The 113,438-nt window shown below is 69.9% G+C and carries 101 protein-coding genes, 1 tRNA gene and 1 pseudogene (1 of these 103 cut by a window edge); 58 read left to right on the top strand and 45 right to left on the bottom strand.

What is annotated here, in order from left to right:
• The first annotated feature begins 478 nt into the window (after positions 1-478).
• Positions 479-1,099, top strand: a complete 621-nt coding sequence (locus ACIBK4_RS19495) for a TetR/AcrR family transcriptional regulator (protein WP_398996439.1) — start codon at positions 479-481, stop codon at positions 1,097-1,099.
• Positions 1,100-1,118: 19 nt separating this feature from the next.
• On the opposite strand, the gene ACIBK4_RS19490 is transcribed toward ACIBK4_RS19495, so the two are convergent.
• Complete coding sequence (locus ACIBK4_RS19490) at positions 1,119-2,120, bottom strand: helix-turn-helix transcriptional regulator (protein WP_398995994.1); 1,002 nt, start codon at positions 2,118-2,120, stop codon at positions 1,119-1,121.
• Positions 2,121-2,182: 62 nt separating this feature from the next.
• Between ACIBK4_RS19490 and ACIBK4_RS19485 the strand changes: the two genes are divergently transcribed.
• The 8 genes from ACIBK4_RS19485 to ACIBK4_RS19450 all read left to right on the top strand — a co-directional run bounded on the left by ACIBK4_RS19485 (position 2,183) and on the right by ACIBK4_RS19450 (position 10,920).
• Positions 2,183-3,712 (top strand): MFS transporter, encoded by a 1,530-nt coding sequence (locus ACIBK4_RS19485; RefSeq protein WP_398995993.1) that lies wholly within the window; start codon positions 2,183-2,185, stop codon positions 3,710-3,712.
• 1,286 nt (positions 3,713-4,998) lie between these two features.
• Complete coding sequence (locus tag ACIBK4_RS19480; protein WP_366436757.1) at positions 4,999-5,145, top strand: hypothetical protein; 147 nt, start codon at positions 4,999-5,001, stop codon at positions 5,143-5,145.
• A gap of 2 nt (positions 5,146-5,147) precedes the next feature.
• On the top strand, positions 5,148-5,885 hold the full coding sequence (locus tag ACIBK4_RS19475; protein ID WP_398995992.1) for a Crp/Fnr family transcriptional regulator: 738 nt from the start codon (positions 5,148-5,150) through the stop codon (positions 5,883-5,885).
• 59 nt (positions 5,886-5,944) lie between these two features.
• On the top strand, positions 5,945-6,430 hold the full coding sequence (locus ACIBK4_RS19470) for a hypothetical protein (protein WP_398995991.1): 486 nt from the start codon (positions 5,945-5,947) through the stop codon (positions 6,428-6,430).
• A gap of 218 nt (positions 6,431-6,648) precedes the next feature.
• Entirely contained in the window at positions 6,649-7,410 is a 762-nt protein-coding gene (locus tag ACIBK4_RS19465; RefSeq protein ID WP_398995990.1) for a DeoR/GlpR family DNA-binding transcription regulator, read from the top strand.
• Positions 7,407-8,354 (top strand): 1-phosphofructokinase, encoded by a 948-nt coding sequence (gene pfkB / locus ACIBK4_RS19460; RefSeq protein WP_398995989.1) that lies wholly within the window; start codon positions 7,407-7,409, stop codon positions 8,352-8,354. Before ACIBK4_RS19465 ends, pfkB begins: the two co-directional genes overlap by 4 nt.
• Before the next feature lie 142 nt (positions 8,355-8,496).
• On the top strand, positions 8,497-10,539 hold the full coding sequence (locus tag ACIBK4_RS19455) for a fructose-specific PTS transporter subunit EIIC (RefSeq protein WP_398995988.1): 2,043 nt from the start codon (positions 8,497-8,499) through the stop codon (positions 10,537-10,539).
• A 126-nt stretch (positions 10,540-10,665) separates the two neighbouring features.
• On the top strand, positions 10,666-10,920 hold the full coding sequence (locus tag ACIBK4_RS19450) for a hypothetical protein (protein ID WP_398995987.1): 255 nt from the start codon (positions 10,666-10,668) through the stop codon (positions 10,918-10,920).
• Positions 10,921-10,957: 37 nt separating this feature from the next.
• On the opposite strand, the gene ACIBK4_RS19445 is transcribed toward ACIBK4_RS19450, so the two are convergent.
• The 4 genes from ACIBK4_RS19445 to ACIBK4_RS19430 all read right to left on the bottom strand — a co-directional run bounded on the left by ACIBK4_RS19445 (position 10,958) and on the right by ACIBK4_RS19430 (position 15,938).
• A complete protein-coding gene (locus ACIBK4_RS19445) occupies positions 10,958-11,713 on the bottom strand; it encodes a DUF6227 family protein (RefSeq protein WP_398995986.1) in 756 nt (251 codons plus the stop codon).
• Positions 11,714-11,870: 157 nt separating this feature from the next.
• Positions 11,871-13,097 carry an Ig-like domain-containing protein gene (locus ACIBK4_RS19440; RefSeq protein ID WP_398995985.1) on the bottom strand — a complete coding sequence of 409 codons (1,227 nt, stop codon included), beginning with the start codon at positions 13,095-13,097 and terminating at the stop codon, positions 11,871-11,873.
• A gap of 319 nt (positions 13,098-13,416) precedes the next feature.
• Positions 13,417-14,445 carry a P1 family peptidase gene (locus ACIBK4_RS19435; protein ID WP_398995984.1) on the bottom strand — a complete coding sequence of 343 codons (1,029 nt, stop codon included), beginning with the start codon at positions 14,443-14,445 and terminating at the stop codon, positions 13,417-13,419.
• 239 nt (positions 14,446-14,684) lie between these two features.
• Positions 14,685-15,938, bottom strand: coding sequence for a low temperature requirement protein A (locus ACIBK4_RS19430; protein ID WP_398995983.1), 1,254 nt, complete (start codon positions 15,936-15,938; stop codon positions 14,685-14,687).
• 49 nt (positions 15,939-15,987) lie between these two features.
• Here ACIBK4_RS19430 and ACIBK4_RS19425 point away from each other — a divergent pair, with 49 nt between their 5' ends.
• Positions 15,988-16,164, top strand: a complete 177-nt coding sequence (locus ACIBK4_RS19425) for a hypothetical protein (RefSeq protein WP_366496909.1) — start codon at positions 15,988-15,990, stop codon at positions 16,162-16,164.
• Between the two features lie 44 nt (positions 16,165-16,208).
• Here the strand turns inward: ACIBK4_RS19425 and mscL are convergent, their stop codons facing one another.
• The 6 genes from mscL to ACIBK4_RS19395 form a co-directional block, all read right to left on the bottom strand.
• Complete coding sequence (gene mscL / locus ACIBK4_RS19420) at positions 16,209-16,670, bottom strand: large conductance mechanosensitive channel protein MscL (protein WP_398995982.1); 462 nt, start codon at positions 16,668-16,670, stop codon at positions 16,209-16,211.
• 174 nt (positions 16,671-16,844) lie between these two features.
• Positions 16,845-17,429 (bottom strand): hypothetical protein, encoded by a 585-nt coding sequence (locus ACIBK4_RS19415; RefSeq protein WP_398995981.1) that lies wholly within the window; start codon positions 17,427-17,429, stop codon positions 16,845-16,847.
• Positions 17,430-17,601: 172 nt separating this feature from the next.
• Positions 17,602-18,435, bottom strand: coding sequence for an S-methyl-5'-thioadenosine phosphorylase (locus ACIBK4_RS19410; protein ID WP_398995980.1), 834 nt, complete (start codon positions 18,433-18,435; stop codon positions 17,602-17,604).
• A 99-nt stretch (positions 18,436-18,534) separates the two neighbouring features.
• A complete protein-coding gene (locus tag ACIBK4_RS19405; protein ID WP_398995979.1) occupies positions 18,535-18,855 on the bottom strand; it encodes an FmdB family zinc ribbon protein in 321 nt (106 codons plus the stop codon).
• Between the two features lie 69 nt (positions 18,856-18,924).
• Positions 18,925-20,202 carry an MFS transporter gene (locus tag ACIBK4_RS19400; protein ID WP_398995978.1) on the bottom strand — a complete coding sequence of 426 codons (1,278 nt, stop codon included), beginning with the start codon at positions 20,200-20,202 and terminating at the stop codon, positions 18,925-18,927.
• A gap of 270 nt (positions 20,203-20,472) precedes the next feature.
• Entirely contained in the window at positions 20,473-22,053 is a 1,581-nt protein-coding gene (locus tag ACIBK4_RS19395) for a potassium/proton antiporter (protein WP_398995977.1), read from the bottom strand.
• Between the two features lie 194 nt (positions 22,054-22,247).
• Between ACIBK4_RS19395 and ACIBK4_RS19390 the strand changes: the two genes are divergently transcribed.
• The gene (locus ACIBK4_RS19390) at positions 22,248-24,998 is read left to right on the top strand and encodes a penicillin acylase family protein (RefSeq protein ID WP_398995976.1); all 2,751 of its coding nucleotides are present in this window, start codon (positions 22,248-22,250) and stop codon (positions 24,996-24,998) included.
• Between the two features lie 68 nt (positions 24,999-25,066).
• Here the strand turns inward: ACIBK4_RS19390 and ACIBK4_RS19385 are convergent, their stop codons facing one another.
• Positions 25,067-25,648, bottom strand: a complete 582-nt coding sequence (locus ACIBK4_RS19385; RefSeq protein WP_398995975.1) for a 5-formyltetrahydrofolate cyclo-ligase — start codon at positions 25,646-25,648, stop codon at positions 25,067-25,069.
• 132 nt (positions 25,649-25,780) lie between these two features.
• Between ACIBK4_RS19385 and galU the strand changes: the two genes are divergently transcribed.
• The 7 genes from galU to ACIBK4_RS19350 all read left to right on the top strand — a co-directional run bounded on the left by galU (position 25,781) and on the right by ACIBK4_RS19350 (position 31,401).
• On the top strand, positions 25,781-26,707 hold the full coding sequence (gene galU / locus ACIBK4_RS19380; protein WP_398995974.1) for a UTP--glucose-1-phosphate uridylyltransferase GalU: 927 nt from the start codon (positions 25,781-25,783) through the stop codon (positions 26,705-26,707).
• 5 nt (positions 26,708-26,712) lie between these two features.
• Entirely contained in the window at positions 26,713-28,035 is a 1,323-nt protein-coding gene (gene glp, locus ACIBK4_RS19375; protein ID WP_398995973.1) for a gephyrin-like molybdotransferase Glp, read from the top strand.
• 62 nt (positions 28,036-28,097) lie between these two features.
• Positions 28,098-28,610, top strand: coding sequence for a cyclic pyranopterin monophosphate synthase MoaC (moaC, locus tag ACIBK4_RS19370; protein WP_366436778.1), 513 nt, complete (start codon positions 28,098-28,100; stop codon positions 28,608-28,610).
• A complete protein-coding gene (locus tag ACIBK4_RS19365) occupies positions 28,607-29,137 on the top strand; it encodes a molybdenum cofactor biosynthesis protein B (RefSeq protein ID WP_398995972.1) in 531 nt (176 codons plus the stop codon). Before moaC ends, ACIBK4_RS19365 begins: the two co-directional genes overlap by 4 nt.
• Before the next feature lie 20 nt (positions 29,138-29,157).
• Positions 29,158-29,772, top strand: a complete 615-nt coding sequence (locus tag ACIBK4_RS19360; RefSeq protein WP_366436780.1) for a GNAT family protein — start codon at positions 29,158-29,160, stop codon at positions 29,770-29,772.
• A gap of 228 nt (positions 29,773-30,000) precedes the next feature.
• Complete coding sequence (glpR, locus tag ACIBK4_RS19355; protein ID WP_398995971.1) at positions 30,001-31,266, top strand: gephyrin-like molybdotransferase receptor GlpR; 1,266 nt, start codon at positions 30,001-30,003, stop codon at positions 31,264-31,266.
• Between the two features lie 61 nt (positions 31,267-31,327).
• Positions 31,328-31,401: transfer RNA gene (locus ACIBK4_RS19350), tRNA-Ala, on the top strand.
• Positions 31,402-31,474: 73 nt separating this feature from the next.
• Here ACIBK4_RS19350 and ACIBK4_RS19345 read toward each other — a convergent pair.
• On the bottom strand, positions 31,475-31,951 hold the full coding sequence (locus ACIBK4_RS19345) for a GNAT family N-acetyltransferase (protein WP_398995970.1): 477 nt from the start codon (positions 31,949-31,951) through the stop codon (positions 31,475-31,477).
• Between the two features lie 92 nt (positions 31,952-32,043).
• Here ACIBK4_RS19345 and ACIBK4_RS19340 point away from each other — a divergent pair, with 92 nt between their 5' ends.
• Positions 32,044-32,847 carry an exodeoxyribonuclease III gene (locus tag ACIBK4_RS19340; RefSeq protein ID WP_398995969.1) on the top strand — a complete coding sequence of 268 codons (804 nt, stop codon included), beginning with the start codon at positions 32,044-32,046 and terminating at the stop codon, positions 32,845-32,847.
• A gap of 23 nt (positions 32,848-32,870) precedes the next feature.
• Here ACIBK4_RS19340 and ACIBK4_RS19335 read toward each other — a convergent pair whose 3' ends face one another.
• On the bottom strand, positions 32,871-33,515 hold the full coding sequence (locus tag ACIBK4_RS19335) for a MerR family transcriptional regulator (RefSeq protein ID WP_398996437.1): 645 nt from the start codon (positions 33,513-33,515) through the stop codon (positions 32,871-32,873).
• A 184-nt stretch (positions 33,516-33,699) separates the two neighbouring features.
• Between ACIBK4_RS19335 and ACIBK4_RS19330 the strand changes: the two genes are divergently transcribed.
• The 4 genes from ACIBK4_RS19330 to ACIBK4_RS19315 all read left to right on the top strand — a co-directional run bounded on the left by ACIBK4_RS19330 (position 33,700) and on the right by ACIBK4_RS19315 (position 37,306).
• On the top strand, positions 33,700-35,220 hold the full coding sequence (locus ACIBK4_RS19330; protein WP_398995968.1) for a flavin-containing monooxygenase: 1,521 nt from the start codon (positions 33,700-33,702) through the stop codon (positions 35,218-35,220).
• The gene (locus tag ACIBK4_RS19325) at positions 35,217-36,152 is read left to right on the top strand and encodes an alpha/beta fold hydrolase (protein ID WP_398995967.1); all 936 of its coding nucleotides are present in this window, start codon (positions 35,217-35,219) and stop codon (positions 36,150-36,152) included. Before ACIBK4_RS19330 ends, ACIBK4_RS19325 begins: the two co-directional genes overlap by 4 nt.
• Positions 36,149-37,036: an SDR family oxidoreductase gene (locus tag ACIBK4_RS19320; protein WP_398995966.1), complete on the top strand. Its 888-nt coding sequence runs from the start codon at positions 36,149-36,151 to the stop codon at positions 37,034-37,036. Before ACIBK4_RS19325 ends, ACIBK4_RS19320 begins: the two co-directional genes overlap by 4 nt.
• An 84-nt stretch (positions 37,037-37,120) precedes the next feature.
• A complete protein-coding gene (locus tag ACIBK4_RS19315) occupies positions 37,121-37,306 on the top strand; it encodes a hypothetical protein (RefSeq protein ID WP_398995965.1) in 186 nt (61 codons plus the stop codon).
• A gap of 126 nt (positions 37,307-37,432) precedes the next feature.
• Here ACIBK4_RS19315 and ACIBK4_RS19310 read toward each other — a convergent pair whose 3' ends face one another.
• Positions 37,433-40,660, bottom strand: a complete 3,228-nt coding sequence (locus ACIBK4_RS19310; protein WP_398995964.1) for a S41 family peptidase — start codon at positions 40,658-40,660, stop codon at positions 37,433-37,435.
• A gap of 165 nt (positions 40,661-40,825) precedes the next feature.
• Between ACIBK4_RS19310 and ACIBK4_RS19305 the strand changes: the two genes are divergently transcribed.
• On the top strand, positions 40,826-41,428 hold the full coding sequence (locus ACIBK4_RS19305; protein WP_398995963.1) for a TetR/AcrR family transcriptional regulator: 603 nt from the start codon (positions 40,826-40,828) through the stop codon (positions 41,426-41,428).
• A 122-nt stretch (positions 41,429-41,550) separates the two neighbouring features.
• A complete protein-coding gene (locus tag ACIBK4_RS19300) occupies positions 41,551-43,773 on the top strand; it encodes an MMPL family transporter (RefSeq protein WP_398995962.1) in 2,223 nt (740 codons plus the stop codon).
• A gap of 114 nt (positions 43,774-43,887) precedes the next feature.
• Here ACIBK4_RS19300 and ACIBK4_RS19295 read toward each other — a convergent pair whose 3' ends face one another.
• Positions 43,888-44,967, bottom strand: coding sequence for an ABC transporter substrate-binding protein (locus tag ACIBK4_RS19295; protein WP_398995961.1), 1,080 nt, complete (start codon positions 44,965-44,967; stop codon positions 43,888-43,890).
• Complete coding sequence (locus tag ACIBK4_RS19290) at positions 44,964-45,437, bottom strand: ATP-binding protein (protein ID WP_398995960.1); 474 nt, start codon at positions 45,435-45,437, stop codon at positions 44,964-44,966. Before ACIBK4_RS19290 ends, ACIBK4_RS19295 begins: the two co-directional genes overlap by 4 nt.
• A 137-nt stretch (positions 45,438-45,574) precedes the next feature.
• On the opposite strand from ACIBK4_RS19290, the gene ACIBK4_RS19285 reads away from it, so the two are divergent.
• The 8 genes from ACIBK4_RS19285 (at position 45,575) to ACIBK4_RS19250 (ending at position 56,132) form a co-directional block, all read left to right on the top strand.
• Complete coding sequence (locus tag ACIBK4_RS19285) at positions 45,575-46,420, top strand: helix-turn-helix domain-containing protein (protein ID WP_398995959.1); 846 nt, start codon at positions 45,575-45,577, stop codon at positions 46,418-46,420.
• Positions 46,417-46,620 carry a DUF397 domain-containing protein gene (locus tag ACIBK4_RS19280; RefSeq protein ID WP_398995958.1) on the top strand — a complete coding sequence of 68 codons (204 nt, stop codon included), beginning with the start codon at positions 46,417-46,419 and terminating at the stop codon, positions 46,618-46,620. Before ACIBK4_RS19285 ends, ACIBK4_RS19280 begins: the two co-directional genes overlap by 4 nt.
• Positions 46,621-46,631: 11 nt before the next feature.
• Positions 46,632-47,183 carry a cysteine hydrolase family protein gene (locus ACIBK4_RS19275; protein ID WP_398995957.1) on the top strand — a complete coding sequence of 184 codons (552 nt, stop codon included), beginning with the start codon at positions 46,632-46,634 and terminating at the stop codon, positions 47,181-47,183.
• 1,012 nt (positions 47,184-48,195) lie between these two features.
• Positions 48,196-48,708, top strand: coding sequence for a YbaK/EbsC family protein (locus tag ACIBK4_RS19270; RefSeq protein WP_398995956.1), 513 nt, complete (start codon positions 48,196-48,198; stop codon positions 48,706-48,708).
• 82 nt (positions 48,709-48,790) lie between these two features.
• Complete coding sequence (locus ACIBK4_RS19265) at positions 48,791-50,926, top strand: NACHT domain-containing protein (protein WP_398995955.1); 2,136 nt, start codon at positions 48,791-48,793, stop codon at positions 50,924-50,926.
• 160 nt (positions 50,927-51,086) lie between these two features.
• The gene (locus ACIBK4_RS19260) at positions 51,087-52,022 is read left to right on the top strand and encodes an ABC transporter ATP-binding protein (protein WP_398995954.1); all 936 of its coding nucleotides are present in this window, start codon (positions 51,087-51,089) and stop codon (positions 52,020-52,022) included.
• Entirely contained in the window at positions 52,019-53,410 is a 1,392-nt protein-coding gene (locus tag ACIBK4_RS19255; protein WP_398995953.1) for an ABC transporter permease, read from the top strand. Before ACIBK4_RS19260 ends, ACIBK4_RS19255 begins: the two co-directional genes overlap by 4 nt.
• Complete coding sequence (locus tag ACIBK4_RS19250; protein ID WP_398995952.1) at positions 53,379-56,132, top strand: alkaline phosphatase family protein; 2,754 nt, start codon at positions 53,379-53,381, stop codon at positions 56,130-56,132. The genes ACIBK4_RS19255 and ACIBK4_RS19250 overlap by 32 nt, the downstream gene beginning before the upstream one ends.
• Here ACIBK4_RS19250 and ACIBK4_RS19245 read toward each other — a convergent pair.
• The 7 genes from ACIBK4_RS19245 to ACIBK4_RS19215 form a co-directional block, all read right to left on the bottom strand.
• On the bottom strand, positions 56,102-57,577 hold the full coding sequence (locus tag ACIBK4_RS19245; RefSeq protein WP_398995951.1) for a metallophosphoesterase: 1,476 nt from the start codon (positions 57,575-57,577) through the stop codon (positions 56,102-56,104). The two genes, ACIBK4_RS19250 and ACIBK4_RS19245, sit on opposite strands and share 31 nt — an antisense overlap.
• Before the next feature lie 68 nt (positions 57,578-57,645).
• Positions 57,646-58,809 (bottom strand): serine hydrolase domain-containing protein, encoded by a 1,164-nt coding sequence (locus ACIBK4_RS19240; RefSeq protein WP_398995950.1) that lies wholly within the window; start codon positions 58,807-58,809, stop codon positions 57,646-57,648.
• Positions 58,810-58,846: 37 nt separating this feature from the next.
• Entirely contained in the window at positions 58,847-59,311 is a 465-nt protein-coding gene (locus tag ACIBK4_RS19235; protein ID WP_398995949.1) for an organic hydroperoxide resistance protein, read from the bottom strand.
• A 139-nt stretch (positions 59,312-59,450) separates the two neighbouring features.
• Positions 59,451-59,918, bottom strand: a complete 468-nt coding sequence (locus ACIBK4_RS19230; protein WP_398995948.1) for a MarR family winged helix-turn-helix transcriptional regulator — start codon at positions 59,916-59,918, stop codon at positions 59,451-59,453.
• Positions 59,915-60,676: an energy-coupling factor ABC transporter ATP-binding protein gene (locus tag ACIBK4_RS19225; RefSeq protein ID WP_398995947.1), complete on the bottom strand. Its 762-nt coding sequence runs from the start codon at positions 60,674-60,676 to the stop codon at positions 59,915-59,917. The genes ACIBK4_RS19230 and ACIBK4_RS19225 overlap by 4 nt, the downstream gene beginning before the upstream one ends.
• Positions 60,676-61,437 (bottom strand): cobalt ECF transporter T component CbiQ, encoded by a 762-nt coding sequence (cbiQ, locus tag ACIBK4_RS19220; RefSeq protein ID WP_398995946.1) that lies wholly within the window; start codon positions 61,435-61,437, stop codon positions 60,676-60,678. The genes ACIBK4_RS19225 and cbiQ overlap by 1 nt, the downstream gene beginning before the upstream one ends.
• A 1-nt stretch (position 61,438) precedes the next feature.
• A complete protein-coding gene (locus ACIBK4_RS19215) occupies positions 61,439-62,470 on the bottom strand; it encodes an energy-coupling factor ABC transporter permease (protein WP_398995945.1) in 1,032 nt (343 codons plus the stop codon).
• Between the two features lie 170 nt (positions 62,471-62,640).
• Between ACIBK4_RS19215 and ACIBK4_RS19210 the strand changes: the two genes are divergently transcribed.
• Positions 62,641-62,997 (top strand): SsgA family sporulation/cell division regulator, encoded by a 357-nt coding sequence (locus ACIBK4_RS19210; protein ID WP_398995944.1) that lies wholly within the window; start codon positions 62,641-62,643, stop codon positions 62,995-62,997.
• Between the two features lie 42 nt (positions 62,998-63,039).
• Here ACIBK4_RS19210 and ACIBK4_RS19205 read toward each other — a convergent pair whose 3' ends face one another.
• From ACIBK4_RS19205 to ACIBK4_RS19190, 4 genes are all read right to left on the bottom strand, one after another.
• Entirely contained in the window at positions 63,040-64,719 is a 1,680-nt protein-coding gene (locus ACIBK4_RS19205; RefSeq protein ID WP_398995943.1) for a penicillin-binding transpeptidase domain-containing protein, read from the bottom strand.
• Between the two features lie 131 nt (positions 64,720-64,850).
• A complete protein-coding gene (locus ACIBK4_RS19200) occupies positions 64,851-66,482 on the bottom strand; it encodes a penicillin-binding transpeptidase domain-containing protein (protein WP_398995942.1) in 1,632 nt (543 codons plus the stop codon).
• 132 nt (positions 66,483-66,614) lie between these two features.
• A complete protein-coding gene (locus ACIBK4_RS19195) occupies positions 66,615-67,985 on the bottom strand; it encodes a hypothetical protein (protein ID WP_398995941.1) in 1,371 nt (456 codons plus the stop codon).
• A gap of 59 nt (positions 67,986-68,044) precedes the next feature.
• Positions 68,045-69,784 carry a dolichyl-phosphate-mannose--protein mannosyltransferase gene (locus ACIBK4_RS19190; protein WP_398995940.1) on the bottom strand — a complete coding sequence of 580 codons (1,740 nt, stop codon included), beginning with the start codon at positions 69,782-69,784 and terminating at the stop codon, positions 68,045-68,047.
• 62 nt (positions 69,785-69,846) lie between these two features.
• On the opposite strand from ACIBK4_RS19190, the gene rsmI reads away from it, so the two are divergent.
• The 9 genes and pseudogenes from rsmI to ACIBK4_RS19145 all read left to right on the top strand — a co-directional run bounded on the left by rsmI (position 69,847) and on the right by ACIBK4_RS19145 (position 80,661).
• On the top strand, positions 69,847-70,707 hold the full coding sequence (gene rsmI, locus ACIBK4_RS19185; RefSeq protein ID WP_398995939.1) for a 16S rRNA (cytidine(1402)-2'-O)-methyltransferase: 861 nt from the start codon (positions 69,847-69,849) through the stop codon (positions 70,705-70,707).
• 282 nt (positions 70,708-70,989) lie between these two features.
• Positions 70,990-71,430 (top strand): hypothetical protein, encoded by a 441-nt coding sequence (locus ACIBK4_RS19180; RefSeq protein ID WP_398995938.1) that lies wholly within the window; start codon positions 70,990-70,992, stop codon positions 71,428-71,430.
• Between the two features lie 47 nt (positions 71,431-71,477).
• Positions 71,478-72,380, top strand: a complete 903-nt coding sequence (locus tag ACIBK4_RS19175; protein ID WP_398995937.1) for a TatD family hydrolase — start codon at positions 71,478-71,480, stop codon at positions 72,378-72,380.
• A gap of 143 nt (positions 72,381-72,523) precedes the next feature.
• The gene (locus ACIBK4_RS19170; protein WP_398995936.1) at positions 72,524-73,834 is read left to right on the top strand and encodes a ubiquitin-like domain-containing protein; all 1,311 of its coding nucleotides are present in this window, start codon (positions 72,524-72,526) and stop codon (positions 73,832-73,834) included.
• A 113-nt stretch (positions 73,835-73,947) separates the two neighbouring features.
• Positions 73,948-74,829 (top strand): annotated as a pseudogene (gene rsmA, locus ACIBK4_RS19165) (16S rRNA (adenine(1518)-N(6)/adenine(1519)-N(6))-dimethyltransferase RsmA); the annotation flags it as partial.
• Between the two features lie 441 nt (positions 74,830-75,270).
• Complete coding sequence (locus ACIBK4_RS19160; protein ID WP_398995935.1) at positions 75,271-76,200, top strand: 4-(cytidine 5'-diphospho)-2-C-methyl-D-erythritol kinase; 930 nt, start codon at positions 75,271-75,273, stop codon at positions 76,198-76,200.
• Positions 76,201-76,392: 192 nt separating this feature from the next.
• The gene (locus ACIBK4_RS19155) at positions 76,393-77,172 is read left to right on the top strand and encodes an MHYT domain-containing protein (RefSeq protein WP_398995934.1); all 780 of its coding nucleotides are present in this window, start codon (positions 76,393-76,395) and stop codon (positions 77,170-77,172) included.
• A 225-nt stretch (positions 77,173-77,397) separates the two neighbouring features.
• Positions 77,398-79,392 (top strand): nitrate- and nitrite sensing domain-containing protein, encoded by a 1,995-nt coding sequence (locus ACIBK4_RS19150; protein WP_398995933.1) that lies wholly within the window; start codon positions 77,398-77,400, stop codon positions 79,390-79,392.
• 264 nt (positions 79,393-79,656) lie between these two features.
• A complete protein-coding gene (locus ACIBK4_RS19145; protein ID WP_398996435.1) occupies positions 79,657-80,661 on the top strand; it encodes a peptidoglycan recognition family protein in 1,005 nt (334 codons plus the stop codon).
• Between the two features lie 89 nt (positions 80,662-80,750).
• Here ACIBK4_RS19145 and tgmC read toward each other — a convergent pair whose 3' ends face one another.
• The 4 genes from tgmC to ACIBK4_RS19125 all read right to left on the bottom strand — a co-directional run bounded on the left by tgmC (position 80,751) and on the right by ACIBK4_RS19125 (position 83,538).
• On the bottom strand, positions 80,751-81,878 hold the full coding sequence (tgmC, locus tag ACIBK4_RS19140; RefSeq protein WP_398995932.1) for an ATP-grasp peptide maturase system methyltransferase: 1,128 nt from the start codon (positions 81,876-81,878) through the stop codon (positions 80,751-80,753).
• A complete protein-coding gene (tgmB, locus tag ACIBK4_RS19135; RefSeq protein WP_398995931.1) occupies positions 81,875-82,840 on the bottom strand; it encodes an ATP-grasp ribosomal peptide maturase in 966 nt (321 codons plus the stop codon). The genes tgmC and tgmB overlap by 4 nt, the downstream gene beginning before the upstream one ends.
• Entirely contained in the window at positions 82,840-83,100 is a 261-nt protein-coding gene (gene tgmA, locus ACIBK4_RS19130) for a putative ATP-grasp-modified RiPP (protein WP_398995930.1), read from the bottom strand. The genes tgmB and tgmA overlap by 1 nt, the downstream gene beginning before the upstream one ends.
• Before the next feature lie 192 nt (positions 83,101-83,292).
• Entirely contained in the window at positions 83,293-83,538 is a 246-nt protein-coding gene (locus ACIBK4_RS19125) for a hypothetical protein (protein WP_398995929.1), read from the bottom strand.
• A 381-nt stretch (positions 83,539-83,919) separates the two neighbouring features.
• Between ACIBK4_RS19125 and ACIBK4_RS19120 the strand changes: the two genes are divergently transcribed.
• From ACIBK4_RS19120 to ACIBK4_RS19090, 7 genes are all read left to right on the top strand, one after another.
• Positions 83,920-84,987 carry a helix-turn-helix domain-containing protein gene (locus tag ACIBK4_RS19120; protein ID WP_398995928.1) on the top strand — a complete coding sequence of 356 codons (1,068 nt, stop codon included), beginning with the start codon at positions 83,920-83,922 and terminating at the stop codon, positions 84,985-84,987.
• A complete protein-coding gene (locus ACIBK4_RS19115; protein ID WP_398995927.1) occupies positions 84,984-85,655 on the top strand; it encodes a YdcF family protein in 672 nt (223 codons plus the stop codon). Before ACIBK4_RS19120 ends, ACIBK4_RS19115 begins: the two co-directional genes overlap by 4 nt.
• Positions 85,656-85,683: 28 nt before the next feature.
• Positions 85,684-86,391, top strand: coding sequence for a WbqC family protein (locus tag ACIBK4_RS19110; RefSeq protein WP_398995926.1), 708 nt, complete (start codon positions 85,684-85,686; stop codon positions 86,389-86,391).
• A 114-nt stretch (positions 86,392-86,505) separates the two neighbouring features.
• On the top strand, positions 86,506-88,308 hold the full coding sequence (locus ACIBK4_RS19105; RefSeq protein ID WP_398995925.1) for an ABC-F family ATP-binding cassette domain-containing protein: 1,803 nt from the start codon (positions 86,506-86,508) through the stop codon (positions 88,306-88,308).
• A gap of 200 nt (positions 88,309-88,508) precedes the next feature.
• Positions 88,509-90,287: a PQQ-binding-like beta-propeller repeat protein gene (locus ACIBK4_RS19100; protein WP_398995924.1), complete on the top strand. Its 1,779-nt coding sequence runs from the start codon at positions 88,509-88,511 to the stop codon at positions 90,285-90,287.
• Between the two features lie 45 nt (positions 90,288-90,332).
• The gene (locus tag ACIBK4_RS19095; protein ID WP_398995923.1) at positions 90,333-92,153 is read left to right on the top strand and encodes a PQQ-binding-like beta-propeller repeat protein; all 1,821 of its coding nucleotides are present in this window, start codon (positions 90,333-90,335) and stop codon (positions 92,151-92,153) included.
• Between the two features lie 257 nt (positions 92,154-92,410).
• Entirely contained in the window at positions 92,411-93,103 is a 693-nt protein-coding gene (locus ACIBK4_RS19090; RefSeq protein WP_398995922.1) for a LuxR C-terminal-related transcriptional regulator, read from the top strand.
• A 538-nt stretch (positions 93,104-93,641) separates the two neighbouring features.
• Here the strand turns inward: ACIBK4_RS19090 and ACIBK4_RS19085 are convergent.
• The 4 genes from ACIBK4_RS19085 to ACIBK4_RS19070 all read right to left on the bottom strand — a co-directional run bounded on the left by ACIBK4_RS19085 (position 93,642) and on the right by ACIBK4_RS19070 (position 97,796).
• The gene (locus ACIBK4_RS19085; protein ID WP_398995921.1) at positions 93,642-94,499 is read right to left on the bottom strand and encodes an SDR family oxidoreductase; all 858 of its coding nucleotides are present in this window, start codon (positions 94,497-94,499) and stop codon (positions 93,642-93,644) included.
• A gap of 100 nt (positions 94,500-94,599) precedes the next feature.
• The gene (locus ACIBK4_RS19080; protein ID WP_398996433.1) at positions 94,600-95,172 is read right to left on the bottom strand and encodes a TetR/AcrR family transcriptional regulator; all 573 of its coding nucleotides are present in this window, start codon (positions 95,170-95,172) and stop codon (positions 94,600-94,602) included.
• A 578-nt stretch (positions 95,173-95,750) separates the two neighbouring features.
• Positions 95,751-96,086 (bottom strand): hypothetical protein, encoded by a 336-nt coding sequence (locus ACIBK4_RS19075; protein WP_398995920.1) that lies wholly within the window; start codon positions 96,084-96,086, stop codon positions 95,751-95,753.
• Between the two features lie 21 nt (positions 96,087-96,107).
• Positions 96,108-97,796, bottom strand: coding sequence for a sodium:solute symporter family protein (locus ACIBK4_RS19070; protein WP_398995919.1), 1,689 nt, complete (start codon positions 97,794-97,796; stop codon positions 96,108-96,110).
• 159 nt (positions 97,797-97,955) lie between these two features.
• Here ACIBK4_RS19070 and galT point away from each other — a divergent pair, with 159 nt between their 5' ends.
• Genes galT through galK form a run of 3 tightly spaced genes read left to right on the top strand, consistent with a single transcriptional unit; the run spans position 97,956 to position 101,141 of the window.
• Positions 97,956-99,014, top strand: a complete 1,059-nt coding sequence (gene galT, locus ACIBK4_RS19065; RefSeq protein ID WP_398995918.1) for a galactose-1-phosphate uridylyltransferase — start codon at positions 97,956-97,958, stop codon at positions 99,012-99,014.
• Positions 99,014-99,976 (top strand): UDP-glucose 4-epimerase GalE, encoded by a 963-nt coding sequence (gene galE, locus ACIBK4_RS19060; protein ID WP_390166057.1) that lies wholly within the window; start codon positions 99,014-99,016, stop codon positions 99,974-99,976. Before galT ends, galE begins: the two co-directional genes overlap by 1 nt.
• A 22-nt stretch (positions 99,977-99,998) precedes the next feature.
• Positions 99,999-101,141 (top strand): galactokinase, encoded by a 1,143-nt coding sequence (gene galK, locus ACIBK4_RS19055; protein WP_398995917.1) that lies wholly within the window; start codon positions 99,999-100,001, stop codon positions 101,139-101,141.
• A 247-nt stretch (positions 101,142-101,388) separates the two neighbouring features.
• Here galK and ACIBK4_RS19050 read toward each other — a convergent pair whose 3' ends face one another.
• Both ACIBK4_RS19050 and ACIBK4_RS19045 read right to left on the bottom strand, forming a co-directional pair.
• On the bottom strand, positions 101,389-102,300 hold the full coding sequence (locus tag ACIBK4_RS19050; protein ID WP_398995916.1) for a sulfotransferase family protein: 912 nt from the start codon (positions 102,298-102,300) through the stop codon (positions 101,389-101,391).
• Positions 102,301-102,347: 47 nt separating this feature from the next.
• The gene (locus ACIBK4_RS19045) at positions 102,348-102,803 is read right to left on the bottom strand and encodes an N-acetyltransferase (RefSeq protein ID WP_366434894.1); all 456 of its coding nucleotides are present in this window, start codon (positions 102,801-102,803) and stop codon (positions 102,348-102,350) included.
• 261 nt (positions 102,804-103,064) lie between these two features.
• Here ACIBK4_RS19045 and ACIBK4_RS19040 point away from each other — a divergent pair, with 261 nt between their 5' ends.
• Positions 103,065-103,832 (top strand): LuxR C-terminal-related transcriptional regulator, encoded by a 768-nt coding sequence (locus tag ACIBK4_RS19040; protein WP_398995915.1) that lies wholly within the window; start codon positions 103,065-103,067, stop codon positions 103,830-103,832.
• Positions 103,833-103,933: 101 nt separating this feature from the next.
• Here the strand turns inward: ACIBK4_RS19040 and ACIBK4_RS19035 are convergent, their stop codons facing one another.
• Positions 103,934-104,431, bottom strand: a complete 498-nt coding sequence (locus tag ACIBK4_RS19035) for a MarR family winged helix-turn-helix transcriptional regulator (protein WP_019064646.1) — start codon at positions 104,429-104,431, stop codon at positions 103,934-103,936.
• A gap of 117 nt (positions 104,432-104,548) precedes the next feature.
• Between ACIBK4_RS19035 and ACIBK4_RS19030 the strand changes: the two genes are divergently transcribed.
• The 3 genes from ACIBK4_RS19030 to ACIBK4_RS19020 all read left to right on the top strand — a co-directional run bounded on the left by ACIBK4_RS19030 (position 104,549) and on the right by ACIBK4_RS19020 (position 105,982).
• Positions 104,549-105,352: a trans-aconitate 2-methyltransferase gene (locus ACIBK4_RS19030; protein ID WP_398995914.1), complete on the top strand. Its 804-nt coding sequence runs from the start codon at positions 104,549-104,551 to the stop codon at positions 105,350-105,352.
• 3 nt (positions 105,353-105,355) lie between these two features.
• Positions 105,356-105,718 carry a VOC family protein gene (locus ACIBK4_RS19025; protein WP_398995913.1) on the top strand — a complete coding sequence of 121 codons (363 nt, stop codon included), beginning with the start codon at positions 105,356-105,358 and terminating at the stop codon, positions 105,716-105,718.
• Positions 105,719-105,808: 90 nt separating this feature from the next.
• Positions 105,809-105,982, top strand: coding sequence for a CsbD family protein (locus ACIBK4_RS19020; RefSeq protein ID WP_078652648.1), 174 nt, complete (start codon positions 105,809-105,811; stop codon positions 105,980-105,982).
• Between the two features lie 121 nt (positions 105,983-106,103).
• Here the strand turns inward: ACIBK4_RS19020 and ACIBK4_RS19015 are convergent, their stop codons facing one another.
• Positions 106,104-106,781 (bottom strand): TetR/AcrR family transcriptional regulator, encoded by a 678-nt coding sequence (locus ACIBK4_RS19015; RefSeq protein WP_019064642.1) that lies wholly within the window; start codon positions 106,779-106,781, stop codon positions 106,104-106,106.
• Positions 106,778-107,794, bottom strand: a complete 1,017-nt coding sequence (locus ACIBK4_RS19010; protein WP_398995912.1) for an acyl-CoA desaturase — start codon at positions 107,792-107,794, stop codon at positions 106,778-106,780. The genes ACIBK4_RS19015 and ACIBK4_RS19010 overlap by 4 nt, the downstream gene beginning before the upstream one ends.
• A 307-nt stretch (positions 107,795-108,101) precedes the next feature.
• Here ACIBK4_RS19010 and ppc point away from each other — a divergent pair, with 307 nt between their 5' ends.
• On the top strand, positions 108,102-110,843 hold the full coding sequence (gene ppc, locus ACIBK4_RS19005) for a phosphoenolpyruvate carboxylase (RefSeq protein ID WP_398995911.1): 2,742 nt from the start codon (positions 108,102-108,104) through the stop codon (positions 110,841-110,843).
• An 80-nt stretch (positions 110,844-110,923) separates the two neighbouring features.
• Here the strand turns inward: ppc and ACIBK4_RS19000 are convergent, their stop codons facing one another.
• The 4 genes from ACIBK4_RS19000 to ACIBK4_RS18985 form a co-directional block, all read right to left on the bottom strand.
• Positions 110,924-111,424: a hypothetical protein gene (locus ACIBK4_RS19000; RefSeq protein ID WP_398995910.1), complete on the bottom strand. Its 501-nt coding sequence runs from the start codon at positions 111,422-111,424 to the stop codon at positions 110,924-110,926.
• Positions 111,425-111,520: 96 nt separating this feature from the next.
• Entirely contained in the window at positions 111,521-112,123 is a 603-nt protein-coding gene (pth, locus tag ACIBK4_RS18995) for an aminoacyl-tRNA hydrolase (RefSeq protein WP_398995909.1), read from the bottom strand.
• Between the two features lie 70 nt (positions 112,124-112,193).
• On the bottom strand, positions 112,194-112,778 hold the full coding sequence (locus tag ACIBK4_RS18990; RefSeq protein ID WP_033284304.1) for a 50S ribosomal protein L25/general stress protein Ctc: 585 nt from the start codon (positions 112,776-112,778) through the stop codon (positions 112,194-112,196).
• Positions 112,779-112,971: 193 nt separating this feature from the next.
• Positions 112,972-113,438 carry the 3' end of a ribose-phosphate diphosphokinase gene (locus ACIBK4_RS18985; RefSeq protein ID WP_398995908.1) on the bottom strand. 514 nt of this gene lie beyond the right edge of the window, so the window shows 467 of its 981 coding nt (coding positions 515-981); its start codon lies beyond the right edge, outside the window — the gene reads right to left on this strand; it ends in the stop codon at positions 112,972-112,974.

Genomic DNA, 113,438 nt, shown 5'->3' with positions numbered 1-113,438 from the left:
AACATGGCTGTGTAACGCCGCTTCAACGTGTTGGGCCCTGGGAACAAGACTTCAGGGCCCAGGAGTTCGGGTCCGGGGCCACGCCCCGAGCCCCCCTGAGCCAAGTCCCGACGCAATCCCCCCCGGCGCCGGGACTCTCCCGAACCGGGCTTCGGCGCCTATCCCCCCAGGCGCCGGGGCCCGGTTCTTTTTTGCCGAGGGGTGCCGAGGGATGCCGCGGGGTGCGGACGGCACCTGCACGCTGGGACGGCGGGGCACCCCGTACCTGAACCCCGGGGTGGCCCGCCGAATGGCAGATTGTGCCACAGCGGCATAGCCTGCCGATGTGAGCAGCCCCACCCCAGCACCGGATTCCAACCCCGCACCGGATTCCAATCCCGTACCGAAAACCAACCCCGCGCCGGACTCCCGCCCCGCGTCCCCCGCCTCCCCCTCCGCCCCGCTCTCGCTGACCGAGCGGCGCAAGGCCGAGACCCGGATGGTGATCGCCAGGGCGGCGGCTGGACTCTTCGTGAAACACGGGCTGCGGGCGACCCGCGCCGAGGACATCGCCCAGAGCGCCGGCATCGCGCCCCGCACCTTCTACCGCTACTTCGCCACCAAGGAAGAGGCCGTCGCCCCGCTCTACGCGGCCGGCGCCCAGCGCTGGGCGGAGGCGGTCCGCGCGGCCCCGGCGGCACTGTCGGTGCCGGAGGCTCTGGAACACGGGCTACGCCACACGCTGACCCCGGGGGTGGGCGTCTCCATCAACTCCTGGACCTGGGTGCGCACGTTGATCGGCATGGCCGAATCCAGCCCCGCCCTGCGCCGGGTGTGGGCGGAGGTCTGCCAGGCCGCGGAACGCACCCTCGGCGAGATCCTGTTGGAACGCCTCACCAAGGGCGGCGACGGCACCGACCCCGCCCCGGCTCCCTCCCCGCCCTCCCCCGAGCTCCGCTTCGCCGCCGCCGTGGCAAGTGCCGCCGTACGCACGGCCGTTGAGGGCTGGGCGGCCGAAGAGGCGCAAGGGAGTCCGGCGGCGGGACCGACGGAACTGGCGCTGCGGAACCTGCGGGCGCTACGGGACTTCCCCTGGGGGGAGTTGGAGCCGAGTACGTGAGGCGACCGGTGAACGCCCTTCACGCACGCGGCTCCAGAGGCGCACCCCGTGACTCGCCCCCGCCGCCCGCCCGGCTCAACCGTTCCCCCAACTCCCGCACACACCGCACCAGTTCATCCGGCCCCTCCACCGCGAACTCGCATCCGAGCATGGCCAGCCGTACGGCCAGCCAGTCCACCGCGTCGCCGGTCGTGGCGCGCAGCCGGCAGCTGTGCTCGTCGAGCGGTTCCGGGGTGCCGAGCCAGGTCGGGATCCGGGCCGCGACGACCTCGGCTGGGGCGGCGAAGGTGACGGCGTACTCGTACGTCTCCTGGCGCCGGTGCATGGACTGCCGCAGATACTCCGCCGCGCTTCCCGTGGGCAGCTCGCGCGGGGTGAACCGGGCCCCGGTCGCGAAGGGTTGGCTCACCCGGTCGACCCGGAACGTCCGCCAGTCCTCGCGGTCGAGGTCGTAGGCGACGAGGTACCAGCGGCGGCCGGTCGAGACGAGACGGTACGGCTCCGTCAGGCGGCGGGACTCGGTGCCGTCCTTGGCGCGGTAGGCGAAGCGCAGGCGCTCCCGGCCGGCGACCGTCGAGGCCATCACGGTCAGCGTCTCGGGGGCGATGCTCGCGCCGTCGCCGCTGGTCAGCGGGGTGGTGGCGGCCTGGAGGGTGGCGACCCGGTGCCGTAGCCGCGAGGGCAGTACCTGTTCCAGCTTCGCCAGGGCCCGTACGGACGCCTCGTCCACGCCCTCCAGCGCGTGTCCGGCGCCCGCGCGCAGGCCGACCGCGATCGCCACCGCCTCCTCGTCGTCCAGCACCAGCGGGGGCATCGCCTTGCCCGCGACGAGCCGGTAGCCGCCGTCGGAGCCCAGCGTCGCCTGCACGGGGTAGCCCAGTTCGCGGAGTCGGTCGATGTCCCGGCGGACCGTGCGCCGGGAGACCCCGAGCCGGTCGGCCAGCTCGCCGCCGGGCCACTCGCGGGGCGTCTGGAGGAGGGAGAGGAGCTGGAGGAGCCGGGCCGGGGTGTCCGTCGTCATGAGTTCGAGGATGCCGTAGAACTAGGACACGATCTGACCTAATAGGGTCATAGCTTCGAGCCATGACCTCCACCGAAACCCTTGTGGACAGCCCAGCCTCCGAGGCCCCCGCGGCCTCCGTGGCCGACGCGGGTGACCGGCGTCGCTGGTTCGCCCTCGCGATCGTGATGACCGCGGCCTTCATGGACCTCGTCGACGTCACGATCGTCAATGTCGCGATCCCGTCGATCCAGCGGGACGCGGGCGCCTCGTTCAGCCAGATTCAATGGATAACGGCCGGTTACGCGCTCGCCTTCGCCGCCGGGCTGATCACCGGCGGGCGGCTGGGTGACATCCACGGCCGCAAGCGGCTGTTCCTCGTCGGGATCGGCGGCTTCACGCTCGCCTCCGCGCTGTGCGGCTTCGCCGCGAACCCGGAGATGCTGGTCGCCTCGCGCATCCTCCAGGGTGGGATGGCGGCGATGATGGTGCCGCAGGTGCTGTCGATCGTGCACGCGACCTTCCCGGCGCACGAGCGGGGCAAGGTGTTCGGGCTGTTCGGTGCGATCGTCGGGCTCGGGGCTGTCTCCGGTCCGCTGCTCGGCGCGCTGCTCACCGAGTGGAATCTGTTCGGGCTGGAGTGGCGGCCGATCTTCCTGATCAACCTGCCGGTGGGAATCGCCGGCCTGATCCTCGGCAGTCGCTTCATCACCGAGTCCAAGGCTCCGCGCGCCCTGAAGCTGGACCTCGTCGGCGTCGGCCTGGTCACCCTCGGCCTGCTGATGCTGCTCTATCCGCTCACCCGGGGCGACGAACTGGGCTGGCCCGCCTGGGGGTTCGTGTCGATGTCCGGTTCGATCGGGGTCTTCTCCGCGCTGGTGGCGTACGAGCGGCGGAAGGCGGCGCGGGACGGTTCGCCGCTCGTCGAGCTGTCGTTGTTCGAGGTGAAGAGCTTCGCGGCGGGCATCGCCGTCCAGACCGTCTTCGGCATCGGGCTCGGCATCTTCTTCCTGGTCTGGACGCTGTACATGCAGATCGGGCTGGGCTGGAGCCCGCTGCGGGCGGGGCTGACCGGGGTGCCGTTCTCGATCGCGGTCTCGGTGGCGGCCGGGATGTCCGTGCAGAAGCTGGTGCCGCGGCTGGGTGGACGCAATGTGCTCCAGACCGGCGCGCTGGTGATGGTCGTGGGCGTGCTGCTGTACCTGTGGGAGGCCGACCGGTACCAACTGGCCATCGCCTCCTGGCAGATGGCGCTTCCGCTGGTCGTGATGGGCGCCGGTATGGGCCTGATCTTCGCTCCGCTGACCGACACGATCCTGTCCGAAGTGCCGCGCGAGCACGCGGGTTCGGCGTCCGGGCTCATCAACACCGTTCAGCAGATGGGCAATGCGCTGGGGCTCGGGCTGGTGTCGGTGGTCTTCTTCGGCTCGATCGGCGACCGGCTGACCCCGGCGGAGGTGGGGCCGGCGTTCGTCAACGCCTTCCAGAACGCGCTGGGTTGGGTGGCCGCGGTGATGGGCGCGATCTTCCTGCTGATGTTCGCGCTGCCGGGGAAGGCGGCGGGGGAGGCGGCGGGTCGGGCGGCCAAGGAGGCGGCGCCGAGCGGGAGTTGACGCCCCCACCGCCCCACGAGATGTCGTACGACAGCGCCCCGCCCCGAGGCAGTACGGGGGCGGGGCGCTCGACGCAAACCGTCGGGTGATGGCGTACGCCGGTGCGCGGGGGGAGGCGTACGCCGGGCGGTTCGGCGGCGCACTGCGGGCCGAACGCCGTAGTACGTACCCGAATGATCTGTTCTGTGCGGAACACGCCGACTTCGGGTGTCTCGTGTGCCCAACTGGCCTGTGCCGTAAGAAAACTGACAGTACGTAAGGTGAAGGTGGGGCGCTCGGCCGGGCGTGTGCGGCGAGGGTGCCGGCGCGGTGCCGAGAGCGGTGGCCTTATTCATTAGTCGACGTTTACGATGTGCGGCGGCGAACTCTTGATTTCCGTTCAGGATTCCGCTTGCCGGCCGCGCTCACCGCATTCCCTGTCGTCCTGGATTGCCTCGCGAGAATTAATTACTCCGGCGGCCGCCGGTTAATCGAGCGGACCGGAGTGACGCGCTCCGCCGGTTTTGCCGGGCGGGCTTCTGTTTGGTGGACGCGCCGGCCTGGCGGGCTCATGTTGGCGGAATCTGTTTACTCCTGATCGATGGCAATCATTTGATAACGCTGTCATGTACCCGTGAGCGGGCTGAGCGCCTTGTTCTCGCCTGGATAAAGGGGACAAAGAACGCGGCCCGTCAAGGCGTCCCGACGGCCTGTGTGGAGAGGTGTGCTGTCGGTGACAATCCCCACGGTAGGGGGTTTCGCCTGGCCATCCGGTGTCGGGGGCCCATTGTCGGCAGACGGGGAGTGACCCAAACGGCGTCCGTGGTGTTTACTGGGCACCGGTCTGATCCTTGGTGGGTCCGGACCATTTCGGGAGGTCTCAGGGGTGGTGCCCTGGGGCCTCTCGTTTTTGCCGTCGGTTTGTGCGGACGTCATATCTCGGCTACCCGGGAAGGGTCCGGTCGCACGCCTGGGGAGGGTGCGAATGGTCGGGCGGCCGCGATAGGGGCGTAGGTAAAGGGCAATTTCTTTCCCCTCCGAATTACCCGTGATCTTCTGTAATAAAGCCCCACAGGCAGGGGTTCCCGAAACGATCTACATTCTCGGCGCGCGCCATCGAAAACACGACTGGCTCTTGGCTCATGGCGAGGGGTACGGTCTATCCCGCGCACTCTTTCCACCCGCTTCCACCCGCCGGGCCCCACCAGCCGGGCGGTGCCGTACCTCCCGGAACGTTCCGGACCCACCACCGGAACCTCGCTGACCAGCGGGGTTCCCCTGTGTAACCGCCAAGAGGATTGGACTGGATGAGCACCGTCAACGACGACGGCGGATTCCCGCTGTCGCGCCGCGGCTCCCGCGGCACCCTGCTCGTGACACATCGTCACCACCGCGCGTTCCAGGGCGTGTACGCCGGTTCACGCGCCGTCACGGCCGCCGGAGCGGGGGAGTGAGCGTGCCCTCGACCGCCGACACCAACCGGCCGACCGACCTTCTCATGGGCCACGAGAACAAGCCGGCGGGCAGCTTCCTGCGGCGCCTGTCGGCCGAGGAGTGGCGCTTTCTGCTGGAGGACGACCTGCGGGGCCGCAGCTTCGGCCAGGACGAGTACCTGCCGATGGAGCCGGACGACCGGAACGTCTACATGATCTGGGACGGCGTCGTGCGGCAGGACCGCTTCCCGCTCGGCGACTGGGACGGCGCCCCCGCCGTCACCCGGTTCCGGGGCGGCGGCCAGCTGGTCGGCGAGGCCAAGCTCATCACCCCCGACTCCGCCGTCCGCACCCGGTGCCTGACCAGGACCGTGGTCATCCCCTGCCGCGCGCGCCGCTTCAACGTCCTGCTGAGCAACCGGCCCAAGATCAAGGCCGCCCTCCTGCGCAGCCTCGAAGACCGCAACCGCAGCGACGAACTCGTCTACACCCTGACCACCCGGCCGCCCCTGGAGCGCACCAGCACCCTCCTGGCGCATCTCGCCGACACCGCGGGTTCCCCCGACCCCCGGGCGGGCTCCACCACCATCACCATCACGGGCCCGGGCCAGAAGGACATCGCGGCCGCGCTCCAACTCGCCGTATCCACAACGGAGAACGCGCTCCGCACCCTGCGCTACCACGGGATCGTCGAGGCCCGGTACCGCAAGTTCCTGGTCCATGACGTCGACGCGCTGCGCCACCTCGCCGCCGCGGCCTGACCCCGCCCGGCGCACCGTTCACCCTCCCCGCTCGCGCTTCATCCCGAACGGATCACCGCATGATGATCAGCACCCTTCTGGTGTCCGCCGGTTCCGCCCTCGTCGCGTCGCTCGTCACCGCGCTGACCTACCGGCACCAAAGGCAGGTCTTCGCCTGGACGAAGAAGATCCGCCGCAAGGACGAGACGAACACCGACTACGACAAGCCCGTCGCGTGGCTCGCCGACCTCTACGCGGCGCAGTGCGGCCTCGCCCAAAAGCCTTGTGTCGCCGAGGACTTCAAGGACATCGCCACGATCGGCAAGATGCTCGCGGGCATAGCCGACCACACCCCGGGCGTCCGGTTCGAGCTGACGAGGGTCGTCGAGGGCGTGCGCGGTTACGTCGCCACCGCGCTGCCCGCGCAGGGCCCGGCCGTACGCGTCGGCCTCCCGGAGCACCGCGCCCGGCTCGAACAGGCGATGCGCCAGGAGGCCGCCCGCGACGAGCTGGCGCACGCCATCCTCGCGGCCGAGCAGCGGATCAAGGACCTGCGCCACAACTGACCCCACACCGAGGCCTCTCCACCAAGCTCCTCCACTGGGCCTCTCCACCAAGCCCCTCCGCCAAGCCGCTCCCCGAAGACACCGCAAGGTGCCCCCGAAAAAGATCCCCTCTGCCCGTTCATGTCCACCCCATGCCCGAACCTGTTTACTTTCCGGAAATCCGGGCGTAGCCTCCGAGCGAAACCACAAGTTCGGGCACAGGTCGGAGGTGAACGGACATGTACGCACCGGAGCGGCAGCAGGAGATCCTCCGGCTGGCCCGTGACGGCGGCCGGGTGGACGTCGTATCGCTGGCCGAGGAGTTCCAGGTCACGGCGGAGACGATCCGCCGCGACCTGAAGGCCCTCGACCGTGCGGGACTCGTCCGCCGGGTGCACGGCGGTGCCATACCCGCCGGGCGGCTCGACTTCGAGCCGGACCTCGCCGAGCGCGAGTCGACGGCGGCCGACGAGAAGGACCGGATCGCCAAGGCGGCCCTCGCCGAGCTGCCCATGCAGGGCACGGTGATCCTCGACGCCGGTACGACGGTGGCCCGCCTCGCGGGCATCGTCCCGCTGGAGGCCGAGCTCACCGTCGTCACGCACTCGCTGCCCATCGCGGCCCGCCTCGCGGACCACCCGGGCATGCAGCTCCACCTCGTCGGGGGGCGCGTGCGGCACCGTACGCGCGCCGCCGTGGACGCCTGGGCGCTGCGGGCCTACGGCGAGATCCGCGCCGACGTCGTGTTCGTCGCGGCCAACGGCTTCTCCGCCGGGCACGGCCTGACCACCCCCGACCTCGCCGAGGCCGCGGTCAAGCGCGCGGCGATGACCGCCGCCCGCCGCGTGGTGCTGCTCGCCGACTCCGCCAAGCACGGCCAGGAGCACTTCGCCCGCTTCGGCGCCCTGAGCGACGTGGACCTGCTGATCACCGACACCGGGCTGAGCCCTGAAGACGCCACCGCCATGGAGCGCGGCGGCATGGAAGTAGTGCGCGCATGATCCTCACCGTCACCCCGAACCCCTCCCTCGACCGCACCTACGAGGTCCCCTCCCTCGACCGCGGCGAGGTCATACGGGCCACCGGCGAGCGCATGGACCCGGGCGGCAAGGGCGTCAACGTCTCCCGAGCGGTCGCTGCCGCGGGCCGCCGTACGGTCGCCGTCCTGCCGTTGGGCGGTGCTCCCGGCGCGCTGGTCGCGGACCTGCTCGACGCACAGGGCATCGAGGTCGCGCCGGTCCCGGTCGCCGGGGCCACCCGCTCGAACATCGCGCTGGCCGAGGCGGACGGCGTCCTCACGAAGATCAACGCCCCCGGGCCCGAACTGACCGCCGCCGAACAGGAGTTGCTCCTGGAGACGGTCAGGCAGCAGTCCCGTGACGCCGACTGGATCGCCTGCTGCGGCAGCCTCCCGCGCGGCCTCGCGCCGTCCTGGTACGCCGAGTTGGTCGCCCGCGCACACGCAGCCGGCGTCCGGATCGCGCTCGACACCTCCGGCCCCGCGCTCATCGAGGCCCTGCGCGAACGCCCCGACGTCGTCAAGCCCAACGCCGAGGAACTCGCGGAGGCCGTCTCCCGCCCCCTCGCCACCGTCGGCGACGCGGTCAAGGCGGCTGAAGAACTACGGGAGTTGGGCGCGGGTGCCGTCCTCGCCAGTCTCGGTGCCGACGGGCAGTTGCTCGTGGACGGCTCCGGTGCCTGGTTCGGCAGCGCGCGCGTCGACGTCGTACGCAGCAATGTCGGTGCGGGGGACTCCTCGCTGGCCGGCTTCCTGATCGCCGGCGGCCACGGCCCGGAGGCCCTGGCCTCGGCGGTCGCCCACGGCGCCGCCGCCGTCCAGCTCCCCGGCAGCGTGATGCCCACCCCGGCCGACCTGGACCCGGCCGCGGTCACGGTCACGGCGGACGTCCCGGTGGACCGCGTCCTGACGGAGCCGGTGACATGAGCGCGCTCATGGTCGCTACGACCGCCCACCCCCGCTCCCTGTTAACGGCCGCCCCCTTCCGGCAGTCCCGTAGTACCCCCGTCCCCGTCCCCACCCCCGCCCACGGCAGTCCCCGGGCGATACGCGTGCGAAGGAGCCCGCGATGAGCGAGATGATCACCGCGGACCTGGTCGACCTCGACCTGTCCGCCGATACCAAAGAGGCGGCGGCACGTGCCCTCGCCGAGCGCATGGTCGCCCAGGGCCGGGTCACCGACCTGGAGGGCTTCCTCGCCGACGTGGCCGCCCGCGAGGCGCAGATGCCGACCGGCCTGGACGGCGGCATCGGCATCCCGCACTGCCGCAGCGAGTACGTCACCGAGCCGTCGCTCGCCTTCGGGCGCAGCGCCGAGGGCGTCGACTTCGGCGCCCCCGACGGCCCCGCGGACCTGATCTTCCTGATCGCCGCGCCCGCCGGTGCCGACGACGCCCACCTGACGATCCTCTCCGCGCTGGCCCGCCAGCTCATGAACGCCGAGTTCACCTCCGCGCTGCGTGCGGTGGGCGACGCGGAGAGCGCGGCGGCGCTGATCCGCGGGGACGAGACCCCGGCGGCGAGCACCTCCGAAGACTCCGTGGCGACGTCGGCGGCGGCCTCCGCCGACGCCGCCACGGACAGCACCACGCCCGCGCCCGACGCCGACGCGGAGCCGTTCCGTATCGTCGCCGTCACCTCCTGCCCCACCGGCATCGCGCACACCTACATGGCGGCCGAGGCGCTGGAGAACGCGGGCCGGGACGCCGGTGTCGAACTCGTCGTGGAGCCGCAGGGCTCGGCCGGTTTCACCCGGCTCGACCCGGCGGTGATCGCGGCGGCGGACGCCGTGATCTTCGCCCACGACGTGCCCGTACGGGAGAAGGAGCGCTTCGCCGGCAAGCCGACCGTCGACGTCGGCGTGAAGGCGGGCATCAACCGTCCCGCCGAGCTGATCACCGAGGTCCGCGGCAAGGCGGAGCGCGGCGAGGTCACCGGCGGATCCGCGCCGACCCCGGTCGAACGCGGCGGCGAGGCGGGCGAGGGCTACGGCTCCAAGCTCCGCAAGTGGCTGATGTCCGGCGTCAGTTACATGGTCCCGTTCGTCGCGGCGGGCGGTCTGCTGATCGCCCTCGGCTTCGCGATCGGCGGCTACGAGATCAAGTCCGCGCCCTCGGTCATGGACCACTTCGTGTGGACGCAGACCGACAGCTGGGCCGCGCTGATGTTCCAGATCGGCGCCGTCGCCTTCGGCTTCCTGGTCCCGGTCCTGGCGGGTTACATCGCCTACGGCATGGCGGACCGGCCGGGTCTGGTGCCCGGCTTCGTCGGCGGCATGATCGCCTCCACCATCAACGCGGGCTTCCTCGGCGGTCTCGCCGCCGGTCTGATCGCCGGTGGTGTGGTGCTGGCGATCCAGAAGGTGAAGATCCCCAAGGCGGTGCGCGGGATCATGCCGGTGGTGGTGATCCCGCTGATCTCCACGGCGATCGTCGGGTTCCTGATGTTCGTGGTCATCGGCAAACCGATCGCCTCCGCCCAGAAGGGCATGACCGACTGGCTCAACGGCCTCAGCGGCTCGAACGCCATCCTGCTGGGCGCCCTGCTCGGCCTGATGATGTGCTTCGACCTCGGCGGCCCGGTCAACAAGGTCGCGTACACCTTCGCCACGGCCGGTATCGCGGTGTCGAACCCCAGTGACTCGGCGATGAAGATCATGGCCGCGGTGATGGCGGCCGGCATGGTCCCGCCGCTGGCGATGGCCCTGGCGACGACCGTGCGCGGCAAGCTCTTCACCGAGACCGAGCGCGAGAACGGCAAGGCCGCCTGGGTTCTGGGCGCGTCCTTCATCTCCGAGGGCGCGATCCCGTTCGCGGCGGCCGACCCGCTGCGGGTCATCCCGTCCGCGATGGTGGGCGGCGCGATCACCGGTTCCCTGTCGATGGCGTTCGGCGCGACCCTGCGGGCCCCGCACGGCGGCATCTTCGTGGTCCCGCTGATCGGCCACGCGTTCCTCTACCTGATCGCCATCGCGGTCGGCATGTGCGTCAGCGCGGCCCTGGTCGTCGTACTGAAGGGCATGCGCAAGTCGCCTGCCGGCAGTGTGGCCCCCGGAGCACCGGAGGACATATCCGCTCCTACGGCGGACAAGAAGCAGCCGGTCGCCGTCTAGCCGCGATTCGGCCTCCGTCCGGCCTCTGTCTGGGCTCTTTTGGGCCGCTGTGAGGTGTTCACGGCAACTGCGAGATACGTCACGGTCCGGGACCACGGTCCCGGACCGTGGTGTCTACTGGAACGCATGCCTGAGCACGTCTCGATCCTCCAGCTGACCGGTGTGGCCGTTCTCGCCCTGGCGACCGTCGCCTGGGTGTTCGGCCTGACGCGCCTCCTGCGCCGCTCCCTCGTCGAGCCCACCGCCTGGCACGCGGCCCACCCGCTCCACGGCCTTCCGCCCCAGCGCGACACCCCTCCGCACCTGGAGTCCGTCGAACTGACCCCGGCGGAGCGGGACGCTTTCGCGGGTCTGGTACGACAGCTCAGCGACGGGCGTTGAGCGGCTCGGCTCGGGGCTGTTGAGGAACTCGGGGCTGTCAAGAAACCTGCGCGGCCCGGCGTTCCATCGCGTCCCGGGCCGCGTCCTCGCTGACGTACACCTCGCACATGTGACGGCCGTCCGGCGTCGCCGTGTGCTCGACCTCCCACAGGGAGATCTCCGCGCCGTCCTGCAGCAGGAACGCGTGCTCGTAGAGCGAGAAGCACACCGCGGCGCGGCCCGCTCGGAACGGGCGGCCGAAGGCCTGCGTGATCTGGTGCGCGAACGCCGTCTCCAACAGCGCGGCCGTCTCGGCGTCCGGCCGGTCCGCGTTCTCCGCCCGGCGCAATAAACGGCGCGCGTGGTCCGCGGAGTCGTCCGCCAGATAGGTGTGCCGGGGCTCCGGGAACGGCGCCAGGTGCACCATCACCGGCAGGTCGAAGTCCGGGGTCTCCGGTGTGTCCGGCGGCAGCGGCAGCCGCGCGGTCGCGACGCGCAGCTCCTCCTCGTCGACGTACACCTCGTGCTGGGTGTCCTTGCCCAGCACGGTGTTGTGGACGAGCTCCCACAGAGTGAGCGCCGAACCGTCGGCGAGCAGCCACGTGTGCCGGTACGTCTCCCGGTGCAGGCCGGCGCTGTGGTGCGCCGAGTGCAGCGAACTGTCGTGCGCCAGCGCGCAGTCGAGACGCCCTATCGTCTCGTCCGGCAGCTCGAAGGAGTTCAGGGCACGGCCGAGGAGTCGCGCGAGATGCTCTTGCGGAGACTCGGGCGACTCGGGTTGTTCGTACGCTGCCGTGTCGTACGGAACGCTCAAGGCTTCTCCCGGCGTTGCTGCATGTCACCTTGTGGGTGCATACCGTAGCCCCTCGGTCGGACATCATTCCTGTGAACCGAGAAAACGTGTGCCGGGAAAACGCGCGGGCCGCGCGAGATGTTCCCGCGCGGCCCGAAGTTCCGTCAAAACCCGCCGGTCAGGCGGCACTTCCGGCGGTCCACTCGCTCCACGCCATGTTCCAGCCGTTGAGCCCGTTGTCCGGGGCCACCGTCTTGTCGGGGGAGTTCTTCACGATCACGACGTCCCCGATGAGCGAGTTGTCGTAGAACCAGGCGGCGTTCGTGGCGCCCTGCGCGCCCTGGACGTCCGCGAGCCCGACACAGCCGTGGCTGGTGCCCGTCTGGCCGAAGGGCGGATTCGACTTGTTGTACCAGTAGTTGCCGTGGATGAACGTCCCCGACGAGGTCAGGCGCATCGCGTGCGGCACGTCCGGGATGTCGTACTCCCCGCCCAGACCGACCGTCTGGCTGTTCATCCGGGTCTGGGTGAACTTCTCGGAGATCACCATCTGCCCGTTGTACGTGGTGTGTTCGGGGCTGCCGGAGGAGATCGGCAGCGACTTGAGCGTCTGGCCGTCGCGTACGACCGTCATCGTCTGCGTGTTCACGTCGACCGTGGAGACCTGGGAGCGGCCGATGGTGAAGCTCACGGTCTTCTTCTGCACGCCGTAGACGCCGTTCGCGCCCTGCACGCCGTCCAGGTCGATCTTCATCGTGACCTTGGAACCGGCCTTCCAGTAGTCCTGCGGCCGGAAGTCGAGCCGCTGCGCCCCGAACCAGTGCCCCACGACCTGCTGCCCGCTGCTCGACGTGACCGTGATGTGCGACTGCACGGCCTTCTTGTCGCTGATCACCTTGTCGAAGTTGAACGACACCGGCATCCCGACACCGACCGTCGTCCCGTTGTCCGGGGTGTACGTCCCGATGAAGCTGTTGCTCGAAGTGACCGTGGTGAAGATGGAGTTGGCGGCGGCGGTCTTGCCGCTGGAGTCCTTCGCGGTCGCCGATATCTGGTACTTGGTGCCGCGCTCCAACTGCTCCTTCGGCTTCCAGCTCGTGCCGTTCGCGGCGATCGCGCCGTCCACGGCCTCCCCCGAACCGGAGACCGTCATCTTCACGTCGGTCAGCGTGCCGCCGCTGACCTGTACGCCGGTGGAGTTGATGGACGCGTTCGTCGCGCCGTCCTTGGCGGAGATGGTGATCTTCGCGGTGGACGTCTTCGCGGTCGTGCCGCCGCCGGCCTTGCCGTCGGTGTTGGCGTCCGCGCTGGCGTTGCCGCCGCACGCGCTGAGGGTGAGGGTGCCGACCACCAGGGCGGCGATGGCCCCCAGTACGCGCCGCGCTGCTATGTCCGGCGTTGTCACGGGCTGCTCCAGGTTCGTGTGGTGTACGAGATGCGTGTTGCGTGTGCGTGATCCGCTGCGATGCGTGGACAAAGAGGGGGCGCGTGGCTGTACGGGTTCCCTGCGTTCCTCATGGACGCCGTCCGGTGACAGAACCGGGACATATGCGGGGCGCGGGGCGGGTGTTGGGGGCCGGCGTGGAGGGGCGCGCTCGCGTCTCGCCGGCACGCCGCCTCGGCTCAGCGGCCAACGGTGGGTGGGTGCTGGAAGCTGGGGGTAAAACTAACCACTGTCGCGATGCTTGACTGGTTAGAAAAGATCCCAACCTCCAGAGGGCTGGTTACCGTCTCCCGTACAGCTCCTCGTACGACGGCCATGTCCCGCCGGGGCCGTCCACCGGCTCGGCGGCGCGTACCGCGCGCACGATCGCTCGGGTTACGACCTCCGCGCCGGCCGCGAGGACGGCGTTGAGCGCGAGGGGGTTCTCGGCGTCGAGTGGGCGGGTTCCGGTGGCGAGTGCGAACACCGTGTCGCCGTCGTTCAGCAGGTGTACCGGGCGTACGGCGCGTGCGATGCCGTCGTGTGCTGTGCCGGCCAGCTTCTGCGCCTGCGCCTTGGTGAGTTGGGCGTCCGTGGCTACCACCGCGAGTGTTGTGTTCAGTGGGGGAGGGGCGTTCTTCGCGGCGGCCTCGGCCAGGCGCAGGCGGGCTGCCTCGTGGATGTGTGGTTCGGGGTACTGCACGCGTCCCTGGAACAACTCCCCGTACAGCACGCCCGTTTCGGGGTCCGTCGCCGACCCGGCCGCGTTGGCCACCACCAGCGCCGCCACCGTGATCCCCGACTCCAGCACGATGCTCGCGGTCCCTACCCCGCCCTTCAACTGCCCGACCGCAGCCCCCGTACCGGCGCCCACGCTCCCTTCGCGCACCCGCACCCCGGGTCCGCTGATCGCCGCCGCCTCGACCGCGGTCCGGCCGGTGGCCGCGTCCGGCCTGGCCCGGAAGGCGCCGCCCCGGCCCAGGTCGAAGACACAGGCCGCGGGTACTACGGGTACTACGTGCCGCGGATCGACGCCGACCCGGACCCCGCGCCCCTGCTCCTCCAACCAGGCCATCACCCCGGACGCTGCGTCCAGCCCGTACGCGCTGCCGCCGGTCAGCACGATCGCGTCGACCCGTTGCACCAGGTTGCGTGGGTCGAGCGCGTCCGTCTCCTTGGTGCCGGGGCCGCCGCCGCGTACATCCACGGCTGCCACCGCTCCGCCCTCCGGCGCGAGCACGACGGTGGTGCCGGTGAGCCAACCGTCCCCCGACCGCGTCGCATGCCCCACCCGAACCCCGGCCACATCCGTCAACGCGTCAACTGTCATGGGAGTCAGTCTTGCCCAGCACCCCGCCGATTCGGGGACTGTCGGCCCGGTGCGCGCCGGTGATCCGGGCTCGTTCGGCCCACCTTGGGCCACCGTTCCCGTCCCGGTCGGCTGGACTTCGGCACCTGTTTCGCCAGCGGTCGGCTGAGGGATGGTGGTTGGTTCGGTGTCGGTCGGCTGGGCCTCGGTGGTGGGTTCGGTGGCGTTCTGCCTCGTGCGGTCGATCGGTTCGGTCGTGGTCAGCCCGCCGTCGCCGTTGTCTCGGTCTCGGTCCCGGTCCCGGATTCCTCGGCGGCAGCCGTCCGGGCCGTCAAGGTCACTCCGGTCGCTACCGTCAGTGCCGATACCAATCCCGCCGCCAGTACCGCCCAGTGGCCCAGGAAGGTGCAGCCGAGCACCAGCAACGCGGCCAGCGGGAGGACCAGTTGCTGGGTGAGGCCCACCTTGTAGTGGCGGGCGTGGAGCGCCCATACGGTGAGCAGGTACAGGGCCGTCGGCAGGGTCACCGCTGCGGAGGCGGTCAGGGTGGAGATGTGTGCCTTGCCCACCGCCTGGGTGACCGCCACCTCCAGGCCCGCGCCGATCGTGGCCGCCGAGGCGAAGATCAGGTAGTGGCCGTAGCCCCACAGGAACGCCTGCCGACTGGAGCGAAGGTGGCCGTGGATCGGCACCACGAAGTAGATCCACCAGGCCGCGAACACGATCAGCAATCCGCCGGCCGCGATGGGCAGCAGCTCGCCCAGCGCGTCGTGTTCGTCCACCCCGGACTTCACGGCTACCGTCGCCGCCGCGATCGTCTCGCCCAGCACGATGATCGTGAACAGCCCGTACCGCTCGGAGATGTGGTGCGGATGCCAGGGCGTCGAGAAGTCCTTCTCCGCGTAGAGGGGAACGGACAGCTCCGCGATCACCATCACGAGGAACACCCATGCCCGTGCGGGTTCCGGCGCGACCACCAGCCCGCTCCAGCCGACCATGCACAGCAGCACGCCGGCCGCGTACCGCACCGCCATGGTTCTCTCCGGGCCCTGCGCGTCCTTCGCTGCCCGCAGCCACTGCGTGGCCATCGCCAGCCGCATGATCACGTAGCCGAGCCAGACGACCAGGTAGTCGTGCTGCTCGAAGGCCCGCGAGACCCCGGCGGCGAGGACCAGGACGCCGGCGATCTGCACCAGGGTGACGACTCGGTACAGCACGTCGTCGTTGTCGTAGGCCGAGGCGAACCAGGAAAAATTCATCCAGGCCCACCAGATCGAAAAGAATTGCATCGCGTAGTTCAGGACGCCCTCGCCCGCATGCCCCTCCGCGACGGCGTGCGCCAGCTGGACGCCCGCCTGTGCGATGGCCACGACGAAACACAGGTCGAAGAAGAGCTCCAGCGGTGAGGCGACCCGGTGCGGCTCGTCCCGGCCTCGGGCGGTGAGCGGGCGCAGGGGGCTCAGGGGTCGCCGGGGGTGCTGAGCGCGCTGAGTGCTGTGGGTGTCGGACGTCATGGGGGCAAGCACAGCAGATAACGTCCGCCGGGGGCCGTACCCTGGAGGCATGAGTACCGCCCCCGCCCCCGAACCGCGCGATCCGAAGCCCGCGCTGGTCTTCGACGACCCGTTGAGCCGGCCGTCCTCGGACGACACGGACCGTGGGTGGGGCGAGCGGCCCGAGGGTGACAGCGCGGCCGACCTGAAGCGCTTCCTCGACGAGAAGCCGCCCCACCACATCTGAGTCGTCGGCCGCAGTCGAGCCGCCGCCCCTGCCCGAGCCCTCGGTTACGGCTCCCGGTGTCCCTCGCCGCGCTGGGCGACGAGCGCGTCGCGGATCTCCTTGAGCACCTCCAGCTCGGTGATCTCGATGACCTCCTGCGTGCCCTCCTTGGCCTTGCGCTGGGCCTCGACCCGGGCCATGTACTTCGACATCGGCAGGACCATCAGGAAGTAGACGACCGCCGCGGTGATCACGAAGCTGAGGGCGGCTCCCAGGACCGAGCCCCACATCAGCTGGATGCCCTTGTCGCCCGAGCAACTGCTGCTCAGGCACGAGCTGTAGGTGTCCAGGTTCTGTGTGCCGATCGCCCCGACGAGCGGGTTGATGATCCCCTTCACCACCGAGTTGACGATGTTCGTGAAGGCGGCGCCGATGACGACCGCGACTGCCAGATCGACGACGTTCCCGCGCATCAGGAAGGCCTTGAAGCCCTGCCAGACGCCCGATTCCTTCTTCTTCTCGCTCAACTCGGAGCCTCTTCTCGCACGTGCAGGGGGTGGAACCAACAGCTCCGCAACCTACGTCAAGGCCCGGCCGCCCTGTCCAATTCAGTAACTCGAACGAGGGACTTGACAGCAAGTCGCCGAGACGCCGACAGGCGCGGTTCACCTCACGGACCAGCGCACGGACCAACCGGCCGATCAGCACACCGTCACCGCCAGCCGTGCCGTGGCGCTCGCGCCGGCCAGTCGCGCCGCCGTCGAGCGCGGTACCGACAGCACCACCAACGCCCCACCGCCGTCCGCCACTTCGAGCGGCTCGGGCACTTTCGTCACCCGCGCCCCGCGCGCGACCACCCGTGCGTCACCGCCCGCCGCCGACTCCTCGGCCGCGATCACATCGACCCGGTCACCGGCCCGCAACAGCCGGACCGTGCCGGCGTCGGCGATCCGCACCGGCGCCGACACCCACTCCACCGCCCGGCGCTGCCGTACAGGGTCGGCCACCGGATGTCCCCGCGGTCGCTCGCTGTGCCGTGCCTCCGCCGTGTCCCGCGGGCCCGCCGCCAGCAGCGCGGCCGCGGTCACCGCGAGCCCGACCGCCACGGCCCGCCTCCGGTGCCGTAGCAGCCGGCGCAGTCGACAGCGACCGCCGCGCACCCGCACCGGCGCGAAGTGCGGGACCTCGCAGGTGGGCGGGGCGTCGGTGCCCAGCGGGCGCGGGAAGGAATCCGTACCCGACGACGGGGTCGTGAAAGAGAGAGGGGAGGGAGGGAAGAGGGACATGGGAACACCACCTGCGACGAGGGATCGGCTTGCGGTCCCCACGATGCGGCAAGGCGCCGAGGTCTGCCGGAGCCCGTGTGTTACCCGTCGGTTGTGGACAACTCCCTCACCCGAACGGGGAGTTCCGTATCCCCAGCCCTCTCCGAATCCCCAGCCGCAGCGGCTGCGGCAGCTACGGCAGCTCGAAGCCCGGGTCCATCCCGCCCAGCGCGTTCGCGCACAGGCAGTCCCGTGTCCCGTTCTCCGGCAGCGCTGCCACCGTGTCGAACAACACGCCCCGCAGCCGGTCCACGTTGGCCGCGAACACCCGCAGCACCTCGTCGTGGGAGACGCCCTCGCCGGTCTCGGCGCCCGCGTCGAGGTCGGTGACGAGGGTCAACGACGCGTAGCAGAGCTCCAGTTCGCGGGCGAGCGACGCCTCGGGGTGGCCGGTCATGCCGACCACCGACCAGCCCTGTGCCTGGTGCCAGAGGGACTCGGCGCGGGTCGAGAAGCGCGGGCCCTCGATCACCACGAGCGTGCCGCCGTCCACCGGTTCCCAGTCCCGCCCGCGCGCCGCCTTCAGCGCGGCCGCCCGGCCGGTCGGGCAGTAGGGGTCGGCCAGCGACACGTGCACCACGTTCGGCACCGAGCCGTCGGGCAGCGGGAGTCCGTCGAAGTACGTGCCCGTGCGGGACTTCGTGCGGTCCACCAGCTGGTCCGGCACCAGCAGCGTGCCCGGCCCGTACTCGGGGCGCAGCCCGCCCACCGCGCACGGGCCGAGGACCTGGCGCACTCCGACGGAGCGCAACGCCCAGAGGTTGGCCCGGTAGTTGATGCGGTGCGGCGGCAGATGGTGGCCGCGTCCGTGCCGGGGCAGGAAGGCGACCCGTCGGCCGGCGATCTCACCGAGGAAGAGGGAGTCGCTGGGAGGTCCGTAGGGGGTGTCCACCTGGATCTCGGTCACGTCGTCGAGGAACGAGTAGAAGCCGGAGCCGCCGATTACGCCGATCTCTGCGTTCGCCATGACCAGCACCCTAGCCGTCGCCGAAAGGGCACAGGCGGCGGCTCCGGAAACGCCGAGGACCCCGTCGTCGTGGACGACAGGGTCCCGCGGTGAAGAGTCCTACGCGGCGGAGCTGTTGCTGGACGAGGAGCCCGAACTCGACGACTTCGACTTCGAGTCCGAGGACGAGGTCGAAGGGGTGGACGGCTTCGAGTCCGAGGACGTCGACGGCTTCGGGGTGGCCGGCGAGCTGCTCGACGAGGAGCCGCGGCTGTCGTTCCGGTAGAAGCCGGAGCCCTTGAAGACAATGCCGACCGCGGAGAACACCTTCTTCAGGCGGCCACCGCAATTGGGGCACTCGGTCAGCGCGTCGTCGGTGAACTTCTGGACCGCTTCAAGGCCCTCGCCGCACTCGGTGCACTGGTACTGGTAGGTCGGCACTGTGTCTTCCTCCTGGCACTCTCACTCAATGAGTGCTAACGAGCGTCCATAGTGACGTATTCCCGGGGATCAGTCCACTGCCACCGGCACGCGGTGACCGACGCCACGTGCCACGGTGCGGCTGCGGGGCCGGGTCGCGAGGCGCGAGCGGAGGGCCACCAGGGTCCCCAGGGCGAGCACCGTGCCGACCATCGGGACCAGGAAACCGGCGCCGCCCCACAGGCGGTCCTCCAGTTGTCCGGCGACCGTGACGGCGGCCGCCTGGCCGAGGGCGACCGCGCCGGTCAGCCAGGTGAAGGCCTCGGTGCGGGCGCCGGCCGGGACGAGCCCCTCGACCAGCGTGTAGCCGGTGATCAGGGCGGGCGCGATGCACATGCCGACCAGGAGACCGAGGGCGGCCAGGAGCGGCACCGAGTGCGCGGTCCACAGGGCGGACGCGGTCAGCGCGAGCGCCGCGTAGCCGACCAGGAGGCGGCGCTGCGGGGCGACCTTCCAGGCGACGGCACCACAGACGAGCCCGGAGATCATGTTGCCGGCGGCGAACGTGCCGTAGAGGACGCCGTTCAGGCCCGGTTCGCCGATCGACTCGGTGAAGGCGGCCAGGGAGACCTGCATGCCGCCGAAGACGGAACCGATGCCCAGGAAGGTCACGATCAGTACGCGCACCCCGGGGATGCCCAGTGCGGAAACGTGCTCCACGCGTGCGTGCCCGGCGGTGACGGTCACCGTGGGCTGGGTGCTCTTCTGGGCGGCGAACAGCAGACCGCCGATCAGGGTGAGCCCCGCCTCGGTGATCAGGCCCGCGGCCGGGTTCACGGCGGTGCACAGGGCGGTCGCCAGCAACGGGCCGAAGACGAAGGTCAGTTCGTCGGTGACGGACTCGAAGGCGGCCGCCGTGCTCACCAGCGCCGAGTCCTGGAGCTTCACGCCCCAGCGGGCGCGGACCATGGGCCCGATCTGCGGCACCGAGGCGCCGGTCGGCACGGCCGCCACGAACAGCGCCCACAGGGGCGCGTGGCCGAGCGCGAGGGCCGTGAACGTGAGGCCCGACAGGGTGTGCACCAGGACGCCGGGTAGCAGGACGGCCCGCTGGCCGTGGCGGTCGGCCAGCCGTCCGCTGTAGGGCGCGAACAGGGCCATGGAGACGCCGGTGACGGCCGCGGCGGCGCCCGCAGCGCCGTAGGAGCCGGTGGTGTGCTGTACGAGCAGCACGATGGAGATGGTGAGCATCGCGAACGGCTGGCGTGCGGCGAAGCCGGGGAGCAGGAACGTCCAGGCGCCGCGCGTGCGCAGCAGCTGCCCGTATCCAGGACGTGATCCCGGGCGGGAGGTGACCGTGGATGCCACGGCCCGTGCCTTTCTGCCACCTGGTGGCGCGCCCCGTGCGGAGGGCGCCGAGCACTGTCCTCTTGCGCGGAACTGCGGTAGATACCGGTGCCCACGCGGAGAGGGATTCGGCCGCCATACGGTCGCGCCAGCACTGCTTCAGGCAGAGTTGATTCGATCAGAATGTGCCTTCATCGTACAGGTGATCAGGCCCGGTGTGCCTGTGAAAACGGGCACCACGCGTGCGTTCACCTGCGATTGGTGAACGTGTGAACCGTACGAAACATGCCCTTAACGACCGGCGCCCGTGGTGTCCGTGCCCAGCCACCCCGCCAGCTTGCCGCCGTGACCCACCGCGCGCAGCCGCTGTTCCGCCGCGTCCCGGACGGGGTCCGTGGCGACCACGAGGAGTTCGTCGCCGCGTCGCAGGACCGTCGAGGGCAACGGAACAAACGATTTTCCGTCGCGTACGACGAGGGTGACCGCGGCCCCGGCCGGCAGCCTCAGTTCGTTGACCTCGACGCCGTGCATCTTCGACTCCTCGGGGATCGCGACGGACAGCAGATGTCCGCGCAGCCGCTCCAGGGGTGCCGATTCGATGCCGAGGTCGGCTGCCTCCGGGCCTTCGCCGAGCCGGAGCTTGCGGGCCAGCCAGGGCAGCGTCGGCCCCTGGACGAGGGTGTAGACGACGACCAGGACGAAGACGATGTTGAAGATGCGGCGGCTGCCCTCGACGCCGTTCACCATGGGGATCGTCGCCAGGATGATGGGCACGGCGCCGCGCAGCCCGGCCCAGGACATGAGGGTCTGCTCCTGCCAGGGCACCCGGAACGGCGTGAGGCTCACCACCACGCTGAGCGGGCGGGCCACCATCGTCAGCACCAGGCCGATGAGGAGCGCGGGCCAGACGTCGTCCCCCAGCTCGTGCGGGGTGACCAGCAGGCCGAGCAGGACGAACATGCCGATCTGCGCGATCCAGCCGAGCCCCTCGGCGAAACCGCGCGTGGCGGGCCAGTGGGGCAGCTTGGCGTTGCCGAGCACCATCGAGGCGAGATAGACCGCCAGGAAGCCGCTGCCGTGCGCCAGGGCGCCCGCCGCGTACGCGGTGACGGCGATCGCCATGACGGCGATCGGGTAGAGACCGGAGGCGGGCAGCGCCACGTGCCGCATCCCCCAGGAGCCGAGCCAGCCCACCGCGATGCCCATGGCCGCGCCGATGGCCAGCTCCAGGGCTATCTCGCCCACCAGCACGTACCAGTGCTCGACCGGGCCGGCCGTGGAGAAGGCGACGACCAGGATGACCACCGGGGCGTCGTTGAAGCCGGACTCGGCCTCCAATGTGCCCGTCACGCGCGCGGGGAGGGGGATCCGGCGCAGCACGGAGAACACCGCCGCCGCGTCCGTCGAGGACACCACCGCCCCGATGATGAACGCCTGCCGCCAGTCCAGACCGACCAGATAGTGCGCGCCCGCAGCCGTGACGCCGACGCTCACCGCGACCCCCGCCAGCGCCAGGGTGGCGGCGGACGACAGGACCGGCCCGACCTCTTTCCACTTCGTGCCGAGGCCGCCCTCGGCCAGGATCACGACCAGGGCCGCGTACCCGATGACCTGGGTCAGCTCGGCGTTGTCGAAGTGGATGTCGCCGACGCCGTCCTGGCCCATGGCGACGCCGATGCCCAGGTACACGAGCAGGCTGGGGAGCCCGCTGCGCGAGGAGATCCGGACCGCCGCGACGGCGACGAGCAGGACGAGCGAGCAGACGAGCAGCAGCTGGTCGAGGTGGTGGACAGTCAGTGGCCTTCCCTTCCTCGGCTGACGCGCGTGCAGGGCGGCAGCACATGTACAGGGGACGCGAGGCTGCGGCGCCATGCATCCAAGTACTTCGTTACCTTACCTAACTCTTGACGCTTTCTTGACACTTCGCGAGGCAAGATCGAACGCCCGTCCGCGTCGGTACCCGACTCCGCGTCAAGTCGCTGGGGACCCTGCGCCTATGGTTGCTCCAGCGCTCAGTCAAAAGCACAGCCCGCCCTGCCGCTCGCGTTAGGACAGCAAGGACAGCGATGCCCCCCAACACCACCGCCTCATCGGGTCATAAGCCCGGCAAGTCCGGCAGGAAAAAGGGGCGCAAAGCCCGTCTACTGGTGCTTGTTCTGGTAATGGCCATCATCGGGGGCATCGCCTACGGCGCGTACTGGTCCATCAGCACGGTCCGCGCCTCGCTTCCGCAGACCACGGGTTCGATCACGCTCGACGGCCTCTCCGGGCCCGTCGACGTCAAGCGTGACAGCTACGGCATCCCGCAGATCTACGCGTCCTCCGACGCGGACCTGTTCATGGCGCAGGGCTACGTCCAGGCGCAGGACCGGTTCTACGAGATGGACGTGCGCCGGCACATGACCGCCGGGCGGCTGTCCGAGATGTTCGGCAAGAGCCAGGTCAAGAACGACGAGTTCCTGCGCACCCTGGGCTGGGACCGGGTGGCTCAGAAGGAGTACGACACCACGTTGTCGGCCTCCACGAAGAAGTACCTCCAGGCGTACGCCAAGGGAGTCAACGCCTACCTCCAGGGCAAGGACGGCAAAGAGATCTCCCTGGAGTACGCGGCCCTCGGCTTCAAGAACGACTACAAGCCCCAGAAGTGGACCCCGGTCGACTCGGTCGCGTGGCTCAAGGCGATGGCCTGGGACCTGCGCGGCAACATGAAGGACGAGATCGACCGCGCCCTGATGACCAGCCGCCTCGGCCCCCAGCAGATCGCGGACCTGTACCCGGAGTATCCGTACAGCCGCAACCAGCCGATCGTCACCGAGGGCGAGTACGACGAGTACACCAAGACCTTCGACGGCGGCGACAGCTCCTCCAGCACGTCCACGAGCGGCACGACGGGCTCGACGTCGTCCTCGTCCGGATCGGCCCTCACGAGCCAGCTGGCGGGCCTCTCGAACGTCCTGGACGACCTCCCGACGGCCGTCGGCGTGAACGGCCAGGGCATCGGCTCCAACTCCTGGGTCGTCGCCGGGAAGAACACCATCACCGGCAAGCCCCTCCTGGCCAACGACCCGCACCTGGAAGCCTCGTTGCCGTCCGTCTGGTACCAGATGGGCCTGCACTGCCGCGCGGTCTCCAGCAAGTGCCAGTACGACGTCAGCGGCTACACCTTCGCGGGCATGCCCGGCGTCGTCATCGGCCACAACCAGGACATCGCCTGGGGCATGACCAACTCCGGGGTCGACGTCACCGACCTCTACCTGGAGAAGCTCTCCGGCGACGGCTACCTCTACGACGGCACGACGAAGCCCTTCACGACCCGCACGGAGACCATCAAGGTCGCCGGCGGCGCCTCCAAGAAGATCGTCGTCCGGGAGACCAACAACGGACCGCTGCTGTCCGACCGCAACGACGAACTCGTGAAGGTCGGCAAGAAGGCCGCCGTCGACACCGCGGCCCCCGACAGAGGGGACGGCTACGGCATCGCCCTGCGCTGGACCGCCGAGGACGCGGGCACCACCATGGACGCCGTCTTCGCCATCGACAAGGCGTCGGACTGGAGCGAGTTCCGCTCCGCGTCCGCGAAGTTCGACGTGCCCTCGCAGAACCTCGTCTACGCCGACACCAAGAACCACATCGGCTACACTCTGCCCGGCAAGATCCCGATCCGCGGCAAGGGCGACGGCTCGCTGCCGGTGCCCGGCTGGGACCCCAAGTACGACTGGACCGGCTACATCCCGCAGGCCGCCCTGCCGTACGAGTACGACCCGAAGCGCGGCTACATCGTCACCGCCAACCAGGCCGTGATCGACAAGGACAAGTACCCGTACACGCTCACCACGGACTGGGGCTACGGCACCCGCAGCCAGCGCATCACCGATCTGATCCAGTCGAAGATCGACGGCGGCGGCAAGATCTCCACCGACGACATGCGGCAGATGCAGCTCGACGACAGCAGCGAGATCGCCAAGCTGCTCGTGCCCAAGCTTTTGAAGATCGACGAGCCCGACCCGGACGTGCGCGAGGCGCAGAAGCTCCTGGAGGGCTGGGACTACACCCAGGACGCCGATTCGGCGGCGGCCGCCTACTTCAACTCGGTCTGGCGCAACATCCTCAAGCTCGCCTTCGGCAACAAGCTGCCCAAGGAGCTGCGGGTCAAGGGCCAGTGCCTGTACGTCTCGCCGGTCGACACCACCGGTCCCGCCGACGAGGACAACACGAAGGTGCGCGAGTGCGGCGAGCGTGACGCCGACGAGGCGCAACCGGACGGCGGCGACCGCTGGTTCGAGGTCGTCCGCAAGCTCATGGACGACCCGAACAACGACTGGTGGAAGACCCCCGCCTCGGGCAACCGCCCGTCGGCGAGCAACATGAACCAGCTGTTCAAGCGCGCCATGATCGACGCCCGCTGGGAGCTGACCGCCAAGCTCGGCAAGGACATCGACACCTGGAGCTGGGGCCGGCTGCACCGCCTGTTCCTGAAGAACCAGACCCTGGGCACCGACGGCCCCGGCATCGTCCAGTACGTCCTCAACCGCGGCCCCTGGAAGCTCAGCGGCGGCGAGGCCACGGTCAACGCGACCGGCTGGAACGCGGCCGGCGGCTACGGAGTCGTGTGGGTGCCGTCGATGCGCATGGTGGTCAACCTCGACGACTTCGACAAGTCCAAGTGGATCAACCTCACCGGCGCCTCCGGACACGCCTACAGCGCGCACTACACCGACCAGACCAGCAAGTGGGTCGACGGTGAACTGCTGCCCTGGTCGTTCTCGTCCAAGGCGGTCGACGGCAGCACGAGCGACACCCTGGTGCTGAAACCGTGACTCGTTGAACAACCGAACAACCTGAAATGGCCCTCCACGCGTGCGTGGAGGGCCATTTCGGTTCCCGTTCAGGTTCCCGCGAACCGCCGCACACCCGAAGGCGTCACCACCGCCCGCACCGGCCGGTCGTGCGCCTCCGCAGGCACGTGCCCGACGACCTCGGAGTCGTACAGCAGCACCACCAGCGCGGGATGCGCGCCCGCCCGCTCCAGCCGCGCCAGCACGCGGTCGTACGACCCCCCGCCGCGCCCCAGGCGCATCCCGCGCCCGTCGACCGCCAGGCCGGGCAGCAGGACGACGTCGGCGCCGGTCACGGCGTCCGGACCGAGCCGCTTCCCGGAGGGCTCCAACAGGGCCATCTTTCCGCCGTGTTGGACGAGCGCGAGCGAGCCCTCGCCGTCGTAGGAGCCCCACTCCAGGTCGTTGTCCGGGAGGAGCGCCGGGAGCAGGACGTCGATGTCCCGCGCGCGGAGTGCGTCCAGGAGTGCGGGCGTTCCGGGTTCGCTTCCCACGGAGACGTACGCCGCCACCGTGCGAGCGTGCGCCAACTCGGGCAGTTCCAGGGCGCGATGGGCGAGCGCTGCGGCGGCCTCCCGTACGTCATCGGCCGTCAACCTGTTCCTCACCGTGAGGAACTCTCGCCGCAACATTCGCTTGTCAGGCTCAGGTTCATGTCCTAGGTGACGCACAGGTCCCACCCGTACCCTTCCTAATGTGCTCATATGAGAGCGTTTTAACCGGAGCCACAGATTCTGCACAAAGGCACCGGATAAGGTTCGGGCATGACTCAGTCGCACCCCAGGATCAGCAAGGCTGTCATTCCCGCAGCCGGTCTCGGCACCAGGTTCCTGCCGGCCACGAAGGCAACTCCCAAGGAGATGCTGCCGGTCGTGGACAAGCCCGCGATCCAGTACGTGGTCGAAGAGGCCGCGTCGGCTGGGCTCGACGACGTCCTCATGATCACCGGGCGCAACAAGCGCCCCCTTGAGGACCACTTCGACCGCAACTACGAGCTCGAATCCGCCCTCCAGAAGAAGGGCGACGCGAGCCGGCTCGCCAAGGTCCAGGAGTCCAGCGACCTCGCGACCATGCACTACGTCCGCCAGGGCGACCCCAAGGGCCTCGGCCACGCCGTCCTGTGCGCCGCCCCGCACGTCGGCCACGAGCCCTTCGCCGTCCTCCTCGGGGATGACCTGATCGACCCCCGTGACCCCCTGCTCGCGCGCATGGTCGAGGTCCAGGAGCAGCACGGCGGCAGCGTCGTCGCCCTCATGGAGGTCGCCCCGGAGCAGATCCACCTCTACGGCTGCGCGGCCGTGGAGGCCACCGCGGACGACGACGTCGTCAAGGTGACCGGCCTGGTCGAGAAGCCGGACGCGGCTGACGCCCCGTCGAACTACGCGATCATCGGCCGCTACGTCCTCGACCCGCACATCTTCGACATACTCCGCAAGACCGAGCCGGGCCGCGGCGGCGAGATCCAACTCACCGACGCCCTCCAGCAGTTGGCCACCACGTATACATCAGCGGCTACCGCCGCGGAGAAGGTCGGCGGCCCCGTGCACGGTGTCGTCTTCAAGGGCCGCCGCTATGACACCGGCGACCGGGGCGACTATCTGCGTGCCATTGTCAGACTCGCGTGCGAACGTGAAGACCTGGGACCGGACTTCCGGGCCTGGCTTCGCAGTTACGTAGCCGAGGAGATGTAGCAACGTTGAGCACCGCCGCGACCCGCACCGCAGGGCCCGACCACCTCTGGACGGTGGACGAGCACCTGGAGGACATCCTCGCGACCGTCCGCCCCCTGGAACCCATCGAGCTGCAACTGCTCGACGCCCAGGGCTGCGTCCTGGTCGAGGACATCACGGTGCCGGTCTCGCTCCCGCCCTTCGACAACAGCTCGATGGACGGGTACGCGGTGCGGGTCACGGACGTCGCGGGCGCGAGCGAGGAGTTCCCGGCCGTCCTGACGGTGATCGGCGACGTCGCGGCGGGCCGGGCCGAGCCGCTCCACGTGGGCCCGGGAGAGGCCGCCCGCATCATGACCGGCGCCCCGCTCCCGCCCGGCGCGGAGGCCGTCGTCCCCGTGGAGTGGACCGACGGAGGCCTCGGCGGCGGTCCGGTCACCGGCATGCGGGCCCGCAGCCAGGCTCCCGAGGGTGCCGGCGGGCACGTGCACGTGTACCGCTCGGCCGAGGCACGCGCGCACGTACGCGCGAAAGGCAGCGACGTGAAGGCGGGCGACCGCGCCCTGGACGCCGGCACCGTCCTCGGCCCCCCGCAGATCGCCCTGCTCGCCGCGATCGGCCGCGGCACGGTCCGCGTGCGCCCCCGTCCGCGCGTGGTCGTGATGTCCACCGGCAGCGAACTCGTCCAGCCCGACGAGCAGTTGGCCGACGGCCAGATCTACGACTCCAACAGCTTCGCCCTCACCGCGGCCGCCCGCGACGCCGGCGCCATCGCCTACCGGGTCGGTGCCGTCGCCGACGACGCCGAGACCCTCCGCTCCACCATCGACGACCAGCTCGTCCGCGCCGACCTCCTGGTCACCACCGGCGGCGTGAGCGTCGGGGCGTACGACGTCGTCAAGGAAGCGCTGTCCTCCGTGGCCGACGAGGACGAGGAGGGCGCCGGGATCGACTTCCGCAAGCTCGCCATGCAGCCCGGAAAACCCCAGGGCTTCGGCTCCATCGGCCCCGACCACATCCCGCTGCTGGCCCTCCCCGGCAACCCGGTGTCGTCGTACGTCTCCTTCGAGCTGTTCGTCCGGCCCGCGATCCGCGCCCTGATGGGCCTGGACGACGTCCACCGTCCGAGGACCCGGGCCACCCTCACCACGGACAAGGCGCTGACCTCCCCGAAGGGGCGCAGGCAATTCCTCCGGGGGACGTACGCCGATGGCGAGGTCACCCCCGTAGGGGGCGCCGGATCGCACCTGGTCGCGGCCCTCGCGCTCGCCGACGCGCTGATCGTCGTCCCCGAGGACGTCGAGTCCGTGGAGCCCGGCACCGAGGTCGAAGTGGTCCTGCTCGGCTGAGTACTCCTGGTTGGCGGTACCGTGTCGCGCACAACACGCCCGGACCGGGAGCGCCACACAGCATGACTGAGCCTTTCCAGGGGGACACCCCTGGACCCCTTGCGCACGACCGACTGACACACATCGACGACGCGGGCGCCGCCCGGATGGTCGACGTGTCCGGCAAGGACGTGACCGCGCGCACCGCCACCGCCACCGGACGCGTCCTCGTCTCGCCCCGCGTGGTCGAACTGCTCCGCGGCGAGGGTGTCCCCAAGGGCGACGCCCTGGCCACCGCGCGCATCGCCGGGATCATGGGCGCCAAACGCACCCCGGACCTCATCCCGCTCTGCCACCCGTTGTCGGTGTCGGGTGTGAAACTGGATCTGTCGGTCGCGGACGACGCCGTACGGATCCGGGCCACCGTGAAGACGACGGACCGCACGGGCGTCGAGATGGAGGCCCTCACCGCGGTCTCCGTCGCGGCGCTCACCGTGATCGACATGGTCAAGGCGGTCGACAAGGGAGCGGTCATCACGGACGTGCGCGTGGAGGAGAAGACGGGCGGCAAGTCGGGCGACTGGAGCCGGACATGACGCCCGACGCCGGCCTGCCCGCGCAGTACCGCGCCCTGGTGATCACCGCCTCGAACCGGGCCGCCGCCGGCGTCTACGAGGACAAGGGCGGCCCGCTGACCGCCGACGGCCTGAAGGGCTTCGGCTTCGCGGTCGAGGGCCCGCAGGTGGTTCCCGACGGCGACCCGGTGGAGGCCGCGCTGCGGGCCGCCGTAGAAGCCGGTTACGACGCCGTCGTCACCACCGGCGGCACCGGCATCTCGCCCACCGACCGCACCCCCGAGGCGACCCGCGCGGTCATCGACTACGAGGTGCCGGGCATCGCCGAGGCCATCCGGGCGTACGGCCGGGACAAGGTGCCGACTTCGGCGCTCTCCCGGGGCCTGGCCGGAGTCGCCGGGCGCACACTGATCGTCAACCTGCCGGGGTCCACCGGCGGGGTGAGGGACGGCCTCGCCGTCCTGGAGCCCCTGCTGGCGCACGCCGTCGACCAGATCCGAGGCGGCGATCACCCCAGACCCGCCGACACCAGTGGGGGTGCGAGCTGAACAGCCCATCCTGGCCCGCCGTGCTGGTGGACGGCGACATCGTCCTGAGGCCGATAAAAATCCGCGACCAGCGGGCCTGGCGCGAGGTCAACCGGCGCAACCGGGACTGGCTGCGCCCCTGGGAGGCGACGATCCCGCCGCCCACCCCCAGCGGGCCGATCGCGCACCGGCCGACGTACCGGCAGATGGTCCGGCATCTCCGCTCCGAGGCGAACTCGGGCCGGATGCTGCCGTTCGTCATCGAATACCAGGGGCGTCTGGTCGGGCAGTTGACGGTCGCCGGGATCACCTGGGGTTCCATGTGTTCGGGCCACATCGGTTACTGGGTGGACGAGTCGGTGGCCGGGCGCGGAGTGATGCCGACGTCCGTGGCGCTCGTCGTGGACCACTGTTTCCGGGCCGTCGGACTGCACCGCATCGAGGTCTGCATTCGCCCGGAGAACGGACCCAGCCGCCGGGTCGTCGAGAAACTCGGATTCCGTGAGGAAGGCCTCAGACCCCGTTATCTCCACATCGACGGCGCCTGGCGCGACCACCTCGTCTTCGCGCTCACCGCGGAAGAGGTCCCCGAGGGGTTGCTGGCCCGCTGGCAGCGGGCACGCTCCAGGAGCACCCCGCACGACAATCCGGCATAACGCGGAGGCTCGAACGCGGGCGTAGCGGTGGGAAGTTCCGGAGGCCCGGAAATGGAATATGTGTTCGAAAGTGATCGACGGATGACCGTCTTGGGGCAATGAATTCGCCAACTCCGCGGCCTGTTGATCGCATCGGTCACAAAAAAAGCTCGAAATATCAGCCAGATCGTGCGACACACCGGCTCAATTGGCAGATGGCCTCACGCAAACCCCTCTACCGTGTGAGGCGTGAGCAGCAGCGGCCTCATCTACGCAGTCATTGTCGGGGCCTGGGCCGCCTACTTGGTGCCGATGTGGCTCCGTAGGCAGGACGAGCTGAACGAGGCCCGTCCGACGGAACGCTTCAGCACCGCCATCCGGCTGCTGTCCGGACGGGCGGGAATGGAGCGCCGGTACGCCAAGGACCTGCGGGCGCGCTCCGCCGAGGAGGAGGAGCCCAGCGCCGTCGTGCCGGACGCCGTCACCGACTCGGTGGACGTCCGGGCCTTCGCCATGCCCCCGGCCCGTCCCCAGGTGCACGCGCCCGTCCGGCAGCAGAACCAGGACCGGCCGGAAGCGGCGCGCGAGCCGGTCCGCGAACCGGCGCGTGAGCAGACGTCCAAGCCGGTACCCCAGCAAGCCTCCGCGCCGGCCCAGGCGCCCAAGTCCGCACCCGCGCCCGCACGCAAGCGCGTTCCGGTCGTACGGCGCAGCCCCGCCGAGGAGGCCGCGGCAGCGCGCGCCCGGCGGGTGAAGGTGCTCGCGCGCCGCAGACGTACCACCGTGATGCTCTTCCTCGCCTTCACGCTCGGCGCGATCGTCGCGGCGGTCGGCGGGCTCGGCCTGCTCTGGGCGCCCGGCGTACCGGCGATCCTGCTCAGCGGGTACATCGCCTACCTGCGCACCCAGGAACGCCGCCGCTTCGCCTACCAGATGGACCGGCGCCGGGCCGAGGTCGCCGCGCAGCGACTGAGGGAGCGTCAGCCGCGGCGGCGCGCGTCCGTGGACGCCGGGATCGACGACGCCGAGGAGGGCCCGGAACCGGAGACGGACCCCGGGCTGTCCGCGCTCGCCGCCGACCGTCGCGCCCTCGTCGAGCAGACCGACCACGCGGAGTGGGTCGACCAGCAGCGCGAGCGGCAGCGTCGGCCGGGCCAGGGCGACAGTTGGGACCCGGTACCGGTCCCGCTGCCGACGTACGTCACCGCGCCGGTCGCGCCGCGCGCCACGTCCGACGTGGACCTCGGGGCGCCGGACGCGTGGAGTTCGGCCCGCTCCAGTTCCGTGGCACCGGAGCAGGAGGCGCAGTCCGCGGCGCGCGACGACCGCGACGCCCGGGACGCGCAGGACGCCCGGGACGAGGACGCGGAGGACCCGTCGGACGACAAGTCGACGCCGGACGGCCGCACCGACGCCCGTCGCGCAGCTTCCGCCCGTCGCGCCCGTGAGCGGGGCCGGACCCCCCTGTTCGACCAGTACGAGGACGGCGAACGGCCCCGCGCCGCCAACGAGTGACCAGGCAAGGAACGGATTTCCAAGCACCCTGACGGGGATGCTAGAGTTTCACTCGTTGCAAGGGCCTGTGGCGCAGTCTGGTAGCGCACCTCGTTCGCATCGAGGGGGTCTGGGGTTCAAATCCCCACAGGTCCACACAGCAACGAGATCCCGTCCGATCGTCAGATCGGACGGGATCTTTGCGTTGCCCGCGATCACAGCGTCTTCATCACAGCGTCTTCGCGAAGCACCGGCTGTCGTCGTGGAAGCGGTAGTAGCCGAACTTCACGCAGGGCTCGTAACCACTGGACGTGTAGAGGGCGATGGCCTCCGGCTGCTTGGTGCCGGTTTCCAGGACCATGCGGGTGCGGCCGGCCGTGCGGGCGTTGTCCTCCAGGGCGGCCAGCATGCGGCGGGCGAGGCCCAGGCCGCGGGCCTGTTCGATGACGTACATGCGCTTGAGCTCGGCGTCGCCGTCCTCGTTGCCCTCGCCGTTGGCGTCCTGGGAGCGCCAGCCGCCGGTGGCGACGGGGTCGTCGTGCTCGTCGTAGGCGATGAGGTAGACGCCGTTCGGCGGGGTGAAGTCCGACGGGTCCAGGACGGTGGCGTCGCCGCCGTCGCCGTAGCGGACGTGGTACTCCTCCTGGACCTGGTCGTTCAGCTTGACGGCGTCGGGGTGGTCGAACGAGACGGGTCGTATATTCATGCCGAGTATCGTACTTCTATGCGTAGGGAGAGTCTGCGAAGGTCCGGGTGGGGGAATCCGGGCCCCGTCCAGTGTGCCGGTATTGTGCCCGGGTGCTGACTGTGACCTCTGTCAATGTGAACGGACTGCGGGCCGCCGCGAAGAAGGGCTTCGTGGAGTGGCTCGCGGAGACCTCCGCCGATGTGCTCTGCCTCCAGGAGGTGCGGGCCGAGCCGGAGCAGTTGCCGGAGCATGTCCGCACCCCCGAGGGCTGGCACGTCGTGCATGCCCCGGCCGCCGCCAAGGGGCGCGCGGGCGTCTCCCTCTACACCCGCCGCGAGCCTGACCGCGTCCAAGTCGGCTTCGGGTCGGCCGAGTTCGACGGGAGTGGTCGTTACGTCGAGGCCGACCTCCCCGGGGTCACCGTCGCCAGCCTGTATCTGCCCTCCGGCGAGGTCGGCACCGAGCGGCAGGACGAGAAGGTGCGCTTCATGGGCGAGTTCCTCGCCTATCTGAAGGGGCTGCGTGCGCGGGCCGCCGCCGACGGGCGCGAGGTCGTCGTCTGCGGTGACTGGAACATCGCCCACCACCCCGCCGACCTCAAGAACTGGCGCGCCAACCAGAAGAGTTCCGGCTTCCTGCCCGAGGAGAGGGCATGGCTCGGCCAGGTCTTCGACGCGGAGGACGGGGCGTATGTCGATGTCGTGCGTGGCCTGCATCCCGATGTCGAGGGGCCGTACTCCTGGTGGTCCTACCGCGGGCGGGCCTTCGACAACGACAGCGGATGGCGCATCGACTACCACGTCTCGACGCCCGGCCTCGCCGCCAAGGCGGTCAAGGGCTACGTCGAGCGCGCGGCCACACACGACGAGCGCTGGTCGGACCACGCACCGGTGACGGTGGTCTACGACCTCTGAAGGTCCCTGACCCTGACGGCGGTCTACGGCCGCTGAGGTCCCCGGTCGCCCCCGCCTTGCAGTCGGCGGTCCATCGCCATCGACAACTCCGCCTCTACGACGCTCTTCGCCAGCGGTCGCAGCCGTTGCAGGTCCTCCGCCGTGCGGCCCTCGGATATGACCAGGTCGGTGAAGAGCTCGGCGAGGGCGTCCGTGTGCTCGCGGACGCGGCGGCCCGCGGCGAGGACGTCGGCGAGGGGGATGCCCTCGCGCACCAGCGCGGCCGTGACGTCGAGGAGCCGCCGGCTGATGTGGACGATCTCGCCGCCGTCGGTGCCGAGGTAGCCGAGTTCGAGTGAGGCCGCGAAGTTCTCCGGGGTCGCCTGGTCGCCGAAGTAGTCGGCGAGCGCCTCCGGGGTCAGCCGCACGGGGGTCTCCTCGGTGGGGGCGCCCAGGCCCAGCAGCTCGCCCACGTTGCGGCCGTGGTCGAAGGCCTCGGCGAGTTCCGCGATGCCGTTGAGGGTGTGGCCGCGTTCCAGCAGCGCCGAGATCGTGCGCAGCCGGGCCAGGTGGGTCTCGTCGTACCAGGCGATACGGCCGTCCCGGCGCGGCGGGTGGATGAGTTTGCGCTCGCGGTAGAAGCGCAGGGTGCGCACCGTGATGCCGGCCTGCTCGGCCAGCTCCTCCATGCGGTACTCGCGCTTCTCCGCCGGTTCCGCCTGTTCCGCCTTCTCCGCCACGCCCGCACCCTACGTCGTACCCCCGGTAACTTTCCTTGCACCGCCCCCTACCCATGAGTACGAAGCTGCCCTACGCTCCGATTGCGCCAGTGTTCACTGGCGCGGTCTCATAGTCGTATGAGAAGGGCGCGGGATGACCGAACACGAGCATGTACGGGTGGCGGTGATCGGGTCCGGGTTCGGCGGGCTGGGGGCCGCGGTGCGGCTGCGGCGCGAGGGCATAACCGACTTCGTCGTCCTGGAGCGCGCCGACAGCGTGGGCGGGACCTGGCGGGACAACAGCTATCCCGGGTGCGCCTGCGACGTACCGTCCCATCTGTACTCGTTCTCCTTCGCGCCGAACGCCGACTGGCCGCGCACCTTCTCCGGGCAGGAACACATCCGCGCGTACCTGGAGCACGTCACGGACGTCTTCCGGATCCGGCCGCACATCCGCTTCAACTCCGAGGTCAAGACGGCGACTTGGGACGCGGAGCGGCTGCGCTGGGACATCGAGACCAGCGGCGGTTCCTACTCCGCCGACCTCGTCGTCTCCGCCACCGGGCCGCTGTCCGACCCGAAGATCCCGGACATCCCGGGGCTCGACTCCTTCCCCGGCAAGGTCTTCCACTCGGCCCGCTGGGACCACGACTACGACCTGCGCGGCAAGCGCGTCGCCATGGTCGGCACCGGCGCCTCCGCGATCCAGATCGTGCCGGAGATCCAGCCCGACGTGGAGCGCCTCACCCTCTTCCAGCGCACCCCGCCGTGGGTCATGCCCCGCGTCGACCGCCCCATCAGCGGCGCCGAACGCGCCCTGCACCGCGCGCTGCCCTTCACCACCCAGGCGCGGCGCGGACTCCTGTGGGGCATAAGGGAGTTGCAGACCACGGCGTTCACCAAGCGGCCCAACGAGCTGGTCCTGGTGGAGCAGTTGGCCAAGAAGAACATGGCCCGCGCCATCAAGGACCCGGCCCTGCGCGCCAGACTCACCCCCGACTACCGCATCGGCTGCAAGCGCATCCTGCTCTCCCGGACCTACTATCCGGCGCTCGCCCAGCCCAATGTCGACGTCGTGGCAAGCGGGTTGAGCGAGATCCGCGGCGAGACGGTCGTCGCGGCCGACGGCACCACGGCCGAGGTCGACGCGATCGTCTTCGGTACGGGTTTCCACGTCACGGACATGCCGATCGCCCAACGAGTCGTCGGCGCGGACGGGCGCACGCTCGCCGAGGCGTGGCAGGGCGGAATGCAGGCGCTGCGCGGCTCTTCGGCGGCCGGGTTCCCGAACTGGATGACCGTCATCGGGCCCAACACCGGCCTCGGCACCTCCTCCATGATCTTCATCATCGAGTCGCAGCTGAACTATCTCGCCGACTACATACGGCAGTTGGACGTCCTGGGCGGCCGCGTCGCCCTCGACGCCCGGCCGAGCGCGGTGAGCGCGTGGAACCGGCGCGTGCAGGAACGTATGAAGCGCACGGTGTGGAACACCGGCGGCTGCACGAGCTGGTACATGGACGCGTCCGGCCGCAACACCACCATCTGGCCCGGCACGACGGCCGAATTCCGCAAGGCCACCAGGCGAGTCGACCTCACGGAGTACGAGGTGATCCGGGCGAAGGCCGAGAGGAAAGCGGAGGCGGAGGCGTCGACGGAGGTGGTGGACGCGTGAGCCGTCTCATGCACGTCTCGTCCGGGCCGTACGCCCCGCCCGTCCCCGCCCGCGAACTCACCGCCACCTCGGCCGACGGCTCCCGGCTGCACGTCGAGGTGCACGGACCCGAGGACGCGCCCGCCGTCGTCCTCGCGCACGGCTGGACCTGTTCCACGGCCTTCTGGGCAGCGCAGATACGGGACTTGGCCGTCGACCACCGTGTCATCGCCTACGACCAGCGGGGCCACGGGCGCAGTCCGGCGGCCGTCGCGCACAGCACCGACGCGCTCGCCGACGACCTGGAAGCCGTACTGGAGGAGACGCTCGCGCCCGGGGAGAAGGTCGTGATCGCGGGGCATTCCATGGGCGGGATGGCGGTCCTGGCGGCTGCTTCGCGGGCGCGGTTCCGGGAGCACGCGGTGGCCGTTCTGCTGTGCAGTACGGGGAGTTCGCGGCTGGTGGACGAATCGCGCGTGGTGCCGTTGCGGGCCGGGCGGACGCGGACCTGGCTGACCCGGAAGGTGCTCGGCACGCGGGCGCCGCTCGGGCCGGTCACGCCGGCCGCGCGGCGGATCCTCAAGTACGGGACGATGGGCCCCGGTTCGGCCCCGCACATGGTCGAGGCGTGCGCACGGATCGTGCACGCGTGTCCGAGCGCGGTGCGGTACGCGTGGTCCCGGGTGCTCGATTCGCTCGATCTCGACCACGGCGTACGGGAGTTGGCGGTGCCGACGGCCGTCTTCGTCGGGACGGCGGACCGGTTGACGCCGCCGGTGCACGCGCGGGCGCTGGTCGCCGCGCTGCCCAACTGCGTTGGGATCACCGAACTTCCCGGGCTCGGCCATATGACGCCCGTCGAGGCGCCCGAGTTGGTCAGCGCGAAGATCCGTGAACTGGCCGCGACATACGCGCAGTTCCACCAGGGCGATCAGGTCAAGGAGGGCACATGAGCGGCAAGGTGAGTCTGGAAGGGCAGGTCGCGGTCGTGACCGGGGCCGCGCGCGGGGTCGGCGAGCTGCTCGCCCGCAAACTCTCCGCGCGCGGGGCCAAGTTGGCGCTCGTCGGGCTGGAACCGGACGCGCTCAAGGAGGTCTCCGAACGGCTGCACACCGACAGCGGTCACTGGTACGCCGACGTCACCGACCACGAGGCGATGGCTCGCGTCGCGGCCGAGGTCAAGGAGCGGTTCGGGAAGGTCGACATCGTCGTCGCCAACGCGGGGGTCGCGACCGGCGGGCCGTTTCTCGACTCCGATCCGGTCGCCTGGCGGCGGGTGATCGAGGTGAACCTGATCGGGTCCGCGGTGACCGCGCGGGCGTTTCTGCCCGTGCTGATGGAGAGCCGGGGGTATCTGCTGCAGATCGCCTCGCTGGCCGCGATCACGCCGGCGCCGATGATGACCGCGTACTGCGCGTCCAAGTCGGGGGTCGAGGCGTATGCGCACAGCTTGCGGGCCGAGGTCGGGTACAAGGGTGTGCGGGTCGGGGTCGGGTATCTGTCGTGGACCGATACGGACATGGTGCGCGGGGTCGATCAGGACGCGGTCATGCGGGAGTTGAGGGAGCGGTTGCCCTGGCCGGCGAACAAGACGTATCCGCTGGGGCCGGCGGTGGACCGGATCGTGGCGGGGATCGAGCGGCGGGCCAGTCATGTGTACGGGCAGGGGTGGTTGCGGTCGATGCAGGGGGTGCGGGGGTATTTGCCGGGGGTTATCGGGGCGGTCGGGCAGCGGGAGATGCGGAGGTTCGGGGCGCGGTTGGAAGGGATGCGGTCGGGGCTTGTTGGTGCAGGTGGGGCGGCGGATGAGGAAGCGCGCGTCACTGACCGTAGCTGACCGAAATGCGAGTGTTGTCCTGGCGTGTAAATCTGGTCGAGGCCCGACCAAGGGCCAATCCCCCCACTACGGGAGTGAACCCACATGGGTATGAAGGACCAGTTCCAGGACAAGGCCAAGGACCTCGCGGACAAGGCCAAGGAGCGTATGGACCAGGGTAAGGACCAGGCGCGGGACCGGGGTCAGCGGCCGGACGAGGACGCTGAGCGTGCGGGGCAGGGGGCGCGGGAGCGGATGGATCGGGAGATGGACCAGGACTACGACGTGTAGTTGAGGTCTGATTGCGTGGGGCGCCCTGTGTTTTTTGGGGCGTCCCACGTTTCGTTGTTGGGTGCGGGCCGGTGGGGGCTGGTCGCGCAGTTCCCCGCGCCCCTAGGTGAGTTGCCCCGCTGTCTCTCAAGAGCGTGGGGGGAGTTTGGGCCTCGAACGGTCCGGTACCGCGCTGTAGTCCGGCGGGGTTGCCGCTGGGTGGATGGCCAGGAGGTCCAGGGCCAGTTTGATGGCGTCGTCCAGCTGCGCGTGCCGGCCCTCTGCCCAGTCCAATGGGGTGCGGAGGATCTCCGAGTCCGGGGTTACGCCTCGGTTTTCCACCGACCAGCCGTATGCGTCGAACCAGGCCGCGTTCATCGGGACCGTGATCACCGTGCCGTCGCCGAGTTGGTGGCGGCCGGTCATGCCGACGACTCCGCCCCAGGTTCGTTGGCCAACGACCGGGCCTAGTTTCAGCAGCTTGAAGGCGGCTGTGATCATGTCGCCGTCCGAGGAGGTTGCCTCGTCGGCCAGGGCAACGACCGGGCCCCTGGGGGCGTTTGAGGCGTAGGACACCGGTTGGGCGTTGCGGGTCAGGTCCCAGCCGAGGATCGTGCGGGTGAGTTTCTCGACCACCAGCTCGCTGATGTGGCCGCCCGCGTTGCCGCGTACGTCGACGATCAGGGCCGGGCGGGACACCTCCAGGCGCAGGTCGCGGTTGAACTGGGCCCAGCCGGAGCCGCCCATGTCGGGGATGTGGAGGTAGCCGCAGTGGCCGCCGCTCAACTCCCGTACCACGGCCCGGCGTTTGGCCACCCAGTCCTGGTAGCGGAGGGGGCGTTCGTCGATCAGGGGGACTACGGCGACCCTGCGGGCCCTGCCTTCGCCTTCCGCCGGGGTGAAGGTCAGCTCGACTGTCGTGCCGCCTGCGCCTGCCAACAGGGGGTACGGGCCCGTGAGTTCATCTACCGGGCGGCCGTCCACGTGGGTCAGGATCGCGCCCTCTCGGATGCCTGTGCCGGCCAGGGGGGAGCGGGCCTTGGAGTCCGAGGACTCGCCGGGGAGGATGCGGGCGATCGTCCAACCGCCCTCCCTGCGCACGAAGTTGGCGCCCAGCAGGCCCTGGCGGCGCTGGTAGTGGGGCGGGCCCTCGTTGCGGCGGGACGGGGTGACGTAGGCGTGGGACGTGCCCAACTCGCCCAGGACTTCGCGGAGTAGGTCCGCGAAGTCGTCGGGGGAGGCGACTCGTTCGACCAGGGGGCGGTACTGGTCCAGGACCCCGGTCCAGTCGATGCCGCACATCTGTGGGTCCCAGTAGTACGCGCGGATCAGGCGGCCCGCCTCCTCGTACGACTGGCGCCATTCGGCGGGCGGGTCCACCTCGTGGAGGATGCGGCGGAGGTCGATCCAGACCGTCGAGTCGCCGTCGCCGGACTCTGTGGAGGGGACCGCTCGTAGTTCGTCCTCGTCGACCACGACCAGGCGGGAGCCGTCGCCGCTCACCGCGAACCAGTCCAAGTGGTCTACGAGTTCGGACTTCTTCGCCTTGCTGATGTTGAAGTATTCGAGGGTCGGGCGGCCGCTGGTGTCGTCCGGGTTGGCGAAGGTCTCGCCCAGCGCGCCCGAGATCGGCCAGCGCAGCCAGACCAGGCCGCCGCCCGAAACCGGGTACAGCGCCGAGTACTTGGAGGCCGAGACGGGGAAGGGGGTGACCCTGCTCTCCAGGCCCTCCACCTCCACCGTCACCGCGCCGTCCGCGCCCTCGTCGTCCTCCGCCGCGTCCAGGCCCCCGGCGGCCGGGCGGCCCTCCGGGGTCAGCGCGAAGGGGGACGGGGTCGCCGAGGACAACGGCACCAGGTACGGGCGGCAGCCGAGCGGGAAGGACAGGTCGCCGGTGTGGACGTCGTAGACGGGGTCGAAGCCGCGCCAGGAGAGGAAGGCGAGGTAGCGGCCGTCCCGCGTGAAGACCGGATTCTCGTCCTCGAAGCGGCCGTTGGTGACGTCGACGATCAAACGGTCCTTTATGCGGGCCATCTTGATCTGGCGGAGGGAGCGGCCGATACCCGGGTGCGACCAGGTCAGCCAGCTGCCGTCGGGGGAGAAGGCGAGGTCCCGTACCGGGCCGTTGATCGAGCAGATCAGCTCTGTCACTTCGCCGTTGGACTCCTCCGTCGCGTCCAGTAGCAGCAGTCGTCCGTCGTGCGCCGCGATGGCCAGGCGCTCGCCCGCCGTGTCCGACACCAGCTCCAGTACGCGGCCCACCTCGCCGGAGGCGAGTCGGCGGGGCTCGCGTTCGCCGGAGGCGCGGGGGAGGTAGGCAATCTCGATCGCGTCCTCGCCGTCCGCGTCCGTGACGTAGGCGACCTGGCCGCCGGAGCCGAGCATCTCGGGGAGGCGGACCCGTACGCCCGGGGTGTCGGTGATGGTGCGGGCGGGGCCGTCGCGGTGGGTGAGCCAGTACAGGCTGCCGCGTACGACGACCGCGCTCGCGCGGCCCGTCTCGTCGACCGAGATGCCGTCGACGTGCTGGGCGGCGGGGACTTGGTACGTACGGCGGCCCGCGCGGGGGCCGCTCAACCGCACGTCCAACTTGCGCGGGGTCGACGTAGGGGACAGGTCGTCGACGAGCCACAGGTCGCCGGCGCACTGGTACACGACGCGGGTGCCGTCGCTGGCCGCGTGCCGGGCGTAGAAGGCGTCGTGGTCGGTGTGGCGCCGGAGGTCGGAGCCGTCGTAGGAACAGGAATAGAGGTTGCCGATGCCCTCGTGGTCGGAGAGGAAGGCGATGCGGCCGTCGACGAACATCGGGGAGTGCAGGTGGCCTTCGAGGTCGGCGAGCAGGCGGCGGCCGTGCAGCCAGAGGCGGCCCATCGCGCCGCCGCGGTAACGCTTCCAGGCGGCCGGTTCGTGGGGTGGGGTGCCGGTGAGGAGCAGGGTCTGGCGTTCGCCGCCGATGTCGGCGAGCTGGATGTCGGAGACCGGGCCCCAGGGGAGGCGGCCGCCGGGGTCGCCGTCGGTGGGGACCTTGTGGGCCCAGGTGAAGTACGAGAACGGTTCGCCGTGTGAGGCCACGGCGAGGATGTCGCCGTCGGGGGTCCAGCCGCAGACCTGGGTGTCGGGGCTGCCCCAGTAGGTGAGTCTGCGGCCCGGGCCGCCCTCGACCGGCGCGAGATGGATCTCGGGCACCAGGCTGCGCCAGCTCGTGTACGCGATGTGGCGGCCGTCGGGGGAGAAGCGGGGGTGGCCGACCTTCGTACGGTCGACGGTGAGCCGCCAGGCGCGGCCCCTGCCGTCGAGAGGGGCCAGCCAGAGGTCGTCCTCGGCCACGAAGCTCAGGAGGTCGCCACTGAGGTGCGGCAGGCGCAGATAGCTCACCTCCCTATGCTTTTCCGCGGGACGGACCGGAGCAACTTATGAAAAATGGCCGGGGTGACTCAGCACACGTACGAAACGGTTTCGTTTCTTTGGTGAGTGCGCTACATTCATGACGTACGAAGCAGGTACGAAACCGTGTCGTTCGGATCCGGAGAGGTGAGTGGCATGACTGAAGTCGCAACGGCGCGTCGCAGTCGCATCACGCCCGAGCGTGAGGCCGAGTTGTACGCGGCCGTGCTCGACCTGCTCCGGGAGGTCGGCTACGACGCCCTCACCATGGACGCCGTGGCGACCCGCACCAAGTCCAGCAAGGCGACCCTCTACCGCCAGTGGGGCGGCAAGGCCGAGCTGGTGGCCAAGGCCGTGCGGCACAGTAAGCCGGGACGGACCACCGATGTCGACACCGGGTCACTCCGGGGCGACATGCACGCCATGGTGGCCCGCGAGGACGACTGCCGGATGGAGCAGAACTCCGCGCTGATGCGGGGTCTGGCCATGGCGACGCACAACGACCCGGAGCTGCTCCAGGCGTTCCGCGAACTGCTCGTGGAGCCGGAGATGGAAGAGTTCCAGCGCGTGACGCAGCGCGCCATCGACCGGGGTGAGGTCCGTGCGGACTGTCCCGCGCTGGAGTTCGTGGTGCACATGATGATCGGCGCCTTCGCCACCCGCACGGTGATCGAGGACCTGCCGCCGACCCGGGACTACCTGACCTCGTACATCGACGCCGTCGTGCTCCCCGCACTCGGCGTACCCGTCACCACCTGACTCACCCACAGCACGCCCACCTGACGTAACCGCTCACGTCGTCGGGCAGATCAACCGTGTCCCCAACCGGTCGATCACCCCTGCCCCGAAGAACCCCACGACCTGACCGGGAGTACGCCCTCGTGGCCACGTTCCTCTACAAAGTCGGCCGGCTCGCCTTCAGGCGACGGCACTACGTCGCCCTTCTATGGATAGCGCTGCTGACCCTCGCGGGAGTCGGTGCGGCCAGCGCGCCCGCGGCCGGCGCCTCCTCTTTCTCCGTACCGGGAACCGAGGCCCAGAAGGCCTTCGACCTTCTGGAACAGCGCTTCCCCGGGATGAGCGCCGACGGCGCCACCGCCCGGGTCGTCTTCAAGGCCCCGGCCGGCGAGAAGCTCGACTCCGGCGCGAACAAGGCCACCGTCGAGAAGACCGTCAAGGACCTCGGCGACGGTTCCGAGGTCGTCTCGGTCGCCGATCCTTTCAAGGGCAAGGCCGTCAGCAAGGACGGCACGATCGCCTACGCCTCCGTGAAGTACAAGGTCTCCGGCATGGAGCTGAAGGACGCGTCGAAGGACGCCCTGAAGGAGACCGCGCAGCAGGCACGGGCCTCCGGACTCACGGTCGAGGTCGGCGGTGACGCACTCACCGCGACGCCCGAGACGGGCTCCACGGAGATCATCGGCATCGCGATAGCCGCCGTGGTCCTGGTCATCACCTTCGGCTCACTCCTCGCGGCCGGATTCCCGCTGCTCACGGCCCTGATCGGCGTAGGCATCGGTGTCTCGACGATCACGGCACTGGCGAGCGCCCTCGACCTGGGCACCACCACCTCCACCCTCGCGATGATGATCGGCCTCGCGGTCGGCATCGACTACGCCCTGTTCATCGTCTCCCGCTACCGGGCGGAGCTGGCGGAGGGCCGCGAGCGCGAGGAGGCGGCCGGACGAGCGGTCGGTACGGCGGGTTCGGCGGTGGTCTTCGCGGGCCTGACGGTCGTGATCGCCCTGGTCGGCCTGGCGGTCGTCAACATCCCGATGCTGACGAAGATGGGCGTGGCCGCGGCCGGCACGGTCGCGATAGCGGTCCTCATCGCACTCACCATGATCCCGGCGCTGCTGGGCTACGCCGGCAAGAAGATCAAGCCGACCGGCCAGAAGAGCAAGCTCCTGGGCGGCGGACGCGCCAAGTCCGCCGAGAAGTCGGCCCGCCCGAACATGGGCACCCGCTGGGCGAGCTTCGTCGTACGACGCCCGCTGGCGGTGCTGCTGCTCGGCGTGATCGGACTCGGCGCGGCGGCGATCCCCGCGGCCTCCCTCGAACTGGGCCTGCCCGACGACGGTTCGCAGCCCACGTCCACGACCCAGCGCAGGGCGTACGACCTCCTGTCCGAGGGCTTCGGCCCCGGCTTCAACGGCCCGCTGATGGTCGTGGTCGACGCGAAGGACAGCAAGACCCCGAAGGCCGACGTCACCACGGTGACCGACAAGATCAAGGCCCTCAAGGACGTCACCACGGTCACCCCGGCGACCTTCAACAAGGACGGCGACACCGCGACGATCACCGTCGTCCCGGACTCCAAGCCGTCGTCCGTCACGACCGAGGACCTGGTCCACGGCATCCGTGACGCGGGCGCGGAGGTGAAGGCGGACACGGACTCGTCGGTTCTGGTCACGGGCACGACGGCGATGAACATCGACGTCTCGCAGAAACTGAACGACGCGCTGATCCCGTACCTGATCCTGGTGGTGGGCCTGGCGTTCCTGCTCCTGATCGTGGTCTTCCGCTCGATCCTGGTCCCGCTGAAGGCGGCCCTCGGCTTCCTTCTGTCGGTCATGGCAGCACTGGGCGCGGTGGTGGCGGTCTTCCAGTGGGGCTGGCTGTCGGGCCTGATGGGCGTGGAGGAAACCGGCCCGGTCATGTCGATGATGCCGATCTTCATGGTCGGCGTGGTCTTCGGACTGGCCATGGACTACGAGGTGTTCCTCGTGACCCGCATGCGCGAGGCCCACGTCCACGGCGAGAAGCCGAGCCAGGCGATCGTCACGGGCTTCCGGCACAGCGCGAGGGTGGTGACCGCGGCGGCCGTCATCATGATCGCGGTGTTCTCCGGCTTCATCAGCTCCAGCGAATCCATGATCAAGATGATCGGCTTCGGCCTCGCGATCGCCGTCTTCTTCGACGCGTTCGTGGTCCGCATGGCGATCGTCCCGGCGGTACTGGCGCTGCTCGGCCAGCGGGCATGGTGGCTGCCGAAGTGGCTGAACCGGATCCTGCCGAACGTGGACGTCGAGGGCGAGGGCCTGCGCAAGCTGGACTCGAAGGACTCGGACCCCGACGAGGACCGCGAGCTGGTACGCGCCTGACCTCCAGCTACGGCTTCTAGGTAGGCCTTCTAGCTACGGCTTCTAGCTACGGCTTCTGGCTACGGCTCAAGTGGACCCCGGCCCGTTCATTCGGCGCCGGGGTCTTCCCGTCACTCACCCGGTGTGCAGCACCCGAAAACGACCGGGTTCCGCCGGATCCCGGTCAACAACCTGAACCGGCGCCCAGACCCACTGCCACACGCCGATCCCCGGCCCCCGGGAGAACGAGATCGCCCCGCGCGTACCTTCGACGGCGACGCGCGACCAGGACACGGCGGTACCGGAACGCAACACATCGGCAAGCACGACAACGGCGTCGTACCCCTCAAAGGCAACGAACGAGGGCGCGCCACCCAACCGCTCCCGCAACCCAGCCTCGACACGCACCCCAAGCGCCCCGAGCCGATCAGGCAGATACCGCAGAAACGGAACCGAGGCGCCGTCCTCTCCCAACACCCCACCCCACTCGGCGAATTCGGGCTGCCCGGCAGGAGCCCCGACCAACATCTCCCGGAGCCGCGGATCCCGCCGAACGCACCGGACGATCGACACGGCCGGCTCCGGATACCCGACGAGAAGAAGCAGAGCCGTAGCGCGACTGTCCACGAGTCCCTGGCACAAGGCCTCCGGACTGAGCGCCCGCATGTCGAACTCGACGACCGAACCACCGTGCGGGACAAGGCAGTTACGCAGAATCTCCGCCCCGGAGGCCCAGTACACGCTCGGTTCGGCAGCGACGGCGACCCGACGATGCCCGGCACCGAGCAGAAAGTCCGCGTAGACCCGCCACCCATGGGACTGAGCCGGAGCAATCCGAGCAACCCACTCCGAAGGCCCCTCGGTCAGCGAGTCGATAACAGCCGACGAACACAGAAACGGCACCCCAAGAGCATCCGCCCTGGCAGCAACAGCCCGAGCGACAACGCTGTGATACTCCCCGACCAGCGCGACCACCCCCAGACCGGCCAATTCGTCTACGGCCGCGACGGCCCTCTTGGGATCGGCGGCAGTGTCCCGAACCACCAGCTCAAGAGGGACCCCGGCGATCCCACCCCCCTCATTGACCTCCCGAACCCCCAACTCCAGCCCGGCGAGCAGGTGTTGCCCCGCCTCCACCCACCCGGGCCGACTCAGCGGAACGAGCACGCCGATCCGAACGGTCGGTGATGAAACGGTGGGCGGTGGCGTACTCATGATGGTGCGTCTCCCGTACGACGATTCCGGCGCGGCTTCCCTTGATCGCAGGGTACGAGGGGCACGACCGGTGCGAGCTTGACCTCCGCCCACACCGTCTTCCTCGGATACGGCCCCCGAGCCACACCCCACCGGTCCGCGAACGCCTCCACCAGCAGCAACCCCCGCCCCGACTCGGCACTGGGCTCTTCGAGTTGGACCCGGGGGAGTCGATCGCCGCGCGTGTCCGACACCTCGATACGGAGGGTCCCGGCGACGACGTACAGGGTCAGCCGGAAGTCCCGTCCGGTTACGCGTCCGTGGGTCGATGCGTTGGCTGCGAGCTCGGCGACGATCTGGGTTGCGCGGTCCAACGGGACGTTCCAGGCGCGGAGTTGCTCTGTGGCGAGAAGGCGGGCGAGGCGGGCGCCGCGAGGGGTGGGGGACAGGAGGACGGTGAAGTTGGGTGGGGCGGCGATTTCTTGATTCATGTCACTCAGCGTGGCCGGTTTTGCTTCCCTGGGTGAGTGATGGCGCTGGTGCGTAGCGTGACTGTCCTGGCTTTGTCCCGCGCTGTCTCGGCTGTCTCGTCGGTTGTACGGGTACGGAAGCGCGATGGAGGTGGGGCATGAACGAGGTTGAGGACGAGGCCGGTTGGGATGTCGAACCGGGGGACGAGATCGAGCCGTTGGTACAGGCGGTCGGTCGGATGCTCAGGGTCTTCCGGGAGCTGGCGGGGCTACGGGTGTCCGACGTGGCAGTCGCCATGGGTTACGGCGAGGACATGATCCGGAAGATAGAGCGGGGGGTGCGGATTCCCAGGCCGGAGTTCTTGGACCGGGTGGATCCGTTCGTGAGCGCGGGCGGCCATCTGAGGGCGTACATGGAGGACATGCAGAAGGCTCAGTACCCCAAGAAGGTACGGGAGCTGAAGGAGATGGAGGACCGGGCCGTTGAGGTACTGGTCTACAACAACCACAACCTGCACGGCTTGTTGCAGACGCCGGAGTACGCGCGAGCGCTGTTCGGGATGGTGCTGCCCCCGTACACCACGGATGAGCTGGAGCGAGGAATCGCCGCACGTATGGCGAGGAAGGCGATCTTCCAGCGGGAGCCGGCGCCGATGCTCATGTTCATCCAGGAACAGGTGACGCTGGAACGTCCCTACGGAGGCAGGGCTGTGTTGCGTCGACAGCTCCAACACCTGCTGGAGGTGGGACAGTTGCGGAATGTCTCGCTGCAGATCATGCCCACCGACAGCGAGGAGCACGGCGGGGTGCACGGCATGATTCAGGTGATGAAGTTCGCTGATGGCTCGGCTGTGGGGCGTTCCGACGGCGCGTTCAATGGGCGCCCGGTCTCAAACCCCAAGGATCTTCGTATCCTAGAAATGCGGCATGGGATGATCCGGTCGCAGGCTCTCACGCCCAGGGAGTCGCTGGCCTTCATCGAGCAAGCGCTGGGGAGACTATGAACACGCCAGAACTCCACTGGTTCAAGAGCAGCTACAGCGACAGCGGCGATATCAACGACTGCGTCGAGGTGGCCGTAGCCCCCGCCGTGATCCATGTCCGGGACTCCAAGTGCACCGGAGTCGGAGTTGGAGACGCTCATCTCACCGTGGGGATGGCGACCTGGGCGGACTTCCTCACCCACATCTCGGCCGCTCGCTAACCTCCCGGGGTATGACCACTCTGTCCGAACGTCCCAACACCGCTTTGCTGTTGATCGACGTGCAGGTCGGCGTCGTTGCCGATGCGTACGCGCGTGACGAGGTCGTCGCCAACATCGCCGGACTCGTCGACAGGGCCCGCAAGGAATCCGTGCCGGTCGTCTGGATCCAGCACTCCGACGAGAACGTGCCCCAGGGAAGCGATGCCTGGCAGTACGTCCCCGAACTCACCCGCCTCGACCCGGAACCCCTCGTCCCCAAGAGCTACCCCGACTCCTTCGAGGGCACGTCCTTGGAACAGGTACTGGCCGAGGCCGGGGTCGGACGCCTGGTGGTGACTGGCGCATCCACCGACGCGTGCGTCCGCTCCACGATCCACGGCGCCTTCGTACGCGGCTACGACGTGACACTCGTCAGCGATGCCCACACCACGTCGGACTTGAGCCGTTGGGGTGCGCCGCCGCCGGAGCAGGTCATCGCCCACACGAATCTGTACTGGAAGTACCACGAGGCGCCAGGTCGTACGGCTGCTGTAGCTCAGGCAAAAGAAGTCACCTGGGCGTAGGGCCACTCGCTTCTTGGCCAGTGTCGGGCTTCCACGGCCCGAGTAAAGGGCGCTTCGCTGCGCTACGCGTCGCCTTCGGCGATGGCCCTGCGGGCCACCCTTGACTAGGGCCGCTCCAGCCCGTTTGAGAAGCGAGCGAGCGGCCCGGAAGGACGGGTGGCCAGGTGCGTATGCCCATACCTGTACTGCCTTGCTGGCCGGTGTTGAGGGGCGCGTTCGCGTCTCGGCGGCACGCCGCCTCGGCTCAGCGGCCAGCGGCGGGTGGGTGGTTGCGGGAAGCTGTAGGTAAAACTAACCACTCTCACACCCTTTAACTGGTTAGAAAAGACCCCAGCCTCCAGCCTCCAGAGGTGGCAGGGCTGGGGGTGAGCGTCGGGGATGGGGGTGGGGATGGGGGTGGGGGTGGGGATGGGTGGGGCTGGGAAGTGTGACACTTCCGCTTGGACTGTCACACTTCCGCGGACCGGGTGTCCCGGGAGGGCCCGACCGGCAGACCAGAGCCGCCACCCACCACCCACCTGCCCACCCACTCACCGTTGGCCGCTGAGCCGGCCCGGCGTGCTGGCGGGACGGCGGCGCGCCACCTCGCCCCCGGCCCCCGCCCTCTCCCGAAGCCGGGGGCTTTTCTAACCAGTGATGGCACATCACAGTGGTTAGTTTTGCCGACAGCTTCCCGCAACCACCCACCTGCCCACCCACCCACGGTTGGCCGCTGAGCCGAGGCGGCGTGCTGGCGAGACGCGGACGCGCCCCCTCGCACCGGCCGGCGACCCAGTTCAGGCAAGGGTGTTCATGGCTGGGCCACCCATCCCTCGGGGCCGCCCGCTCGCTTCTGAAACGGGATTGCGGGAGGTGAGTCAAGGGTGGAGCGCAGCGGAATCGGCGCAGCCGACGCGACCGCAGGGAGCGCCCTTTACTCGGCTCCCGCAATCCCGACACTGGACAAGAAGCGGGCGGTCCGACGGTCGGAACTCGGTCGCAGGCCCAGTACACCCACCGCTACCGTGCCCACATGAGCATGAACAACACCGAAGACGACAACACCGGCGCCAACCCCCGATTCGCCGACGCACTAAGGGAGTTGGGGCTCGCGGACCTCCTCGGTCGTATCCGGCGCTTCCCGGACGCCACCCGCACCGCAGCCGAGGCCGCCGCAGCGATCGGGTGCGAGTTGAGCGAGATCTGCAAGTCCCTGATCTTCGCGGCCGACGGGGTTCCCGTGCTCGTGCTCATGGACGGGGCGTCCCGCGTGGATGTCGAGCTCGTTCGGCGGGAGCTCGGGGTCGAGAAGGTCACGCGGGCCAAGGTGGACGTCGTACGGGAGACGACCGGGTATGCCATCGGGGGCGTGCCGCCCTTTGGACACCGTACGAAGACACGGGTGTTGGCCGATCGGTCCTTGCTCGCGCACAGCGTTGTGTGGGCCGCCGCCGGCAATCCGCATGCCGTGTTCCCCATGGAGCCCAAGGAACTTGTCGCCTACGCCGGTGCCACCCTGGTGGATGTGCGCGAGCAGACCTCCTGACACCGCTGTTCGTCGCCCTGCGCGAGTCGTCGAATGCCCCTTTGTCTTCCGTCGAATCGGCGCGAGCGGGATGATGACGGCCATGGGGGAATGGAGAACCGGAACACGGAACGTTAGCGCGGTCTATGTGGTTCTTGCGCTGGGTGGGATGGGAGGTGCGCTGTGGTTCGCCCATCACTTTCAGCTCGGAGCAGCTGCCACTGCGGCCTCGCTGTTACCCACATTGGCTCCGTTGTTCATGTCCTGGGTGACCTTCCGTACGGGCGCGGAACGCCAGGCCGAGCTGCCTCTGGATCAGATCGCGGAGCATTTGGCTCAGGCCGTGCAAAGTCAGTGGGAGGCTGAGGCCCGGGTACGGCGCGTCAATGACCCCTACCCCATGGCGGTGGGGTGGAGAGCGGCCCCGGAGGATCTGGTCGAAGAATGGTCGCTGTTGCGGACCACTGCCGCCGATTGGCCCGGCGGGCCCCGTACTGCCCCTGGTGAATGGGCGGCCTCTCCTGAGCAATTGGAGGGGACCGGGGCCGAAATCACGCTCACATTCGCAGAAAAGGTGCCCACGAATCGGCTGTTGGTGCTGGGGGAGCCTGGGGCAGGCAAGACGGTTCTTCTTTTGCGCCTCTTGTTGGGGCTGCTTCAGAGGCGTATGGCGAGCACCGCGACTGATGCCGTCGCGGCCGTTCCTGTTTTGTTTCCGTTGGCGACTTGGAATCCCACGAGGCAGGACCTCTATGCCTGGATGTCTCAGCGACTGGCGGCCGACTATCCCAACCTGGCCGAATCGGCCCCTGCGCGATTCGGGAAGATCGATCGTGCTCGTGCGCTGCTGGACAACCGGCTGATTCTCCCTGTCCTGGACGGTTTCGACGAGATCGCCTCTCCTCTCCGGAGCGCCGCTCTCAGCGCGATCAATGAAGCGCTTCCGTTCGGGCATCCGGTCGTGCTCTCAAGCCGTGTTGGTGAATACCGCAATGTGGTGCGTCCCCGTTCCGGGTTTCCGGTCAGGCTGGCGGGAGCGGCGGGAATCGAACTACGTCCACTAGAGGTTGCCGATGCCTTGGCATACCTGCGGCGTGACGCGGGTGGGAGCGGTTATGCCGCAGACCGCTGGGAGCAGGTCGCTGATCGGTTGGATACCGAGACACCGGTCGGCGCGGCGTTGCGCACCCCGCTCATGCTGTTCCTGGCGCGCACCATATACAACCCCCGCGCCGGCGAGAGCCACGAGGATCTGCCTTACCCCGGAGAGCTGTGCGACACTTCCCGGTTCCCCACGCGCGCCGCCGTCGAAACGCATCTGTTCTCCGCGTTCATTCCGGCCGCCTACCGATCCCATCCACGCCATCCCAGCCGGTGGAGCCCGCAACAGGCTCAGATGACTTTTGTCTTTCTGGCGCGCCATCTTTACCTGGCCTTCAACGGCACACCCGATCTGTCCTGGTGGCAGCTGCCGCGCGCTACCCGGCGCAGTATTCCAGTCTTGGTCACTCAGGGCATATGCCTCTTCTTCGGCACGCTTTTCGCTGCCTTCTCCCTTGCCTTCGTGGTCTGGGCACGGGCCAATATTCTCGTCATGATCCTGGCCCCACTGGTGGGTGCCGTTCTCGGAGTCTTTCTCGGGTTCCTCCTTGCGATGCCGGGCTGGTTGGCCTTCGACACGGAATTGCGTCGCCCCACGTCCGGGCTGCGGTGGGCGCCGAACTGGCTCTGGTTGGTCACAGGGGCGGCCGCGGCTCTTTTCCTGATGACGGTTGCTCACTGGTCGTTTCCTCTGGCCGGAATGGTGGGACTGTCCATCTTCATCACCTTCGGGCTGGGGACCAGAGCCGCTGACACCGCCTTGGAGGTTGGCCCCATGACGCTCTGGTCGCGAGACCGGCGCACCTTCTGGGCCCTCACGCTGGCGGTCACCGCTACGGCGAGTCTTGGTATCTGGGTACCGGTAGTCGTGAATGGTGGCTTTGTGGTCGGTCAGATCATTGCTTTGGCATTCGCACTGTGGATCGGCTTGACCGTCGCCTTCACGAAGACCGCCTGGGGGGCATTCGCGTCGGTCCAGTATCACCTTGCCCTCCGTCGCAGCCTTCCCCGCAACCTCATGGCGTTCTTGGCCGATGCTCACCAGTACCGGGGCGTACTGCGCCAAGTGGGAGCGGTCTACCAATTTCGGCACATAGACCTGCAACGTCACCTCGCCAGTACTTCGGATGGCGATTGAGTGATGCTGCGGGCGGGTTGACGGGGCCCGCGCAGACTGTCCTTTTACCCGGCTTGCCGTCGGTTTGACGATCCGTTCCCCGGGCGTTCAGTCAACTGCCTGTGTCCGGGATGTGTGTTGTCCCTAGGGTCCCTGAGGATTAAGAAAGAGAAGGGGCCTCATGGACACACTCCACGCGGTCCGGGCCGGCGGGATCACCCGGTGCTTCGGCGAGGTCGTGGCACTCGACAGCGTCGATCTGGATGTGACACAGGGTCAGATCCACGGACTGGTCGGACCGAACGGCGCCGGGAAGACGACGCTGCTCGGGCTGTTGCTGGGGCTGGCCGTCGCCGATCGCGGCCGGCTGGAGATCCTGGGCACGCCGGTGGAGCGTGCGCTCGCCGTGCCGGACGGCGTCGCGGGGTTCGTGGACGCGCCCGGTCTGTATCCGTCGCTCACCGCCCGGCAGAACCTCGTCGCGCTGGCGGGACTCCGGGGCGAGGACGCGCGGACCGCGGGGATCGACGACGTGCTCGACCAGGTCGGGCTCACCGATGTCGCCGACGACAAGGCCCGCGGCTTCTCCCTCGGCATGCGGCAGCGGCTCGGGCTCGCCGCCGCCCTGCTCACCCGGCCCCGGCTGCTCGTGCTCGACGAACCCGCCAACGGCCTTGATCCGGCCGGAAAGAGACACGTGCACCGCGTTCTCAACCGGCTCGCCGCGGAGGGCACGAGCGTGGTGCTCTCCAGTCATCACATGGACGACCTGGAGGCGTTGTGCGCCGAGGTCACCATCCTCGACACCGGACGCGTGGTGTTCTCCGGGCCGCTGAGCAAGCTCGCCGCCGAGAACCGTGAACTCGACTACCGGCTGCGGACCTCCGACCCGGACGCCGCCCGCCGGCAGGCCGACCGTACGGCCGGGATACGGGTCCTCGACGGCGTTCAGCAGGACGTCGAGGTCCTCGTCGTGCGCGCCCTGGTGCCCGCTCTCGATGAACTCGTCGCCGGGTTGGTGCGGTCAGGGGTCGCGGTGCGTGAACTCGCCCCTGTCGTATCGCCACTTGAGGCCGCGTTCCTCGCCCTCACCGAGCGCCGGGAGGGCGCGGGATGACTGCCACCGCCATACGGCCCGCCGCCGTCACCCGGCATGTTCCGGTCGCGCGCGCCTACCGCTTCGAACTGGTCAAGCTCGTCTCGCAGTGGCGGATCCGGCTGCTGGTGCTCGCGTGTTGGGTCGCGCCCGCGCTCTTCGTCGCGGGAGTGAGCCAGCAGAGCACGCTGCCCTCCGACACGCTCTTCGGGCGCTGGATGCTCGCCACGGGGTGGGCCGGGCCGCTGGTGGTGCTGGGGTTCGCGGGCACCTGGGCGCTGCCGCTGCTGACCTCGGTCGTCGCCGGTGACGTGTTCGCCGCCGAGGACCGGCTCGGCACCTGGCGGCATCTGCTGGTGGCGGTCCGCTCGCCCCGGCGGATCTTCGCGGCGAAGGCCCTCGCCAGTCTCACCGTCATCCTGATGCTGGTGGCCGGGTTGGTCGGTTCCAGCGTGGTGGGCGGGCTACTGACTGTAGGGAACCGGCAGTTGGTCGGTCTCGACGGTCATCTGCTGGCGCCGGGGGACGCCGCCGGCCGGGTGCTGCTCGCGTGGCTCTGCGCGCTCGCCCCCACCCTGGCCCTCGCCGCGATCGGACTCCTCGGGTCGGTCGCGCTGGGGCGGTCCCCGATGGGGCTGCTGCTGCCTCCGCTGGTCGCGCTCGCGATGCAGGTCGCCCAGATGCTGCCGCTGCCGGTGGCCGTCCGCCTCGCCCTGCCCGGCTACGCCTTCATCTCCTGGAACGGCCTGTTCACCAGCCCGGCCCAGCTCGCCCCGCTCCTCATCGGCGTCGCGGTCAGCCTGGTGTGGGCTGCCCTGGCGACCGCACTGGCCTATCTCCTGTTCGTACGGCGGGACTTCACCAACCCGGCCTACGACGGATCCGGGCGCCGCGCGCTCACCGTAGGCCTGCTGCCGCTCGCCGCGCTGACCGCCCTCACCGTCGGAGTGGTCGCCGTGGCCACCCCCTCGACCGGTTCCGGGATCGAGCAGGACAAGGTCCAGCGGTCCCTCGCCACCGCCTTCGCCCACCTCTACCGGATGCAGACCGGCCAGCTCCACCGCCCCGCCGTCACCGAGGCGCAGTTGCGGACCTCGGCGGCCTGCACCAAGAGCGACGGGCAGGCCGCCCAGGAGGGACCCGGCAACGACTGGCGCTGCGTGGTGAGTTGGCACCTCCCCGGTGTCGCGGTCACCGGGACGGCGATCTACCAGCTCGACATCGGTCCGGACGGACGGTACGTGGCCGACGGCGATGGGCCGAAGGAAGTCAACGGCTACTTCCTGGTGCGGAGTTCGACCGGGGACACCCCGAATCCGTTGTGGCAGTTCGACGGCAATGTCGACCTGCTCGACACCACCTCGAAGGGACAGGTCCATGCAGGTAACGCGGCAACGCCGGGTCAGTGAGAAGGAGCAGGTCAACCTCTTCGGCAGACGCGTCGGCCGCCGTGCCGTGCTGGTGACGGCCGGTATCGCCGTCGCCCTCGGTGTCACGGGCACCGCGGTCGCCTCGACATACCGGTTCGGCACCGAGCAGGTCGGCCAGACCACCGCCAACGGCCAGGTCATCTCCAGCGACCAGTACATCAAGCCGTACGGCAGCCGTACCGTCGTCAACGACGGCAAGATCATGTCGTCGACGGTCAGCCCGGACGGCACCCACCTCGCGGCCTCGGTCACCGACGGCGATGCCTCCCTGATCGTCATGGACCTCGCGACCGGGCAGGTCAAGCAGAAGATCGGCACCAACGCGGCGGACGACCTGCGCATCACCAGCGCGGCCGTGGGCCAGGAAGGCCCGACCTACTCGCCCGACGGCAAGCAGTTGTGGCTCGGACAGGCGAACGGCTACACGAAGTTCACGGTCGCCGCCGACGGCACCCTCTCCGCCCCAACCGCCGTACCGATAGCGGCCGATGGCACCAAGCAGGCCCTCGTCGGCGCGGCCGTGTTCTCGGCGGACGGCTCCACCGTGTACTCCGCGGTCAACGGCCAGAACAAGGTCGTCGCCATCGACACGGCGACCGGAACCATCAAGCAGAGCTGGGCAGTTGGCAACGCCCCGCGTGGAATCGCCCTGGTCGGCGGCACGTTGTACGTCAGCAACGAGGGCGGCCGCCCGGCGAAGCCCGGCGACACCACCATCAACTCCTACGGTACCGATGTCGTCGCCAACCCGAAGACCGGCGCCAGCACCACCGGCACGGTCAGCGTCATCGACACGGCGGACCCGGCAGCCGCCGTAGGAACCATCGACGTAGGACTGCACCCGACCGCCGTGTACGCGAAGAACGGCGCGGTGTTCGTCACCAACACCGCCGACAACAGCGTCTCGGTCATCGACACCCGCAAGGGCAAGGTCGTGCAGACCATCGGCACCCAGCCGTGGCCCGAGGCGTCGGTCGGCTACGAGCCCAACGCGGTGACCCTCACGGGTGACGGCCGACTGCTCGTCACGCTCGGCCGGGCCAACGCGGTGGCCGTCTACCGCTACACCTCCCCGCAGCAGCCCGCCCGCTACGTCGGCCTGCTCCCCACGGACTACTTCCCCTCGGAGATCACCACCGTCGGCAAGCAGGTCGTCGTCTCCAACACCCGCGGTGTGGACGCCCTCCGCCCCGACGCCGCCGGCCACAACACCCACGACACGACGTCGAGCCTCACGCAGTTCACGCTGCCGAGCGACCTCACCATCCGGTCGCAGACCGCCAAGGTCTTCAGGCAGAACGGCTGGACGCCCGGCTCCGTCACCACGGCCAGGGCCAAGAGCCACGCGAAGGCCGTTCCGGTCCCCGCGCGCATCGGCGACCCCTCGACGATCAAACACGTCTTCCTGCTCGTCAAGGAGAACCGCACCTACGACCAGGTCTACGGCGACCTCCCGCAGGGCAACGGGGATGCCGCGCTCACCCAGTTCGGCGAGAACGTGACGCCCAACCAGCACGCCCTGGCCGAGCAGTTCGGGCTCTACGACAACTTCTACGACATCGGCACCAACTCCGCCGAGGGCCACAACTGGCTGATGCAGTCGGACAACCCGGAGTACACCGAGTCCTCGGCCGGCGAGTACACGCGCAGCTACGACACCGAGAACGACGTGCTGGGCCACCAGAAGTCCGGCTTCATCTGGACCGGCGCGCAGGCGGCCGGGAAGAGCGTCAAGGACTTCGGCGAGTTCCAGTCCCTGGAGACCAAGCCGGCCGGCGCCAACTGGCAGAACCTGTACTGCGACAGCAAGAACATGGCCGCGACGGGGGCCCAGACCGCGTACCCGATCAAGACGGGCTCTGCGATCCCCTCCCTCAACGACGTGTCGGTGCAGGGCTTCCCGCTGTTCGACCTCGACGTCCCGGACATCTACAAAGAGCAGATCTGGAAGCAGGACTTCGAGAAGAACGGCCCGGCGAACCTGAACATGTTCTGGTTCTCCAACGACCACACCGGCGGCCCGGCCAACGCCGCCGCCGAGGTCGCCGACAACGACCTCGCCGTCGGCCGGATGGTCGACGAGATCACCCACAGCACGTACTGGAAGGACTCGGCGATCTTCGTCGTCGAGGACGACTCCCAGGCCGGCCTCGACCACGTCGACGGCCACCGCGCCCCGGTCCAGGTCATCAGCCCGTACGCCGAGCACGGCACGGTCGACAGCCACTACTACTCGCAGATCACCATGGTGCGGACCGTCGAGCAGATCCTCGGGATCCACCCGATGAACCAGCTCGACAGCGCGGCCACCCCGATGTACGGGGCGTTCACGAGCAAGGCCGACGACACACCGTTCACGGCGGTGCCCAACCGCACCTCGCTGACCCTTGGCGTGAACCCCCAGCCGTCCTGCGGCTCGGACACCCCGGCGGCCCAGGACACCAGGGCGGCGGCAGCGCCGACGTCCGTCGCGGTGCCGCAGGCCGAGCAGAAGCTCGCCGCCCAGTGGAAGACCTGGGCCTCGCACCAGCGGCTGACCGGCCCGAACGCCGTGCCCGACTACGCCAACCCCACCCAGATGAACCGCTACACCTGGTACCAGACCCACAACTGGACCAAGCCGTACCCCGGCGACAAGAAGGTCTACGCGCCGAACGACGTGCCCGGCGCCTACCTCCCGTCGTCGGAGTCCGACGGCTGACGGGGCACGACCCCGGACAGGTCGTGGGCGCGGACGCTGTTGCGGTCCGTGGCCGAGCGGCCCAGCGCGTGGTGCGGCCACAGCCCGCCCGCCACGCGCCGGGCCCGCTCGCCCCACTCGCGCGCCTCGGCGGCACCGGCCTTGTAGTGGTTGAGGGCGTAGCCGCCGGAGTGGATCCGCAGCAGGGAGAAGCCGCCGGGGTAGTCCTTGGCGGCGGTGACCTCCTGCTGGACGACGTGCGGGGCCCGGTTCAGGACGGTCCGCTTGTTGCGGTGGGTGTGGCCCGCGTGGTGCAGGAAGACGCCCGGCGCCGAGACGTACGCGTCGACGATCGCGCGGGCCTGCTTCCGGTCGAGGCTCTGGCCCCGCGTCACCGGGAACACGGAGTCCCGTACCGTCAGCGGATGGTGGCCGAAGACGAGCGTCGGCCGGTCCGGGTCTTCCCTCAACTGCGCCTGGAACCACGACAGTTGCTCGGCGCCCAGCCCGCCCGCGTCGCCGCCGTTGCCCGCCTTGTGGTAGGTGTCGAGGCCGAGGACGCGCAGCCCGCCGAGGTCGTGGGCGAAGTAGCCGGGGGTGCCGGTGCTGGTGAACGTGTCGCCGAAGGGGTCGGCCCAGTGGACCGGTGGGCGGTCGTGGTTGCCGCGTACGACGAGGTAGTCCCGGCCGAGCGTCCCGAAGCCGTCCAGGATGCGCCGCGCCGTGGCCACGTCCCGGGGCCCGCCGCCAGCCGAGAGGTCCCCGGCGGCCAGCAGCACGTCCGCACCGCGCCGCCGGGCCTCCTCGACCAGGGCCCGGCTCATGATCTCCGGGTAGGCCGCGAGACCCGCCGCCTGCGATATCCCGCGCATGCCGGGGACCCCGGAGACCAGCCCCGCGGTGGTCTCGCCGAGGTGCAGGTCGTTGCAGAGGGCGATCGACAACAGGTGTCTGCCGGGCGGGGGTTGGGGCGTGGTGAAGGAGTACGTCCCGGTCCGCGTGCCCCCGAAACCGTGCCGTGAGGTGCCGACCGCGTTGCCGCGTACGTGGTGCAGCGGGGTCGGCAGGGCGGGGACACCCCGCGAACGCGCCCGGTAGTAGTACGTCTGTCCCGGTTCCAGACCGGTCAGCTCCACCTGGTGGTGCGCGGTGGGCCGGTCCTCGGCGGCGGTGCGGTTGAGGTGGCCCGGGTGGGTGCCGTAGACGACCTCGCCCTCCGTGACCGCGGGGAGCATGTGGCCGAGGCCGTCGTCGGTGCCCGGGATCCCGGTGTGCCAGGTGACGATGGCGCGGTCCTCGGTGAGCGTGACCAGCTCCAGGTGGACGGCGGCCAGCGAGCGGCCCCGGCCGCGCGGGGGAGCGGCCCGCAGCAGGGCGGGGACGAGGAGGGCGCCGGAGCGCAGGACGTCGTAGGGCGTGGGGAGGGCGGCGAGGGTCGCGAAGGGAGCGGAGAGGCAGCAGCGCATGTCTGTCCTCCTGCCCGTCGGCCGTGAACGGCAGCGGTGGTGGTGGCTGCCGTGGTCGTACCAGTGTGCTACATGAGGGAGGCGCGCACGGCCCGCACCAGTGCCTGGGCCCTCGGGTCCGCCGTCACGCTCTTGCGGAAGCCGTTCGTGACATAGCCGAACGCGATGCCCGACTCCGGGTCGGCGAAGCCCAGCGCGCCGCCCCGGCCCGGGTGGCCGAAGGACCCCTCCGAGAGGAGCGGGGACGCGCTGCCGTGCAGCATGTAGCCCAGGCCGAAACGGGTGGTGATCACGAGGGTGCGGTCCGGGCCCGACGAGCGTTCCGCGCGCGCCAGCTGCACCGTCTCCGGCGTGAACAGCCGTACCCCGCCGTCCACTTCGCCGATCAGCGACGCGTAGAAACGCGCCAGTCCGTCCGCCGTCGCGATGCCGTTCGACGCGGGGAGTACGGCCGCCCGGTACGCCGGGTCGTTCTCGTCCGGCATCGGCGTGATCGCCCCGAACGCGCGCCGGGTGAGGGAGTCCGGGTTCGCGTACGCCTCGGAGACCGAGCGCTTGGGGCGGGTGCGGAGGACGCCTGTGTCCGATGTCACGGCCTCCAGCTGCGCGACCCGGCCCACGCGCCCTGCCTCGCTCTCCGGAAGGCCCACCCACAGGTCCGCCCCGACCGGCCCCGCGATCTCGTCCGCGATCCACGCGCCGATCGACCGGCCCGTCACCCGCCGCACCAGCTCACCGGTCAGCCAGCTGTACGTCTGCGCGTGATACCCGTGGTCCGCGCCCGGCTCCCACACCGGCGCCTGCGCCGCCATCGCCGTAGCACTCAGCACGGGATCGGCGGCCTGCTCCGGGGTCAGCGGGCGGTCCAGCACCGGCACGCCCGCGCGGTGCGCGAGCAGATGCCAGACGAGCGTGTGCTCCTTGCCGGCCGCCTTGTACTCCGGCCAGTACTCGCCGACCGGAGCATCCAGGTCCAGCTCCCCGCGCTGCGCCAGCAGCAGGAGTACGGCGGCTGCCACGCCCTTCGTCGCCGAGCGGACGATCTGGGCCGTGTCCTGCTCCCAGGGAGCGGTGCCGTCCACGTCCTTCGTGCCTGCCCAGAGGTTCACGACCCGGTGCCCGTGCCGGTACACCGTCACGGCCGCGCCCCGGTCGCCGCGCGCCTCGAAGTTCGCCTCGAACGCGTCCCTGACCGGCTCGAAGCCCTCGGCCACCACGCCGTTCACGTCCACGTCCGCACTCCTGGTTCCGCCGACCCGCTGTCCTACCTCAACCAAGCAGGATCGTGACGTCGATGTTCCCGCGGGTCGCGTTCGAGTACGGGCAGACCTCGTGCGCAGCGTCCACCAGCTTCGCCGCGATGTCCGGGTCGAGGATCGGCAGGGACACACTCAGGGCGACCGCGAGGCCGTAGCCGCGCTGCTTGTTGGGGCCGATGCCGACCTTCGCGGCGACCGTGGAACCGGTCAGGTCGAAGCCCGCCCTACGGCCGACCAGGACCAGCGCGTTGTGGAAGCAGGAGCTGTAGCCGGCCGCGAAGAGCTGCTCGGGGTTGGTGCCGTTGCCGTCGCCGCCCAGCGCCGGGGGCATCGCGACCTGGAGGGCGAGCTGGCCGTCCTGGCTGCTGACGAAGCCGTCCCGGCCGCCGTGGGCGGTGGCCTCGGCGACGTACATGATCTTCGTCGGGCGGGTGTCGACAGCTGTGTCAGTGGTGGCAGCTGTGTCGTCGGTCATGGCGGGACCTCCCCCGGGGCGGAAACAAGGACACACGAGAGCGCGCAACTACATCGTGCACAAGATACTGGCGAGTAGGTCGGTGTGGGTCAGCAGGGGGTGTGGACCGTCGGTAACCCGAGGTCAGCGGGTCAGGGGATCAGCGCGCCCGGTCCGCCGCGGCCTCCGCGCGCTCAGCCAGCCGCCACAGCTCCGCCCGCAGGCGTACGACCTCCGGCATCTCCAGCTCCGTCGCCGCGAGCAGGGCACCCGGCACCCGGGCCGCGCGTTCCCTGAGGGCCGCACCCCGCTCCGTGCACGCGACCAGCACCGAGCGCTCGTCGTGTGCCGCGCGCTCCCGGTGGACGAGACCCGCCGACTCCAGGCGCTTGAGGAGCGGGGACAGCGTGCCGTAGTCGAGGTGGAGGGCGGTCGCGAGGTCCTTGATCGGGGTCTCGCCGTGCTCCCAGAGGACGAGGAGGACGAGGTACTGCGGGTAGGTCAGCTCCAGTTCCTCCAGGAGGGGGCGGTATGCGGCCGTCAGCGCCCGCTGGGCCGCGTACAGCGCGAAGCACAACTGCTCGTCGAGGAGCAGCGACCCGGCATCCGTATGGTCCTCGTTCGTCACGCGCCCATTGTCACGGACCGCGGGTCGAACCCGAAGGGCAACTCCAGGCGATGCGCCCGCATCAACGCGTCGTCGGAGAGCAGTTCGCCGGTCTTCCCGTCCGCCGCGATCACGCCCTCGCTGAGGATCAGCGCGCGCGGGCACAACTCCAGTGCGTACGGCAGGTCGTGCGTGACCATGAGGACCGTGACGTCCAACGACCGCAGGATGTCGGCCAGTTCACGGCGGGAGGCGGGGTCGAGGTTGGAGGAGGGCTCGTCGAGGACGAGGATCTCCGGTTCCATCGCCAGGACGGTTGCCACGGCCACTCGCCGCCGCTGTCCGAACGACAGGTGGTGCGGGGGCCGGTCCGCGAAGTCCGCCATCCCCACCGACTCCAGTGCCGTACGCACCCGTTGCTCCAGCTCGGCGCCCTTCATCCCGGCCGCCGCCGGGCCGAACGCCACGTCCTCGCGGACCGTCGGCATGAAGAGTTGGTCGTCGGGATCCTGGAACACGATCCCGACCCGGCGCCTGATCTCCGCCATGTGCCGCTTGCCGACAGGGAGTCCGGCCACCGTCACCGTCCCGGCGCCGGCCGTGAGGATGCCGTTGAGGTGGAGCACGAGGGTGGTCTTGCCGGCGCCGTTCGGGCCGAGCAGGGCGACCCGTTCACCGCGCGCGACGGTGAAGTCGACGCCGAACAGGGCCTGTTGGCCGTCGGGGTAGGCGAAGGCGAGGCCCGAGACTTCGAGAGAAGGGGTCACAACGTCGTCCATCACAGCGTCCATCCCAACAGGCATACGGCAAGGGCGGCTGACGGCAGTGCGAGGGCGTACGACCACTGCGCCCCGGACGCGGTCACCTCGTCGATCACCGGCATCGAACCGGCGTAACCCCGGCTCACCATGGCCAGATGGACCCGCTCCCCGCGTTCGTAGGAGCGGATGAACAGCGCGCCCGCCGACTTCGCGAGCACACCCCAGTGGCGGATGCCCCGGGCCTCGAAACCCCGTGACTCGCGGGCGATCCGCATCCGCCGCATCTCGTCGGTGATGACATCGCCGTAGCGGATCATGAAGGACGCGATCTGGACTAGGAGGGGCGGGAGCTTCAACCGCTGTAGGCCGAGGAGGAGTTCGCGTAGTTCGGTGGTCGAGGCGAGGAGGACCGAGGCCGCTACGCCCAGCGTGCCCTTCGCCAGGACGTTCCAGGCGCCCCAGAGGCCATTCACGCTCAACTGGACGCCCAGGACGGTGACTTGGTCGCCCTCCGCCACGAAGGGCATCAGTACCGCGAAGGCTACGAACGGGATCTCGATCAGCAGGCGGCGGAGCAGGAAGCCGGCCGGGACGCGGGCCGTGTACGCGACCAGGCTCAGCAGCACGGCGTAGACGCCGAACGCCCACATCGCCTCGCGCGGGGTCGAGACCACGATCACCACGAAGGCGAAGACGGCGGCCAGTTTGGTGTGCGGGGGCAGCGCGTGGACGGGGGAGTGGCCGTGCCGGTAGAGGCGGTGGGCGTGGCCCGCGCCCATGTCAGGCCGCCTGCGAGGTGCTACGGCGTTTGCGGACCGCCCAGAAGACGCCGGTGCCCGCGACGACCGTGACGCCCACGCCGATCACGCCCGCGAGGCCGCCGGAGAGCCGGGCGTCGTCGACATCGCGTACGCCGTAGTCCGCCAGCGGGGAGTCCGCCGAGGCGTGCTCCTTCGCCTGCCGGTCGATGCCCTGGTCGGCGGCCACCTTCTCCAGGCCGTCGGGGTTCGAGGAGGCGTAGAAGCTGACGAAACCGGCGAGGAGGAGGGACGCGGCGAGGCCGGTGATCCACAGTTTGCGGCGGGAGGTGCCACGGGCCGCGACCGGCTCCAACCGCGTTGGCGCGTCCACGAGTTCGCCGTTCACGCGCAGCTTGAGGCGCTGCTCCAGACCGCGTGCGCCGTAGACCAGATCCGGGCGTACGGCGATCACGGCGCCGACCGTCAGCGCGGTGATCGCGGCCTCGCCGATGCCGATGAGGACGTGGACGCCGATCATCGCGGTGGCGACCTTGGTGAGGGAGACGTCCGTCGTGCCGCCGAGGGAGTAGAGGAACGTGAAGACGAGGGCGGCCGCCGGGACCGAGAGCAGGGCCGCCACGAAGGACGCGGCCGTGATCGAGCGGCGGGTGCGGGGCAACACCTTCACCAGGCCGCGGAAGACCGCGTAGGCCACGACTGTCGTCGTGATCGCCATGTCGGTGATGTTCACGCCGAGCGCGGTCAGGCCGCCGTCCGCGAACAGGATGCCCTGCATGAGCAGGACGACCGAGACGCAGAGGACGCCCGTGTAGGGGCCGACCAGGATCGCGGCCAGCGCGCCGCCCAGCAGATGGCCGCTGGTGCCGGCCGCGACCGGGAAGTTGAGCATCTGCACGGCGAAGATGAACGCGGCGACCAGGCCCGCGAGTGGTGCCGTGCGCTCGTCGAGTTCGCGGCGCGCGCCGCGCAGGCTCACGGCGATGGCGGCCGCGGCGACCACACCGGTCGCGGCGGATACGGGGGCGTCGATGAATCCGTCAGGCACATGCACGGGATGATTTTAGATGGCTGTTGCGAGTCCTTTGCAAGAGCGAGGGAGTCTCTTGCCGGTATGTGAGATCTGTCGCCCCGAGGGGCGCTCCCGAGAAAATGTGCGACATTTGGGTAGTGGAAGCGGATGCATAGCTTTCACACAGGTCACTCAGCGTAAGGGGCCGCCCGATGTCCGTAGTCGAACAGTACGCGCGAGCCCATATCGTCACCGACGAGGACGTGGACCGGCTGGACCGAGACGCGGTCCCCGTCGTCCTGCGGTACGACCCTGAATCCGATCCCCGAGCCGTCCGTATCGGCCTGCCCGGACCGCATGAATGGACCTTCGACCGCGACCTGCTGGAGGAGGGGCTGCGAGCCCCGGCCGGCAGCGGCGAGGTGCGGGTGTGGCCGTGCGGGCGGGTGCAGGCCGTGGTCGAGTTCCACTCCGAACAGGGCGTCTCCGTCGTCCAGTTCGAGACGAAGACGATCATGCGGTTCCTGCGGCGGACCTATACGGCGGCCAGCACGCCCGTCGGGACCTGAACTCCCCGTCGGGACCTGAACTCCCCGTAGGGGCACGGGGGTTCAGCCGCCGAGGCTGCTGCCCAGCTTGAGCAGGGCCGCCACGATCGGGCCCGCCGTGTCGCCGCCGTGGCCGCCCGCCTGGACGACGCCCGCGGCGACGAGGTCGCCCTTGTACGCGGTGAACCAGCCGTTGGGCTTCTTCTGGCCGTCGACCTCCGCCGAGCCGGTCTTCGCGCCGTAGTCCGGACCGAGCCCGGACATCGCCTGGGCCGCCGTGCCGTAGTCCGCCGTGTACTTCATGACCTCCTTCAACTCGGCCTGGGTCGTCGACGACATCGTGCGCGAGGCCTTCGCGATCGTGCGGTTGTCGACCGTCGGGGAGACCAGGTACGGCTGGTGGAAGGTGCCCGTGTCGACGGTGGAGGCGACCGACGCCATGTTCAGCGGGTTCATGCGGACCCCGCCCTGGCCGATCAGCGAGGCGCCCATCTGCGCGCCGCTCTGCACCGGGACCGAGCCGTCGAAGGTGGGGACGCCGATGGCCCAGTTGTTCATGCCGAGGCCGTAGACCTGCTGGGCCTCCGTCGTCAGGTCGCTGTTGGACAGCTTGGGCGCGAAGTTGATGAAGGCGTTGTTGCAGGAGGCCCCGAAGGCCATCTTGAACGTGCCCTTCTTGATCTCCGAGTCGTCGTCGTTGTGGAAGGTCCAGCCCGCCAGCTTGTACGTCTTGGGGCAGGGGTGGGACGCGTCCGGGGTGATGAGGTTCTTCTCGAAGAGCATCGTCGACGTCACGATCTTCATCGTGGAACCGGGGGCGAGGGAGCCCTGGAAGGCCACGTTGAAGCCGTGCGAGGCGTTCGCGACGGCCAGGATCTCGCCGGTCGAGGGGCGCATCATCACGACCGAGGAGTTCTTCTGCTTGCTGACCTGTGTCTCGGCCGCCGCCTGGAGGGTCGGGCTGAGCGTCGTCTTCACCTTGCCCGGGGTGCCCTTGCTCAGCTCGACGAGGGTCTTGTCGGACTGCTTGGACTTCTTGCCCCGGATCACCTGGAGTTCGATGCCCGCCTTGCCGCCGGCCTTCTTGCCGAACTTCTCCCGCAGCCCGTCCAACACCGGCCCCAGGGACGGGTACTTGGCGACCGTCAGCTCGCCGCCGTCACGGTCGTAGGCCTTGATCGGCGGAGTGCCGGACTCGCCCGTGACCAGGGTGTCGCCGTCCGCGAGGTCCGGGTGGACGACGGAGGCGTGCCACTGGACGTACGGCTTGCCGTCCTTCGCGCTGCGCACGACCGTGAGTGAACTCGCGTACGACATGGGCTTGTTGATGCCCTTGTACGACACCGTGCACTTCACGGAGAAGGGCACCTTGGCGCCGGTGGGGGTGCCCTCGGTGACGGTGATGCCCTTCATGTGGGCGTTCTTCGTGTACCCGGTGAGTAGGGCGGCGGCCGCCGTCGACTTGTCGGTCGTGGCGGCGGCCTGGGCGACCTTGCCCTGCTGCCAGTCGGCCAGGTACCGCTTCGCGGTGGTCTGGATCTCGGTCGCCGACAGCGGGCCCGTCTTGATCGCCTTGTGGTCGGCGGTGGTTGACGTGCGCGCCTCGGCCGAGGCACCGCCGTCGTACAGCGCGTAGGCGCCGACGCCCGCGCCGACGACGGCCACGGCGATCACCCCGCCGACCACGGCCGGTCTCGCCTTGCGCTTCTCGGCGACGACCTTCTTCTTGCCCCTCGTGCCCACAGTTCCCGATCCTCCGCGAATCCCTTTGGGCCGCCGTCGTTCTGGCCCTCAGCCCTCACACACCCCAACGACGGGGCACAGCCTAGAGTCCCGTCCTGTGCGGGTGAGTTCACTTTCCCCGCGGAGTGAGATCAGCCACCTGCCGCCAGTACCGCCCGGACGATCGGGCCGGCGGCGTCGATGCCGTGGCCGCCGTCCTGGGTCATGGCCGCCGCGGCGATGTCGTCGCGGTAGCCGGTGAACCAGCTGTTGGACTTGGTCTGCCCGTCGACCTCGGCGGATCCCGTCTTCGCGCCGATGCTGCCGCCGAGCCCGGCCATGATGCCGGCCGCGGTGCCGCTGGTCGCGGTGCGGTTCATCATCGCCCGCAGCTGGGCCGACGTACTCGCCGACAGGCCCTGCGCGGTGGCCAGTTGGCGGTCGTCGAGGCTCTGCGCGACGAGCACCGGCTGGCGGAACGTGCCCGTCTTCGCGGTCGCCGTCACCGACGCCATGTTCAGCGGGCTCATCTGCACCTGGCCCTGGCCGATCAGGTTGGCCGCGGTGTCCGGGCCGCCGGACGCGGGGACCGAGCCGTCGAAGGACGGGATGCCGGTCTTCCAGTTGTCCCGGCCGAGCCCGAAGCGGTCCTCGGCCTCCTTGGTCAGCGAGTCCACCTTGACCGAGTCGGCGAACTTCACGAACGCCGTGTTGCAGGAGCGGGCGAAGCTGTCGGCGAGCGTCGCGTTCTCGTCCGGCGCGAGGCCCGTCAGGTTCTTGAAGGTCTGGCTCTGCCAGGTGGCGGTGGGCGGACAGGGCGCCGCGCCGCTCATGCTGGTGATGTCGTTGTCGATGAGCGTGGCGGCACTGATGATCTTCATCGTCGAGCCGGGCGCCAACTGGCCCAGGAACGCGGCGTTGAAGCCGTCGTTGCGGTTGTTGGCGACGGCCAGGATCTGGCCGGTGCTCGGCTGTACGGCCGCGACGGACGACTCCGAGTACTTCGTCACGGCCTTCTCGGCGGCGGCCTGCGCGCTCGCGTCGAGCGTCGTGCGCACCTTGCCGGCCTTGCCCTTCTCCAGGGTGAGCAGCGTGGTGTCGGCCGAGTCCGCGAGCTCGTGCTTGATCGCCAGCTCGATCCCGGGCGTACCGCCCGCCTTGTCACCGTACTTGGACCGCAGCTCGTCGAGTATCGGCCCGAGGGACGGATACTTCTCCTTCGTCAGCACGGCCCCGTTCCGGTCCACGGCCTCGATCGCCGGACTCGCGGACTCCCCGGTGACGAACGTGTCGCCGGCCTTCAACTCCGGGTGCACGACGGCCGGTTGCCAGTCCACGAGGGCCCGCCCGGTCGTCTTCCCGCGCACGACGGTCAGCCGGCTCTGGTAACTGAGCGGCTTGGAGATGCCCTTGTACGACACCGTCGCCTTCACGGTGAACGGCACGGTGGCGCCGGTCGCCGTACCGGGCGTGATCTTCACCTGGGTGATGTGACCGGACCCGCTGTAGGACTCCAGCACGGGGTCGGCGGCGGCGTCGTTGTTCGTGAACGACGCGGCGGTCACCGACTGCCCCTTCTCCCAGGCCGCGAAGAACTTCTTCGTCGTCTCCTCGACCTCACTGCTGCTGGGCGGCCCGGTCTTCTTGGCGTCGGCCCCACCGACCCCGGCCACCCCGTCCGAACCCCCCAGCGCGGACACGACGTTGAACGCCCCGTACCCCGCCCCGCCCACCATCACGGCGAACACACTGCCGATGACGGTGGCCTTTACCCCCTTGCGCATGCCCCTGTCCCTCCCCGTTATCAGTCCTTCGACTGTAAGTGGCGTGGGGGAAAGCTGTGAGGGGTGTTGCCTTTTGTTGTCTCAACAGAGACCGTCCGCTTGTCGTCCTGGCCGGAACGTTCCGACGAGCGATCAGGCGGGCACCCCGGCGGCGTCCAGGAGCCGGTGCATGTCCTCGACGGGGAGAGCGGGATTGCCGGCGACGGCACCGACCGTCTCGGGGTCGGCGAGCAGCTCACGGATCCTGGCCTGCGGCAGTCGCGGGTCCATGGCGGCCGACCCGCGCGGCCCTTCACGGCTGAGCCGGTCCACGTCCTCCGGGGTCAGCGCGGGATCACGCAACGCCAGCCGCTGGTGATCCGGGGAGTCCAGGAACCGGGCCGCCATTCCCTCGGACGGGAACCGGGGTTTGGCGATGAGCATCGCCACGGCACGGTGGGTGCCGTGCAGATACAGGTCGAGCAGCAGCTCCGGCGGCGGCTCGGGATGGAACTCGCCCAGCAGCAGCCGTACGGCGAAGTCCTCGTCCTGGGCGAGGAGTTCGACCATGTCCGGGGGCAGCGCCGGGCACACCGCGGCGCTGCGGCGCAGCCAGATGTGCGCGGATGTCGCGCACCGGCGCAGGACCTCGACGTCCTCGCGGGCGTCCCACACCCAGTCCAGCGGGTCCAGGCGCGCCTCGGGCTCCACGGTGTAGTCGACGGCCGCGCGCTCCGCCTCCGTCAGTTCCGGCCGGGCGGAGACGGCGAGCCGGACGCGCGGGTCCGGGTGGACGGCCAGCTGTCGTACGAGATCCGGTGGCAGGGAGGGGTTCGCGGCCACCGAGGACGGGTTCGGCTCGGCCACCATCCGCTCGGCGAGCTCGCGGCTCAGCAGCCCGGTCCGCAGCACCTTGCTCGCCGACCAGGAGTCGCCGAGGCTCTCGACCAGCCACGCCGTCCGGTCCGCGTCCTCACGGCAGACGCGCAGCGCGGCGGCCTGCCGTACCTTCAGATCGTCGTCCCGGAGCAGCGACTCCCTTGTGGCGTGCGGCAGTTCCTCCCACGCACGGCAGGCCGCGGCGCGAAGGACGCGGTGCGGATGGTCCGCCAGGCCGGCCAGGAGACGGGTGGGGACGAGGTGCGACTCGACGGTCCCGCAACTGATGCGCTCGTCCGGGTGCTTCAGCAGCCGCTCGTACGCCCAGTCGGGCAGCGGTTCCACCGGGAGCCGGTACGGCGTCGGCCCGAAGGCGAGAGCGAGCAGGACCTTCGGGGACGGATCGTCGATGAGACGGGCGCGCTGGGCCGCGTCGGCGGTGGCGCTGTCGGCGAAATCCATCCGGATCCGCGGATCGGGGTCCGCCAGGATCGCGTCCACGACCTCCGGCGGCATGCCGGAGCGCCAGGTGATGGTTCGCCGCACGTCCCGGTGGTCGAGTTTGAGCAGCCGGAGCAGCACACTGCCCGGTGTCGCCGAGTTCCACGCCAGCGCTCTGATCGCCGCGTCAAGGTGATCGTCCATGTCGTCCCGTCCCCCGTTTTCCCGCTTCGTTCTTCGTTCTTCGCCTACTCCCTCTTCGCCTACACCCAGGTGTCCAACCACATCCGGGAGCGCCACTGGTCGATGGGAATCGCCGTGCCCGTGTACAGCGGCCAGAAGTAGATGAAGTTCCACGTGATCAGCAGGACCAGTACGCCCGCGCCCACCGCGCCCGCGACCCGGCGGGTGTCGCTGGAGCCCGGTGGGCCGATGACCGCGCCGATCAGCATCGCGACTGCCAGGCACAGGAAGGGCAGGAAGACGATGGAGTAGAAGAAGAAGATCGTGCGGTCCTGGTACATGAACCAGGGGAGGTAGCCGGCCGCGACGCCGCAGGCGACCGCGCCCGCTCGCCAGTCGCGGCGGAAGGCCCAGCGCCACAGGACGTACAGGAGGGCGAAGCAGGCCGCCCACCACAGGAGCGGGGTGCCGATGGCCAGGACCTCGCGGGCGCATTTTTCGCCCGCGCTTGCCGGGCAGCCGTCCGAGCCGGGGGACGGGGACTCGTAGAAGTAGGAGACCGGGCGGCCGTCGACGAGCCAGCTCCAGGGGTTGGACATGTACGTGTGCGGGGAGTGCAGGCCGACGTTGAACTCGTAGACCTCGTGCTCGTAGTGCCACAGGCTGCGTGCCCAGTCCGGCATGAACTGGCTCCAGAAGCCGCCCTTGCCGTCGGTCGCGGCCCAGTTGCGGAAGTAGCCGCCGGTGCCGTTCGCGGGGGAGAGGATCCAGCCGAGCCAGGAGAGGACGTAGACCGAGAATGCGACCGGGGCCATGATCACAAAGAGGAACAGGTCGTACTTCAGGACCGCGACGTACGCGTTGCTCGCGCCCGCGACCTTGCGGGAGCCGACGTCCCACAGCAGCGTCATCAGCGTGAAGGCGATGGCGTAGAAGAGGCCGTTCCACTTGGTGCCGATGGCGAGGCCGAGCAGCAGGCACGCCGCCCAGCGCCAGGGGCGCAGGCCGAGGAACAGGGTGTCCGCGATGTGCGCGTCGGGGCGGACGCGGCCGTCGGCGTCGACGGGTAGTGCGGCGGCGAGTTTTGCCCTCGCCCTGTCCCGGTCCAGGAGCAGGCAGCCGAACGCCGCCACCACGAAGAACATCAGCACGCCGTCGAGCAGCGAGGTGCGGGCCATCACGAAGGCCAGGCCGTCGAGGGACATCATGACGCCCGCGACGCAGCCCAGGAACGTGGAGCGGAACAGGCGGCGGCCGATGCGGCACAGCATCAGGATGGCGAGGGTGCCGAGCAGCGCCGTCATGAAGCGCCAGCCGAACGGGTTGAAGCCGAAGATCAGCTCGCCGAGGCCGATGACGTACTTGCCGACCGGCGGGTGCACGACGTAGGCCGCGTCGGTCGGGATCGGGACGTGACCGTTGTGCTGGAGGATCAGGTCGTTGGCGTTCTTGTCCCAGTTGACCTCGAAGCCGCGGTGGACCAGCGCCCACGCGTCCTTCGCGTAGTACGTCTCGTCGAATATCACCGCCTTCGGGCTGCCCAGGTGGTAGAAGCGCATCACGCCCGCCATGAGCGTGACCAGCAGCGGACCGCCCCAGCCCGACCAGCGGTTGATGCGGTCGACGAGCGCCGGCGAGAAGCCGAGCGCCGCCCACAGCCGCGGGCTGGGCTCCGCGTACGGCGGCACCAGCCGGTCGCGTACGTCGCTTCTGGGCCCCGCCGTGTAGCCGAATCGGCGCAGCCGCTGCTGCCACGACGGCCGCTGGTCTTGCGGGGCCTGCCCTTGCCGGATGTCCGTGGAGGACGCGGTACTGGTCACCGCGCCATCGTAGGGAACAGGTCTGTGTGAGTCCCGCCTCTCTCCCCTGAGAGGATGGAAACGTGACAGTTGCTCCCGGAACTCTGGTCCTTGCCGGCACCCCCATCGGCGACATCGCGGACGCCCCGCCGCGCCTCGCCGAGGAGTTGGCGGGTGCCGACGTGGTCGCCGCCGAGGACACCCGGCGGCTGCGGCGGCTGACCCAGGCGCTCGGGGTGCAGCCCAAGGGCCGGGTCGTGTCGTACTTCGAGGGCAACGAGGCCGCGCGGACACCGGAGCTGGTGGAGGCGCTGCTCGGCGGCGCGCGTGTGCTGCTCGTGACCGATGCCGGGATGCCGTCCGTGTCCGACCCGGGGTACCGGCTCGTCGCCGCCGCCGTGGAGCAGGACATCAAGGTCACCGCCGTACCGGGACCGTCCGCCGTGCTCACCGCGCTCGCGCTGTCGGGGCTGCCGGTGGACCGGTTCTGCTTCGAGGGGTTCCTGCCGAGGAAGGCCGGCGAGCGGCTGTCCCGGCTGCGGGAGGTCGCGGGCGAGCGGCGCACCCTCGTCTACTTCGAGGCCCCGCACCGGCTCGACGACACCCTCGCCGCGATGGCCGAGGTCTTCGGCGCCGAGCGCCGGGCCGCCGTCTGCCGCGAGCTGACGAAGACGTACGAGGAGATCAAGCGCGGGCCGGTCGGCGAGCTGGCCGCGTGGGCCGCGGAAGGTGTGAGAGGGGAGATCACCGTCGTCGTCGAGGGCGCCCCCGAGAAGGCCGAGGAACTCGACGCGGACGAGCTCGTACGGCGGGTTCGGGTGCGTGAGGAAGCGGGGGAGCGGCGCAAAGAAGCGATCGCCGCCGTGGCCGTCGAGGCAGGCGTTCCCAAGCGCGAGGTGTTCGATGCCGTAGTCGCGGCGAAGAGTGCGCAAAAGCCTGTCTGACCTGCGTAAAGAGTTCCTCTGAGCGGGGCGCTGTTCCTATGAGCGCGCGCCCCATGGCGGAGCAAAGCACCGTCCGCGAATGCAAAAGCCGGACCGGCTTCGCGGGGCGATTCGACAAGGAAAGTCCAAATCGCCTCCAACAGTCGACAGGACTGATGCATTCGCCCTGCCGGAGGCGTCCACTGGACGAAGGGACGCACCCGTCCCTCGCCTCCAACGGGATTCCGGGGGGAATCCCCTCGCCGGGGGCGCTTGTCCAGCGGAAAGCAAGCAGGAGCTGGCATGAGTGAGATCGCAGGGCAGACCGGCCTCCGGGGCGGTGCCACCGCCGTGGTGAACGAGTCGTACTCCTTCGCCTGCATGCGGTGCGGGCACGGCTGGGAGCAGTCGTACGAGATAGAGCACCACGTCGACACCGACGGCCACCAGTTCGTGATGTACGTGGCGGAGGGTCAGGTCGTGCCGTCACCGCTCAGCCGGCCCGCCTGCCTCAACTGTGACGGGCATGTCGTCCGCATCATGCGCGCGGGCCAGGTGTCGTCGGTACGGGAGGCGGCACAGCGGCAGTACGCGCCGCCGCGGCCCCGCCCGGCAGCGGTGGACGCTACGGCCACGGAGGGCGACGCGGGCGACGAGGCCCCCGTGACTCCGCTGCCGGAGCACCGGGACCACCACTGGCACCTCTCCGACCTCCTCCACCCGTTCCACCGCAAGGCGAGCTGACCGGCTCCGACGACCGGGCGGGCATGCCCCTTTCGTAGGATCGGGGCATGCCTTCCTCCAGCGACAGTGCCCGCGAACGCGGCAGCGAGAAGAACGCGGCGCCGCCGCTCCCGGAGCCCCTCCGGGTGGCCGTCGCCGACTCGCACACCCACCTCGACATGCAGTCCGGCACGGTGGACGAGGCGCTCGCCAAGGCCGCGTCGGTCGGCGTGACCACGGTCGTACAGGTCGGCTGCGACCTCAAGGGCTCGCGCTGGGCCGCCGAGACGGCCGCCCGGTACGACGCCGTCCACGCGACGGTCGCCCTGCACCCGAACGAAGCCCCGCGCATAGTCCACGGCGACCCGGACGGCTGGTCCCGGCAGGGTGCGCGCGTACCCGGTGGCCAAGCGGCCCTGGGCGAAGCCCTCGCGGAGATCGACCGCCTCGCCGGACTCCCGCAGGTCAAGGGCGTCGGCGAGACCGGGCTCGACTACTTCCGCACCGGCCCCGAGGGCAAGGCGGCCCAGGAGCAGTCGTTCCGCGCGCACATCGAGATCGCCAAGCGGCACGGCAAGGCCCTGGTCATCCACGACCGCGACGCCCACGCCGACGTGCTCCGCGTCCTCAAGGAGGAAGGCGCCCCCGAGCGCACGGTCTTCCACTGCTACTCCGGCGACGCGGACATGGCCGAACTCTGCGCCCGCGCCGGGTACTTCATGTCCTTCGCCGGCACGGTGACCTTCAAGAACGCCCAGAATCTCCGGGACGCGCTGGCGGTGGCCCCCCTGGAGCTGGTCCTGGTGGAGACGGACGCGCCTTTCCTGACCCCGGCGCCGTACCGCGGACGGCCCAACGCGCCCTATCTCATTCCGGTCACGGTGCGCGCGATGGCCGCCGTACGGGGCATCGAGGAGGACGAGCTGGCGACGGCGCTCGCGGCCAACACGGCCCGGGCGTTCGCCTATTGAGCCCTCGGGGCCGCACGGAACACATCCTCAGGACGTCATCGAACACAACTCTGGGTAGCCGCGTCGCTTTGGAGAGTGACGGTCACTCCGCTAGGTTCTGTTGGCCCGATCCGGACCCCCGTGGCCTTCTGGAGCGTGTCGGCGTGAGCAACTACGAGACCTACGAGACGTACGAGACGTACGACCGCGGTGTGCGCGCCGACGCGTACACCGACGGGCCCACCGAGGTGTACGAGGACACGTACCGCCCCGCCTACGAGGCGTACGAACCCGTGTTCCCGCGCCAGGCGGGCACCGCCGAGCCGGAGAGCGAACCGGCGGCGCGGCACGGCCGTCGCCGAAGAGCCGACCGCACGGACTCCGGCTCGGCGATGCGCAGGCTGGTACCGCAGGCGCTGGTCGTCGCCTTCCTCGCCGGCGGCACGACCGCGTTCGTCGCCAAGGACAAGGCGATCGAGCTGAGCGTCGACGGCAAGCCGCGCACGCTGCACACCTTCGCCGACGACGTCACCGAACTCCTCGCCCAGCAGGGCGTCGACGTAGGCGCCCACGACGTGGTCGCCCCCGGCCGCGACGCGACCCTCGCCAGCGGCGACGAGGTCGCGGTGCGCTACGGCCGCCCCGTGCGGCTCACCATCGACGGTCATCGGCGCGAGGTGTGGACCACGGCACGCACGGTCGACGGCGCCCTCGAACAACTCGGCGTGCGCGCGGAGGGGGCCTACCTCTCGACGTCCCGCTCCCAGCCCATCGGCCGTGCCGGACTCGCCCTCGACGTCCGCACCGAACGCACCGTCACGATCATGGCCGACGGCCGCGCCCGCACGATCCGCACCAACGCGGCGACGGTCGGCGAGGCGGTCCAGGAGGCGGGCATCGGCCTGCACGGCGAGGACACGACGTCGGTCCCCCCGGCCACGTTCCCGCGCGACGGCCAGACGATCACGGTCCTCCGCGTCACCGGCACGCGCGAGGTCCGCGAGGAGTCGATCCCCTTCAAGGTCGAGCGCAAGGACGACCCCACCCTGTTCAAGGGCACGGAGGTGGTGGAGCGGGCGGGCCAGCCGGGTCTGCGCCGGGTCACGTACACCCTCCGCACGGTCAACGGCGTCAAGGAGAAGCCCCGGCGAGTGGACGACGAGCTGGTCCGCGAACCCCGCGCGCAGCTGGTGAAGGTCGGCACCAAACCGATGCCCACGTCGGTCCAGGGCGCGGACCAACTGAACTGGCACGGCCTGGCGACCTGCGAGTCCGGCGGCCGCCCCGGCGCGGTGGACCCCTCGGGCACGTACGGCGGCCTCTACCAGTTCGACACCCACACCTGGCACAGCCTGGGCGGGAGCGGCCGCCCGCAGGACGCGAGCGCGGAGGAACAGACGTTCAGGGCGAAGAGGCTGTATGTGCGGAGGGGTTCGAGCCCGTGGCCGCATTGCGGGACGAGGCTGCACGGCTGAGCGACGAGGGATGAGGGGGTAGGGGGCGCAGCCCCCACCCCCTAGGGGCGCGGGGAACTGCGCGACCAGCCACGACGGCGCGGCAGCCGAAAACGGACCCGTAACCTAGGAACGTGAGCAGCAACCCCGACGCCCTCCTAGGCCCCGCAGAAATCCGCGAACTGGCCGCCGCCCTGAACGTCCGCCCCACAAAACAACGCGGCCAGAACTTCGTGATCGACGCAAACACGGTCCGCCGCATCGTCCGCACCGCAGACGTCCGCCCCGACGACGTGGTCGTGGAGGTAGGCCCCGGCCTGGGTTCACTCACACTCGCGCTGCTGGAGGTCGCCGACAGGGTCACCGCTGTGGAGATCGACGACACCCTCGCGAGCGCACTCCCGGCGACGGTGGCCGCGAGGATGCCGGACCGGGCGGACCGTTTCGCGCTGGTGCACTCGGACGCGATGCAGGTGACGGAGCTCCCGGGCCCGCCCCCGACCGCGCTGGTGGCCAACCTCCCCTACAACGTGGCCGTACCGGTCCTGCTCCACATGCTGGAACACTTCCCGACCATCGAACGCACCCTGGTGATGGTCCAGGCAGAGGTTGCCGACCGCCTGGCCGCCCCGCCCGGTTCGAAGGTGTACGGCGTCCCGTCGGTCAAGGCGAACTGGTACGCCGAGGTCAAGCGCGCGGGTTCCATCGGCCGCACGGTCTTCTGGCCGGCCCCGAACGTGGACAGCGGCCTGGTCTCCCTGACCCGCAGGCCCGAGCCCCTGAAGACGACAGCCACCCGCCGCGAGGTCTTCGCCGTGGTCGACGCGGCCTTCGCCCAACGCCGCAAGACCCTCCGGGCGGCACTCGCGGGCTGGGCGGGCTCGGCGGCGGCAGCGGAGACGGCACTGGTGGCCGCCGGGGTGTCCCCACAGGCGAGGGGTGAGTCGCTCACGGTCGAGGAGTTCACGCGCATCGCGGAGAACAAGGTGGGCGCCGAGGCCGAGCCAGGCGCCGAGGGCAAGGCGGGTGCCGAGAGCAGGGCGGGTGCCGAGAGCAGGGCTGGCGTTGAGGCCGAGGCGGGTGCCGAGGGCAAGGTGGGCGCCGAGGCCGAGCCAGGCGCCGAGGGTAAGGCGGGTGCCGAGGGCAAGGCGGGTGCCGAGAGCATGGCGAGCGCTGAAGGCGAGACGGGCACCGACCGCACCGCGCCCGCCGACCACACCGCACCCGCCGGGCAGGACGCGCCCGCCGACCGCACCGCACCCGCCGGGCAGGACGCGCCCGCCGACCGCACCGCACCCGCCGGGCAGGACGCGCCCGCCGACCACACCGCGCCCGCCGGGCAAAACGCGCCCGCCCGCGACGCCTGAACCGACGATGCCCGCCAGGAGCACCCGGCAACTGACCACCCCCGCCCCGCTTTTCACCAAGGCCAACGCCCAGCACAAGGAGCCCGGCAAGTGAGCGTCACCGTTCGCGTCCCCGCCAAGGTCAACGTCCAGCTCGCGGTGGGCGCCGCGCGCCCCGACGGTTTCCACGACCTGGCCAACGTCTTTCTTGCCGTCGGCCTGTACGACGAGGTCACCGTGACCCCCGCCGACGAACTCCGGGTCACCTGCGTGGGCCCGGACGCGGACCAAGTCCCCCTGGACCGTACGAACTTGGCGGCGCGGGCGGCCGTAGCACTCGCGGAGCGGTACGGCCGTAGTCCCGCCGTGCACATTCACATCGCCAAGGACATTCCCGTGGCCGGCGGCATGGCGGGGGGCAGTGCGGACGGGGCGGGCGCGCTGGTGGCGTGCGACGCGTTGTGGGGGACCGGGGCCTCGCGGGCCGAACTGCTCGACATCTGCGCGGAGTTGGGCAGCGATGTGCCGTTCAGTCTGGTCGGCGGCGCGGCACTCGGCATCGGGCGCGGCGAGAAGCTGACCGTCCTGGAGACCGGTGGGACCTTCCACTGGGTGTTCGCGATGGCAGGGCGCGGGCTGTCGACCCCGGCGGTGTTCCGGGAGTTCGACAGGCTCGGCGAGGGGATCGACATCCCCGAGCCCGTCGCCTCGCAGCCTCTCCTCGACGCGCTCGCGAAGGGCGACCCGGACGCGCTCGCCGCCGCCGTCTCCAACGACCTTCAGCCGGCGGCCCTTTCACTCTTCCCGGAACTCGCCGACACCCTCGCCGCGGGCCGCACCGCCGGCGCCCTCGCCGCGCTGGTCTCCGGTTCGGGCCCGACGACGGCGTTCCTGGTCCGCGACCCCGCGTCGGCGGCGAAGGTGGCGGAGGCGTTGACGGCGTCCGGGACCTGCCGGACGGTCCGTACGGCGACGGGTCCGGCGGCGGGGGCGACCGTGATCGACCGACCTTCACACGAGGTCCACGGAACACCCGCCTGACCTGCAAAAATACGCATGTTCGGTGTAATCCAAACCACATTGATTTAATGTTCACCAATCAACCCCGAGGTCCCTTTCGCGCCCTATGTCCCAGGGTTACGGCTGGCATGATCAGCCAACCCCGGTCCTCGTTACCGGCGGTACTCCCTGCGCGCGCGGTCTCGCCGCGCCACGCCCGAGAGGAACCTCCCCATGGGCCACATGGATCACTTCAGCGCGGGCTGGGTCACCCCGGTCCTCTCCTACGCGATGGCCTGCGTCGGCGCCGCCCTCGGACTGCGCTGCACCGTAAGGGCACTTGAGGCGGACGGCGCCTCCAAACGGAACTGGCTGACGCTCGCCTCCGTCGCCATCGGCTCCGGCATCTGGACCATGCACTTCGTGGCGATGCTCGGCTTCAGCGTCGAAGGCACCCCCATCCGCTACGACGTCCCGCTCACCGTCCTGAGCCTGCTGATGTCCATCGGCGTGGTCGCCGCCGGCGTCTTCACCGCCGGCTACGGCCGCTCCCGCGTCACGTCGGTCGCCTTCGGCGGCATCGGCACCGGCCTCGGCGTCGCCGCCATGCACTACACCGGCATGGCCGCGCTCGACCTGCACGGCACGATCGACTACGACCCCCGGCTCGTCATCGCCTCCGTCGCGATCGCCATCGTCGCCGCGACCGCCGCGCTCACCCTCACCCTGATCGTCCGCGGCCCGGTCCTGGCCACCCTCGCCGCCCTCGTCATGGGGCTCGCGGTCAGCAGCATGCACTACACCGGCATGTACGCCGTGAGCGTCGCCCTCGCCCCCAGCGGCGCGACCCTGGCCGGCGCCACCGCCACGGAGTTCATCTTCCCGCTCGCGGTCGTCCTCGGCTCCTTCCTCTTCCTGGCCTCCGCGTACGTCGCCCTCTCCCCGACCGGCAAGCGCCACGAGTCGGCCTTCGCGGCGGAGCTGCTCCGCGAGGTCGAACTAGCCACGGTCTAAACCGACTTCGGCCACCCGACGGCGACACACCTGCCACCACGACACCCCGGCACAGGTCCTCACCTCGCCGATCCCCACCCCCCCCAGGGGCGCGGGGAACTGCGCGCCCAGCTCCCACCGACCCGCACCCCGCACACAACCCCAGCCACCCACCCCCACCCCGGTCCGGGCCGACTCCGACTCCCCGCACCCCCTGCACCCCCGCACTCCCCGAACGAGGTCCCCATGCGTGTCCTCCGCACGCCAGCCCGGCTGCGCCCCAGATCGGTCCGCGCGAAGATCGTCGCCCTGCTGATGCTGCCCGTCGTGTCCCTGATGGCCCTGTGGGGCTTCGCCGCGGTCACCACCGCGTCGAGCATCGCGGCCACCGAGACAGCCAAGGACGTCAACTCCGAACTCCTCACCCCCGTAGCCGAGTTCGTCACCGCGGTGCAGGCCGAGCGGACCGCCGCCCTGCGGCACGCGGACGCGCCCGGCGCCTTCACGAGCGCCACGAAGGCCACCGACAGGGCCGCCGCCGCGCTGCTCGACGGAGTCAACGCCTCCAGCTCCGACGCGGCGCTCATCGACTCCACGCTGCCCGGCCGTATCGACAGGCTGGAGACGGACGCCAACGGCCTCGCGGCGCTGCGCGCACAGGCCACCGCCAAGGGCGCCAAGTCGACGGCCACGTACAGCGGTTACTCGGCGATCGTCGAGCACGGCTTCTCCGTCACCGGCGCGCTCACCGGCGACAAGACCGCCGCCGACGCCTCCGAGGCACGCGTGGTGCTCGAACTGTCCCGGGCCCGCGAGGCCGTCGCCCGCGAACAGGCGCTGCTCGGCGCCGCCGGCGCCGGGGGCGAGTTGACGAAGCAGCAGTACGCGCAGTTCGTCGGCGCCGTAGCCACCCAGCGCGAGCTGCTCGCCCCCGCGGTCGCCGACCTCAGGGCCGAGCACCGGACGGCGTACCGCACGGTCCTCGACGGCAGCGGATACAGCCAACTCCAGGCGATCGAGAACCGGGTGAGCAGCGCGGGCCCCGGCACCCCGGCCGCGTCCGCCGGTTTCCTCAAGGGCTGGGACGCCACCGTGGGCGGCGTCCTCAAGGGGCTCGGTACGGCCGAGACGAAGGCCGGTACGGGAGCCACGGCCGCCGCCGACCCGTTCGGCTGGGACACGCTCGGCGCCTCCGGGGTCGCCGTCGTGCTCGGCCTGGTCGGCGTGCTGCTGTCGCTGCTGGTCTCCGTGCTCGTCGGCCGCGGCCTCATCGTCGAACTCCTCGACCTGCGCAACTCCGCCCTCGAAGTCGCCGGCCGCCGCCTCCCGCAGGCCATGCGCCGACTGCACGCGGGCCAGGGCGTCGACGTCGACGTCGAGGCCCCGATGCGCCGCCTCGCCGGCGACGAACTCGCCCAGGTCGGCACCGCGTTGACCGCCGTCCAGCGCGCCGCCCTCAAGGCCGCCTCCGAACGCGCCGAACTCCTCAGCGGGATCTCCGGGGTCTACGTCAGCCTCGCCCGCCGCAGCCAGGTCCTGCTCCACCGCCAACTCGACCTGCTCGACGCGATGGTGCGCAGGCAGCGCGACCCGGCCGAACTTCAAGAGCTCTACCGCGTCGACTACTTGGCCACGCGGATGCGCCGGCACTCCGAGAGCCTGCTGATCCTGTCAGGGATCGCGCCCGGGCGCGGCTGGCGGGACCCGATCCCGCTGTCCGACATCCTGCGCGCGGCCGTCGCCGAGATCGAGAACTCGGCCCGCGTCCAGATCTGGGCCGTACCGAAGGTGTCGCTGACCGGCGGTTCCGTAGCCGACGTGATCCATCTGCTCGCCGAACTCGTCGAGAACGCCACCGCCTTCTCACCGCCCAGCACCCAGGTGCAGATACGCGCGGCCCGGATGCGCGAGGGCGTGCTCATCGAGGTCGAGGACAGCGGCTTCGGCATGAAGGACGACGCGATGGCCGACGCCAACCGCAAGATCCAGTCCGAGAAGGTCGACCTCCTCGACGCCAAGCAGATCGGCCTGTTCGTGGTCAACCGGCTGCGCGAGCGGCAGGGCCTGCGCGTGGAGGTACGCCACTCGTCGAGCGGCGGCGTCACGGCCGCGGTGCTCATCCCCGAGACCCTGATGCGCGACGACATGCCGGTGGGCGAGCAACAGGCGGTGGGCGGCCGGGGTTTGGCACCGGCAGCGGCCCTGGTCCCGCAGCAACGGCTGCGCGGGGCGGGCGCCTGAGCGGGACTCTTCCCGCCATCCCCTCTCCACCCACCCCTCCCCACCATCTCCACACAGATGTACCGCAATCGCTGTACAGGTGGGGCGGATGGGACGGATAGGTTCGTTTGATACGTCAAGTGCACTGCTGGAAAGGCCCGTTCCGTGTCCGACGCCCCCACCCCGTCGTCCCCCACCCCGTCCCACCGCAGGAAGCGGTCCCTCTCGCGTCGCGGCGCGATAGGGACCGCCGGAGCCGTAGCCGCCGGGGCCGCCCTGACCCCGGTGGTCTTCGCGGCCACCGACTCCGGCTCCGACGCTGACTCGACGAGCACCGACGCCGCCCCCACCGGCACCAAGCCGGAGACGTTCCCGGCCACCCGCTCGGCCACCGCCACGGGCACCGCCCCGGCCACCACGACCTTCGCCGCGTCCTACGTCGGCCTGCGCTGGACCGGCGCCCCCGACGGCGCCGGCATCCGCCTCGCGGACGGCGACTGGCAGCAGACCGGCACCGGTTGCGCGACCGTGGACAACGGCGGTACGGCGCTGGTGGCGGCCGACGAGGCCACGACCTACGAGGTCAAGGCACCGGCCGGCGCGACGGACGTACGCTCGGTCGCCATCGACTGCACCCGAGGCCCGGACCACACCTTCCACGTACCGTCCGAGGCGACCCGCGTCCGAGGCGTCCGCTACCTCTCGCGCCCGGCGTGGGGCGCCGACGAGTCGAAGCGGTACAAGGACGGCAAGGTCAACTCGCCCGAGGCGTACTACCCGTTGCAGTCGATCACGGTCCACCACACGGACACCCCGAACGCGGATCCGGACCCGGCGGCGACCGTCCGCGGCATCTACGAGTACCACGCGATCACCCTCGACTGGGGCGACATCGGCTACCACTTCCTCATCGACGAGGCAGGCGTGATCTACGAGGGCCGCTACTCCGGCGACGACCTCGTCCCGGCCTTCAACACCGACGGCAACCTGGTCACCGCCTTCCACACGGCAGGCTTCAACTCCGGCAACCTGGGCATCGCCCTGATCGGCAACCTGGTGTCCCAGGCCCCGACAGACGAGGCAAAGGCCTCCCTGACCCGCCTGATCAAGGTCATCACCCGCTTCAAGGGCCTCGACCCCCAAGCGAAGATCACCTACACCAACCCGGTGAACGGCGTAAAGAAGGACAACGAAACGATCAGCGGCCACAGGGACTGGCTCCAGACGGACTGTCCGGGCCAGACGATGTACGACCTGCTGAGCGAGGTACGGGCAGCGGCGGCCCGCTGAGCTGAGGGGGAGGAGGCTGCCGCCCTGAAGCAGGGGATGCTTCTGGGCGGCAGCCTGGATCGCGCCTCACCCGTCCTGTGTGCTCACGTTCAGACCGGGAGGCGCCAAGCGGGTCCGTCGGGTTCCCCAAGCCAGACGCGTTGGGTGCCGTCGGCCTCCACGGTCATACCGAAGTCGGACTGCGGGGGCGCTCCGGCGTCCTGCCAGGTGGTGAGGGCGCTCTCTACGGCATCCCACAGGTGCAGAGGGCCGTGCTGGTGTACCTGCCACCCCTTGCCGGTGGGTTCGGTCCAAGCCTGTGAGCCGGTGGCGACATCGACGAGGATCACACCGTCGCCGGTGGTCATGAGTTCGGCGGAGGGCGCGGCGAGTTGGGCGAGGAAGTGGCCCGTCCAGTCGTTGAGGAGGCCGGGGTTCAGGCGGGCGGGTCGGGTGTGGCCCGGGTGCGGGTAGTAGGTGGGGCGGGGCGGGCGTTCGTGGGGGCGGGCGAGCATGTAGCCGATGTGGTCTGCGGCGAAGCGGCCGGTGGCGGTGCCGTCGTCGTGGACGGTGAGGCTGATGAGGCCGGAGGCGAGCATCCATCCGCTGACGGTGGTGGTGATCGTTCCGCTGTCCCGGACCTGGTGCAGCCAGGCGGGAGGGATGTGCCGCACGGCGCAGGTCGCAACGATCGCGTCGTAGTCGGCGGCTTCCTTGTGCCCGGCGAGTCCGTCTCCGGTGACCAGCGTCGGGGAGTATCCGGCGGCGTGGATGTGACCGGCCGCCGTGGCGGCGAGGTGCGGGTCGTACTCGATGGAGTACACGTTCCTGTCGCCGAGGCGCCGGCAGAGGATGGCGGTGGAGTAGCCGGTGCCGGTGCCGATCTCCAGCACCCTGTCACCCTCGCGGATGCGGGCGAGGTCGAGCATGCGCACGATCAGGGAGGGCAAGGTGCTGGACGAGGTGGGGCGGCCGGTCAGTGGTCCGGGGGCGTCGGTGGCGGCGATGCCGTCGATCTGCGTGACCCACGTGGTGTCCCGGTAGACGAGGCGGAGCCATTCGTCGTCGCCGCTCGTGTGGCGTCGTACGGGCTCCCACTGGGTGCCGGACGGGCGGAACACCGTTTCGTCGAGGAAGAGTTCACGCGGGACGGCTTCGAGCGCGGTACGCCATGCGGGGTCTTCCACGGGGACGGCTGCGGCGAGGGCGCGGCGGAGCTGGGCCGGGTCGGCGGTCATGCGTGGCCTCCGTGCTGGAGTTGATCGACGAGGGCGGCGGTGATCGGGTCGGTGATGTGGTCGGGGAACCAGGCCCATTGGCCGTTGGGGTTGCACTCGTACCAGTGCCACAGGCCATCGGGGTCCAAGCCGAAGTCGAAGGCGCCGAAGACCAGGCCGAACACGTCGAGGTAGACCTCCACCCCCTTGGCGATCTCGGGCGGGACGGGGATGGGTGTGTAGGTGAGTCGGTCGTAGTGGCGTCGCCAGTCGACGCCGGGAGAGCCGTCGATCCGGACGGCGAACAGGTGCTTGCCGACGGCGGTCAGACGGATGTCGGCGGTCTTGTTCACCCGCTGCTGGAACAGGTGAGCCGTGCGGCGAATCCGGTCGTCGATCTGGTCGGGGGTGACGTCGTCGATCCACACCGTCAGCGACCGGCCTTCGACGTCGGCGTAGTCGCTTGCCCGAAGTGGCTTGTAGAGCACAGGCCCGTACTCGGCCGTGAACGCACGTGCTCGGTCGGGGTCGTTGGTGATCAAGGTGGGAGGCACGGTCAGGCCGCAGCGGGCAGCAGCCGCCAGCTGCGCCGGTTTGTACTCGGCATCCCGGTTGCGCCAGGGATGGTTCAGGTAGTGGGCGCCGGGGAGAGCGGCGAGTACGCCGCCGAGTCCATGGCGGGCTTCCGCCACGGCCCAGCGTGCGGTCTGCTCATTCATGGCGAGGTCGGCGGTGTAGGGGGTGGGCCGCCGCCAGTACACCGAGCGCACGCTGTCCAGGTCGAGAGTGCGGGTCTCGGTGGTCAGGGTGCCTCTGGGCCCGATGCTGTCGAACACCGCTGCCGCGCCGACCGTCTCGGGAAAGCCCCCGGGATCCAGTCGTACCACGGGCACCCGGCGCCGGTTGAGTTCGGTGATCACCTCGTCGGCTGTCGCATCGTCCAGGCGCGTGACGACCAGGACGGCCGGCCCACCCACGGCCATCAGTCACTGTCTCCCTGTTGGTCGCTGCCCTCGTCCGAGTTGCCGTCCATGCTCGTCTTCGTTGTCGTCTCCTTCGACGTCTCCGACCGCTTGTGCTTGTCCAGCGTCGGTACCAGGGTGCCGTCGGGGTCCACCCACACGGCGGTCTGCGACTCGGCGTCCAGGACCGCGCGGGCAACGGGCAGCACTTCGGCAGGAGGGAACGGCTTCATACGGCTGACACCCCAGGGGGTGGCCCGATCGGGCGCTGAGGCCTGCATGGGTCTCCTCATCTTTCGGTCGTTTTCTACGGCTCCCTCTTACGTGGGCTCGCGGGGTACGGCGTACTGCCGGGAACTACAGGGCCACGGCGAGCAGCACGCCGCCGAGAACAAGCACCACAAGCACCAGGGCGACGGCCTCGACCTGCGGCGACCCGCCACGGTGGACGGGCCCGGGGACCTGAGGGTCGCTCAACGCAGGCCCCCACAGGCCGGGTTGCGGGCCCACTGGCGGAAGGGTCTCCCGCGGTGGCGTACGTGGCCCAGGCCGGGGCGGGTGATACCCGAGCGGGTGTTGCACAGGACGCAGTCCATGGCCTGCTGCTGACGGGGCCGGAGGCTGGTCACGTCGAGCAGGGTGGGCAGACTGCCGGACGGGGAGGCGGCCATCGACCGACAGCCGGTCACCGGGGTGCCTCTGCGGTCGGGTGGGCCCACACGCGTTTCCCGCCGTGCACCAATTCGGCGCCCCAATCGTCGGCGACAGCTTCGACCAGTCGCAGGCCGCGCCCGCGCTCCTCGTCACGCTTCGGTGTCTCGGCAGTGGGCCGGGTCGGTGTGCTCAGGGGAACGGACTTTTCCTTTGCCGCACAGCGCTCGTGTTCGTTGGTTCGGGTCGGTTGCAGGAAGCCGCGGTGGCTCTCGGTGCGGGTGGATCACGCGGAAACGCCTCCGCAACGGAGTGGGCGGGTGGAACCATCCGAGCCTGACGCACCCTCGGTCCGCCGGGAAGGAACGGCTGTTGCACCCTTGTGGCACTTCCGCGGCCCCTCGCTCGCCGTCCGTGCTTCCATGGCGGCAGGAGGGAGGCGCCCCAAGGTGAGCGTGAGTCAATGGACCGGCCGCGAGGCCGGCTTGCTGCGGCAGGCGCTGCGCATGAGCGTGCGTACCTATGCGGCGCACCTCGGCGTCGGCATCCGCACTGTCTCCAAGTGGGAGAAGTTCGGCACGGCCACCCGTCCCTGGCCCGACACGCAGGCCATCCTCGATACAGCCCTCACCCGCGCCGATGCCGCCGCGCGGGCCCGCTTCGAGCAACTTCTCGTCCCGGGCCCGCCGGGCCGACGGCCGAGCGGAACACCGTCCCCCGCGAACGCGGACCACGAGACCTGGGCGGAGGATCTGGAGCGGATCGTGGTGTGCCTCGACCGTCAGGACTTCGCCTTCGCCGCCACCCTGCTGGACCGCCGACTCGGTCGGGCCCAGCCCGGCGATCTCGACGATCGGGGCCTGTACCTGTACGGGCGCTCGTTGGTCCTGTCCGGCGACCTGCGCCGCCTCCAGGGCACCTTTCAGGATCTGATGACGGCCAGGCGGCTCTACTCGGACGCCCACGATGTGTTCACCGAACTCGACATCCCCCGTCGAGCCGCGCAGGTCGAACTCTCCCTCACCGTGGTCACCGAAATGGCCGGACGCCTCACCGCCGCGGCCACCCGTTACCAGCAACTCGCCGGTGACGAGAGGCTCGCCCCGGCCGACCGCGCCCGAGCCATGCTGTGGATCGGCACCTCCCTGTCCAAGGGCGGCGACAACGAGTTCGCCATCCACGTCATGGGCCAGGCGGCCAGGTGGTTCGAGGAACTGGAAGAACCGGAGGACTGGGCGACCGCACAGCAGAAGCTCGCGCTGGCCCACCGCGGTGTCGGCGATCTCACTCGGGCCCTGACCTACATCGACGCGGCCCGCAGCAACGGACGCTTCGAGACTCCGCTCCAGCGCGTCCAGATCGAGACCGCGCACGCCCACATCCTGCTCACCGACCCGGTCACTCGCGGTGGGGGGCACGCCGTGCTCGACCGGGCCTCGGGCATCGCCACCCGATACGGCCTGAAACACCAACTGCGCAGCATCAAGACCGTTCGCACCAGCGAGGAGTACACGTGACCGACCGTCAGGAGGCCACGATCAGTGACGCGGACCGGGCCGACGCCCGCGCGCTCTGGGATTTCCACCAGATGGGTCACGAGCTGCGGCCCTGCTCCGCCGCGATCGCCCTCGGCAGCCTCGATCTCGGTGTGGCCGGCGCCGCCGCCGACCTGTACCACGCGGGTATGTTCCCGGTCGTGGCCTTCACCGGCGACACCAGCGACGCCACCAGGGACCGTTTTCCCCGGGGCGAGGCCGTCCACTACCGCGAGCACGCGCTCTCCCTCGGAGTGCCGGACGAGGCGATCCTTCTGGAGCCGAAGGCCACCAACACCGGCCAGAACATCGGCTTCTCCCGCGAGGTGCTGGAGAACGCGGGTATCGCGGTGACCACTCTGCTGCTGATCTCCATGCCCTACATGCAGCGCCGCGCCTACGCGACCTGCCGCAAGCTGTGGCCCGAGGTTGAGCCGGTCTGCGTCTCCCAGCGGCTGTCGTTCGACGAGTACGTCACGACCCACGCCGACGAGAAGCAGCTCATCGACATGCTCATGGGCGACATGGAGAGGGTGATGGAGTACCCCAAGCGCGGTTTCGCCATCGAGCAGCACGTCCCGGAAAGGGTCCGCGATGCCTTCGACCGTCTCCGCTCCCGCGGCTACGACAGCTGGCTCCTGCCCGCCTGACAGCGCCGCGCGCTCAAGCACGGAGCCGGTGCGCTCGTGCGCGGTCCACCAGCCCAACCTCCTGCCCCGTCTCTCCACTCTGGCGAAGCTCTACACGGCCGATGTCTGGGTGGTCCTCGACGACGTCCAGTTCGTCCGCCGCGACTACCAACACCGCGCTCGCCTCGCCGCACTCGACGACCCGCAACGGCAGCAGTGGCTGTCCGTCGAAACCCATCTCCCGTACGGCCGCGCAACGTTGATCCGAGATGCCCGACTCGCCGACCCGCAGCGCAGTGCCCGCCGCCTCGGCCAACTGCCCGCGCAGCACTACCACGCCAGCCCCCACTGGCAGTTGCTGCATGCCTCACTCGAACCCGCCGTCCATTCCCTCGCCGAGGGCGTCGGCACAGCGGCCGTTGCCGAGGCCACCACCCGCGCCCTGCTGAACCTCCTGGGCTGGCGCGGCACCATCGTGCGCAGCAGCGACCTCGCCGCTTCCTCGGACCGTTCGGTACGTCTGGCCGACCTCACCACCGCCGTCGGCGCCGACACCTATCTCTGCGGCACCGGCGGCCTGCGCTACCTCGACCACCACCCCTTCGCGGAGCGACAGCTCAACATCCACGCCTTCCGGCCGCCCGTGGCCGCCGAGAACCTGTGGACCGGTGCCGCGAGGATCACCGCTCTCTGGGCACTCGCCGCATACGGACCTTCCCATGTGAGCGCCGCGTTCGACGAGCTGCGCCCAGCCTGACCACCGTCCACGTCGCCGCCGACAACCAACGCACCCCACCTGACCTGCACGGATCGTCACCCTCCCCCCGCGCATTACCCTGGGAGGCTGACCGTCCCCCCTGTCAGGAGAGAAATGGCCGTCAACCTGGTCAATGTCGAGAACGTCAGCAAGGTGTACGGCACCCGTGCCCTGCTCGACGGTGTCTCGCTCGGTGTCTCCGAAGGGGACCGGATCGGGGTCGTGGGCCGTAACGGTGACGGCAAGACCACCCTGATCCGGATGCTCGCCAAGTTGGAGGAGTCCGACACCGGCCGCGTCACCCACTCCGGAGGACTCCGCCTCGGTGTCCTCACGCAGCACGACTCCCTCGACCCGGAGGCGACCGTCCGCCACGAGGTCATCCGGGACATGGCCGACCACGAGTGGGCGGGCAACGCCAAGATCCGCGATGTACTGACGGGACTCTTCGGCGGGCTGGACCTGCCGGGCTTCCCGCAGGGGCTCGACACCGTCATCGGTCCGCTCTCCGGTGGCGAGCGGCGCCGTATCGCGCTCGCCAAGCTGCTCATCGAGGACCAGGACCTGGTCGTCCTGGACGAGCCCACGAACCACCTCGACGTCGAGGGCATCGCCTGGCTCGCCCAGCATCTGCGCGAGCGGCGTTCCGCGCTCGTCTGCGTGACGCACGACCGGTGGTTCCTGGACCAGGTCTGCACGCGGATGTGGGACGTGCAGAAGGGCGACGTCTACGAGTACGAGGGCGGCTACACCGACTACGTCTTCGCCCGCGCCGAGCGCGAGCGCATCGCCGCCACCGAGGAGACCAAGCGGCAGAACCTGGTCCGCAAGGAGCTGGCCTGGCTGCGCCGCGGCGCCCCCGCCCGTACGTCGAAGCCGCGCTTCCGCGTCGAGGCCGCCAACGAACTGATCGCTGACGTGCCGCCGCCGCGCGACACCAGCGAGTTGATGAAGTTCGCCTCCTCGCGGCTGGGCCGTACCGTGTTCGATCTGGAGGACGTGACCGTCCAGGCCGGGCCCAAAGTCCTTCTGAAGCACATCACTTGGCACCTCGGCCCCGGCGACCGCGTCGGCCTGGTCGGTGTCAACGGCGCCGGCAAGACCTCCCTGCTGCGTGCCCTCGCCGAGGCCGCCCGCAGCGACGGCGACACCCAGCCCGCGGCCGGCAAGGTCGTCGTGGGGAAGACGGTGAAGCTCGCCTACCTCTCGCAGGAAGTCGCCGAACTCAAGCCCACGCTGCGGGTGTTGGAGGCCGTGCAGCAGGTGCGGGAGCGCGTCGATCTCGGCAAGGGGCGGGAGATGACCGCCGGGCAGCTGTGCGAGACGTTCGGCTTCAACAAGGAGAAGCAGTGGACGCCGGTCGGGGACCTGTCCGGTGGTGAGCGGCGCCGGCTGCAGCTCCTCCGGCTGCTGATGGACGAGCCCAACGTCCTCTTCCTCGACGAGCCCACGAACGACCTCGACATCGAGACCCTGACCCAGCTGGAGGACGTCCTCGACGGCTGGCCCGGGTCGATGATCGTGATCTCCCACGACCGGTTCTTCGTCGAGCGCACCACCGACAAGGTGTACGCCCTCCTCGGCGACGCGACCCTGCGGATGCTGCCGCGCGGCATCGACGAGTACCTGGAGCGGCGCCACCGTATGGAGGAGGTCGCCGCCGCTGCCGTCCCCGTCGTGGAGAAGACCGCGTCGGCCGTGAGCGCCGCCGACCAGCGGGCCGCGAAGAAGGAACTGCAGAAGATCGAGCGGCAGTTGGACAAGGTCTCCGAGAAGGAGGCCAAGCTGCACGCCCAAATCGCCGACAACGCCACGGACTTCGCGAAAGTCGCCGAACTGGACGCGAAACTAAGGGACTTGAGCGGCGAGCGGGACGAGCTGGAGATGCGGTGGCTGGAACTCGCCGAGGACGCGTGAAGGGTGGGTGAAGGCGCATAACGGCTCCGTCACGGGCCGGTCCTCCCTTGGGAACAGGGGTGAACCGGCCCGTTCTTCATGGACAGCTCAGTGATAGAAAGGGCCGTCTGAGAACTGTCTGAGCACTGTTGAATACGACTCCGGGTCCCTCGCGAGCCTCGGGGCGTGGCTAAAAATCAGTGAACGAGGGGGAACCGCTGATGACTCAGCCGCCCGAACAGCCGCCGTCCGGCGGTTACGGAGCGCCGCCGAACCAACCGCCACAGCCACCGGCCGGGGGTTTCGGGGCTCCTGTTCCGCCGACGCCCCAACCCGGCTACGGCTACCCGCAGCAACCGCAGCCCGGCCCGTACGGCTATCCGCAACAGCCGCAACAGCCGCAACAGCCGCAACAGGCTGGTCCGTATGGTCAGCCTCAGCCTCAGCCTCAGCCGCAACCCGGGCCCTACGGCCAGCCGCAGCAGCCGGGGCCGTACGGTCAGCAGCCCGGTTACGGCTACCCGCCGCCCCCACCGCAGTTCGCCCCGCCTCCGACCCCGCCCTCCGGTCGCGGCCCCTTCAAGGGCAAGCCCGCGCTCGTGATCGCGGCCGCCGTGGCCGGACTCCTCGTCGTCGGCGGCACGGTGTGGGCGGTCACCAGCGGCGGCGGTGACAAGAAGCCGGTCGCCGAGAAGAGCGACAGTCCCACGCCGTCCGGCAGCGGTACCGTCGACGACCCCGCCAACCCCGGCGACGGCAGCGGCGACGGCGGCAAGGACCCCCAGAACCTCAACGAGGGCCGCAAGTCCGGCGAGGCGAAGGTGCTCTGGTACAAGGAGGCGCCGGACGCGCCCGGTTCCGGCGCCGACGCCCCCGGCATGTGGATCACCGGCAAGACGGCGGTGAAGGCGGCGTACAAGGAACTCGTCGCCTACAACGTCGGCAACGGCAACCCCACTTGGCCCACGATCACCTTCCCGCAGAAGATCTGCGCGGTCACCTCGCAGCAGTCGGCCGACGGCAAGATCGTCGTGGCGTACGAGAGCGGTGTCAGCGACAACGCCAAGTGCAACCAGCTCCAGCAACTCGACCTGAACACCGGCGAGAAGGGCTGGACGGCGGTCGTCCCGGACGGCGACCTCTTCGACAGCGTGCTCAGCATCGGGCTGTCCGTCACCGGCAAGACCCTGATGGTGGGCCGCTCGCAGTCCGGGATCGCCTACGACGTCGACACCGGCAAGAAGCTCTACGAGAAGAAGAAGTACGGCGCGGCCTGCTTCCCGAGCGGGTTCGCGGGCGGCGCCAAGCTGATCTCGGTGGCGTCCTGCGGGGCGGGTTCCTCGACCGAGCACGACGAGGTGCAGGAGCTGGACCCGGCGACCGGCAAGGTCGAGTGGACCAAGTCGATCCCCAAGGGCTGGACGGTGGGCCACGTCTACTCCGTGAACCCGGTCGTCCTCTACATGACCGACTCGGACGACAAGCACTGGAACATCTCCACGCTGAAGGACGACGGTTCGGTCCGCTCGCAGGTCGACTCCAAGGCCGCGTTCGCGCCCTCGTGCGGTTCGTCGTTCATCGACGACCTCCAGGACTGCGAGGGCCTCGCGGTCGACGCGAGCACCCTGTACCTGCCGACCGACGCGACGACCGGCGCCAACGAGATCGTGGCGATCAACCTGGCCACCGGCAAGGAGAAGTGGCGCGTCAAGTCGCCCGGATCCGTGTCGATGCTCCCGATCAAGCTCCAGGGCGGCAAGCTCCTCGCCTATGTCGAGGCGTCGTACACCGCGGGCGGCGAGGTCGTGTCCATCCCCACGACGGGCTCCGCGCACACCCCGACGAAGCTGCTGCAGATGCCGTCCGGCACCGCGCAGATCGAGTCGAGCTTCTACTCCCGGGCCATCGACTACGTCGACGGACGCTTCTACATCTCGTCGACCCGGCTGAACGGCAATGACGACACGAAGGAGAAGTTGATGCTCGCGTACGGCAAGTGAGACCCCGACTTCTCCCCGCCCGCCGTCTTCCCCGAGGTACTCGTCATGACCCAGCCCCCACCCCCACCCCCGAACCAGCCCCCGCAGGGCGGCTTCGGCCCACCCCAGGACCAGCCCCCGCAGCAGCCCCCACAGACCCCGCCGGGCTACGGCTACCCGCAGTCCCCTCCGCCCCAACAGCCGCCGGTCTACGGCTATCCCCAGGCACCCCAGGCCCCGCAGCAGCCCCAGGGACCCCCGCAGGCCCCGCCGCCCGGCTACGGCTACCCGGGCCAGCAGCCGAACCCGTACGCCCAGCCGCAACAGCCGTACGCCCAGCCGCAGCAGCCCAACCCCTATGGCCAGCAGCCGGGTTACGGCTACCCGGGCCAGCCGACCATGCCGTTGCACCCGCAGCCGGGCCAACCGGGCGGCGGCGGGCGGAAGTTCGGGGCGCCGGCGGTGATCATCACCGCCGCGGTCGTGGCGATCGCGCTGATCGTCGGCGGCGGGATCTGGTACGCGTCGTCGTCCGGCAACAAGGACGACGACACGAAGAAGACCGCGACCGCCGGCGGCACCACGGGCGGCACGAACGGCAAGGGCGGCACGACGTCCGGCGGCAAGGAGAAGGTGCCCGCCGACACCGCTTCCAAGGTCCTCTTCGAGGTCCCGATGCCCAAGGTCGGTGACACGATGGTGACGTCGGGCTCCTGGCTCACCGACAAGGTGTACGCCAAGACCGGCAGCGCCGAGGTGGTCGGCTACAACCGCGACACGGGCGCGAAGCAGTGGACGATCAAGCTCCCGGGCCCGGTCTGCCAGGCCACGAAGCACATCACCACGGACGACAAGACGGCGATCCTCTACGAGCCCGCCATGCCGACCAAGGACAAGCCCTCGCACGGCTGCAGCCAGATCGCCGCGATCGACCTCGACGCGGGCACCAAGCTGTGGACGAAGACCGCCAACTCCGGTGACCAGCCGATCAGTTTCGAGAACGTCACCGTCAGCGCGAACACGGTCGCCGTGGGCAGCACCGACGGCGGCGCCGCCTTCGACATCTCCACCGGCAAGGTCCTGTGGAGCCCGAAGGTCGCCGACTGCTACGACACGGGCTACGGCGGCGGCGCCAAGCTGGTCGCGGTGCGCCGGTGCGGAACGTACGACGCGCCCGTGCTGCACATCCAGACCATCGACCCGGTCTCCGGGAAGGTGATCTCGGACTACAAGATGGCCGAGGGCATCGAGTACGCGAGCATCGTGTCGACCGACCCGCTGGTCGTCGCGGCCGACGTCGGCGACAGCGCGGGCGACGGCAGCGGCATCTCGGACTTCTTCTCCATCGACAACAAGACGGGCGCCCTGCGCTCGCACATCCCGGCGCCGGGCAAGCAGTACGCGGGCCGCTGCGACGGCATCACGCGGGTCGAGTACTGCACCGAACTGGCCGTGGGGAACGACCGGTTGTACGTGCCGACCGAGGAACACGACGGTTCGGGCGACTCCTACAGCCAGACCAACGAGATCGTCGCCTTCGACCTCGCCACCGGCAAGCAGACCGGCCAGCGCGCGGACGCGGGTGACGGTTACACGATCACCCCGCTGCGCATGGACGGCGCCAACGTCATCGCGTACAAGTCCCCGCCGTACAACAAGGGCGGCCAGATCGTCAGCATCGACGGCACCTCCTTCAAGGAGACCAAGCTGCTGGAGAACCCGAGCACCGAGACGGTACGGGCGGCGGAGACCACCTTCCTCCCGGACTACGCGGAGATCCTCTACGGCGAGGGCCACCTCTACATGTCGGCGGTCTACGCGGACAAGGCTTCGTCGTCGTCAACCGGCGACAAGGACTTGGCGATCGCGTTCGGCACCGGCAGCTGACACGACCGTCTCCACGACCCCGGCCCCGCCCCTGCTCAGGGACGGGGCCGGGGTCGTACCGCTCAACACCCCCGAATACGAGGAATGCGAAAAAGTCAGTCGTTCCGGGGCACTTCTCTCCGGTAGGGGCAGCGCAACGTCGAACAAGCGTGTAGCTTCCGGGGGCATGAAGGGCGGGGGTGCTGGGGGCCCTCTGTCCTTGGGGACCGGTGGGCATCCATAGTGGGCATCCATTGGGGGGACTGGGGGGTTGCTCGATGGGAGTGCGGCTGATGGTGGTCGACGACCACCGATTGCTCGCCGAGGCGTTGGCCTCGGCACTGAAGCTACGGGGACACCGGGTGCTGGCGGCGGCGGCACCGGCGGCGGGCGCGGCGGAGCTGGTGATCACCCGCGCGCCCGAGGTGTGCCTCCTGGGCACGGCGACACCGGCGGAACCGGGCATCTTCGACCCGGTGGTCAAGATCAAGCGAGAACGCCCTCAGGTGGCGGTCCTGGTCCTGGGCCCGGTCCCGAGCCCGCGAGGCATCGCGGCGGCGTTCGCGGCGGGAGCCTCGGGCTACGTCCGGCACGACGAGCGCATCGAGGGCGTGGAGCGCGCGATCATGAAGGCGAGGGCGGGCGAGGCGGCCGTAGCCCCGCAGTTGCTGCAGGGCGCCTTCAGTGAGCTGCTCAACCCGGCGGCCCAGCCGGACGACGAGGGCCAACGGCTCTTGCAGATGCTGACGCCGAGGGAGGTGGAGGTCCTGGTCCGGGTGGCCGACGGCGAGGACACCCGCCTGATCGCGGCGGGCATGGGCATCGCTCCGTCGACGGCGCGCACGCATGTACAGCGGGTCCTGATGAAGCTGGGGGTGGGCTCACGGCTGGAGGCGGCGGCCCTGGCGGCGCGGACGGGCCTGCTGGACCGGGCGGGGCCGGTGAACAACTCGGCGGGGCCGGACCTGTAGGGGCGCGAGGGCCGTCGGCCAACTTGGCTGTACGGCTGCGCCGGGCGGGAGTTGGCCTCCGCGCATGTCCGGGAATCGGCTCGGTCGGTTGAGTCTCCGCGCCGACGCACCGTATTGCCTGCTCCTCGGGCTGACGGTGGCTTCGACCGCGCCCTTCACCGCGAGTGCCGTCGGGCTGCCGGCACTCGTCGTCGCCGGCATCGGCGGCGCTGTCGTTCTGTGGGCCGGCGTCGTGTCCCTCGACGTGGAACCTGCGACTCGTACTCGCGGCGAACGCCCTCGCGGCATGCGCACTCGCCGCGGTGTCGCCGGCCGCGGCAAGCGTGTTCGTCCTGCTCACTCGCGTGACGGTCGCGACAGACGTCGCCGGGTTCGCGGCAGCCAGGCCATCGCACTCAGAAGACTGACCGGCGAAGCGGCGTCCTGACGAGCCCCCCGAGTACGTACGGCCGCCTGCTGATCACTCCCGGCCCACTGCCACTGCCACTGCCACTGCCACTGCCACTGCCCAGCCCCTTTCCCTCGCCTCGGCGATCCGTCAGCCGGTGCTGTCGTGCTCCAACTGCTCGGCGACGACGCGGGGTTCGCGGCCGAGCAGTTCGCCCAGGAGAGGGTCGACGCCGGCGAAGCGGCCTTGGCGGGCGGCCTGGTATCGGGTGAGCATCATCCGTGCCATCCCCTCCGGCATGCCCTTCGCGACCTTGTCCGCGATCCACTCCTCGTCGTCCAGTACGACTCGCCTGACCTCGCGGCCGCTGATCTCGGAGGCCATCGCGGCGACGTCGGCGAGGGTCACGGCCTGCCGCGCGGTGAGGGTGACCGGCCCGTCGAATTTCCGGTCACCGGCCAGGATGACGGCTGCCGCCTCGGCGGAGTCGGCGCGGTCGGTCCAGGAGATCGGGCCGTCGGCCGGAGCCGCGATCTCGCCGGTCTGCCGCCAGGGGCTGAGCAGCCAGAGCACGCTGTGGGCGTAGTAACCGTTGCGCAGCGAGGTCCAGGCGACACCGGACTCGGCGAGGAGCGCCTCGGTCGCGGCGTGATCGCGGGCCGGGCGGAAGGGGCTGTCGGCCCCGGCACCCTGATGGCTGGTGTACAGGATGCGCTGGGCTCCCGCCGCGACGGCAGCCTCGATGCCGACGCGGTGCAGGCCGACATGGTCGGCGTGCGGGTCACTGGAGGACACGAGCAGGACCTGCTCGGCACCCTCGAAGGAGTGGCGCAGGGCGACCGGATCCGCGTAGGAGCCCTGCCGCACCCGCACTCCGCGTTCGGCTAAGTGCCGCGCTTTGCCGACGTCGCGCACGCTGACGCCGATCCGCTCCGCGGGAACACGCTTGAGAAGGTGCTCGACAGTGGCGCCGTTCAGCGCGCCCGTGGCCCCGGTGACAACGATCATGATGAATGCCCTTTCACTGGTCACACCCGCCGCACTTGGTACGCACGGAAGGGGATTGCCTAGGGGATTGCCTATGCGGTCAGTGGTCAGTGGTCAGCGGTCAGCGGTCCTCAAGCAGCAACGGCAGAAGAATGTCGTCGACGAGGTGCTCGACAAAGCGTTCGTCGCACGGCTCGCCCGCGACGACCACGCGGTGCACGATGACCGCCGGAGCGATCTCGGCGAAGAGCTCGGCGGCCCGGGGAGTCAACCGCTCGCCGTCCCCGATCGCCTTGCGGAACGGCTCGTCGGTCATCGCCGCCTCGTCCCGGCGCAGGATTCGCCGCATCTCCTCAGCGAGCCGCGGGTCCCCACGCATCCCCGCGAACAGCGCCCCCAGCAGCCCGATCTCCTGCTCGGCGATCTCCCGGGCCAGCCACCCGGCAAGCGCGAGCAGGTTCTCCCGCAGGCCGACCGTGGCGGGCGAGGGCGGCGTGGCATGCGAGCGGTAGTCCACCGCCGCGGCAACCAACTCGGCCTTGTCCCGATAACGACGGTAGATCGTCGTCTTGGCGACCCCCGACCGCCCCGCGACCGCCTCGATCGACAACTGCTCGTACCCGAGCTCCGTCAGCAGCGACAACGTCGCCTCCAGGATCGCCACATCCCGCCGAGCATCCCGCGGCCGCCCCATACCGGCCACGACGTCCGCCCCACCACTACGCGGCCCACCAGATGCCCCACCCAAGAGTGCCCGCCCCACTTCCGCTACGCTACGGTTGCGTATCGAAAGTATCCCCTGATGGCCCCCGAGATCAACCCGAAGGACGGGGCTGTATGGATGTACGGCTCCGCCGCGTGCGGCCCAACTCCCCAACACCGCCAGCGCGTTTGCCCCAGGGGCGCGGGGCTGTGACATGTGCGGCTCCGCCGGGCGGGCGCGACCGGGGTGGGTCTGCTTGGCAACTCGGTGAAGACAGAGGCGGGCGCGACGGGTGCAGGTCAACTGCCCAACTCCGCCAGCGCCGTTACCTTAGGGGCGCGGGGAACTGCGCGACCAGCCACAACGCACCCGCACCCGGCAGAGGACCCAAGCCCCCTCTTCCTCCTCGGTGGGATCCGCCAGAGGCAGGCGCGGGGCTGTGACATGTGCGGCTCCGCCGCGCGGGCGCGACCGGTGCAGGTCAACTGCCCAACTCCGCCAGCGCCGTTACCTTAGGGGCGCGGGGAACTGCGCGACCAGCCACAGCCCACCCGCACCCGGCAGAGGACCTAAGCCCCCTCTTCCTCCTCCGCGACCTCGACCTTCACCGGCGGCACCGGCCGCAGCTTCAGCCACCCCAGGAAAAAGATCCCCAGCAGCAACATCGCGATCCCGGTCCACAGGTTGATGTTGACGCCCTCGGCCTTGTCCAGCGTGGCCTGCGACGGACTGATCCCGGCGATCGTGACGATGACGCCGTAGACGACGAACAACCCACCGATGATCAGCCGAAGATCGAACAGCCGGGACGCAGTCGTCGACTTGCCCTCCAGCTCACTGACCTCGCGCTGGACATCGTGCTCGGAGCGACCTGAGTGTTCGGAGCGTCCGGAGTTCTCAGACATGGTTCCTCAATCCTCCCGTGACTAGAACGAGAACGGGATGTAGCAGACGGCGGCCAGGATCACCGCGCCCCAGCCGAGGAGCGCGGGTCGGCGATACCACGCGTCGTCGCCCGCGGCCGGCGCCTCGGTCATGCCGGGTGACGTCGTGCCGTAGACAAGGCCCTGGAGCTGGTCGGCGGACTTCGGCTGGGTGAACAGGGAGACGGCGAACATGACCACCGCGCCGGCCACGAACCCGGCGATCGCGGAGACGAAGTTCGCGCCCTGGTCGGAGGGGATGGAGATGATCCCCTGCTTGTAGATCCAGAAGTAGTTCACCATCGCCGTCACCGTGCCCGCGAGCAGCCCCCAGAAGCCGGACTTCGGGGTCGCCTTCTTCCAAAACATGCCGACGATGAAGACGACGAACATCGGGACGTTGAAGAAGGAGAACAGGGTCTGCAAGTAGCTCATGATGTTCGAGAACGACGAGGCCAGGAACGCCGTGCCCACCGACGCCGCCACGCCGATCACCGTGATCAGGCGGCCGAAGCGGACGTAGTACTCGTCCTCGCGGTCCTTCACCACGTACTTCGCCCAGATGTCGTTCGTGAACACCGTGTTGAAGGACGACACGTTGGCCGCCATACCCGCCATGAACGCCGCCAGCAGCCCCGTCACCGCGATACCCAGCACGCCGTTGGGCAGCAACTCCTGCATCAGGTACGGAATCGCGTCGTTGTACTGGAGGTCCGAGCCGCTCGTGCCGATCTTCGGGACGAGCGCCGCCGCGACCAGCCCCGGGATCATCACCAGGAACACGATGAAGACCTTCGGATACGCGGCGATGAGCGGGGTGCGCTGAGCCGCGGACAGGTTCTTCGCGGAGAGGGCGCGCTGCACCTCGGCGAAGTTCGTCGTCCAGTAGCCGAACGACAGCACGAAGCCCAGCCCCAGCACGATCGTCAGCCAGTTCGCGCCCAGCGGGTTGACGCTGCCGATGCCGGTGCCACCCCACGCGGTGGTGAAGTTGTGGCCGTGGGTCGCGTCCAGCTTGTGGGTCAGCCCGTCCCAGCCGCCGACCTTCTTCAGGCCGAGGTAGGAGATCGGGATCAGGGCGGCCAGGATCACGAAGAACTGGAGCACTTCGTTGTAGATCGCCGACGACAGCCCGCCGAGGGTGATGTACGCGAGCACGAACGCACCGGCGACCACGATCGCCACCCACTGCGGCCACCCCAGCAGCGCCTCGACGACGATCGCGAGGGCGTACAGGTTCACGCCGGCGATCAGGATCGCGGCGAAGGCGAACAGGATCGAACTCAGCAGATGTGCCGCCTTGTCGAAGCGCAGCAGCAGGAACTCGGGGACCGAGCGGACCTTCGAGCCGTAGTAGAAGGGCATCATCACCAGGCCGAGGAAGACCATGGCGGGGATGGCGCCGATCCAGTACCAGTGGACGGTGTACGCGCCGTACTGCGCGCTGTTGGCGGCCATGCCGAGGATCTCGGTGGCGGCCAGGTTCGCCGAGATGAAGGCGAGACCGGTGATCCAGGCGGGCAGGGAACGCCCGGAGAGGAAGAAGTCGAGGCTCGTCTTCACCGATCTGCGGGCGGCCAGGCCGATCCCGAGGACGACCACGAAGTAGATCGCCAGGATCGTGTAGTCGAGCCCGTTGGTGGGGAGCCGGAGCTCCGCGGCGAGAGAGGTGGGGGTCTGCAGACTCTGCATCAAGCGCTCACCTTGGTTGATGTCTGTTCGATGTCTTTGGTTGGTGTTCTTTGTTTGATTTTGATGGTGACGACTGGGGGGATTGGTGGTTTGATGTGTTTAGTTCTGTGTGAAGCCCTGGAAAGCGGCGTGGATGTACGTACGGATGGAGAGCCCGGCGTGAAGAAGACCTCGACCCGGTTGGCCGACGGTCGTGAGCTCATCTACTACGACCTGCGGGACGACACCGTGCGCGACGCGGTGGACCGACGCCCGCTGGAGCGCACGGTCACCACTTCGGAGGTACGGCGGGACGTGCTGCTCGGCGACTCGGTGGCGATCGCCTCCCACCGCCAGGGCCGCACCTACCACCCGCCGGCGGACCAGTGCCCGCTCTGCCCGACGACCGGCGACCGGCTCAGCGAGATCCCTGACTCGTCGTACGACGTCGCGGTGTTCGAGAACCGTTTCCCCTCGCTGGCCGGTGACTCCGGGCGCTGCGAGGTGGTCTGCTTCACCTCCGACCACGACGCGTCCTTCGCCTCGCTGACCGAGGAGCAGGCGCGCCTCGTCCTCGACGCGTGGACCGACCGGACGTCGGAGCTGTCGCATCTTCCCTCCGTCGAGCAGGTTTTCTGTTTCGAGAACCGCGGTGAGGAGATCGGTGTGACGCTCGGTCATCCCCACGGCCAGATCTACGCCTACCCCTTCACCACCCCGCGCACCGCGCTGATGTTGCGCTCACTCGCAACTCATAAGGAGGCGACGGGCGGTGAGAACCTCTTCGACTCGGTCCTGGAGCGTGAACTCGCCGGCGAGCGGGTCGTCCTTGAGGGTGAACACTGGGCGGCCTTCGTGCCGTACGCGGCGCACTGGCCCTACGAGGTCCACCTGTACCCCAAGCGCCGGGTGCCCGATCTGCTCGGTCTCGACGAGGCGGCCCGCACAGAGTTCCCCAAGGTCTATCTGGAACTCTTGAGGCGCTTCGACCGGATCTTCGGTGAGGGCGAGCCTCCGACGCCGTACATCTCCGCCTGGCACCAGGCGCCGTTCGGCACGCTGGAGGAGTTCGAAGGGGTGAGCCGCGACGACTTCGCGCTCCACCTTGAGCTTTTCACCATTCGCCGTACGTCCGGCAAGCTGAAGTTCCTCGCGGGTTCCGAGTCCGGCATGAGCGTGTTCATCAACGACGTGCCGCCGGAGTTCGCGGCACAGCGACTGCGAGAGGTAGCGAGTTGATGAGCGGTAAGTACCTGGTCACGGGCGGCGCGGGTTACGTCGGCAGCGTGGTCGCCCAGCACCTGCTGGAGGCGGGCCACGAGGTCACCGTCCTGGACAACCTCTCGACGGGGTTCCGCGAGGGCGTCCCGGCGGGCGCCACGTTCGTGGAGGGCGACATCCGCGACGCCGCCAAGTGGCTCGACTCCTCCTACGAAGCGGTCCTCCACTTCGCCGCGTTCTCCCAGGTCGGCGAGTCCGTCGTGAAGCCCGAGAAGTACTGGGAGAACAACGTTGGCGGCTCGATGGCCCTCCTCGCCGCCATGCGCGAGGCCGGCGTCCGCAAGCTCGTCTTCTCCTCTACGGCGGCCACGTACGGCGAGCCCGACGAGGTCCCGATCGTCGAGACCGCCCGCACCTCCCCGACGAACCCGTACGGCGCGTCGAAGCTGTCGGTCGACTTCATGATCACGAGCGAGGCGGCCGCCCACGGGCTCGGCGCGGTCTCCCTCCGCTACTTCAACGTGGCCGGTGCGTACGGGAGTTGCGGCGAGCGGCACAGCCCCGAGTCGCACCTGATCCCCCTCGTCTTGCAGGTCGCGCAGGGCAAGCGCGACGCGATCTCGGTCTACGGCGACGACTACCCGACGCCGGACGGCACCTGCGTCCGTGACTACATCCACGTGGCGGACCTGGCGGACGCGCACCTGCTGGCGCTGAAGGCGGCGACCCCGGGCGAGCACCTGATCTGCAACCTCGGCAACGGCGAAGGCTTCTCCGTCCGCCAGGTCATCGAGACGGTCCGCCAGGTCACCGGGCACCCGATCCCCGAGGTCGTGGCCCCGCGCCGCGGCGGCGACCCGGCGACCCTGGTGGCCTCGGCGACCCGGGCCAAGGAGCGCCTCGGCTGGAACCCGTCCCGCGCGGATCTCGCGGGCATCGTCGCGGACGCGTGGGCGTTCGCGCAGAACGTATCGAACTGATCGAAGGGCTAGGGGATTGACCGTGGGTGTACGTGAGGGCTTCGAGGAGCTGTACGGGACCGCTCCCGAGGGCGTCTGGGTCGCGCCGGGCCGGGTCAACCTGATCGGCGAGTACACCGACTTCAACGAGGGCTTCGTGATGCCGCTCGCCCTGCCGCACACGGCGGTGGCGGCGGTGTCCCGCCGCACGGACGGCGTCCTGCGCCTCCACTCGGCGGACATCGAGGGCCCGGTCGTAGAACTGCACGTCGACGAGCTGGCCCCGCGCACGAACACGAGCTGGGCGGCCTACCCGGCGGGCGTGGTGTGGGTGTTGCGCGAGGCGGGCCATCAAGTCACCGGCGCGGACATCCACTTGTCGTCCACGGTCCCGACGGGCGCGGGCCTGTCGTCGTCGGCGGCGCTGGAGGTCGTCACGGCGTTGGCTCTGAACGACCTCTTCGAACTGGGCTTGTCCGGGCCGGAGTTGGCGCGTTTCTCCCAGCGCGCGGAGAACGACTTCGTCGGCGTCCCCTGCGGGATCATGGACCAGACGGCCTCGGCCTGCTGCGAGGAGGGCCACGCGCTCCACCTCGACTGCCGCGACCTGTCGATCCGTCAGATCCCGTTCGACCTGGCGTCCGAGGGCCTCTCGCTCCTGGTCGTCGACAGCCGCGTGAAGCACGCCCTGGGCGACGGCGCGTACGCGGAACGCCGCGAGGGCTGCGAGGAGGGCGCCCGCCAGCTGGGCGTCCCCTTCCTGCGGGACGTGGCGTACGAGGATCTGTCGGCGTCCCTGGCCCGCCTCTCCGACGAACGGATCCAGCGCTACGTCCGCCACGTGGTGTCGGACGACCACCGCGTCGACCAGGTCATCGGCCTGCTGGACGCGGGAGAGGTACGGGCGATCGGCCCGATCCTCACGGAGGGCCACATCTCCCTCCGGGACGATCTGCGCATCTCCTGCCCGGAGTTGGACCTCGTGGTCGACACCGCGGTCGGCGCGGGTGCGCTGGGTGCGCGGATGACGGGGGGCGGCTTCGGCGGCTCGGCGATCGTATTGGTCGAGGCCGCGGACACGGACACGGTCACGAAGGCGGTCGAGGAGGCGTTCGCGGCAGCGGGTTACACCGCTCCGCGCGTGTTCCCGGCGGTGCCTTCGGCGGGGGCGCGACGGGTGGAGTGAGCCTGGGGCGCGGCCTGCGGGTGGTCGGGAGCGTGTGACATCCGGGTGTGCGGCGGGGGAGGGGTCACGTGGTCGGCTGGGCCGAGCTCCGTGACCGTCTCGGCCGCACACCCGAGCCGAGTGGTGTCTTCCGGGTGAGGCGCGGCCTGCGGGCGATCGGGTCGTTCTTGGTCTGCGGGTTTGTGGGGGGCTGGTCGCGCCCGCGCGGTGGAGCCGTGCATGACACAGCCCCGCGCCGCCGGGTGGTTCAGAGATATCCCCACGCCCGGCACATCGCCCGCAGCACCTCCGGGATCTCCTCCAACGTCGGTGCCGGGCGGTCCGGTTGGACCTGGCCGGAGCGGATCTTGTCGTTCCAGTCGCCGAAGCCGCCGCCGAGGACGGCGCCCTCCAGGCTGCTGCCGTAGTCGGTCATGCCGGGTTCGTAGGGGAGGTCCAAGTAGGCGCAGATGGAGCGGAGTTCGGCGGCCGGGTCGGTCGTGAGGTCCTCGTAGCGGAGGGTGTGGCCGCCGAGTTCGGCCTGGGCCTCCTCCATGGACTCCATGTATTTGAGGACGCGTTCGGCTGCCTCCTCGCGGGTGCGGTCCGGTACCGCCTCGTGCCAGGAGCGGGCCACCGCGCCCGGGTGTCTGCGCAGGAAGACGAAGCGGGCGTCGGGCCAGGTCTCGGCGATGCGCTGCCACTGGAAGGCGTTGCCGGGGGTCTTCTCCACGATGAACTGCTTGCCGGACTTGACCAGTTCACGGTGCAGGGCACGGTCCCAGAGCAGGGCCTCCAGCTGCTCGTGGCCCAGACCCAGGGTCCGCAGGGACCGTTCCGTGGGGGTGCCCGACTTGAAGTAGACCTCGATACCGGTGAGATGGAGTTCGTGCGCCGCGTGCAGTCGGGAGTGCGCCCCCAGCATCATGCGCAGCAGCGTCGATCCGGACCGCACCGAGGTCAAGATGAACACCGGTCGCTCCAGCAACCGGTCGACCGCCGGATCCACCGTCGGCACGGCCGCGGCGATCGGTTCGGGCCGTGCGGGACGGGAACCGCGCGGTGCGGGAACCGCCCCGAGCGAGCCCGCGGTCGTCGCCCCGGGCGGCGGGGGCACCCGGCGTATCTGGTAGCCGGTGGTCTCGGCCAGCTTGGAGTTCAGCTTCCGCAGCATGCTCATGGCGGGCACGGTAAGGGGAGAGTATGAGACTGGGCTGAGCGCCTCGTTCACCTCAAGTTTTTGGTAAGGGTGTACTCGGTCACCCCCGGCGGGTAGTCCGGGATCACGCACACCACGTCGTATCCGCGCTTCTTGTAGAACCCCGGCGCCTGAAAGTCCCAGGTCTCCAGGCGGGCCGCCCCGCAGCCGCGCTCCTCGCGGGCGACGCGCTCCGCCTCGTCGAGCAGCCGGGAGCCGAGCCCGGCGCCGCGGTGGCGGCCGTCGATCCACAGGTACGTCACATGCAGCCAGTCCGCCCAGGTGTGGCAGACCGCCCCGCCCGCCAGCCCGCCCTCGGCGTCCAACGCCCAGACGTGGAGCGGAACTTCACGTTCGCGAGGGGTCCCGCGCAGCGCGCGCAGCACCGGGGACGCGGCGGTGTTGGTTTCGAGCAGCCGGGCGCGGAGCAGATCGCGTCGCTCTCTGTCGACTTCCGTCTCAATACGAAACATGCGGCTCACCATAAACGCGCCGGACAGTCAGTTCTGCAAATTGGGTTCCGCTGCCGCGCCCCGGCCGTACGCTGTGAACAGCACCGGTGGGGGCCGGTGCTGATCAGGGGGCGAGACAAGTCGGGTACGACGCCCGATGTGGGGGTAGCAGTGACTGCACGGCGGCGGCCGTGCGGCGCGGGCCGCTCCCGGGCGTCGTACCCGCAATCATCGCTTCGTCTCCCGACGATGAGGTATCCCCTGCTCCACCAGGAGCCTGGGGAAGGGGGTTTCGTGGTTCGCATCCGAGTCCTGGTCGTCGACGACCATCGCATCTTCGCCGAATCGCTCGCCGCGGCACTGGCGGCCGAGCCCGATGTCGACGTGTCCGCGGCCGGCAGTGGTCCCGCCGCGCTGCGCTGCATGGAGCGCGCGAACGCCGAGGGCCGCAGATTCGACGTCCTGCTGGTGGACGCCGACCTGGGCGGCAATGTGCCCGGCGTACGGCCCGCCGTCCCTGTTCAGGCGGGCAACGAGGACGGGCTGGTGGACGGGATCTCCCTGGTCGCCGGGGTCCGTTCGGCCCAGCCGAGCGTGCGGATGGTCGTGCTGGCGGAGAAGGACGATTCGCGCCGGGCCGCGCTGGCCCTGCAGGCCGGGGCATCCGGCTGGGTCGCCAAGGACTGCTCGCTGTCCAGGCTTTTAACCGTCATCCGAGGGGTGCTCCGCGACGAGACGCACCTGCCACCCGCCCTACTGACCGGCGTCCTACGGGAGTTGACGGCCGCACGCAAACACCGCACCGAGAGCGAGCGCCTGGTGGAGTCGCTGACTCCCCGGGAACGGGAAGTACTGCGCTGCATGGTGGCCGGCTTGGGGCGCAAGGCGGTCGCCGAGCGACTGTTCCTCTCCCCGCACACGGTCCGGACGCATATGCAAAACGTGCTCGGCAAGCTGGGCGTCCACTCGACCCTCGCGGCGGTGGCGCTGGCGAGGCGTGCGGGGGTTGGTCCGGTGGACCTGGCCGGGGATGTTGTCGAGCGGGGCGGTCAACTGGCGTAGCAGGCCTGCCGGTTCGCCCCGCTGGGCGCGGAAGGGTTCTGGTTCTGTTTCTGTAGGTGCTGGGCGTCCCGTGCCCCGTCGCGGCGGTCGGCCCCGTCGGCCTAGCCGGGGATGTTGTCGAACGGGGCGGTCAACTGGCGTAGCAGGCCTGCCAGTTCGCCCCGTTGGGCGCGGGAGAGTTCCGCGAGGATCGCGCGCTCCTGGGCCAGCAGGCCGGCCAGGGCCTGGTCCGCGCGGTCCTGGCCCTCCTCGGTGAGGCGGACCAGCACGCCCCGGCGGTCGCTGGGGTCGGGGAGCCGTTCGACCAGGCCCTTCTGTGCCAGCCGGTCGATACGGTTCGTCATCGTGCCGGACGTGACCAGGGTCTGCGTCAACAGCTGGCCGGGGGAGAGCTGATAGGGGCTGCCCGCGCGCCTGAGCGCCGTCAGCACGTCGAACTCCCAGGGCTCCAGGCTGTGCTCGGCGAACGCCAGCCGCCGGGCCCGGTCCAGATGCCGGGCCAGCCTGCTCACCCGGCTGAGCACCTCAAGTGGCTCCACGTCGAGGTCGGGGCGCTCCCGGCGCCACGCTGCGACAAGCCGATCGACCTCGTCCTCCATGACGATCAGTGTAGTGGTTGTGTCGACATGAAGTCTCTTGATATCAAGCCTCTTGAGCGGGAGTCTCTTGGTCGAAAGTCTCTTGACATCAAGATATGTGGGCGGGAAGGTAGAGCCATGACGACTTGGGACCCCACTCAGTACCTGCGCCACGCCGGCCACCGCGCCCGCCCGTTCGCCGACCTCCTCGCCCGCGTCACCGACCTCCCCGGTGCCGCGCCCAGGATCGCCGACCTCGGCTGCGGCCCCGGCAACGTGACCACGGTCCTCGCCGACCGCTGGCCCACCGCGCACATCACCGGCTACGACAACTCACCCGAGATGCTCGCCAAGACCGAGCCCTACGCCGGCCCCACCCCCGGCGGCGGCCGCCTCGACTTCGCCCACGCGGACGCCGCGGAGTGGGTGCCGACCCAGACGTACGACCTGATCGTGTCGAACGCGGCGCTGCAATGGGTGCCGGGTCACCTGGACCGCTTCGGCGACTGGGTGGCCGCGCTGGCCCCCGGCGGCACCTTCGCCTTCCAGATCCCGGACAACATCGACGCCCCCCTGCACGCCCTGATGCGCGAACTGGCGGGCAGCGCGCGCTGGAAGGGACGGCTCGGCGAGGTCCTCCGCCGTGAGGACTCGGTCCACACCCCCGGCGTCTACCTCGACCGCCTCGCCCGCCTGGGCTGCGCCCCGGACGTCTGGCAGACGACGTACCAGCACGTCCTCCCTGGCGAGGACCCGGTCCTCGACTGGGTCAAGGGCACGGGCCTGCGCCCGGCTCTCACGGCCCTGGCGGACGACCCGGAGGCGCGGGACGCGTTCGTGACGGAGTACCGCGACCTCCTCCGCGAGGCGTACCCGACGCAGGCCTACGGCACGGTGCTCCCGTTCCGGCGGCTGTTCGCGGTGGCCCGCAAGGAGGTGTGAGCGGTGCTCGCGGCGGTGGACCACGTGCAGTTGGCGGCGCCGGCGGGGGCGGAGGACGCGCTGCGGGCGTACTACGTCGACGTCCTCGGGATGACCGAGATCCCGAAGCCGGCTGTGCTGGCCGCGCGGGGCGGGTGCTGGTTCGGGGCGGGGGAGGTCCAGCTCCACCTGGGCGTGGAGGCCGATTTCCGGCCCGCGAAGAAGGCCCACCCCGGGCTCCGCGTGACCGGCATCGAGGCGTACGCGGCCCGGCTCAAGTCCCTTGGCGCGTCCGTCACTTGGGACTACGACCTGCCTGGGCACCGGCGCTTCTACTCCGAGGATCCGGTGGGGAACCGGCTGGAGTTCCTGGAGCCCGACGTCTGATCGGTGTTTGCGCCCTGCCGTCGCGGCTACCCGGGTCGTGGCGCCGAGTACAGAGTTCCGAGTACCGATCCGACCGGGAGTTGATGAACCGTGGCGAAGGACGAGAAGGCCAAGGCCAAGAAGGAACAGGCCAAGGGGAAGGCCAAGGAGACCGTGGGCCGGGCCGTGGGGAACGAGACCATGAAGGCCAAGGGCCAGGCCGAGAAGTCCAAGGGTGACGCTCGGCAGGCCAAGGAGAAGGCGAAGGACGCGTTCAAGCGCTGACGCCCGCTCGCCTCACGAACGCCGTCGCCCTGGGAACAGGGCGCACCGAAAACCGGCGCATCGAAAGGGGCCCCTGCTCTTCAGCAGGGGCCCCTTTCACGCTCCGTACGGACGCGCGCTCTCAGCTCTTCCGGCGCCCTATCAAGTGCGGCTTCGACTCCAACCCGTCCAGCCCGTGCCACGCGAGGTTCACCAGATGCGCGGCGACCTCCGCCTTCTTCGGGCGGCGGACGTCCAGCCACCACTGGCCGGTCAACGCGACCATGCCGACCAGGGCCTGGGCGTAGAGGGGAGCGAGCTTCGCGTCGAAGCCCCGGCTCTTGAACTCGCGGCCCAGGATGTCCTCGACCTGCGTCGCGATGTCCGAGATCAGGGACGCGAAGGAACCCGTGGACTGGGGGATGGGGGAGTCGCGGACCAGGATGCGGAAGCCGTCCGTGTACTCCTCGATGTAGTCGAGGAGGGCGAAGGCCGCCTGTTCGCAGAGTTCGCGGGGGTGGCCGGCCGTCAGGGAGCTGGTCACCATGTCGAGGAGGCGGCGCATCTCGCGGTCCACGACCACCGCGTACAGGCCCTCCTTGCCGCCGAAGTGCTCGTAGACCACCGGCTTGGAGACGCCGGCCTTCGCCGCGATCTCCTCCACCGACGTGGCCTCGAAGCCCTTCGTCGCGAAGAGCGTGCGACCGACTTCCAGCAACTGCGCCCGGCGTTCCGCTCCCGTCATCCGGGTGCGGCGCGCGCGTCGGGGCTTCTCGTTGCTCGGGGTGCTGCTGGGATCGGTCGCCACGGCGTCAATCATGCCGCCTCCGCCGACTCCTTCCGGGGCCGAGAGCCGTCCGTACCGGAGATACGGCGCGAATCGATACGCGAGCGTGACGGCCAGCGCACGTCATAGGCCCAGCCGAGCTGCTCGCACCAGCGGATGATCCGTGCCGAGGAGTCCAGCTGGCCGCGCTCCACACCGTGCCGCGCGGACGTCGGGTCGGCGTGGTGCAGGTTGTGCCAGGACTCGCCGCAGGACAGGATCGCCAGCCACCACACGTTGCCCGAGCGGTCCCGGGACTTGAAGGGGCGCTTGCCGACCGCGTGGCAGATCGAGTTGATCGACCAGGTGACGTGGTGCAGCAGGGCCACGCGGACGAGCGAGCCCCAGAAGAAGCCCGTGAACGCGCCCCACCAGGACATCGTCACCAGCCCGCCGATCAGCGCCGGCAGCGCGAGCGACAGCATCGTCCAGTAGATGAAGTGGCGGGAGATCGTCCGGATCGCCTTGTCCTTGATCAGGTCAGGCGCGTACTTGTCCTGCGGGGTGCGCTCCTCGTCGAACATCCACGCGATGTGCGCCCACCACAGGCCCTTGATCAGCGCCGGCACGGTCTCGCCGTAGCGCCACGGCGAATGCGGGTCGCCCTCCGCGTCGGAGAACTTGTGGTGCTTGCGGTGGTCGGCGACCCAGCGCACCAGCGGCCCCTCGACCGCCATCGACCCGGCGATCGCGATGGCGATCCGCAGCGGGCGCTTCGCCTTGAAGGAGCCGTGCGTGAAGTACCGGTGGTAGCCGATCGTCACGCCGTGGCAGCCGAGGTAGTAGAAGAACACCAGCAGGCCGAGGTCCAGCCAGCTCACGCCGCCCCAGCTCCACGCCAGCGGCACCGCCGCGAGCAGGGCCAGGAACGGGACGGTGATGAAGAGGAGAAGAGTGATCTGTTCCAGCGACCCCTTCCTCTCGCCGCCCAGGGTGGCGGCGGGGAGCGGAGTGCCGTCGTCGTTCGCCCGCGGGGCGTCGTCGATCACATCGGAGCTCGTGGTCATGGGCGTCCCCTGGGGGGTTCGGAGGTGGAGGCGGAGCGTCGGACGGCGGGAGCCGGGCAGCAACAGTTCAGCATGGACATCCCTACGGTTCCGTAACCTACGGCGACGTAAGTATGGCAGCGCGTCGACCGGTGGACGAAGCCCGTGAGACCGCGCGTCAGAGTGGACACCTATCCTGGGTGTCGGTCGGACAGCGCGGTCCGCTCTGTTTTCTTCCCGGATGTCCGTCCCGTATGCGGCAGCCGCCGCGGGACCGCCGTCCGGGTTCCCTCCAGACGAGCTTCAAACACTGCAAGGAGCCGCACCTGTGAGCAGTGCCGACGACCTGACCACGAGCACCACCTCGACCGGCAGTGCGCTGCGCGCCGACATCCGGCGCCTGGGCGATCTCCTGGGCGAGACCCTCGTCCGCCAGGAGGGCCCCGAGCTGCTCGAACTGGTCGAGAAGGTCCGCCGCCTCACCCGGGAGGACGGCGAGGCCGCCGCCGAGCTGCTGCGCGGCATAGAGCTGGAGACCGCCGCGAAGCTGGTCCGCGCCTTCTCCACCTACTTCCACCTGGCCAACGTCACCGAGCAGGTCCACCGCGGCCGCGAGCTGCGCGCCCGCCGTGCCGCCGAGGGCGGTCTCCTCGCCCGTACGGCCGACCGCCTCAAGGACGCCGACCCCGACCACCTGCGCGAGACGGTCAAGAACCTGAACGTCCGCCCGGTCTTCACCGCGCACCCCACCGAGGCCGCGCGCCGGTCGGTCCTCAACAAGCTCCGGCGCATCGCCACGCTCCTGGAGACCCCGGTCATCGAGTCCGACCGCCGTCGCTACGACACCCGTCTGGCCGAGAACATCGACCTGGTGTGGCAGACCGACGAGCTGAGGGTCGTACGGCCGGAGCCCGCCGACGAGGCCCGTAATGCCATCTACTACCTCGACGAGCTGCACGCGGGCGCCGTCGGTGACGTCCTCGAAGACCTCACCGCCGAGCTGGAGCGCGTCGGCGTCAAGCTGCCCGACGACACCCGCCCGCTCACCTTCGGCACCTGGATCGGCGGCGACCGCGACGGCAACCCGAACGTCACGCCCCAGGTCACCTGGGACGTCCTGATCCTCCAGCACGAGCACGGCATCAACGACGCCCTGGAGACGATCGACGAGCTGCGCGGCTTCCTCTCCAACTCCATCCGCTACACGGGTGCGACGGAGGAGCTGCTCGGCTCCCTCCAGACCGACCTGGAGCGGCTGCCGGAGATCAGCCCCCGCTACAAGCGCCTCAACGCCGAGGAGCCGTACCGCCTCAAGGCCACCTGCATCCGGCAGAAGCTGGAGAACACCAAGTCCCGCCTGGCCAAGGGCACCCCGCACGAGGACGGCCGCGACTACCTCGGCACCGCCGAGCTGCTGCACGACCTCACCCTGATCCAGACCTCCCTGCGCGCCCACCGCGGCGGCCTCTTCGCCGACGGCCGCATGGACCGTACGATCCGCACGCTCGGCGCGTTCGGCCTCCAGCTCGCGACCATGGACGTACGCGAGCACGCGGACGCCCACCACCACGCGCTGGGCCAGCTCTTCGACCGGCTCGGCGAGGAGTCCTGGCGGTACTCCGACATGCCCCGCGAGTACCGCGCCAAGCTGCTCGCGAAGGAACTGCGGTCGAGGCGGCCGCTGGCTCCGACTCCCGCGCCCGTCGACGCGGCCGGTGAGAAGACCCTCGGTGTGTTCGAGACGGTCAAGAAGGCGCTCGCCGTCTTCGGGCCCGAGGTCATCGAGTCGTACATCATCTCGATGTGCCAGGGCGCCGACGACGTCTTCGCCGCCGCCGTGCTGGCCCGCGAGGCCGGGCTGATCGACCTGCACGCCGGGTGGGCGAAGGTCGGCATCGTCCCGCTGCTGGAGACCACGGACGAGCTGAAGGCCGCCGACACGATCCTGGAGGACATGCTCTCCGACCCGTCCTACCGGCGGCTCGTGGCGCTGCGCGGGGACGTCCAGGAGGTCATGCTCGGGTACTCGGACTCCTCCAAGTTCGGTGGCATTACGACGTCCCAGTGGGAGATCCACCGGGCCCAGCGGCGTCTGCGTGACGTGGCCCACCGCTACGGCGTCCGGCTCCGGCTCTTCCACGGTCGCGGCGGAACCGTCGGCCGCGGTGGCGGTCCGTCCCACGACGCGATCCTCGCCCAGCCCTGGGGCACCCTGGAGGGCGAGATCAAGGTGACCGAGCAGGGCGAGGTCATCTCCGACAAGTACCTGGTGCCGTCCCTGGCGAGGGAGAACCTGGAGCTGACGGTGGCCGCCACCCTCCAGGCCTCCGCGCTGCACACCTCGCCCCGCCAGTCCGACGAGGCGCTCGCCCGCTGGGACGCGGCCATGGACGTGGTCAGCGACGCCGCCCACTCCGCCTACCGCAGGCTCGTCGAGGACCCGGACCTGCCGACGTACTTCCTCGCCTCCACGCCGGTGGACCAGCTCGCCGAACTGCACCTGGGCTCGCGGCCCTCCCGCCGCCCCGGCTCGGGCGTCTCGCTCGACGGACTGCGCGCCATCCCGTGGGTGTTCGGCTGGACCCAGTCCCGGCAGATCGTGCCGGGGTGGTTCGGTGTCGGCTCAGGCCTGAAGGCGCTGCGCGAGGCCGGCCTCGACACCGTGCTCGACGAGATGCACGGGCAGTGGCACTTCTTCCGCAACTTCATCTCCAACGTCGAGATGACGCTGGCCAAGACGGACCTGCGGATCGCCCAGCACTACGTCGACACCCTCGTCCCGGACGAGCTGAAGCACGTCTTCGACACGATCAGGGCCGAGCACGACCTGACCGTCGCCGAGGTCCTCCGCGTCACTGGCGAGGCCGAACTCCTCGACGCCACCCCGGTGTTGAAGCAGACCTTCACCATCCGCGACGCCTACCTCGACCCGATCTCGTACCTCCAGGTCACCCTGCTGAAGCGTCAGCGGGACGAGGCGGCGGCGGGGGCGGACCCGGACCCGCTGCTCTCGCGGGCCCTGCTCCTCACGGTGAACGGTGTCGCGGCGGGGCTGCGCAACACCGGCTGACCCAACGGCCGTTCAGCAGAACCAGGGGTGCCCCCGAGCTGTCGTAGAAGCTCGGGGGCACTTTTATGTCCTACGACCGTTCACAGCGCCAGGAACGCCGCCGTCAGCAGTACGAACCCCGACCCGGCCAGTACCCACGCGGCCCGGGTCAGGCGCAGGCCGCCCGCGACCACCACCGAGGCGAGCAACAGGGCGCCGCCGAGGGGGACCCAGGCGTAGAGGATGCCGGCCGGGCCGGAGCGTATGACCTCGTCGGTGCCGGGCTTCACGACCACGGCGTACGTCTGGCCCTTCTTCACCGCGACCGTGTGGTCGATGACGACCTTGGCGCGGGCCTTCGATCCCGTGGAGACCGGGGTGTACGGGCCGGTGCAGGTGTCGTCGGCGCACGCGGTGACCTGGATCGTGCCGGTCTCGCGGCCCTTGGTGAGCATCACGTTGTGCGCGGTCGGCCACGAGCCCCACACCCCGGCGATCAGGAGCAGCACGGTGACCGTGCCCATCGCCGCGAGCCGTCCGAAGTTCAGGGCGGCGAAGGCGCCGGGCGATGCGGAGGCTGCGGGTGACATGGCGGGGATCATTGGCCATACCCGCACGCGCGGTCAACTCCCGCGCGGGACAAGAGAGTTAAGCCGGGCTATCCGGGTAATTCAGGCGAGTCGGGCAAGTCGGGCGGGTCAGGAGTTGTACGCGCTCTGCGCCCGCTCCAGGCCCTCGCTCACCAGGCACTCGACCGAGTCCGTCGCGCGGTCCACCAGGAAGTCCAGTTCCTTGCGCTCCGTAGAAGAGAAGTCCTTCAGGACGAAGTCGGCCACCTGCATCCGGCCCGGCGGGCGTCCGATGCCGAAGCGCAGCCGGTGGTAGTCCGGGCCCATCGCCTTCGTCATCGACTTCAGGCCGTTGTGGCCGTTGTCGCCGCCGCCGAGCTTGAGGCGGAGGGTGCCGTAGTCGATGTCCAGTTCGTCGTGGATGGCGACGATGTTCGCGAGCGGCACCTTGTAGAAGTCGCGCAGGGCGTTGACCGGGCCGCCGGAGAGGTTCATGAACGAGGTCGGCTTGACCAGGACGACTCGGCGGCTCGCCGGACCCGGGGCGCCGATCCGGCCCTCCAGGACCTGCGCCTGTGCCTTGCCGGCCCGCTTGAACTTGCCGCCGATCCGCTCGGCGAGCAGGTCGGCCACCATGAAGCCCACGTTGTGCCGGTTGTTGGCGTACTCGGGGCCGGGGTTGCCGAGTCCCACGATCAGCCAGGGGGCATTGGCGTCGGTCGTCACGTCCATGTCTCCTTGATACGCGCCAGCCGCTGCTCCCGGTGGGAACAGCGGCTGACGAAACGGTGAGCGGTGAGGATCAGGCCTCGGTGCTCTCGGCCTCGGCGTCGGCGGACGCCTCCTCGGCCTGGGCGGCCAGGACCTGGAGGACGACCGCGTCCTCGTCGATCGCCAGCGTGGTGCCCTTGGGCAGCGGGATGTCCTTGGCGGCGATGGAGGCGCCGGCCTCCAGGCCCGCGATGGACACGGTGACCGACTCGGGGATGTGCGTGGCCTCGGCCTCGACGGTGATCGTGCTCAGCACGTGCTCCAGCAGGAAGGAGCCCGGGGCCAGCTCGCCCTCGGTGTGGACGTAGACCTCGACGGTGACCTTCTCGCCGCTCTTCACGGTGAGCAGGTCGACGTGCTCGAGGAAGCCCTTGATGGCGTCACGCTGGACGGCCTTCGGGATCGCGAGCTGGGTCTTGCCCTCGATGTCCAGGGTGAGCAGGACGTTCGGGGTACGCAGGGCGAGCTGCAGCTCGTGGCCCGGCAGGGTGATGTGCAGCGGGTCGACACCGTGGCCGTAGACCACGGCGGGGACCTTCTTGTCACGGCGGATACGGCGGGCGGCACCCTTGCCGAACTCGGTGCGGGTCTCGGCGGCGAGCTTGACGTCGGCCATGGTCACTCCTCGTAGAACAGTCGGGGAAGGTGGTCACCCGGCCGAACATCGGCCTGCTACGAAGAGCGCGTCGATAACGGACCGCCGTACCCGAGAACTGGTACGGCCTCCCTCGCCGAGCAACTGTGGCAGCTTACTCGGCGGGGAGGCCGTACCGGAAATCGATCTACGGATCGGTCTGTGAGGGGCTGTCTCAGTGCTCGTCGAAGAGGCTGGTGACCGAGCCGTCCTCGAAGACCTCTCGGACCGCGCTCGCGATGGTCGGGGCGATCGACAGGACCGTGATCTTGTCGAGGTCGGCGCCGAGTTCGCCCGGGGTCGGGAGGGTGTTGGTGAGGATGAACTCGCTGACGCGGGAGTTCTTCAGGCGGTCGGCCGCCGGGCCGGAGAGCACGCCGTGCGTGGCCGTCACGATGACGTCCTCCGCGCCGTGCGCGAACAGGGCGTCCGCCGCGGCGCAGATCGTGCCGCCGGTGTCGATCATGTCGTCGACCAGGACGCAGACGCGGCCCTTGACCTCGCCGACGACCTCGTGGACGGTGACCTGGTTCGCCACGTCCTTGTCGCGCCGCTTGTGCACGATCGCGAGGGGCGCGCCCAGGCGGTCGCACCAGCGGTCGGCGACGCGCACGCGGCCGGCGTCCGGGGAGACGACGGTCA

The organism is Streptomyces sp. NPDC050528 (genome assembly GCF_044457795.1).
Taxonomy (GTDB): domain Bacteria; phylum Actinomycetota; class Actinomycetes; order Streptomycetales; family Streptomycetaceae; genus Streptomyces.
This window is presented reverse-complemented; position numbering and strand designations above follow the sequence as displayed.

Excerpts from the sequence above, each read along its gene's own strand:
- ACIBK4_RS19465 (WP_398995990.1), top strand. The coding sequence starts at position 6,649 with ATGTACGCACCGGAGCGGCAGCAGGAGATCCTCCGGCTGGCCCGTGAC.
- ACIBK4_RS19195 (WP_398995941.1), bottom strand. The coding sequence starts at position 67,985 with ATGGACGATCACCTTGACGCGGCGATCAGAGCGCTGGCGTGGAACTCG.
- ACIBK4_RS19295 (WP_398995961.1), bottom strand. The coding sequence starts at position 44,967 with ATGAGTACGCCACCGCCCACCGTTTCATCACCGACCGTTCGGATCGGC.
- ACIBK4_RS19245 (WP_398995951.1), bottom strand. The coding sequence starts at position 57,577 with ATGCGCTGCTGCCTCTCCGCTCCCTTCGCGACCCTCGCCGCCCTCCCC.
- tgmA (WP_398995930.1), bottom strand. The coding sequence starts at position 83,100 with ATGCAGGCCTCAGCGCCCGATCGGGCCACCCCCTGGGGTGTCAGCCGT.
- ACIBK4_RS19180 (WP_398995938.1), top strand. The coding sequence starts at position 70,990 with ATGAGTGAGATCGCAGGGCAGACCGGCCTCCGGGGCGGTGCCACCGCC.
- ACIBK4_RS19455 (WP_398995988.1), top strand. The coding sequence starts at position 8,497 with ATGAGCGAGATGATCACCGCGGACCTGGTCGACCTCGACCTGTCCGCC.
- pth (WP_398995909.1), bottom strand. The coding sequence starts at position 112,123 with ATGGACGTGACGACCGACGCCAATGCCCCCTGGCTGATCGTGGGACTC.
- ACIBK4_RS19015 (WP_019064642.1), bottom strand. The coding sequence starts at position 106,781 with ATGATTGACGCCGTGGCGACCGATCCCAGCAGCACCCCGAGCAACGAG.
- ACIBK4_RS19225 (WP_398995947.1), bottom strand. The coding sequence starts at position 60,676 with ATGGACGACGTTGTGACCCCTTCTCTCGAAGTCTCGGGCCTCGCCTTC.
- ACIBK4_RS19395 (WP_398995977.1), bottom strand. The coding sequence starts at position 22,053 with ATGGCGCCGCAGCCTCGCGTCCCCTGTACATGTGCTGCCGCCCTGCAC.
- ACIBK4_RS19100 (WP_398995924.1), top strand. The coding sequence starts at position 88,509 with ATGACTCAGCCGCCCGAACAGCCGCCGTCCGGCGGTTACGGAGCGCCG.
- pfkB (WP_398995989.1), top strand. The coding sequence starts at position 7,407 with ATGATCCTCACCGTCACCCCGAACCCCTCCCTCGACCGCACCTACGAG.
- ACIBK4_RS19095 (WP_398995923.1), top strand. The coding sequence starts at position 90,333 with ATGACCCAGCCCCCACCCCCACCCCCGAACCAGCCCCCGCAGGGCGGC.
- ACIBK4_RS19255 (WP_398995953.1), top strand. The coding sequence starts at position 52,019 with ATGACTGCCACCGCCATACGGCCCGCCGCCGTCACCCGGCATGTTCCG.
- galU (WP_398995974.1), top strand. The coding sequence starts at position 25,781 with ATGACTCAGTCGCACCCCAGGATCAGCAAGGCTGTCATTCCCGCAGCC.
- ACIBK4_RS19320 (WP_398995966.1), top strand. The coding sequence starts at position 36,149 with ATGAGCGGCAAGGTGAGTCTGGAAGGGCAGGTCGCGGTCGTGACCGGG.
- ACIBK4_RS19265 (WP_398995955.1), top strand. The coding sequence starts at position 48,791 with ATGGGGGAATGGAGAACCGGAACACGGAACGTTAGCGCGGTCTATGTG.
- ACIBK4_RS19175 (WP_398995937.1), top strand. The coding sequence starts at position 71,478 with ATGCCTTCCTCCAGCGACAGTGCCCGCGAACGCGGCAGCGAGAAGAAC.
- ACIBK4_RS19480 (WP_366436757.1), top strand. The coding sequence starts at position 4,999 with ATGAGCACCGTCAACGACGACGGCGGATTCCCGCTGTCGCGCCGCGGC.
- ACIBK4_RS19200 (WP_398995942.1), bottom strand. The coding sequence starts at position 66,482 with ATGCGCAAGGGGGTAAAGGCCACCGTCATCGGCAGTGTGTTCGCCGTG.
- ACIBK4_RS19290 (WP_398995960.1), bottom strand. The coding sequence starts at position 45,437 with ATGAATCAAGAAATCGCCGCCCCACCCAACTTCACCGTCCTCCTGTCC.
- ACIBK4_RS19260 (WP_398995954.1), top strand. The coding sequence starts at position 51,087 with ATGGACACACTCCACGCGGTCCGGGCCGGCGGGATCACCCGGTGCTTC.
- ACIBK4_RS19280 (WP_398995958.1), top strand. The coding sequence starts at position 46,417 with ATGAACACGCCAGAACTCCACTGGTTCAAGAGCAGCTACAGCGACAGC.
- ACIBK4_RS19235 (WP_398995949.1), bottom strand. The coding sequence starts at position 59,311 with ATGACCGACGACACAGCTGCCACCACTGACACAGCTGTCGACACCCGC.
- ACIBK4_RS19010 (WP_398995912.1), bottom strand. The coding sequence starts at position 107,794 with ATGACCACGAGCTCCGATGTGATCGACGACGCCCCGCGGGCGAACGAC.
- ACIBK4_RS19250 (WP_398995952.1), top strand. The coding sequence starts at position 53,379 with ATGCAGGTAACGCGGCAACGCCGGGTCAGTGAGAAGGAGCAGGTCAAC.
- ACIBK4_RS18990 (WP_033284304.1), bottom strand. The coding sequence starts at position 112,778 with ATGGCCGACGTCAAGCTCGCCGCCGAGACCCGCACCGAGTTCGGCAAG.
- ACIBK4_RS19425 (WP_366496909.1), top strand. The coding sequence starts at position 15,988 with ATGAGTACCGCCCCCGCCCCCGAACCGCGCGATCCGAAGCCCGCGCTG.
- ACIBK4_RS19415 (WP_398995981.1), bottom strand. The coding sequence starts at position 17,429 with ATGTCCCTCTTCCCTCCCTCCCCTCTCTCTTTCACGACCCCGTCGTCG.
- galE (WP_390166057.1), top strand. The coding sequence starts at position 99,014 with ATGAGCGGTAAGTACCTGGTCACGGGCGGCGCGGGTTACGTCGGCAGC.
- ACIBK4_RS19105 (WP_398995925.1), top strand. The coding sequence starts at position 86,506 with ATGGCCGTCAACCTGGTCAATGTCGAGAACGTCAGCAAGGTGTACGGC.
- ACIBK4_RS19285 (WP_398995959.1), top strand. The coding sequence starts at position 45,575 with ATGAACGAGGTTGAGGACGAGGCCGGTTGGGATGTCGAACCGGGGGAC.
- ACIBK4_RS19345 (WP_398995970.1), bottom strand. The coding sequence starts at position 31,951 with ATGAATATACGACCCGTCTCGTTCGACCACCCCGACGCCGTCAAGCTG.
- ACIBK4_RS19275 (WP_398995957.1), top strand. The coding sequence starts at position 46,632 with ATGACCACTCTGTCCGAACGTCCCAACACCGCTTTGCTGTTGATCGAC.
- ACIBK4_RS19050 (WP_398995916.1), bottom strand. The coding sequence starts at position 102,300 with ATGAGCATGCTGCGGAAGCTGAACTCCAAGCTGGCCGAGACCACCGGC.
- moaC (WP_366436778.1), top strand. The coding sequence starts at position 28,098 with ATGACTGAGCCTTTCCAGGGGGACACCCCTGGACCCCTTGCGCACGAC.
- ACIBK4_RS19330 (WP_398995968.1), top strand. The coding sequence starts at position 33,700 with ATGACCGAACACGAGCATGTACGGGTGGCGGTGATCGGGTCCGGGTTC.
- ACIBK4_RS19385 (WP_398995975.1), bottom strand. The coding sequence starts at position 25,648 with ATGTTGCGGCGAGAGTTCCTCACGGTGAGGAACAGGTTGACGGCCGAT.
- ACIBK4_RS19080 (WP_398996433.1), bottom strand. The coding sequence starts at position 95,172 with ATGGGGCGGCCGCGGGATGCTCGGCGGGATGTGGCGATCCTGGAGGCG.
- ACIBK4_RS19430 (WP_398995983.1), bottom strand. The coding sequence starts at position 15,938 with ATGACGTCCGACACCCACAGCACTCAGCGCGCTCAGCACCCCCGGCGA.
- ACIBK4_RS19335 (WP_398996437.1), bottom strand. The coding sequence starts at position 33,515 with ATGGAGGAGCTGGCCGAGCAGGCCGGCATCACGGTGCGCACCCTGCGC.
- ACIBK4_RS19075 (WP_398995920.1), bottom strand. The coding sequence starts at position 96,086 with ATGTCTGAGAACTCCGGACGCTCCGAACACTCAGGTCGCTCCGAGCAC.
- ACIBK4_RS19035 (WP_019064646.1), bottom strand. The coding sequence starts at position 104,431 with ATGGAGGACGAGGTCGATCGGCTTGTCGCAGCGTGGCGCCGGGAGCGC.
- ACIBK4_RS19030 (WP_398995914.1), top strand. The coding sequence starts at position 104,549 with ATGACGACTTGGGACCCCACTCAGTACCTGCGCCACGCCGGCCACCGC.
- ACIBK4_RS19085 (WP_398995921.1), bottom strand. The coding sequence starts at position 94,499 with ATGATCGTTGTCACCGGGGCCACGGGCGCGCTGAACGGCGCCACTGTC.
- tgmC (WP_398995932.1), bottom strand. The coding sequence starts at position 81,878 with ATGACCGCCGACCCGGCCCAGCTCCGCCGCGCCCTCGCCGCAGCCGTC.
- ACIBK4_RS19070 (WP_398995919.1), bottom strand. The coding sequence starts at position 97,796 with ATGCAGAGTCTGCAGACCCCCACCTCTCTCGCCGCGGAGCTCCGGCTC.
- ACIBK4_RS19490 (WP_398995994.1), bottom strand. The coding sequence starts at position 2,120 with ATGACGACGGACACCCCGGCCCGGCTCCTCCAGCTCCTCTCCCTCCTC.
- tgmB (WP_398995931.1), bottom strand. The coding sequence starts at position 82,840 with ATGGCCGTGGGTGGGCCGGCCGTCCTGGTCGTCACGCGCCTGGACGAT.
- ACIBK4_RS19390 (WP_398995976.1), top strand. The coding sequence starts at position 22,248 with ATGCCCCCCAACACCACCGCCTCATCGGGTCATAAGCCCGGCAAGTCC.
- ACIBK4_RS19495 (WP_398996439.1), top strand. The coding sequence starts at position 479 with ATGGTGATCGCCAGGGCGGCGGCTGGACTCTTCGTGAAACACGGGCTG.
- cbiQ (WP_398995946.1), bottom strand. The coding sequence starts at position 61,437 with ATGGGCGCGGGCCACGCCCACCGCCTCTACCGGCACGGCCACTCCCCC.
- ACIBK4_RS19485 (WP_398995993.1), top strand. The coding sequence starts at position 2,183 with ATGACCTCCACCGAAACCCTTGTGGACAGCCCAGCCTCCGAGGCCCCC.
- ACIBK4_RS19090 (WP_398995922.1), top strand. The coding sequence starts at position 92,411 with ATGGGAGTGCGGCTGATGGTGGTCGACGACCACCGATTGCTCGCCGAG.
- ACIBK4_RS19210 (WP_398995944.1), top strand. The coding sequence starts at position 62,641 with ATGTCCGTAGTCGAACAGTACGCGCGAGCCCATATCGTCACCGACGAG.
- ACIBK4_RS19410 (WP_398995980.1), bottom strand. The coding sequence starts at position 18,435 with ATGGCGAACGCAGAGATCGGCGTAATCGGCGGCTCCGGCTTCTACTCG.
- ACIBK4_RS19045 (WP_366434894.1), bottom strand. The coding sequence starts at position 102,803 with ATGGTGAGCCGCATGTTTCGTATTGAGACGGAAGTCGACAGAGAGCGA.
- ACIBK4_RS19365 (WP_398995972.1), top strand. The coding sequence starts at position 28,607 with ATGACGCCCGACGCCGGCCTGCCCGCGCAGTACCGCGCCCTGGTGATC.
- ACIBK4_RS19450 (WP_398995987.1), top strand. The coding sequence starts at position 10,666 with ATGCCTGAGCACGTCTCGATCCTCCAGCTGACCGGTGTGGCCGTTCTC.
- ACIBK4_RS19150 (WP_398995933.1), top strand. The coding sequence starts at position 77,398 with ATGCGTGTCCTCCGCACGCCAGCCCGGCTGCGCCCCAGATCGGTCCGC.
- ACIBK4_RS19270 (WP_398995956.1), top strand. The coding sequence starts at position 48,196 with ATGAGCATGAACAACACCGAAGACGACAACACCGGCGCCAACCCCCGA.
- ACIBK4_RS19305 (WP_398995963.1), top strand. The coding sequence starts at position 40,826 with ATGACTGAAGTCGCAACGGCGCGTCGCAGTCGCATCACGCCCGAGCGT.
- ACIBK4_RS19470 (WP_398995991.1), top strand. The coding sequence starts at position 5,945 with ATGATGATCAGCACCCTTCTGGTGTCCGCCGGTTCCGCCCTCGTCGCG.
- ACIBK4_RS19000 (WP_398995910.1), bottom strand. The coding sequence starts at position 111,424 with ATGATCCCCGCCATGTCACCCGCAGCCTCCGCATCGCCCGGCGCCTTC.
- ACIBK4_RS19155 (WP_398995934.1), top strand. The coding sequence starts at position 76,393 with ATGGGCCACATGGATCACTTCAGCGCGGGCTGGGTCACCCCGGTCCTC.
- ACIBK4_RS19435 (WP_398995984.1), bottom strand. The coding sequence starts at position 14,445 with ATGACAGTTGACGCGTTGACGGATGTGGCCGGGGTTCGGGTGGGGCAT.
- ACIBK4_RS19315 (WP_398995965.1), top strand. The coding sequence starts at position 37,121 with ATGGGTATGAAGGACCAGTTCCAGGACAAGGCCAAGGACCTCGCGGAC.